Consider the following 115,343-nt stretch of genomic DNA (forward strand, 5'->3'; position numbering starts at 1 on the left):
TATGAAATGATAATTAATAAAAGATCTAAAAAGACCTGTAATCTATTTAAGTATTTTTGATTTTCTCTAATCATAGAAATGCTCCTTTGGATAAAATTCCTGTTCTAATTATACTATATTCTTAGAGAAAGAACAAAATTAGACTTAAAATTTTAAGAGATTACAAGGATGTAATATATGGCATTGATATTTATACAAAAATCATTAAATTTCTTATATAGGTATGCTATAATTAAAATAATACTCATAAAAGGAGAAAGAATATGAAGGGAATTATATTAGCAGGTGGAACGGGCACAAGACTTTATCCAATTACTAAAGCAATTTCTAAGCAAATGATTCCAATATATGATAAACCTATGATTTATTATCCTCTTTCTACGCTTATGTTAGCTGACATTAGAGACATTCTTATTATTTCCACTCCAAGAGATTTACCAATGTATCAAGAATTATTAGGAGACGGAAGTAGTTTAGGCATGTCTTTTAATTATGCAGTTCAAGAACAGCCTAAAGGAATTGGAGAGGCTTTTATTATTGCAGAACAATTTATAGGAGAAGATAGAGTAGCACTAGTATTAGGAGATAATATTTTCTATGGTACAGGGTTTACAGGATTGCTGAAGAAAGCTTCACAGATAGAAGATGGAAGTATGATATTTGGGTATTATGTAAATAGTCCAGAGGCATATGGTGTAGTAGAGTTTGATAAGGAAGGTAATGCCATTTCTATAGAAGAAAAACCAAAGTATCCTAAATCACCTTATGCAGTGACGGGCTTATACTTTTATGACAATGATGTAGTGGAAAAAGCAAAACAACTTACATTATCACCAAGAGGTGAATTAGAGATTACAGATATTAATGCTATGTATTTACAAGAAAAAAGATTAAAAGTAGAGGTTTTTGGACGGGGAATGGCTTGGTTAGATACGGGAACCTGCGAAGGTTTAACAGAAGCAGCAAGCTTCGTTCAAGCAGTGCAAAAAAGGCAAGGCTTGTATATCGCATGTATAGAAGAAATTGCATATAGAAATAAATGGATTAATAAAGAACAACTTAAGGTGCTAATTGAACCTATGAAGAAAACAGAGTATGGTCAATACTTAGAGGATATAATTAAAAAGGAAAATCTTAAGGAGTAACTCATGAAGAATATATTAGTTACAGGTGGAGCAGGGTTTATTGGAAGTAATTTTATAAGGCATATGATACAACAATATGATTATAATATTATTAACTTTGACCTGCTTACATATGCAGGGAATCTAGACAACTTAAAGGATATAGAAGGTAATTCAAAATATTATTTCATAAAAGGGGATATACGAGACCGACAACAGGTGAAAAGTATTTTTGAAACATATGATATTGATACGGTAGTTAATTTTGCAGCTGAATCACATGTAGATAGAAGTATAGAGGAACCCGATGTATTTCTCAGTACTAATGTGCAAGGAACCCAAGTATTATTAGATACAGCAAAACAGTATTGGAAGGTCACCCCAGAGGACAAGTACTGCAGAGAATTTAAAGTAGGTGTAAAGTACTTACAAGTTTCTACAGATGAAGTTTATGGTTCATTAGGGAAAGATGGATTATTTACTGAGACAAGTCCATTAGCTCCTAATAGTCCTTATTCTGCATCTAAAACAAGTGCAGATTTATTTGTAAGAGCATATCATGAAACATTTGGCCTACCAGTAAATATAACCAGGTGCTCGAATAACTATGGTCCTTATCAATTTCCTGAGAAATTAATTCCTCTGATGATCAATAACTGTCTTAATCATAAAGTACTCCCTGTATACGGCGATGGTATGCAAATTAGAGATTGGTTACATGTAGAAGATCATTGTGAGGCAATAGCTACAGTTTTGCATAAAGGTCAGGATGGTGAAATCTACAATATAGGTGGCAATAATGAAAAAGCTAATATTGAGATAGTTAGGCTCATTATTAATAAATTAGGTAAGTCACAAGAACTTATTCAATATGTTAAAGATAGACCAGGACATGATAGAAGATATGCTATTGATAATACTAAAATTAGTACTGAATTAGGTTGGAAGCCAAAATATACATTTGAAGAAGGAATGATTCAGACAATTGAATGGTATCTAGAGCATAAAGAATGGATTAATGATATTATTAGTGGTGATTATCAAACATATTACAAGTTGTAGTACCTAAAGAGATAAAAGAAAGAGAAGGAACAGTATGAAACCAATAAAGGAAATTTACAAATATAAGGAGTTACTAGGTGAACTCGTTAAGCGAGATATCAAAGTAAAATATAGAAGGTCTCTATTAGGGGTTATATGGAGTGTTTTAAATCCTCTTTTATTTATGGTAGTAATTACAATTGTTTTCTCAACTATATTTAAAAGTGATATTGAAAATTTCCCTATATATTTCTTGTGTGGACAAATTGTCTTTGCATTCTTTTCAGAGGCAACATCAATGGCTCAAACATCTATCTTAGGAAATGGTGCACTAATTAAAAAAGTATATATTCCTAAATATATATTCCCAGTATCTAAAGTATGTTCAGGAATAGTAAATGTAGGATTTTCTCTTATAGCTATTATTATAATGATGGTTATTTTACGCTATATACCACCAGTAACAGCATTACTCTTTTTTGTGCCATTAATTTACGCATTTTTATATGCAATAGGAGTAAGTATGCTTATTTCAGCACTGGCAGTATTTTTCCGAGATACAGTGCATCTATATAGTATATTATTAACTGTATTAAGCTATTTTTCAGCTTTATTCTATCCAGTAGAGATTATTCCTGCTCAATATCAAGGACTTATTAATTTTAATCCGATATATGTATTTATAAATTATTTTAGACAATTAGTATTAGTAGGTAAGGTTCCAAGTTTAGAATATAACGTATTATGTATAGCTCACTGTGTTTTAATGCTTATTGTAGGGTATTATACATTTAAACGAAGTGAAAATAAATTTATTTTATATATTTAGAAGAGGTATTATATATGGAAGCGTTAGCTGTAAAAGTAGAAGATGTGCATATAAGATTTAATCTAAGTAAAGAACAAGTTAATGGAATAAAAGAGTACTTTGTTAAATTAGTAAAAAGAGAACTTCTCTTTGAAGAATTCTGGGCATTAAAAGGAATTAGTTTAGAAATAAAAAAAGGAGAAGTATTTGGTATTGTAGGTTTAAATGGTGCAGGGAAAAGTACTTTATTAAAGGTAATTGCAGGTGTACTGGAGCCTACAAAAGGGAAAGTAAAAATTAATGGTACAATAGCTCCGCTTATTGAATTAGGGGCAGGTTTTGATATGGAGCTTACGGCAAGGGAAAATATTTATTTAAATGGTGCAATTTTAGGATATAGTAGGAAATTTTTAGATGATAGATTTGATGAGATAATAGATTTTGCAGAGATTCATGAGTTTTTAGATGTACCTTTAAAAAACTATTCATCAGGAATGGTAGCTAGAATTGCATTTGCAATAGCAACAATAGTAGAGCCTGAAATTCTTATTGTTGATGAAATTTTATCAGTAGGAGATTTTAAATTCCAAGAAAAATGTCAGAATCGTATAAGAGAAATGTTAGAAAATAATGTAACGGTTATAATGGTTTCACATTCAATAGATCAAATTAGAAGTATGTGTAATCGTGCTATATTAATCGAAAAAGGTAAAAATATTTTAATAGGGTCAGCAGATGAAGTATGTGATTTATATATTCAAAAAAGTTAGGGGGAAACTATGACATTTCAAACATTGTGTAAAAGATTATGGAAGAAAAGTTGTAGAATTATAAATCGATTAAAGCAGTTCACTAGGGGGATACAGTATAAAAATGAAATAGAAATACTTTTGGAAGAGATAGAGGAAAAGCAGTTACCAGTTATAATCTTTCTTGATATAGTAGATTGGGATATTCCATTATTTCAAAGACCTCAACATATGGCTAAATGTTTAGCTAAAGAAGGATATACCTATTTATTCTTTACTACGAATACCTATGATGATATAAATAGTTTTAAACAACAGGATAATAACTTATACATTATTAATAACGTTTTTAAGAAAAAGATAATAGATACAATTCAATTAAGACATAAATATATACAGTTATATTCTACAGATATGAAGACTACTGTTGCAGATATAGAAAAGTACAAGAAATTAGGTTATAAATTAATTTATGAATATATTGATGAGATTGCGCCGGAACTTTATGGAAGTGATATTCCGCAAATAGCTCTAAAAAAGCATACTTATATTTTAAAGGATGAAGAAATCTTTATGGTATGTACGGCTAGAAAGCTTTATCAAGAAACCATTGCTATTAGAGAATTAAATAGAGTACAACTTATAACAAATGGTGTAGAATATAATCATTTTAGTGAACAAAGAGATAAAGTTGTGAAAACTAAAGAACAAAGAGTAATTGGTTATTTCGGAGCATTTGCGAGTTGGTTTGACTATGACTTGGTAAAATATGTAGCACAGCAATGTAAAGAATATAAATTCTTATTTATAGGATGGGAGTATGATAATTCACTTAGTAAAAGTGATATAAGCGATTTAGAAAATGTGACAATATTAGGCCCTATAAATTATACAGAGTTACCTATATATGCAGCAGAATTTGATGTATCTATTATTCCTTTTAAGGTTAATGAAATTACAGAGTCTACATCACCTATAAAATTATTTGAATATATGGCACTAGGAAGACCTGTTGTAACAACAGCAATGCCAGAATGCATGCTATATGAACCCGTTCTTATTGCAAGGGATAGAGAAGAGTTTGTGCTTAAGTTAAGGGAAGCTATTAGGTTACAAGATAATGCAAAATATCTTAGTAAGCTAAATGAATGTGCTTTAGAGAATACATGGCAAGCAAAAGCCAAGGATCTTATTAAACTAATCCAGAGTTGAAAGGAAGTAAAACATGAAAGAGATTAATAGTAAAGAGTATTGGAGTGAAAGATTTAAAACCAAGGATTGGGATGCTAAAGGTGGAGAAGCTCAAAGCCAATTTTTTTATAAACTCGCTTTAAAAATGCTACCAAAGTGGTTAGAGAAAGAAATTATGCAAGAAGAATATAGTATTTGTGATATAGGATGTGCTGAAGGAGATGGGACAGCAATACTATATAATAAATTTTTCAATTCAAAAGTGTATGGAGTAGATTTTGCAGCAGATGCTATAGAATTAGCAGAGAAAAAATATACAGGAATAAGCTTTAATACAGGTGATGTTAATGACTTTATATGTGAACAAGATATACTATTTTCATCTAATACATTAGAGCACTTTAGAAATCCATGGAAATTAGTAAAAGGCCTTATGAATGGGGGACAAAAGTATACTATTTTATTGTTACCTCTTAACGAAATGAATTTAATAGACGAACATTTTTCTCAATTTGAACTAGAGTCTATACCCTTAAAAATACAAAGTGGCACATTAGTATATTATGATATAGTAGACTGTACAAATTTACCAAATACAGCATGGACAGGAGAACAAATTTTACTCGTATATGCGCATGCTGAGGAAGTCTCTCTTTATCAATATACATTAGATGGAATGATAAATAATACGAAATTAGAAGCAGAACAATATTTGATGCGAGAACTAGAGGATAAAATTAGTTTACTAGAAAGTAATAATGAACAGCTTATTATAGATATTGCTGACATGAAGCAGCTAGAAGAAGAATTAAAAAATAAATTACATATACAAGGGGAAGAGCACCAAAGTATAGTAAATCAAATTCTTCAAAAGACTGATTTAATGGAAGAAGAGAAAGAAGAATTAAGAACAGCAGTTATTAAACTAGAAAAAGAACTAGAAGGTTTACAAAAAAATTATGATAAAGTTCAGGAAGCAAAAAAACATGAAGAACAACTTATAGAAGAATATAAAGAGAAGTTAGATATATTACAAATGAGTAAAGAAAGTGAAGAAGAAATAGAAGACTTACAAAAGCAAAATAATGCACTTAATGTAACTATTACTAATCTTTCTCAACAAGTACAAGAATATAATGATATGCTTTATACGGCAAATGTTCAAAATGAGCGACTTAATTCAGCGTTATGGAAAATACACTCTTCAACTTTCTGGAAAGTAGCAACTAAATACTATCATGTACGAGATAATACACCATTAAAGTATCCATTTAAAGCGTTAAGAAAAGTAAAAAGAATGATTACACATACTACACCAGAATCAACTACTATGGATACAGTAGTAGGACAAGCTCCTATTATATTTGAAAATAAAATAGTTCATGAGAAAGACAGAAGCGTGTTTATTTTTGCTGGTGTAGCATACTACGATATTGGTGGCGGACAAAGAAGTGCACAACTTGCAAAGACTTTCTATAAGATGGGATATGATGTGCATTACGTTTATGCTTATGATTCAAGTGAAAAAGATAAGGTAACGATTGATTTACCAGTAAGAGCACATATCCATATAGATGAATTAACTACTGAATATGTAAAGAAAAATATAGGGAAAGATACATTCTTTATTTTTGAAATTCCTCATGATAAGTTTTATCCATATTTAAATCAAGCAAATTTATTAGGGATAAAAACAGTATATGAGCACATTGATAACTGGGAGACCTCGTTAGGAGGAGATTGGTTCCATTTAGATATTTATAAAGATTTCTTAAAACAAGCAGATGTACTTATAGCAACAGCGGCACTTTTACAGGAAAAACTTCAAGAAACAGTAAGAAAAGAATGGCCAGAACTTAATAAACAAGTATACTATATGGCAAATGCTGTAGACTGTGAACTATTTGAAAGTTTACTTACACATAAAAAACCTAAAGATCTCATACAAGGAGAAAAAACATTGCTCTATTATGGATCACTATGGGGTGAATGGTTTGACTGGAATCTTATCTTTGGAGTAGCAAAAGCCTTCCCATCCTATGCAATTAATTTAATTGGTGAGTATGAGGGGATAGTAGTGAAGCTGAAAAATATTCCTGAGAATGTACATTTTTTAGGGCTTAAAAAACAATTAGAATTACCAGCATATCTTCAGCATAGTGATTATGCTATATTACCATTCGAGACATGTGAGATTGGAAAGTATGTATCACCTTTAAAAATATTTGAATATATTTGTATGAATAAAGTAGTGCTTTCTACTAAGTTGCCAGATGTAGAAAATTATCCAAATGTTTATTATGGAGATACACCAGAAGAGTGGATAGACATACTTAAAACAAAGCCAGAACCAATCCAAAGTAATGCTGAATTTATTAATAAACATAATTGGTATAATCGTTGTAATAGTATTGTAGAAGCATTAGATATGACAAAAACATACAAAGAGAAAATATCAGTTATTATTTTGAATCGTAATAATAAGAAAGTAATCTTTAGATGTATAGAAAGTTTAATAGTTAATAATAAATACGGATATGAAATTATTGTTGTAGATAATGATAGCTCAGATGGTTCCTATGAGCAACTTCAAGAAGAATATAGTGATAAAGTTAAAGTTATTCTTAATGATAAAAATGGATGTTCTTCAGGACGTAATTTAGGTGTGAAAAATGCTACTGGAGACTACCTAGTGTTCTTAGATAGTGATCAATGGGTATGGGGAAGTAGTTGGCTAGATAAAGGGCTTGATATTCTACAAAAAGATAGAAATATTGGAGCAGTAGGTTGGGCAGCAGGTTGGTTTAGTGAAGGTAGTGTAGGTGGGCCAATATGTGATTACTTACCAAACAGAGGAGTAGAAAAAAATGAGTTATACCGTATGGATATTGCTTATTTAGGTACAGGAGGGATGATTCTCCAAAAGAAACTTTATGAAATGATTAAAGGATTTGATGAATACTACGATCCAACATGTTATGAGGATACAGATTTTGCACTATCTATTAAACACCTAGGATTTGATCTTGCATATTGCCCATATATGACTATTTTCCATCTGCCACATCAAACAACAAATTCAGGAAGTAAAACACATCAAGAACTGATGACACGAAATGGTGAATACTTTAAAAATAAATGGCAAGAAAGAAATGAACAATTTTTGAAAGTATATTTAGATAACTAAAAACTAGTATAAAAATAAGGTGAAGCATGAAAAAATTAAAAAATCTAATAATGGTATTAATATGTCTTGTATGCGTATTTCTTATTGTATTTATTACAATGAAAAACGTAAATCCTATAATTGTTGAACGAGTAGATCCAATAGAAGTTAAGGCAGGAGAGGATTTCTATATATTTGAAGGTAAACCTACTATATCAGTATATGGTAAAGGATTTAAGGACGGGGATATTATTTTTATTAATAATCATCCTCAAAATAGTGCGGTAGGAGATTCGGGATGGATGACATGTTTCGTTGATAGACAAGAGTATGCTGTTTCGGGAAAAATGGAGGTACAAGTAAAACGTATAAATGAAAAAGGAAGAGTCATAAAAAAATCTCAAAAGCTATATATAGTAGTAAAATAAGTATTTAAAATATAAGCTAATAAGTTTAGAAGATATTACAAAAGATTAGGCTGATGGCATATAGGTCATCAGCCTAACTCATTAAAACTATATTAATAAATTATCAGGAATTAGATAATATGTATACTAATTGAGGAGTACTTATGAAAGAAATGACAGATGAATACATGTATAAACAAATTAAGGAATTAGTAAACAAAATTTCAGTAGTAGAAAAAAAAGCTTTTAGTGCAACTATTATATTAGGATGTTTAGCTCACATGTTTATATTTATAAATGTACTTCCTAACTGGGATAGTATGTATAATTTTGATAAACATTCTACATGGTTAAGTATGGGTAGGTGGTTTTTAGGACCAACAATGAATTTATCATCACCTTATGATATACCTTGGGTTATAGGAATATTATCGTTGATATTTTTAGGCGTGACAGCGATGATCTTAGTTAGGATATTAGAAATTAAAAGCGTAATTAATGCAATCCTTATAGGAGGTATACTAGTTACATTTCCAGCAGTAACAAGTACATTTTCATATTTATTTTTGTCAGATGCTTATATGTTGGGATTACTATTAGCAAGTATAGCAATTTTAATTACTAAAAAGTATAACAAAGGATTTTGGGTAGGAGGTATTGCTTTAGCATTATCCCTAGGAATCTACCAAGCAAACTTATCATTTGCAGTATTATTGGCGATATTTGTAATAATAAATGAAACGCTAAAAGGTACTTCTAGTGGGAAAGAGAACATTGGATATGGATTAAGGTTTGTAGGAACAAGTGTTATAGGAGTAGCGTTATATTATATAATACTTTATATGTTATTAAGTGCTACAGGCCAAACATTGGTTGATTATCAAGGAGCAAATGAAGGATTATGTATTAATCTAGATGCAGTATTAAAAATTAAAAATGAATTTATAAATAGTTTTACAATGATAACAGGTGGAGATAAACCTATAATTACGTATCTTATAATAGGAGTATTTATTTATCTTTTCATAGCTATTATATATCACTTAATACAACAAAAATGTTATAAAGATTTTTGGAAGATATGTATAGTTATCGCTAGTATTCTGATAGCTCCATTTATTACGGGATATGCATACTTCATTTCACAGAATACTATTTACCATATGGTGATGAGAATGGGATGGGTTATATTTTTTATAGGAGCACTTGCTATAGGTGAAGGAATTGTTAATAAATTAAAAAGTAAATTACTTAGGTATACATTATTTTATGTACCGATAATAATGATAGGGATAATTATTTATAGTAATATACTTGTAGCTAATATATCATATGTAAACATGCATCAACGTTATGAAAAGGAGTATGCATTTACAATAAGATTATTAGAGGAATTACAAGGGAATAGAAATTATACTGAAGAAACACCGGTTGTATTTGTAGGAAATAGAGTAAATAACCAAGCAGAAAATATATATAATAAGGAAATAAAATATATTACAGGAGCAGATGGAAATACATTCTTACCTACAGATTTTCATATAAAACAATTTATGAAGTATTATTTAGGAATAGGCTTACAGAATCCTAGCGAACAACAATTAGAAAGTATTAATGATAATGAAATAGTAAAAAATATGTCAGTGTTTCCTCTGAGTGGATGTAGTGAATTAGTTAATGGTGTACTTGTTATAAAAATGGGAAATTAGTATAAAGATTATAAACAAGGAGAGAGACTATAATGGAAATAATTAAATTAATGCGACCAAAACAATGGATTAAAAATCTATTTGTTTTTGCAGCACTTATATTTTCAATGAAATTTTTAAGTCCTTTTCATATAGGACAAGCAATGTTATGTTTTGTACTTTTTTGTATGATATCATCAAGTATATATATTCTTAATGATATTGTTGATGTAGAAAAAGATAGACTTCATCCTAAGAAGAAAAATAGACCTTTAGCTAAAGGAACAGTAAGTATTAAAGCAGCAGGAGGAGTAAGTATTATATTAATGATAAGTTCACTATTAGCAGGATTTTTATTTAATCCACTAGTAGGAACTGTGATTACTTTATATTTGATTAATAATTTAATTTATTCATTTAAAATTAAACATATTGTTATTATGGATATAATTTCTATTGCTATAGGATTTATCTTAAGAGTAGTAGCAGGTGCATTTGCAATTGATGTAGGGATTTCGGCATGGATCTTAGTTTGTACATTCTTTATTTCATTATTCCTTGGAATAGGAAAGCGAAGAGGAGAAATTTTAGCATTAGAGCATAATGCTCATGACCATAGAGCAAATCTAAAAGATTATACAGAAGAATTTGTAAATCAAATAACCTCAATTGTTGTAGCATGTACAATTATGTCATACTCTCTTTATACATTTACAGCATACGAACATATGTATATGATGTTGACTATCCCATTTGTAGTATATGGTATATTTAGATACCTTAACTTAATATATACGCAAGATGAAGGAGGAAACCCAACAGAATTAGTTTTAACAGATAAATTAATTATCATAGATGTAGTACTTTGGGGATTTGTAAGCAGTGCTATATTATATTTAACCAATATATAGGAAGCGAGTTAAAAAAATGAGTAAGAGATCAATAGCATTATTCGATATTGATGAAACAATTATTTCTAATGACTCTATGATATCCTTAATTAGGTATTCTTTTAAACATCATCCTAAGACACGAAAAGCGACTATAAAATTTGTAGGACAAGGAATAAAATATGTTTTTAAGTTAATAGATACTAAGCAAGTAAAGCAATCTGCATTTGAATGTATTAACTATTTAACAGAAAAAGATTTATATAAATTTTATAAACAACAAGTGTATTCATATATATATGAAGATGCATTTAAAGAAATAAAAAGGCTTAAAAAGGAAGGATACATAGTATTACTAATTACAGCATCACCTGAATGTTATATGAAATATTTCTTAGAAGTTGAGGAAATAGATGATGTAATAGGAACAAGGTTTGAAAAAGTTGGTAGTAGATTTAGTAATAAAATAATAGGAGAAAACTGTAAGGGAGTGGAGAAGGTAAATAGAATTCATGAGTGGCTAACAAGTAATAATGTTGAAATTGATTATGAAAATTCATATGCATTTTCAGACTCTATGAGTGATCTACCTATGTTTAAATTAGTAAAGAATAGCTATATTATTAATAATAAAAAAGCAGACTATAATAATAAATTATATTGGAAGTAGTTGAGGAGTATAGATGGAGAATAAAAAAGAATCAACTAAAGCGATAAAAGGTATAATATTAATGATCTTAGCTTCTGTACTTACAGCTTTTGGGCAATTGAGTTGGAAGTTTTTTCAGACAGAAGGGCTTATATTTCTTTTTATAGGTTTTTTATTGTATGGATTAGGGGCAATTGTTATGATGTTGGCTTTTAAAAATGGAGAATTATCTGTTTTGTACCCTTTAATGTGTACTGGTTATATTATTGCTTTAATAAATGGAAAGACATTTTTAAATGAAAGCGTGAGTTTAACACAATATATAGGCATTACAGTGATTATGATAGGGATTATTTTTATGGGGATAGGGGGTAAGAAATGAATTATATTATCTTACTACTTATGACCTTATTGGGTGCATTAGGTGGCTTTTATTTGAAAATATCAACAGGAAAAGTAACTAATTTTATAGGCCTAATAGGCTGTAAAGAATTTTACATGGGCGGTTTCTTTTATTGTGTAGGTGCATTACTAAATATATATCTATTAAGATTTATCCCCTATAGTATAGTGATGCCATTAAATGCATTAACATATATATGGGCATTTATACTTGGCGTTACAGTATTAAAAGAAAAGATTAATAAAGAGAAGGTTATAAGTGTTATTTTTATAATTATAGGAGTTATTTTTCTAAGTATGAAATAATACTATTTAAAGGTAAAAATAATGAAAACAGTATTAATCATTCGTTCGCTAGATATCTCATCAGACTCTCGTGTACAAAGGTATGAAAAATATTTTGAGAAATATCAAGTATCTTATACTGTATTAGGATGGGACAGGGAAAATAAAAACTTAAAAAGAAAAAGTACCGATTATTGTACGATCCAAGCGGGTTATAACTTAGGAACTGGCGGAATTAAGTATAGAATAAAGTGGAATATATATGTGTTAAAATACCTACTTAAAAATAAGAAAAATTATGACATTATTCATGCATGTGATTTTGATACGATCTTACCAGCACTAGTAATGAAATTATTTGGTAAAACAGTTGTTTTTGATATATTTGATTGGTTTAGTGATGAAGTAAAGACAGGGAAATGGTTTATAGATTATCCCATTAACTTTATGGAAAAGTTAGCAACTAAGTTAGCGGATATGACAATTCTATGTGAAGAAGAAAGAATAGAACAAATACAAACTATTCCAAGAAAATATATGATAATACCTAATATCCCTACAGTAGATTTGACGGGTATTACATGTATACCTAATGTTAAAGGGACGCCTATAACTATCGCTTATGTAGGTGGTTTTTATCCAGATAGAGGGTTGATAGAACTATTAGAAGTCATATCAACAATGCCAACTATCCAATTAAAAATTGCTGGATTTGGAAATGTAGAAATTGAAGATAAAGCTAGAGAATATGCAGAACTACATTCTAATATAGAGTATTATGGGAAAGTAGAATATAATAAAGCTATAGAAATTATGCAGTCTGCAGACTTATTATATGCTATGTATTATACAATAAATAGAAATAACATCTATGCAGCACCCAATAAATTTTATGAAGCAATATTTTTAAATAAGCCTATTATTACGACACAGAAAACCTTAGTAGGGAAAAAGGTACAAAAGCATGAAAGTGGCTATGTAATAGAAGAAGGTAGAGATGCTCTTGAAAAATTCTTGCAGAAATTATCTCTAGAGGATATACAGAGCAAAAAGAATACATTAATAGAATATAGTAGCTTATATAAAGATACAGCTAAAGAAAGTATGGAACAATATATTACTTATATAAAAAATAGATAATACAAAGGAGGAACAGGATGAAGAAATCAATTAAAGTTATGAGTGTATTTGGAACACGCCCAGAAGCAGTAAAAATGGCACCGCTTGTAAAAGAGCTTGAACAAACAGAGGGAATTCAAAGTATTGTTTGTGTAACAGCACAACATAGAGAAATGCTTGATCAAGTATTAGATATATTTGGATTAAAGCCAGATTATGATTTAGATATTATGAAGCAACGTCAAACTTTAACAGGAATTACGACAAGAGTATTAGAAGGGATGGAAGAGGTACTAGAAAAAGCACAGCCAGACCTTGTTTTAGTACATGGTGATACAAGCACATCTTTTGTAGCGGCACTAGCAGCATTTTATAAGCAGATTCCAGTTGGTCATGTTGAGGCAGGCCTTCGCACATACAATATCTATGAACCGTTCCCAGAAGAAATGAATAGAAAGCTTACAGGTTCATTAGCGAATATTCATTTTTCACCAACACCTGTATCAAAAGACAACTTACTTAAAGAAAATGTTTGTAGTGATGATATATTTGTAACAGGTAATACAGTTATTGATGCGCTTAAGACAACGATTGCAGAGGGCTATACTTTTACAGTAGAAGAACTTAATAAAATTGATTACAATAATAAACGTGTTATTACAATGACAGCTCACAGAAGAGAAAATTTAGGGGAACCTTTAGAAAATATTTGTAATGCTGTAGCTCATATTGTAAAAGAATTTGAAGATGTAGAAGTAGTGTATGCAGTTCATAAAAATCCAGCTGTAGGTGAAGTGGCTCATAGAATCTTAGGAAATATGGATAGAGTACATCTTGTAGATCCACTAGATATTAAAGATATGCATAATTTAATGAAACGCTCTTATTTAGTGTTAACAGATTCGGGTGGATTACAGGAAGAAGTTCCTTCATTAGGTAAGCCAGTTCTTGTATTACGTAATGTAACAGAAAGACCAGAAGGGGTTGAAGCAGGAACACTTAAGTTAGCAGGTATTGAAGAAGAAACAATTTATGAAATGACAAAAGAGCTTTTAACAAATAAAGAGATTTATGGAGAAATGGCACAAGCTAGAAATCCATTTGGTGATGGACATGCTTCGAGAAGAATTGCACAAGCAATCCTTTATAAATTTGGTTTAAGAGAAGATAAACCAGAGCAATACATTTAATACAACAAAAAAAGTTAAAGTTTATTTTTTATTAAATGATCTTAAATATATTTAAGACTTAATGAAAAATAAACTTTTTTATGTAGAATAAATATAGATAAGGAAAAAAGTTTTGAGGAAAATAGATAAAAGAAGAATAAAGCGTTTTTTAAAAGGAAATTATTTTAAATCTTTAATTCATATTATATGGATTGCATTATTAACCGTTGTAGCAGGAGAAATGCTAATTAGGCAGGATTTTAATCAAGTACTAGACTGGATAAATGATTATACAACAGCATTTACTTTAAACTGTGTCATTATAATGGCATGCATGTTTATAGGTATTCATTTATTCAATAGCTTTAAGCTAGGAGTAGGTATACCTATAGGAATATATACTTTATTATGTGTAATTAATTACTTTAAATTTGATATTAAAGGTGAATACTTATCACCTCTAGATTTTAATTTGATTGGTGAAACATTAAATATAATCACTAATTTTAAATTAAGTATATCTTTTACAGTGATAATTATACTTTTAGTAATTATAGTCAGCAGTGTTTTGATTTGTCAGATAAGATATGAAAAAGTGAGAAAATTATATAGGGTAATAGGTATCACTATAGGTGTGATGGCTTTAATTTTGACTATAAGAGTTGTGACAAATGATTTATTACTTAATCAAATTAAGATTGCCAAGGATACTTTTTTTATTGATAATAATTATAAAAATAATGGATTTTTATTTACCTTAGTTAATCGTATAAGTGAGATTAGAATAAATAAACCAGAACAGTATAATAAGGAAGCCGTAGAGCGATTAAGTGATATTGAAATACCTAATGTAGAACAAAATATAAGGCCTAATATTATCATGGTTATGAGTGAAGCATTATTTGATATAAATCAATTCCCTAATCTACAACTTTCAGAGAATCCTATGAAAAACTTCCTTAGATACCAAGAGGAAGGCATTAAAGGAAATATAATTACACCTGTATTTGGAGGATATACTTGTCAAACTGAATATGAAGTATTAACAGGAAATTCAACAGACTTTACAGGGGTAGGTAATATTGCTTATACCCGTTATGTAACACAGCATACCCCTAGTATTGCAAAAGAATTAAAAGAGTTAGGATATTATGCAGTAGGTATTCATCCTTATGAACGTACTTTTTATAGAAGACATGCTGTTTATGAACAGTTAGGATTTGATAGCTTTATTACACAAGAACAATTTGAAAGCCCACAATATATAAGAGGTTATATATCAGATCAAGATGTATATGAATGTGTTATTAAAGAATATGAAAATAACCAGGGTCAACCATTCTTCACATATGTTGTAACCATGCAAAACCATGGACCTTATACAGATATCAATCCAGATGCTGATATTGAATTACTGAATAATAATTTACCAGAAGAAGAAACAAATATCTTAACAAATTATGCAAGTATAGTAAAACAATCAGATGAGGCATTAGAATATCTTGTGGAGTATTTCAGAAATGTAGAAGAGCCAACAATAATTGTGGTATTTGGTGACCATCAACCGGTATTAGGTAATGCATATCATACTACAGGATATTTTGATGATAATCATATTAATAATGCATTTAAGCAATATCAGACACCTATGATGATATGGAGTAATTACCAAAATTATAAACAAGATATAGGTTATATAGATGCAAGCTATCTAGGCGCAATGACGTTAGAATATGCAGGCTTACAAGTTCATCCGTACTATCATTTGCTCTTAGACAAGGTGAATGTTATACCAGCCTATAATTCAGGATTTTCAATTAATAAAGCGGGTGAAGTCATTAGTAATGACCAGTTGGATGAGGATGCTATTAGTGCCCTAAAAGATTTATGGATGTTACAATATGATGTAATGTTCGGTAAGAATTACAGCAATCGTTAAAAAAGAAAGGGTGTACAAGATGAAAAATATATTGATGTATCTAAATATTCCATGGGGGTTTATCAAACAACGTCCTCAATTTATGGCAGAAAAGTTAAGTCAGTATTTTGATGTATTCGTTTATTATAATAAGCCATACAAACAAACTTATCTTGTACAAACAGATGCAACAGAGGAACAAGTTAATTTAATTGAGCGACCTAAAGTGCCAAGGAAAACTAAGTTCTTAAAGCAAATAGATAATGTGATACAGCGTCTATTTTTAAAGAGGTATATTAAGCGATGTGATACAGTATGGATTATGCATCCAGATCAATATGAAATTTTAAAAACAAAAATCAAAAATAAAAGGGTAGTTTATGATTGTATGGATGATTATAGCCAATTTCCACATTTGGCAGAGAAAGAGCAACATCGCCTTAGAAATATTGAAGAAGAGCTAGTAAAAAGAGCTGATTATACCTTCTATACATCAAATACCTTACAACAAAGATATAAGATACGCTATAAAAGTACACAAAAAAGTTATGTCATTAATAATGGATTTGAACCTATTCAAAATATAGTAGAAGATAGTAAGGTAAGAGAATTTCTTAAAGGAATAAATGGAAAAAAATTAATCTATATTGGAGCAATAGCACAGTGGTTTGATTTAGAACTTATTCAGGAAGTGTTAAATAGTAATCCAGATGTTCATATTGTTTTATTTGGTCCTACAGATATAGAATTACCTACTCTAGAAAGGTTACATTGTTTTGGGAAGATCCCACATAGTAGTATATATACAGCTATGAAATATGCTGATGTACTGATGATGCCTTTTAAAATTAATCCTTTAATAGAGGCTGTAGATCCGATAAAAGTCTATGAATACATTTATAGTACTAAGCCTGTGTTGGTACCAGACTATGAAGAAATGAAAAAGTTTAAAGGGTATGTAGCCATTTATAGAGATATAGATGACTTTAATCATCAACTAAGGAAGTCAATTGAAAAAGTAGATAACTATAACTTAGAAAGCTTTAAACAAACCAATACTTGGGAAGCAAGAGCACGACAGATTTGTGATATTTTAAATAATGAGGGAAAAGTAGAATGAAGGTTTTAATAACAGGTGGATTAGGACAATTAGGATTAGAACTTTCTAAACAACTTCAAGCAAGGGCAGAGATTACAGACGTATATAGTATCAGTCGCCAAAAGCTAGATATATCTAGTGAAAAAAGTGTACAAGTAGTATTGATACAATATCAACCAGATATAGTCATCAATTGTGCAGCCTATACAGCAGTAGATTTATGTGAAGAACATGAAGATAGAGCTTATCAGGTAAATGTATTAGGACCAAGGTATTTAGCACAAGCTTGTAATCAAATAGGAGCTAAGCTTGTACATATATCAACAGATTATGTATTTGATGGACATTTTAATAATATAGAAGTAATAGAAAATGAGAAATATCTTAGTTCACCCTTAGAGTACAGGATGAACCAAGCAAAGAGGAGTATACCTTGGATAGAGACAGATGAAGTGAACCCTCAAAATGTATACGGTAAGACAAAGGTAGAGGGAGAAGAAATGGTACGAGAGTATTGCCCGAATCACTTTATTGTCCGTACCGCATGGCTCTATGGAGAAGGAAATAACTTTGTTCGTACTATGCTTAAGTTAGCAGAGACGAATAAGGAACTTAATGTAGTAGCAGATCAGTTTGGTAACCCGACTTCTACAAAGGAATTGGCACGTGTAATTATTGATTTGGTGCAAACTGAGTACTATGGAACCTATCATGCAACATGTGAAGGGGTATGCTCATGGTATGACCTAGCATGTAAGATCTTTAAAATTAAAGGTCTAGAAGTTCAAGTTAATCCAGTAACCAGTGAGGCTTTTCCAAGACCAGCAAAGAGACCTTACTATTCTGCATTAGAAAATAAAAATTTAAAAGAACTAGGACTTAATACGTTTAAACATTGGGAAGAAGCGTTAAAAGAGTACTTAGGTAATTAAGTATAGATAAGGGGGAAGTACAATGGGTAAAATTAAAGTTATTCCAACAACAATCAAAGACCTTTATATCATTGAACCACAAGTGTTTGGTGATGCGAGAGGCTATTTTATAGAGAGCTACTCTGAAGCAGATTTTGCAGAAGCAGGGCTTACAATGAAGTTTGTACAAGATAATGAGTCACGCTCAAAGCGTGGTGTACTTCGTGGGTTACACTTCCAAACACAGCATACACAAGGGAAGCTTGTACGTGCTGTAGAGGGGAAAGTTTATGATGTAGCTGTGGACCTTAGAGAAGGGTCACCTACATTTGGCAAGTGGGAAGGTGTATTGCTTACAGCTGAGAACAAACGTCAATTCTATGTACCAGAAGGCTTTGCACATGGTTTCTTAGTACTATCAGAATACGCAACCTTCCAATATAAGTGTACAGACTACTATGCACCTGAGTATGATGGGGGCATTAGATGGAATGATCCGGATATAGGTGTGGAGTGGCCACTTGAGGGAATTGAAGAAGTACTTTTGTCAGAAAAGGATCAAAAACAACCTATGTTTGCTGAATTCATAGCAAAAGAAAATCCATTTAAATACTAAGAATTTAAATAAAATAGAGTACAAAATAAAATGAAGTATAGAAAGCTAGTATTACTTAAAATGGCGATAGTTAGGAGGCCAAATTAAGTGTTGCTAGCTTTTTTGTTAATCAATAAGTTAAAATAAGAAATAATTGCTAGGTATAGGTCCTATAGGTATGTGACTTAAAAGATGTTATAATAATCTTAAGATACATTAACGGATAAGGTGAAAACTATGAAACTATCGATTATTATCGTCAATTATAATACCTATAGATTAACTAAGCAGACTATTGATTCTGTATTAGAAAAAAAGCTTCCATTTGAATATGAAATCATGCTTATAGATAATAAGTCTATGGATGACAGTATGGAGCGGTTACAGCAAGACTACAAGGATGAGATTGCTAAAGGAATTGTGAATATTACTTTAAATGAGGCAAATTTAGGATTTTCAAAAGCGAATAACATTGGAATAAGGAAATCTAAGGGGGAGTATGTATTACTTCTTAACTCAGACACTTATGTGGTAGAGGATTGTTTAGAACAGAGTATCCATTATATAGAAACATATAATAAGGTAGCTGATAATCAAGGCGAAGCGTATAATGAGTGTGCCGCAACAAGTATAGAGGGGCAGTCAATGCAAAGAACCAGTGAGTCAGTATTATCTCAAGTTGCCCATACACAGGAAGATGTATTAGTAAGTAGGGCGGGGAATATGAGACAAATAGGTGCATTAGGCTGTAAAGTAGTTCTTCCAGACGGTACCCTTGACCATGCATGTAAGCGAGGCTTTCCTACACCTAAGGCATCTTTTTATTACTTTATGAAATGGCATAAAAAGGATCCGGTTAAGTATGGGCTTTATGATGCATTACATCTAGGTGAAGATGAAGTGGGAGAGGTAGACTGTCTTATGGGTGCCTTTATGCTCATGCCACGAGAAGCACTAGATAAAGTAGGAATATTAGATGAAGATTTCTTTATGTATGGTGAGGACATTGACCTGTGCTATCGTATTAAACAAGGTGGTTATAAGATTATATATTACCCAGAGGCGCAGATTATCCACTATAAAGGGGGAAGTTCAAAGAAGCGACGTAATAAAGTTATCTACGACTTCCACAATGCAATGTGGATATTTTATAAGAAACATTATATGAAAGAATACAGCATGTGGATAAATAGTTTAGTACGACTAGGTATTTTAGCAAAATGTGGTTTAGAGCTTACTAAGAATGCTATGAAACCCCTTAGAAAATTAGATAAAGCTCTTGAAAGCAGAGAAAGTAGCTCAACATTATCTGAATAAGATTATTTTATAAAGTATTAATGAAGCAGTAAATACTATAAAAAAGATGGTAAATGCTAGGCCTGTATTTTTAGCATTTACCATCTTTTTATAGCTATAGATTACTGTTATTTTTATATTTTTTTATCATTGTACGGAACTGACTTACTGTAACGCCTAACTCTTTACTGGCTGTTTCTAAGGTATAAATACGTTGCTGCCACTTTTCATAAATAGGGTAAAATTCATCGGGGATTGGAGTAGGGAAACGCCCTAAATGTTTTCCTTGTGCTTTAGCAAGGGCGATGCCTTCGGCTTGACGTTGCTTAATATTTTCACGTTCAGACTGGGCGACATAGGAGAGAAGCTGTAGAACAATATCGGAGATTAATGTACCAATTAAATCCTTATTTGTTCTTGTATCTAAAATAGGCATGTCTAGGATAACAATATCAGCCTTTTTATTTTTAACAATTTCTCGCCACTCCTCTTGAATATCATCATAGTTCCTTCCTAAACGATCAATACTTTTTATGACAATAACATCTCCTTCTTTCAACTTTCGCTTTAACTTTTGGTATTGAGGCCTATTAAAATCCTTTCCTGATAACTTATCACAGAAAATATTTTTTTCAGCAATCCCCCAGCGTAAAAGTTCAACTTTTTGTCTTTGAATATTTTGTTCAAGAGTAGAGACTCTCATATATCCATAGTAAGTTTTCATAAAAAAGTCCTCCTATCATTAATATTATGATAAAAGGAGATGATATTTATACTCAAGTTTATTATGTCAATAAGGTACACCTTTGTAACGCTGCTCTTCTCTTAGTTTAATTAGCAAAAACAAAATAATTTTTATTAATAATTACTATTTTTTATTTAAAAACATTGTAGTATTATCCAAAAAAATATATAATAATTTCAGAAATATACTTTGCTATAAAGGTGTACCTTTATAAATAATAAGAGAGGACTTAGTAAATTTATGAATTAAGAGACATTTATTGACTGGTTATTTTTACAAACATGTAAAAGGAGGAAATAATATAATGAAATCCTATATAAATGTTAGTAATATACTTGAATATAAAAATAATAAGAGTNATAGCAAAGTATATTTCTGAAATTATTATATATTTTTTTGGATAATACTACAATGTTTTTAAATAAAAAATAGTAATTATTAATAAAAATTATTTTGTTTTTGCTAATTAAACTAAGAGAAGAGCAGCGTTACAAAGGTGTACCTTTATAAATAATAAGAGAGGACTTAGTAAATTTATGAATTAAGAGACATTTATTGACTGGTTATTTTTACAAACATGTAAAAGGAGGAAATAATATAATGAAATCCTATATAAATGTTAGTAATATACTTGAATATAAAAATAATAAGAGTTTTTATTTATATGATAAGATTTGTATGCTTAAAATACAAAATGCAAATTTATTACTTATGTATTTAGGAGAAGATTATTATTATGAATATTTGGAACAAGTCATTTCAGAGATATATATTTATCTACAAAAAGACAATATCAATCATAGCCTTTATCCTTATATTCTTGATAATAGTACTTTAATAGTAGCTGGAAAAATGGAAATGGAAGAAGAAAAGTTTTTGGAAATAACAAGAAGGCTCTACAAAAAGTTTTATTACATTAAATTAAATAGGCCTAATCTACCTATGCTAATGAGATTTGCAGTGGTTATTAGACAGGGAGATATGATGAAGTGTGCTATTGAAGCCTTATATGCAGAAAGGAATCTACAAAGAAACTATATCGTTTATGAAGAGGATATAAGTAAAGATGCAGATATAAGACAAGAGTTGAATGTTATTAATACCATTTATTGGGCTATTGAAAATGATGGGGTTATACCCTATTATCAAGGTATTTATAATAATAAAAAAAGATGTATTGATAAATACGAGGCATTGATGAGAATTAGGGATAGAGATGGAAATATTTATGCACCCGTTTATTTCATGGAAGTTGCTAAAAAGTACAATGTCTATACAAAGTTAAGTAAAATAATGATTAAGAAGGTTTTTCAAGAAGTAGAAAATAGAAATATGAACGTTTCAGTTAATCTTTCTATCTATGATATTAGTTCCAGTGAGTTTAAAAAAGTTTTGTTTAAACTTCTAGAGAGCAGACAATCAGATGCTCTAATTATTTTTGAGATTATAGAAGATGAAGTTTTTAAGGATATTTTCTTATTAAAACAATTTATAAAGGAAGTTAAAAAGTATGATATAAAAATAGCAATAGATGATTTTGGGGCAGGCTATTCTAACTTAGCTAAAACGACAGAGATCTGTCCGGACTATATTAAGGTTGATGGGAGTATTACTAAGAATATTCATAAATGTAAAAAGAATAGGCATATTTTAAAGTCAATCATTGAACTTGCTAAAAATATGAATGCCTATACCATTGTAGAATACGTAGATAACCCAGAAATTCAAGGCTATCTAGAAGAGTATAAGGTTGACTTTTCACAAGGTTATTATTTTTCAAGACCCCTTCCTATTGAGCAATTAGAATTATAAAAAAGAGATAGAAATAATATATCAAACTATTCAGGAAAGATTTGTTTTATATATTTATTAAGAAGATAATAAAACTAGCATTATAAGCAAGTTTTGAGTATAATTAGACAGGTGTATAGTTAGACTATATATTAAGAAAAAATTGTAAGTTACAATTGAACGGGAGGAATAGTAAATGGAGAAAAAATCAATCTTTAAGCTAAGCACAAAGCAAGTTGTTGCCATTGGTATTGGTGCAGCGCTTTATGCAGCAGCTTCTATGATTTCAATTAACGTAGCGCCAAACACATCTTTAAGACTTGCGGTAGCACTTTTATGTATTTTTGGTGCCATCTTTGGACCAGTAGTAGGGTTCTTAGTAGGATTCATTGGACATGCCTTAAATGATGCCATCTCTTATGGTAGCGTATGGTGGAGTTGGGTATTTATGTCTGCTTCAATTGGCCTTTGTACAGGTTTTATTGTTTTAAAAGCAGACTTTGATTTACTTAAAGGTAAGATTAAAGGTGTACACATTGGGCTTTTATATGCTTATGCAGTGCTTGGGGCACTTCTTGGTAGTATACTTTCTTATGTAGGGGATGTATTCTTCTATGGGGAGCCAGCAGAAAAAGTATGGCTTCAAATTATTGTAGCCAATATCCTTAACCTTATTGTAGTAGGTGCTATTGGTATCCCAGTTGTTATTGCTATTGGTAAACTTAAAGGCAAATCTACAGACTTAGAAGAATTAGAATAATTTATAACCAAATATAAATTAGAGATCATATTTAAATGCATAAAATAAATGCAAAAATGTGGTCTTTTTTGTTGTAAAATAAAGAATTATAAAGTTAAAAATAGTAAAATATTGATTTTATGTATTACGTATTATAAAATGATATACGTACAAAAATATTTTTTAGTTTATTAAGGAGGAGTATAATGCGTTTAAATCTTAGATTAAAAAAAGCATTAGCAATGGTCGCAGTGTCGGCAGTAGCAGTAACAACAGTTCCAGCAACTGTATTTGCAGCTGATTATGATGCACACTGGGCTAAAGAAATGATCGAAAAATGGTCTGAAAAAGAAGTTTTAAAAGGGTACGAAGATGGTACATTCAGACCAAACGGGACAGTTACTCGTGGGGAACTTGCAGCAATGATCGTAAGAGTATTTGGTCTTACAGATACATCATCAGCAGCAAAATATACAGATGTTGAAAATACAAAATGGTATGCAGCGGACATCCAAAAAGTATCTTCAGCAGGTATTATGAATGACTACGCAGATGGTACATTCAAACCAGAAGCACAAGCTACAAGAGAAGAAGCAGCTTACGCTATTGCAAAAGCTTACCAAGTTGCAACAAATGATGAAACAAGCAGTTTCACAGACCAAGCTCAAATTGCTGATTGGGCAGAAGCAGAAATCGCAGCTTTAGTAGCTGGTGGCTTCTTAAATGGTAATCCAGATGGTAGCTTCAGACCACAAGCAACTTTAACACGTGCAGAAGCTGTAACAATGGTACATAAAATCACTGCTGATCTTGTAAACGTAGCAGGTGTATATTCACAAGATACAGAAGGTAACCTTGTTGCAAATACAACAGGTGTTGAACTTAAAGATATGACAATCACAGGTAACTTATATCTTGCAGAGGGTATTGGTGAAGGTGAAGTTAAACTTAACAACGTAACAGTACTTGGCGATATCATCGTTGAAGGTGGTAGCGTAAATACTATTAAAGTTGAAGGTCAATCAAAAGTAAATAACATTATCGTTGATAAAGCTGGTAAAAACCCGGTTAGAGTATTATTCGGTAACTTAGTAGAAGCTAAAGGTACAGTTACTCTTAAATCAAATGCAACAATCGAAGGTAATGTACTTGCACTTGCTAAAGTTGTAGTAGATGGTGCAAAAGAAGTTCAACTTGTTGGTGGAATGAAAATTGAAGAAATCGTAGTTAACCAAACAACAGAGGTTGCATTAGTTGACGGTGTAACTGTTCAAACAGCTACAATCAATGAAAAAGCTGAAGGTACACTTTTACGTGGTAGAGGTGCTGCTAGTAGCATCAAATACATCAACGTTAATGCAAATGGTTTAGAACTTAAAAAAGGCTTTAAATATAATAAAGATAATGTAAAAGTTGCAGCAACAGTTACAACAACACCTAAGTTCCCAGAGTCTGGCGGCGGCGGTGGCGGTGGCGGTAGCTCAAGTGGCGGTGGCACTGTTACAGAAAAAGCAATCACTATTGAAAGCTTTATCGTAAATGTTAACGGAACTGATAAAGAAATCAAAAATACAAATAACACATTTAATGTAGTAGTAGATGCAAAAGCAAATACTGTTACAGTAAATGGTACAGAGTTTAAAGGTACAGACAAAATTGCATCTATCTCTGCTAAAGAAGCAAATGGTCTTAAAACAGTTAAAGTTTATGCTACAGATAAGTTAGCTCAAAATATTGAAATGGGTACAGCATATACAGTTAAAAATTTAGCTGATATGGTAAATGCTAAACAAGTAGATCTTTTCAACATTCTTTCAACTGTTGAAGATCAACTTGGCAAAGATTACTATGCTAAAGCTGTAGCGTTATTAACTAATGCTATCGGTGATTTAAATGACTATGCAAATGCAAACAAAGAAGTTTCTGTAGATTATATGATGGGCCGTGCAGAACGTGTACGTGCTAAATTAGCTCAAAATAATGCAGCAGATCTTTATGCAAAAGTTGAAAGTGTTCTTAAAACATATGGTGTAGAATTATTTGGTTTAGAGACAGAAACACCATCATTAACAGCTAAAGTATTTGTTACAGGTGTAGAATCAGGTTACGAAGTAGATACATTTACAGTAAACTTAGAATACAAATAAGCAACTATATAAGAGGATATATCTACCAAGATATATCCTCTTATAAATATAAAAATCTAATAGGTTTTAAAAGCTTGTATTTTATGCTAAAATGAAATATGAATGAAAAATTTGCATACTTATGAAGTAAAACATAATATAAAGTCTAATTATAGGGGGCAACGATGCAATTATTAAAGAGAAATACGAGTAAATGGGTAGCGCTATCACTAATGGGAGTTATGTTGATGGCACAGCCAGTATGGGCAAAAGACTATGAGGGACACTGGGCAGAAGGAGCTATTGATAAATGGTCTGGCTACGGTGTGGTAAAAGGAATGGAAAATGGAGATTTTCAACCAAGTTCACCTGTAACACGTGCAGAACTTGCAACATTCCTTAATCGTACATTCCAATACACGTCAAGCGATGCAGTAAGAAAGTACGAAGATATTGAAGCAGGTAAATGGTATTCAGAAGCCATTGCAGCAGTAACCAATAGAGGACTTATGTACACACCAGGTACTAAGTTTGAACCAAGCAAACCTGCTACAAGAGAAGAAGTAGCTTATGCTATTGCAAAAGCATATAATCTTCAACCAGATACAACAGCACCAACAGAGTTTACAGATGGAAAAGACATCTCTGTATGGGCAAAAGATGCTGTACAAGCTTTAGCTGGTCAAGGGTATATCAAGGGTAACCCAGATGGTAGCTTCAAACCACAAGCAAATATCACACGTGCAGAAGTGGTAACAATCTTAGAAAATATTACACCACATATGATTACAAAAGCAGATACATATACAACACAACTTGATGGCAACGTAGTGGTACAAGCATCAGATGTGATCTTCAAAGATATGACCATTAATGGGGATGTGTACTTAACAGAAGCCATTGGTGAAGGTAAAGTACGTTTTGATAATGTAACAGTGAACGGAGACATCTATGTAGATGGTGGACAAGTGACTTTAAGTGGTACTTTCAATACAGTAAATTTAGCAAGTACAGGAGCTTTTGATTTTACAAAAGGAACAATGAAAAAGCTTATTGTAACGGCAGAAAATGAAAGCATTAGACTTAGAGAAAAAACTGTTACAGATTATCTTCTTATTGTAGCAGATGCGAAGTTCAACATTGAAGGTATGGTTAAAGAGACATCTAACCAAAGTGCAGACAAGCTTGTAGTAGAAGAAGCAGGTGTATTCATTGGTGGCAATTTTGTACCAGTAGAAGTTGTAGGCAATGAGGTAGTTATTAATTTGAAAGATTTATCAGCACGTACACCAGGCTTTGATGGTATGGAGAGCTTAATGATCGTAACAAATAAAGAAGGTGCTTATATTCAAGGCACTTTTGGTGGAACAATGAAAACAAATGTACCTTATACTTTTAGAATGGCTGATTCAGCACTAGGTATTTTTGAGGAAATGGTAGATCAAGTAACAGCAAATAACTCACAACTAAAAAATATTGCAGATGCAGTAGGAATTTCATCAGATACGGTTTACGCAATGCTTGCAGAAAATGGAACTATTTCAATTAGACACATGTTAGATCAATTCTATAATGTAAACTTAATGGTACGTCAATATACAGGTTCAAACTTACCAAAAGAATATACTTTCAAACGTCAACTTCGTTTTGAAAACGAACCACCAGTAGCACTTACCATTCGTCTTGAAGTAGAATAAGTAGGTAAACACAATGAAGAAGAAAATAGCCATTATCGTAAGCTGTTGTTTACTTGCTATCCTTGTAATAGGCGGAATGGCGGCTTACACAATTTATGATAAAGCAGGGGACTATGTATTACAAAAGGCCTTTGATAGTCAAGTTCAAAAGGACTTTTTAGAGCAAACGGGCATTGACTTAACAGAGTCAGGTCGTGTACTTACTGAGGAAGAGCTTGAAGTTGTTCAAGCTCTTTTCCTAGGAAATGGTGGAGAGGGCCAGAAGGGGGTAGTTGGTGTACAACAACAACCTTCACAAGAGCAAAAGGTACCACAAAGTGAAAGTAGCTCTAAAGAGCAAGGTGCAGAAACAAATAACAAGGTACAGGAAACACAAAGCAATAAGCCTACCTTGGACTTTAGCAAGCCAATTACAACAGATGATGTACGAGTGGCGTTAGAAGACCGTGTAGGGCATATTTTAAGTGTTGTACCTACAAAGGATAAGAATGCCATGATGAATCTCGTATTAGGGAATATTCCTATGTCTGATATTAATTACTTGGCAGGTCTTGCAGCAGATGGCATATCTAGTGGTGATATCCAAGAGGCCAAGCGCATTGCTATAGAACGTTTTGACACAGAGGAATTAGAGACAGCAAAAACATATTATTATAAATACAAGCATCTTTTGTATTAGGGAAGAGTGAATTAAAGTAGAGGCATAGTAGGAGGCAAACATGGAAGAAACAAATGAAATATCGTTGCAAGAGATCTTTATGATCTTGTGGAGTAAAGTACTTGTTATTATACTTTGTACTATTGTAGGGGGAGTAGCGGCTTTTGGTATTAGTGCATTTGTTATTGATCCAACTTATACTTCACGTATCAGTATGTATGTTAACAATAATGCGAATGCAGACTCAACAGTAGCAAATATCAATGATATCAATGCATCTCAAAAACTTGTAAGTACTTACATTGAAATCTTAAAAAGTGATAACGTACTTCAAAAGGTGGCTGAGGAGACAGAGTTACCGTATACACCAGGAGAAATGCGTAAGATGATGAGTGCAAGCTCAGTTAACGGTACAGAAATCTTTGAAGTTAAAGTAACAACTAAAGACCCAGATGAAGCAGCACTTATTGCAAATACCATCGCAGAGCTTGCACCAGAAGAAATCATTCGTGTTGTTAAAGCTGGTTCTGTAGAGCTTATTGACCAAGCTATACCAGCTAAGTTACCTTCATCTCCAAATGTGATCTTAAACACAATCATCGGGCTTATGCTTGGTGGTGTCTTATCAGTACTTGGTGTACTTGTAGCAGCAATGCTTGATAATCGTGTTAAAGATGAAGATGATCTTAAAAAACATTATGACATTCCGGTTTTAGGAGCTATTCCAGATTTAGAAGCAGCTCAGCATCGTATTAAGTAGGGGGAAACATCTATGAGAACATTTTTTAGCAGAAAGAAAAAAAGTGAGACAGCTGTTTCACCTGAACACGAAAAAGAACTTATTTTAAATGACACAGCAAGCTTCCATGTTAAGGAGGCTTACAAAGCAACACGTACCAATACTATGTTTTCTATTGCAGATAAAGGGTGTAAGAAAATCGTTGTAACAAGCTCATTCCCAGGAGAGGGCAAGAGCACAACATGTCTTAATCTAGCCATTACTTTTGCACAAACAGGTTCAAAAGTATTAGTAGTGGATGCAGACCTTAGAAAACCTACAGTACATAGAAAGTTAGATGTGCAAAACACAAAAGGCCTTGCCCATTTACTTGGTCACTTCAATGAAATAGATGAGGTGATTGTACCTAGTAAATTCGAGAACCTTGATGTGATTACATCAGGGCATATTCCACCTAACCCAGCAGAGCTTCTAGCATCTGACACAATGGGGACAATCTTAGATAAACTTGGTGAGAAATATGACTATATCTTTATTGATACACCACCTCTTAATGTGGTAACAGATGCAACAGTCCTTTCAAAGGCTGTATCTGGTACAGTACTTGTAGTAAGACAGGGTGTTACTCATCACAGAGATATGCAAGATGCATTAGGCAAGTTAGAGTTTGCTAATGCTAAAGTACTTGGGATGATTCTACATGGTGTTAAAGAGAACCAAAAAGGTTACTACGGTAAATATGGTAAATATAGTCGCTATGGCTATAGCCAAGATGCTTATGCAACTTATGAGCAGTAGAAGCTAACCCAATATAAACAGATTTCCTAGAGAGAAATCATAATCTAAGTATATGAAGGGATAGACTACATGAAGTAGGCTATCCCTTTTCTTAGTTACAATAAAGATATTTTCAAGTGTAATTAGAGCATTTATTCATAAATTAAAAAGGTGAGATTCTACCACTTAATGGGTATAATCTCACCTTTTTATTACTAAGTATTAGCCAGCTTGTGCTGTATCTTTTTCAGCTAATGGCGTATCACAACCATTTGGTGAGATACGATAAGTTGGTACCACGTGATGAAGTGCTTCACGTAAGTCGAAGCTACTTTCGATGGCATTATGTAAGTATTTCAGGTGTTCCGTAAGTTCTAGGAAGGTCATGGAGCTTGGATGGCCAATGAAAATCTTTTTATTAGGTGTCTTGGCAATTCCTTCTTCATCCATAAGGAGCTCTTCATAGAGTTTTTCACCTGGGCGTAGACCTGTGAAGACAATGTCTACATCTTTGTATGGCTCAAGGCCAGAAAGACGAATAAAGTTTTCTGCTAAATCTAAGATTTTAACAGGTTGTCCCATATCAAGGACAAAGATTTCACCGCCTTCTGCAAAGGACATAGCTTGCAGAATGAGACGAACAGCTTCAGGTATAGTCATAAAGTAGCGAATGATATCTGGGTGAGTAACAGTAAGTGGACCACCATCCTCTAGTTGACGTCTAAAGAGTGGAATAACACTACCATTACTACCAAGTACGTTACCAAAGCGCACAGCTACAAAGTCTGTATGAGTTGTTGTGCGGTTGATAGATTGTACAATCAATTCGCAAATACGTTTAGTTGCTCCCATAACGTTTGTTGGATTAACCGCTTTGTCTGTAGAGATAAGAACAAATTTTTTGATTCTGTACTCTTTTGCACAAAGTGCCACATTAAGTGTACCAAATACGTTGTTTTTGATGGCTTCACTTGGACTATCTTCCATAAGTGGTACATGCTTATGGGCAGCAGCATGGAAGACAATATCAGGTTTGTATAAGCTAAAGATCTCCTCTAATTTACCTTTATCTCGTACAGAACCGATAAGAACAGTAAGCGCAGACTTAGGAAAACCGTTGCGTAAAAGCTCGTTTTGTAAATCATAAGCATTGTTTTCATAAATATCAAAGATAACCAGCCTATCTGGTTTGAAATCACTAATCTGTCTACACAGCTCAGAACCGATAGAACCACCACCACCTGTAACAAGGATAGTACGTCCTGCAATGTTTTCTTTAACAGGTGTAGAATCAAGAACAATCTCTTCACGTCCGAGTAAGTCTTCAATCTTTACATTACGAAGGTGAGTAGATGGTGCATCATCAGAGATGGCACTTGAAATACCAGAGAAAATCTTTAAGCGACAGTCGGTTTTGTTACAAAGTGCAAGGACTTCTGCAATTCGTACAACACCTGCAGACGGTATGGCTACAATGAGCGTATCAATATTGTAGTTTTCTACGTACTTTTCAACATTTTCGATAGCACCTACAATAGGGACACCATTAAGTGATGAACGGTGTTTTGACTTGTCATCATCTAATGCAGCAATAATTTTAGTATGTTGTTTAAGTGATTTTTTTGATTCTCTCACAATAATAGCACCTGCATCTCCAGCACCTATTAAAAGTGCACGGTGTTTTGCAACGCCATTAAAATGGTCTTTGAGAAAGATATAACTTTTAGAAAACTTGCTTAAAATACGATTTACAAATTTGTAACTAAAACGAGAAAGGATCATCATCAATAATAGGATGATGACATAAAAGACATAAACTGTACGTGGAAATGGTTCCTCAATAAAATGTCCATAACTTACAAATAAAACACAAGAAAGTAATGTAGCCCCTCCGATATACAAAAGCTCTCTTGTTGTAATATATTTAAGTAGACATCTGTACAGTCTAAAGCTGATATTCACGACAAGGTGAATAAGCGTCAAGACGATGAGTTGATGCTTATACATTTCAAAATAAGTAAACGGAATACTTAAATCAAAGCGTAAAATAAGCGCCAACAATAAAGCCATGTTTACAAGTAGAATATCACTTACAAGTAAAATGGATTTGTAAAAAATATACATTTCTAGCCCCCCAAAAAATATAAAATAGATAACATATTTAGTTTAACACACAAATTTTGACATATCAATTTACACTGTGTAAAAAAATGATGTAATATGTAAATATATAGACTAATAATTAATTTGATATAAATATATAAACAAAATATATAACTAAAATATATACGTAAAATGAGAAGGAGCTTAGAAAATGATTGATTTTCATACACATGTTTTACCAGAAATAGATGATGGTAGTAGAAGTAGCGAAGAATCTCATGCAATATTAAAACAACAAAAGGCAGCAGGTACAAAGGCCATAGTTGCCTCATCACATTTCTATCCAGACAAAGACCTAGAGACATTTGTACAACAAAGAAGTGAGGCACTTAGCAAGATTCAAGAATATGGTCAAGAGTTAGGCATAGAGATAAGAACAGCAGCAGAAGTTCTTTTATCTGTGGATACATGGAAATTAGAAGGATTAGAGCAATTAGCTATAGAAGGTACACATTATATTTTATTAGAGATGCCTTATAGCCATTGGTCTGAGTGGGTATATACAAGTGTAGCCAAGATTAAAGAAAGTACAGGACTGATACCCATCATTGCCCATGTGGAACGCTATGATACAGTAATGGAGAATCCCAACTGTTTACAACCCTTCTTAGATATGGGGTGTATCATCCAAATTAATACGGTTTCACTACATAAGCAATCTACAAGGAGAAAGCTGACTTGTAAGTTAGTGAAGCACGGATTTGCTCATGTACTAGGTTCGGACGTACATAGAGCTAAAGTATTTAACTCTGTAGCAGGTGGCTATGAGATGCTTGAGCAACAAGTAGGCAAAGAAGAAATAAGTAAGATGCAAGCAATTGGAGCAGGCATTTTAGCAGACCAAATGGTAAGGTTGCCAAAGCCAAAACCTTTCAAGAAAATACTAGGACGATGGTATTAAATCTTTTGAAGAAGTCAAAACTGTAACATAAGATTGATTTTTTTAAGGTAAATGCATATAATAAAGGTGTAATAGTATGAGTGCTTCGCTACTTTTAAATGCGAACTTTAACATTGAGTACTTCGCTACTTTTAAATGCGAACTTTAACATTGAGTGCTTCGCTACTTTTAAATGCGAACTTTAATGAAAGAGTAAGGATTATCCTTACTCTTTATTACGTAGGAGAAAAAAATGTCTTTATCATTTTATTATGTATCAGCAGATTATGTAAGATACTTGCAAGCAGAAGAAACTAACCAAAGAGGTTTTACACATGTTCCGAATGTAGAATATAGCCAAAGTCATAATCAAAAGTTCGTTTTAGGAATTATACTAGAGATGAATGGCTTCGATTACTATGTCCCAGTATCTTCATATAGTATTAAGCGCTCTGATAATATTTTAATCAATATAGATTCAGATACAGTGAATCCTATCAAAGGTTCCATAAGATTTAATTATATGTTTCCAATCCCAAAGGGATTAGCTAAAGAATTAATTATTAAAAATGAAAGTAATTCTGGTAGAAGAAGTTTATTAAATAAAGAATGGAAATTTTGCATAGAGAATGAAGTAAAGATTAGAAATAAAGCAAGACAAACATACTCTAAGGTAATTAATAGAGTTAATGAGAGTGTAGCTAAAAATAGTTGTGATTTTAGACTATTAGAACAAGCATGCCAGACATACATAAATAAACAAATAGATATAACAAAAGAGTAGAATCTCCGTAGATTCTACTCTTTTTTATTACTAGATTAAGACGCCTGTGTCTTGCGTTTAGCTTCGCTGATCTCGTTAGCAGTAGGTTTATGTTTGGGTGCACGGTAGGTTGGTACTACTTGGTGGAGCGCTGCTTTAAGGTCGGCATCGGTGTCTAGGGCGTGGCGCAAGAAGTTGAGGTGATTGGTAAGTTGGGTAAAGGTAATATTACTTGGTTTACCAATAAAGATTTTCTTAGAGTCGGTCTTAGTCATACCTTCTTCTGCCATAAGGAGTTCTTCGTAGAGCTTCTCTCCTGGGCGAAGACCAGTGAATTTGATATCTACGTCTTTGTAAGGTTCCAGGCCAGAAAGACGGATGAAGTTGATGGCTAGGTCTAGGATTTTAACGGGTTTTCCCATATCTAGAATAAAGATTTCACCACCTTGGGCAAAGGTCATGGCTTGAAGGATTAAGCGAACCGCTTCAGGGATAGTCATAAAGTAGCGGATAATCTCAGGGTGGGTTACTGTCAGTGGACCACCGGCTTCAAGTTGGCGTTTGAAGAGAGGGATCACACTCCCATTACTTCCTAGTACGTTACCAAAGCGTACAGCGACAAAGTCTGTATAAGGTGTTGTATTGTTAATGGCTTGCACAATGAGTTCACACATACGTTTAGTTGCACCCATGACATTGGTTGGGTTAACAGCTTTATCTGTAGAGATAAGTAGGAACTTGCGTGCACGGTACTCTTTGGCACACATGGCTACATTATAAGTGCCGAAGATATTGTTTTTGATGGCCTCACTTGGACTATCTTCCATAAGAGGTACATGCTTATGAGCTGCGGCGTGGAAGACTAAGTCAGGTTTATATGTTTCAAAGACTTCGTTAAGTTTTCCAGTATCACGAACAGAGCCGATTAGTACAGTAAGCTTCTCTTTTGGGAAGCCATGAGCTAAAAGTTCGTTTTGAATGTCATAGGCGTTGTTTTCATAAATATCAAAGATAACCAGACGCTTAGGCTTGAAGCTACTTACTTGTCTACAGAGCTCAGAACCAATAGACCCACCACCACCTGTAATAAGCACAGTATAGCCTTCAATGTGTGGCCCCACCTTAGAGGCATCTAGAACAATCTCATCTCTACCAAGGAGATCTTCGATTTTTACATTACGTACAGTATAAGGCTCAGGACTAGAGCTGATGGCACTTGAGATACCAGAGAATATTTTTAATGTACAAGTAGTATGACTACCAAGTTCTAACACCTCAGAGATGCGGTCTTTACCAGCAGCAGGCATGGCAACAATAATGGTATCTACATTATAAGTTTCTACATAGTGTTCTAAGTTCTCTATAGGTCCTCTTACAGGAATCCCATTGAGAGAAGAGTTGAATTTGGCTTTGTCATCATCTAAGGCCACAACAAACTTATAAGCTGAACGTGCAGTTTTTTTATTCTCTTTAATAAGAAGTGCAGCTGCATCGCCAGCACCAATGAGAAGGGTACGATTACGTGGTACACCCTTTACACGTCCTTCAATAAAAACATAGCTTTTTTTGCATTTACCTAAAATACGATGTGCAAACTTATAACTGAAACGAGATAAGATCATAAAGAGAAGTAAAATAGCAGTATACATGAAGTAGATAGAACGAGGCAGTGGTGAATTAATCATCGTACTATACATAAAGAAGAAACTGCAAGAAATAGTGGTGGCACCACCTATGTAGAGTAATTCGTGGGTTGTAATGTAACGCAACATACATTTATGTAATTTGAACATGAGATTCACAATAAGGTGAATACCTGTAAGTACTAAAAAGCTCCCCCAATAACTTGTAAGATACGCACTTGGTATATTCCCATCAAATCTTAGGATCAGTGCACAAAGAAACGAGATATTCACAAGGAACATATCGCTTATAAGTAGTATTAATTTGTAAACGAACGACATCTTTAAACCCCCAATATTTTAATGAATCTATGTTATCTTGCAACAGTCTAGCATATGTAAAAATATGGAACAATTATATAGCTGTATATAAAATACAAAATGAGACATAAAAAAAGATACTAGAGGCCTAATAGGGATCATAGATTAAGAATAAAATACAAGCTAGAATAGATGAAAATGGGGTATACTGTTAACAATTACATAGGCTTGAAAATTGACAAAGATACCCCCTCATTCTATAATAAAGCGTTAGGATTAATTATGAACGACAAAAAATGACAACCAAGGAGGGATAGTGGCAATGGGTATTTGCTTTAAGGACTTTACCTTTCAATATGAGAACCTCAAAAATCCAACTTTAAAAAATATAAATTTAGACATCCAAACAGGTGAGAAAGTATTGATTGCAGGCCCGAGTGGAAGTGGTAAGTCTACCCTTGCCCACTGTCTAAACGGATTGATTCCCCATGCCTATAAGGGCAAACATGAAGGGGAGCTTCTATTAAATGGAGAGAAGCTCTATGGTAGAAGCTTAGAAGAAGTGAGTAAAAGTATCGGAACCATTCTACAAGATGCAGATGGACAGTTTATTGCCCTAAGTGTAGGAGAAGATGTGGCTTTTGCCTTTGAGAATGATGGAATGGCAGTGCCGCAGATGCATGATAAGGTAGGCAAGATTCTTGCTAACTTTAATATGGAAGCTTTTGAAGAGAGAAGCCCACAAAACTTAAGTGGGGGACAAAAGCAAAAGGTAGCTATGGCAGGGGTTATGGCTATGAATACTCAGATTTTACTCTTTGATGAGCCTCTTGCTAACTTAGACCCAATCAGTGGGCAGTTAGCTATGGATACCATTAACAAACTCCATAAGGAGACAAAGAAGACAGTGATTGTAGTAGAGCACCGTATCGAAGAAGTACTGGCTCACGGCTTTGACCGTCTTGTAGTGATGCACAAAGGTGAGATTCTCTTTAATGGGACACCAGATGAAGCCCTTAGATGTGGCGTACTTGTAGAGAATGGTCTAAGAGAACCTCTTTATATTGAGACTCTTAGAAATTGTGGCATTGATTTATCAAAAGAACAGCATCTCACACAGATTGAGAGCTTGCTTTCTCATAAGGGAGAAGTACTTCATCAACTAGCAGGGGTCATGCATACAAAAGAAGTACCACAACAAAGTCCACTTGTAGAATGTAAGGACTTAAACTTTAGTTACGCCAAAGAGAACGGACAAATCTTAAAAGGGATTTCCTTCAACCTTTATGAGGGAGAATTCTTAGCCATACTTGGGAACAATGGGGCAGGGAAGTCTACCCTTCTCAAGTCGCTTACAGGTTTTTGTAAGTTAGACGGTGGCAAGATTCTCTATAAAGGAGAAGATATGACCAAGTGGTCTATTAGAAAACGTGCAGACGTTATTGGCTATGTAATGCAAAACCCAAACCACATGATTACCCAATATATGATCTATGATGAGATCGCCTTTGGTCTACGTAACTTTGGCTATGATGAAGCCACAGTAGCGGCACGTGTAGAAGAAGCCTTAGAAAAGTGTGGGCTGATGGCGTACAAGAAATGGCCAATCTCATCTCTTAGCTTTGGGCAAAAGAAGCGTGTCACCATTGCTTCTATCTTAGCTATGAAACCTAAGATTATCGTACTAGATGAGCCAACAGCAGGACAAGACCATAAGAACTATACAGAGTTTATGAACTTCTTAATGACACTGAAAAGAGAAGGGATCACTGTAGTCATGATTACTCATGATATTCAACTTGCTCTTGAGTATGCAGACCGTGCCATCGTCCTTTCTGGTGGAGAAATCTTGCAAGATGGCACAATTTACGATGTCCTTGCCAATCAAGAAGTCTTAGCAAAAGCTAACTTAAAAGAGACGTCTATTAGTGCTTTAGGCGAGCTCTATAACATACAACAGAAAAATATATTCTTAAAACAAGTCATAGAACAAGGGAGACAGCAAGTAAATGAATAATACAGGCTCATTATATATTGATAAGCCGTCTTTCTTGCATAAGTTAGATGGAGGGGTAAAGCTTATATGGGTACTCATATGGAGTATCTTTACATTCCTTTTTATGGATCTTCGTATCTTCTTAGGACTCATTATAATAGGAAGTGTTTTACTCTACTTATCCAAGATAGAATGGCGTAGCATACGTACTTTAGTAGGATTTATACTGGCATTTACAGTGTTTAACTCCATCCTACTACTGGTTCTTACTCCTAACCATGGGGCACAACTGGCGGGTTCTACAACACCGTTACTGAAGATAGGTTTCTACACTTTAACCTTAGAAAACTTATTCTATGTACTTACCATTTCATGTAAGTATATTGCTTTACTACCGATTACACTGATCTTCTTATTTACAACCCATCCAAGTAAATTTGCAAGTAGTTTAAATCGTATCGGTGTACCTTACAAGGTAGCCTACACTGTAAGTATTGCCCTTCGATATGTGCCAGATATTCAAAGAGAAGTGAAGCATATCATTATGGCACAAGAAGCAAGAGGAGTAGCCTTCAAAAAGGGCGATGCACCTCTTGGCAAGATTCTTAAGAACTATGTAACCGTATTAATTCCACTGGTACTTGGTTCATTAGATCGTATTGAAGTGGTTTCTAATGCCATGGATTTACGTGGATTTGGCAAGGCGAAGACACGTACATGGTACGTAAGAGAACCTATTACAACCAATGATAAAATCGCCTTAGTGGTAGGTATTTTATTCCTAGTAGGAGGACTTATCCTAAAAGGACAAATTGCCTACTTCTGGTATCCATTTTAAAGAAAACATAGAAAGAGTTGCTAATGAAATATATTAGTAACTCTTTCTATTTATATATAAAAATATACTTAAATAAAATTTTATGTAAATTAATAATGAATTGAACCGATATATAAATGGAAGTATACATAAAAAAGGAGGAACTTTATATGCGCAAAATTAAATCATTAGGCGTACGTATTAGTATATACATTATACTTATCACATCTATACTTATGCTTATCTTTGGTGTATCTATCGGATCATACTTTAAAAAGCAGGTCATTGCTCTAAAGACAGATAAGCTTCAAACCATAGCAGAGGATGTAACAGTTGAAGTAAATGATTATTTTCAAGATTATCTACAGCTTTTAACACCATTTACTTATAATCCAATGTTCTCTAAAATGTTAAGTGAGAGCTCTAGTCATGAGGCATTATCTAATCATCCAAACTATGAAGCAATTATTGGGACAATGGATGAACTACAAAAGAATGAAGATGTGGTCATGGCAGCATGGTTTTATGATGTAGATGCAGATATTTTGCTTAATCATCAGGGACAGGCACCTGCTAAAGGCTATAAAGCCAGTGAAAGATTATGGTATGGGCCTATTATGAAAGAGGGAAAAGACGTTGCACTTACACCACCTTACATCGATACATTTACTGGTGAATATATCGTAAGTTTAGCAAAGCCTATTAAAGTAAATAATCAAATTGTTGGTATCACTGGAATGAATATAAAGATAGATACCATTATAGATATAGCAAAATCTATTCAAGTAGGTGAAACAGGGTATTTAACAATCCTAACAGCAGATGATACCGTATTCTATCATGAGAATGCAGAATATATTTTACAGCCAATTAGTGAAATAGGTGTAGATGCTAACCTACTCAATCTTGTACAATCCAATATAAAAGGAATAACTGAATATACCAATAGTAGTGATATACTATATGGTGCACTTGACATTTGTGAGCTCAACGGATGGAAGGTCATAGCTTCGTTGCCAAGCAGTGAATTTTTAAGAGAAGTGAACTTAATGATTAATGTAATTATAGTAGGTTTAGTAACTATACTTGTTGTAACTGGTATTGCTATTTTCCTATGTGTGCAAAAACAAATGCAAGCTTTAAAATTACTAGGAACATACTGCATGCAGTTGGCTAAAGGTGATTTTACCTTTACCATTGCAGACCAATTATGCTCAAGAGTAGATGAATTAGGTATGCTTGCCAATAACTTCATGACTATGAAATCCAATGTTTCTACACTCATTAATCAAGTGAATGAATCAGGAGTTGAAGTTAATCAATCTTCACAAGAACTTTTAGAAAACCTCACTCAAATGGCTCGTGTAGCAGAAGATTTAGCAGGTGGTGTAGCCAATATTGCTGAAGGTGCGACTACACAAGCTCATCAAATCCAATCTGGTTTAGAAAAAACAAACTTACTTGCTGATAACATACAGCATAACATTGCGAATATTAATTCTCTAGACGAGTCAACTCAGGCAGTTGATACAGCTGTAACAGATGGACAACATATACTCAATGAGTTAATACAAAATACAGGATTTATCCAAGAAGCTACCTCACAAGTACAAAGTTCTATTGAATCGATTAATACATATAGTCATAAAATAGAAGAAATGAATGAGACAATAGGTACCATTGCTCATCAAACGAATTTATTAGCTTTAAATGCAGCTATAGAAGCAGCAAGAGCAGGAGAAGCAGGTTCAGGCTTTGCTGTTGTGGCTAGCCAAATTAAAAAATTAGCGGAGCAAAGTGCAGCTTCTTCTCAAGAAATCAACCAAGTTGTTTCAGACATTCAGTCATTGATTGTTTCAGCTGTAGAGCAAGTACAAACTTGTTCTAATACAGTAATGGATCAAGTGAAGCATGTTGATCATACAAGAGGACAATACAATACAATTAAAAGTTCTGTACTGACCACGCAAAATAACTTAGGAGATTTAGAACAAACTGCAAAAGTAATGAGTGAAAATAAAGATGAAATGCTTAGACTACTTACTGCACTATCAGAGATTTCTGAGGAGTATGCTGCAAGTACTGAGGAGTCTTCTGCAAATATAGAAGAACAAAGCGCGACTATAGAGAATTTAACAGAAGAATGTCGTAAGCTAGCAACCCTTTCGGATGAACTCTTAACAAGTCTTACTCAGTTTAAACTATAAAATAAGAAGACCACTCTAGGGGATAGAGTGGTCTTCTTGTTCTGTCATACAAGTTTTATACATCATCATACAAAGTCCGTCTTGGGGAATTAGGGTTTGCTATTTAGTCATGTCGTAAGGGGAGACATATCTACTTATATATAACAGGCATTAAGGGTAAGGGGAGTATAATACCTGCTTTTCGTCCATATAAGTGTTGAGTAAAGATGTTGTATGTATAAAACTTGCTATTCGGTTAAGTGTATATGATTGATGCTCTAGGGGAGTAGAGCATTGAGATAGAGTGCTTAGCTCTATGTGAACATCTTAATACAAATAAAAAGACATATCAACAAAATATGACAAAGTGGGAAAAAAATATGAAAAAGTGGTACTTTTGTAGTATATTAGTAGTATAGAAAATGATTTTAGGGGTGAGGAAATAGGAATGTACAAAATAGCAATTTGTGAGGATGAAGTACTTCAAAAAACTTATATGGGTAACTTATTAAAGAAGATTGCCAAAGAGAATAACGTAGAATTTGACATCAGGTTGTTTGCAGCAGGGGAACAGCTACTAGAAGCTGGATATGATGAGTATGACATGATTATATTAGACATCGAAATGGGGCAGATTAATGGCGTAGAAGTAGCCAAACGTATTAGACAAACGAACAAAGAAGTGAAGATTATTTTTGTAACAGGCGTGGAGAAGCTCTGGCCAGAAGGTTACAATGTCAATGCGTATCGCTATATTGTTAAACCTGTAGATGAACAAAGTTTTTCACAAGCCATTGTAGAGTTACTTGAAATGATAGGTAAGTCACAACAGTATATTACCTTGAAAAGTGAAGGTACACTAGAACGTATAGCTATTCCTGATATTAAGTATTTAGCCATACAAGATCGCAAGGTAGAACTGTATATAACAGGCAGAAGTATCACAACTAATATCCCTATGCAAGAATGGGAAGAAATGTTAACAGGCCATGGTTTTGCAAGTCCGCATAAAAGTTACCTTGTTAACCTACAATATGTAAGTCGCTTAAACAAAGAAAGCCTACAACTTACTACAGGTGAAGAAGTTTATGTGTCAAAACGTAAGTATAAGACTTTTAAAGAAGAATTTATGATGTATGTGGAGAAGATGAACTAAGAAGGGAGTAGAAAATATCGATGACAGATGTGAAGGGGAAGCCCGGACAAGATAGGTTACGGCTCTATATAGGTGCAAGTGTTATACTGATTTTAATAAGCATTGGCCTCTTTGCAACCTACGTTTTTGGAACGAAGAAAATGTATGATGAGAGTGTAAATAATGTTTATACAACTATTCTAGAATTCCAAGAGGGGAGTCTTAAAGAGACCGTTGAACGTACCATTAAGGATGTTGAACTAGAACGTAGCAGAGTGATGAATGAGCTGGAAAGTTTTTATAAATCTATAGGCACTTTTAGTGAAGAAAAGTTAGAAAATGATAGAATAGAAAATTTACTAAAAGCTTTCAAAGACATACATATCGTGAATGAGTATAGTGTAAAGACACATTGGATGATTTGGGACCATACCCAGGGGGCACTCAAGTATACAAATGATGAAGTAGCACAAGATATTGATACACAAGGAGCCTTTGAAGCCCATATTATTAAGCATTATAAATATAAAATGATCTTTAAAACACTATCAGACGAATATACGATTGTAATGGGAACAAAAGAAGCAGATATTGATGAAGCCGTAAAGGCTGTATCTGCCAATAAGATCCGTGAATTAGCCTTAGATGATGGCGGTTACATATGGGTCGATGAAATTGTTAATTATGGTGAAGCAGATGAGTATGCCATTCGTTTGGTACAGCCTAATCGTATTGATACAGAAGGCATGCTCCTATCTATGGATGAGAAAGATGCAGATATCAACTTTCCATTCTTAAATGAGTTAGAAGACATTAAAAAGTATGGTGAGTCCACCAATAAATATTATTATAAGAAGAAAGACAGTAATGAACTTGGGCTTAAGCTCGGTTATACCAAGCTCTATCCACGATATAACTGGATGATAGGGACAGGCATCTACCTAGAGGAATTAGAACAGTATCACGTACAAAACATTAAGCGATTTGAAGAGGAGCTACAAAAGCAAATCTATATTACCCTTATTAATTTTGTTGTACTGTTATTTATTGTTCTTATTACAGGTGGCTTGCTCTCTAGCTATTACAGCTTTAAAAAGCGAGAGCTTGTAGAAGAAAGAAACAAGATCCTAGAAGGACATTATCAAATCCTAGGCAAGAAGTATGACAAGACCCACGAGATATTACACGATGTCAAAAATCATCTGGCCAGTATCTACTGCTTAGCTATGGAGACACAAAGTCAGCAATTGGTTAACTATATCAAAAGTATGAATCATGATCTGAGTAAGCTGTCTCACACCGTACTAACAGGTAATAAGATGCTAGACATTATTCTTAATGACAAAATGGAAACCATGCAAAAGGAAGAAATTCAGTTTGACTATAATATACAAGATGTGCAGCTAGATTTTATAGAAGACAAAGACTTAGTAAGTCTATTGGCAAATGCCTTTAACAATGCCATTGAGGGAGCTAAAAGAAGTGAAGCCAAGACCATCCACTTCAACTTGTATGCCTATAACCAAGCTTTTATCACCTTCAAGCTGGTAAATAGTTGTGACACCTTACCAAAGACTAAGGGTAATCAACTCATCACCACCAAGGAGGACAAGGACTTCCACGGTTATGGTATGAGGAGTATGTATAAGACCGCTGAGAAGTATGAGGGTAGATTGGGATGGGAATACAGCAAGGAAGCCAAGGAATTCACTTTATCCATTACCCTTCCTAAAGCCTAACAAAGTGATAAATAATAGATCTAAAAAGAGTCTTATGGCTAGAGTGCCATAAGACTCTTTTTTTACCTACATCTAGGCAATAACTTATTTTGCTTGTGCTCTAAATTCACCAGGGGTCATATTGGTAAATTGTTTGAAACGCCTTATAAAGCTAGAAGGCTGTGTATAACCAATAGAAGTAGCAATATCTGTAATGGTCATAGAGGTTGTGCAAAGGAGCTGCTTAGCCTTTTCAATACGAAGTGCATTAATATAGGAAGAAACATTAACGCTAGTCGTTGCTTTAAACTGATGACTCAAGTTAGAAATAGACAGATTAAAATGATCTGCTAAGAAGGACACAGATAAATCATACTCACAATAATGTTGATTAATATAATCAATAATCACTTGAATCGATGAGGAGGCACAAGGTTCGGTGTGAAGTTGTATAATACCTATTACTTCTTTAGAGAGTGTAAGGATGTACTCTGTAAACAAAGCTTTAGAAAAAGGCGTATTCGTCTTGGAAAGATTGTCAAAGTTTGTTACAGAAGTGATATTTAATATTTTAGCTGCCTTCTTAAAAACATGTGAAATAGTATAGGCTAAAGGTAGGAGAAGTGGATTACACTCATCCAAACTATTAATATAATCTACAAGTATATTTACAAAAAGCTCTATTTTTTCAATGTTACGACTGGTGATGGCATCCTGTAAGCCGGAGAGTTCAGCTTCTGGATAGGAGAATTCTACAGGTTTTTGTAGATTCACTTCTTCATAAAACAATAGAGTCTTATCAAGTGTACAGTCTGTATGCTGTGAGAGCTTAGAGCACTCTAGAAGGGCATAAGGCATACCACTTAATTCTGTATATTGATGACTGATACATAACCTTAGAGGGACAGACAAGGTAGCCTTAAGTGTACTATCTAAATTAAGTAATGCTTCTTTTAATAAGGTATCCATACCTGTTTGATAAAAGGCAATCCAGATAGACATGTTAGATTCAGTATAATCTACCTGATAAAGGTCTACACCCTCCAGTGGAGCCAGCTTAGCTTGTCTTAATAGCTGTTTATCTTCATTGCTTAACGTATAAGAAGGGGCAGGGCAGAGTGTAATAATTTTATACGTTTCATACTTGAGTAAAATATCCTTGTGGGCAGGGTTCATATTAAAACTTGAGATGGTCTTATATGTACCACTAAGCAATTTTAAAAGACTCTTTTCATAGTTGAGACGCCTATTGTCTCTATCTAATAGATCAAGTCCTACAGCAACCTGGTCTAGAGCATCTAGGTTTTTTGGAAGATTAAAGTTAAAGTCATGGAGAGATGCAAGTAAGCGCCTAATAGGCTCGTAGTATTTATTGGTTAAAACAAAGATAATGATAAAGCCCAGCAACAAGATCAAAAGATTGAGCAAGATAAACTTATTGGACAAGGTGCGTACTTTGGCTAATAAGAGCGCCTCGTTGACAATACTCATGTAAGTTAGATTACTAGTAGGAGAGGAGGTACTACTTATATAATAATGATCTTTGTATGTGGTTTGGATATTAGAAGGTTCCGTACCTGACAAGTTATCTAGAGATAAGGAGAAATCAGGAGGTGCATTTTTATAGAGTTCATAAGTGTCAGAGAGTATGTAAGTGTAAGATGCATTTTCAGTATCATAAATATTGTGAAGTGCATCTGAGAAAAATGAAAGATTGATTCTAAAGACAAAAAATGCAGATTGATTATGTACAGGTAAAATGTATTCGATACAAGGTGTAAGTGATGCAAGAATATTATCATCTGGTGCTTGGAATATAGGCTTAGAGATGCTATTTATCTTATTTTCAAAGTTTGCATATCCATTCAAAAAATTAGGATTGATTTGAGTATAGGTATTAATATTGTAAGTACCATTACAAGAGTAGAGTGTATTGGGGACATTTTTATTGTAGTAATAAATATCTACAAATGTAGGGTCAAGGGCTTTGATGGCATTAAGTTCTGCAAGAATATCATAAAAAGAGCTGATGTTATGTTTAATATAAGCGTCCGAAAAGTAAGGCGTACGTGTCAAATTACTTGTGACCTTATGAATGAGGTCAATTTTATGATCAAAATAAACTTGGAACTTATTAAGGTTATTATTGTTTTGTTGAATAACTTCAGTTTTATAGGTATCTAAAAAATAGTTCTGATAGCAGATATTTAAAGCCATAATAGGGATAAAAATAATGAAAAAGTAGGAGCAGAGGTGCTTATTAAATTCTTTAAATAGATTAGTATTCAAAAATAGACAACTCCTTTGGTAAATAGAATATAAGGCATTTATAACATATATATACCTAGAATTCAAGTTTTGATAAAATTATTTTTGTGTAAAATGTTTAAATTCAAAAAAAGTTTATACTAAAAATATTGAATATTTACCAATAAACCAATGTGTGGTTAGATGAAAATATGAAAACGAAAGGGGAAGAGATTATATGATAAGCAAAGCTCAGCGTAAGCAAACTTGGTTATTGATGAAAAGAAATTATATTTTATATCTTTTCTTGTTACCAGCTTTACTCTACATCATCATTTTTAATTATTGGCCCATGTATGGAATACAAATTGCCTTTAAAGATTATTTGCCCTATGAAGGGATAGCAGGTAGTCCATGGGTAGGATTGAAGCATTTCACCAAATTTTTTAATTCCATTATGTTCTGGGATCTATTAAAGAATACACTTTCAATTAGTATTTATTCTTTAGTTGCATCATTCCCAATTCCTATCCTTTTAGCTTTTATGATTAATTACACCAAAAATGAAAAGCTAAAAAAATTGACACAAACCATTACCTATGCACCACACTTTATTTCAACAGTGGTATTGGTAGGGATGCTCTCAATTTTCCTCTCTCCAAGGACTGGATTTATTAATACAATCTTGGAAGCACTAGGTGGAGAGCGTATATTCTTTTTAGGACAAAAAGAATGGTTTAGACATGTCTATGTATGGTCCGGCATATGGCAAGGTACAGGTTGGGCTTCTATTATTTATATTGCAGCGCTATCAGGCGTTAGCCCAGAGCTTCATGAAGCGGCCATTATAGATGGGGCCAGTAAGCTACAACGTATTAGACATATTGACTTCCCAGCCATTTTACCAACGATTACGATCTTACTTATTCTTAACATGGGGCAAGTCATGAATGTAGGATTTGAAAAAGTATTACTCATGCAAAATGATTTAAACTTAGAAGTATCAGAGATTATTTCTACTTATACATACAAGATGGGGCTAGTGAATGCCCAGTATAGTTATTCTACAGCTGTTGGCTTATTCAATAATATTATTAACTTCTGCATCCTTATAGGTGTCAATAGAGTAGCAAAAAAAGTATCAGGAACAAGCTTATGGTAGAGGAGGGGAACAATGAAGGCAGTAAGCACTAAAATAAAGGAAACAAGACAAGATAGGCTTTTCACGTGGATTACAATCACACTTATTATAGCTATTATTATTATAGTAGCTTATCCACTATATTTTGTATTAGTTGCCTCAGTATCAAGTCCAGCGGCAGTCAACTCAGGAGACTTACTTCTTTATCCAAAGGGCTTTTCGCTTATAGGGTATGAGAATATCCTTCAGAATGCGAAACTATGGAGTGGTTATGCCAATACCATATTTTATACAGTAATGGGGACATTGGTAGGGGTAAGCATTACCATTTTAGCAGGATATGCTTTTTCAAGATCAGATCTTCCTGGACGCAATATTTTAATGGGGATATTTGTGTTTACAATGTACTTTTCAGGAGGGCTTGTACCTCTATACTTAGTAGTGAAACAACTTCATTTAATTGACACAAGAGCCATTATTATTTTACTAGGTAGTGTGTCGGTCTATAACATTATTATTGCACGTTCTTTCTTTGCTTCAAGTATACCCAAAGAGTTGCAAGAAGCAGCCTTTGTAGATGGTTGTACCAACCAGAGATTTTTCTTTGAAATTGTTATACCTATTTCTAAACCCATTATAGCGGTTATTACACTTTATTGTGCAATCGCTTATTGGAATTCTTTCTTTAATGCAATGATTTACCTCAATGATACAGATAAATATCCTTTACAACTTGTATTAAGAGAAATTTTACTCTCATTCCAAATGATGATGCAGCAAGCAGCAAGTGGTGGTGGTGTAGATGCAGAGACAGTAAGTGAAATGAATACCTTAGTGGAAGTTGTAAAATACGGTGTTATTGTTGTTGCTACTATTCCAGTTCTCATTATCTATCCTTTCATACAAAAATATTTTGTTAAAGGCGTTATGATTGGCGCAGTCAAAGGATGATTTAATTTTTATATTTTATTAAAGAAAAGGGGAATAAAGATGAAAGTGAAGAAAATGTTATCTAAAGTTACAATGCTGATTATGGTAGGGATTTTATTAGTAGGTTGTACAGCCACAGGAGAAGGTGGGCAAAAGGCTGGTGGTAAAGACGGGGTAAAAGAAGTAACAGTAGAAACTAGTGAGGATGGTACGACAAGAGAGATGGAAGGCAACCTCTACTTAGAGGGATTACCTATTGTAAAGGAAAAAGAAACTTTCACCATAGCAGTTATAGGACACCCACTTGCTAAAGAGACATATGAAAATAAGCCAGCAGTTATTAAAGCACAAGAAGATACTAATATAGAAATTAAATGGATGGAGATTCCTTCTACAGGATGGCAAGAAAAAATCAACATTATGTTCGCATCAGGGCAGCTACCAGATGCTATTGCAACAGGTATTAGTGCCTCTTCTATTGTTAAGAACCTCCCACAACTTATACCAGTAGGAGATTATATTGATAGATATGCACCTCATGTATCAGAAGTCTATAATACCTACCCAGAAATTAAAACCATGTTAGAGCAAGAAGATGGCAAGATATACTCCTTTATGACCAATGCACATAGTGCACGTAATGATACAACATCAGGTGTGCTCTTCTTGAATAAACAATGGCTAGATAATTTAGGACTAGAGGTACCGACTACAGTTGAAGAGTACTATGAAGTACTCAAGGCTTTTAAAGAAAAAGATCCGAACGGTAATGGACTCAATGACGAAATACCTTTATCTTTCTGTCAACAGTTCTATGCTTCACAATTTAGTATGCTCCTAGGTTCATTTGGCATTAAAGATGGATCAGATCATATTATGATTGAAAATGGGAAGGTAGAGTTTGCACCTGCAAAGCCAGAGTACTATGAAGCACTCAAATACTACAATCAGTTAGCGAAAGAAGAACTACTAGATTTAGAGGGCTTTAGTCAAACCCAGCAACAGTATTATTCAAAGGGGCAACAAATGGTAGTTGGTTCATTCCTAGAATACCTTCCTTATTTTGCTGTAGGGGAACAAAATGATAGTCAGTACATCGCACTTCCACCGTTAAAGTCATCAGTAGCTGAACCACTTTGGGATGGACAAAAGGAGAAGTTTGCAGGATGGAGTGGTGGCTTTGTCATTACCAAAGCATGTAAAAATCCAGAGGCTTTAATCAGATGGTTTGACTATGTAAATAGTGACTTTTCTACCAAGATGGAATGGTACTTTGGAGAACGTAATGTCCTTTGGGATATGAACGATGAGACAGGAGAATATTGGTATCTTAACAACTTACCAGAAGGTGTAAGTAAGGGAGAATATAGATATTCAAAATCTTCAGGACCTCATGGCCCTATGTTTATCACTTTAGATGAGCTAGACAAATTCCAATTAAAAGATGATCCAAAAGGTGAGCAAAGGTCAAGTTATATTGATATGTTAGAGCCATACTTCCCAGAAGAAAATATGTTAACCCTCTTTGAAAGTTTAGAAGTAACAGAAGAAAAGGCTAACTTACAAGTAGAAATTGATAATTATATTAAAAGCTTTGTAGCACAGGCTGTGTTATCTGGTATAGATGATGCCAAGTGGCAAGAGCATCTTGATAAGTTGGAAAAGTTAAATGTAGGTCGCTACTTAGAATTACAACAAGCAAGCTATGACAGAATTAATAAATAGGAGGAAGGGTATGACAAAACCTAATTTAGTCTATGTTTTTTGCGATCAGTTTAGACGACAAGCAATAGGTTATATGAAGCAGGACCCAGTGATTACACCCCATTTAGATCGATTCGCCGAGGAAAGTGTGGTATTTAATCAAGCAGTAAGTAATTATCCTGTATGTAGTCCATACAGAGGTATACTTATGACAGGAATGTACCCTCATAAGAACAATATTTTTACCAACTGTACTTCAGTAAGTGCAGAACAAGGTTGCTATCTTCATGATGACCAAGTGTGTGTATCTGACATTTTAGCTCAAAATGGGTATGAGATGGGATACATAGGAAAGTGGCATTTAGATGCACCAAAAGCAGAGCAAAATGCATATACAGAAGGGGCTAGAGGAGATGGGTATATATGGGATGCCTACACGCCTCCAGGTAAGGGAAGACACGGATTTAATTTCTGGTATTCTTATGGCTGCTACGATTGGCATATGAAGCCTCACTACTGGATTAACGACGCTAGAATAGAAGAAAGAAAAGATGTGCAAGAATGGTCAGTCAAGCATGAAACACAAGTGGCTATAGATTATATTAACAATCAGGATAAACCTTTTGCACTGTTTGTATCTTTTAATCCGCCTCATACAGATTTTGATATGTTTCCACAAGAGTATTTGGACTATTATAAAGGCAAAGAAGCAGATGATCTACTCGTAAGACCCAATGTAAGACCTAATGAAGAAGCCATAAAACATGTGAAGAACTACTTTGCTTCGATTACAGGTATAGATGAGAACTTTGGCAAGCTTATGCAAGCCATAGAGGATAAGGGGATTAAAGACAATACGATTGTAATCTTTACTTCTGACCATGGTGAAATGATGGGAAGTCAAGGACGTATGCATAAAAACATCTGGTATGAAGAAGCTGTAGGTGTACCATTTTTAGTAAGATATCCAAGCCAATTTAAGCATCAAGATGTAGAAGCACAATTATCCACCATTGATATTTTTCCTACACTTCTCGGTGCAGTAGGACTAGAAAGCCAAATCCCAAAAGCTTGTGTAGGTCATAACTTTGCACCTAATATGCGTATGCAAGATTATACTGATGGGCCAGAGCATTCCATCTATTTTGTAGAGGATAAAGAGAGTGAAGGATATGGTAGAGGAATAAGAGATAACCGCTACACCTTTATCCTTTCATCAGCACAGAGTCAACAAGAATGTATCCTCTATGATAGACAAACAGATCCTTATCAAATGAAAAATATTGCACAAGAGCAAAAAGGAGTGACAGCTCATTACTTAAAGGTATTAAAAGATGCACTAAAGGCCATAGATGATCCTTTTGAAATCCATATACAAATGTAAAAAGAAGAGCAAGAACGTATACCATTCGTTCTTGCTCTTCTTTTAAGTTAAGGTGATAACACAGTTAGAATAGGGATATTGCGCGTTGTGTCATAAGTGACTTGGAGCATGTTACATTCTAGATCACGTAGTCTAATATAGTAGTTTCCCTTATAAATAAAGGCAGCTGCATCTACAAGTACATGATTTATCTCCAAGATAATAGATTCTGGTGCAGGAAGTACTGGAGGTGATAGGGGAAGAGGCGGTTGTGCCGGTGTATGGATGTAGACCTCCTTAATGATAGAGGTAACATCGGCCTTTAGTTTAGTAAAGTGGGCAGGATGATGAACGTAGAATTTAGGACAGACTTTGCCAGTGACATCATAGTGCCTGAGGATATCTGTAGCTGGGTCAAGAGTGTAAGCCATGCACAGCTTGGCAAGGAACTGGGTGAGTGCTTCATAGGTAGGTGTGTCAAACTGGCCTTCCCAGTCGGGGTGACAGACTTCTATGCCTAGACTATAGGTGTTGGCATTCTTGGCATGATAGGCTTGTTCCGTGTCGGGGATGCATTGGATAATCTCTCCTTCTAATCCCACTATGTAGTGGCTACTGGCATAGACACCACGGGTACCTTGCTTTAGGTTTTCAAAGTAATTCCTATTGGCAAGGGCAGACGAAGCAGGATTGGCCACCCAGTGGATGACCAGTTTCTTGACTTGCCGAAGGGGTAGACCGGGGCGACTATAAGGATTAGGGGTGAGTAGCTGAGATTGAATAGAAGGTTGTAGACTCAATAGATTTCATCTCCTTGTATGAATGGATTGATTGATAAAAAAGCTCGTTAAAAGCACAAGAAGCCACCCTAAGACAGTCTTTTCCTCCCTGTGCAGTGCACAAAGACTAGACTTAAGGTGGCTTCTTGTATGTGTGGCAAAGCTTACAACTTCTTTTAGACTTCCTAAGGATGTAGCTATTACAAATGGGGAATAACGGTAGCCGTTGGTGTAGTACTCTTGGACTTACCAGGTTACACGAGCGTCTAGATGGTGTGCCTGCAGTGAAAGGGATCCCTAATGGATGTATCATGCCAGGTGTCCAAGCTGACCTTGTGTACGCTGGATTTACCTCATACGTGACCGTGGGCATAGGTTGGTTGCCATTTGTAAGAAATACATATAAAGGCGGAAGCTGTTATGAAGTTAGAAGGAGCCAGTGACCTGTGGTTGCCACCACCTACAGGACTGGTGTCTAAGAAGAGAGAAACATTAAGCCGAGGGAGGAGGAGGCTTAAGTGACTCAGACTTCTTAGGAAGGTATCGTAGAGAGAAGGGGCCTAGGACTTGTCCCATTTGATACCCTATAAGGCTATTTGCTTTGCCTTATAATAATACATACGCCGCAGCCCATCTGAATTCGTCGTTATTTTTATAAAAAAATTGATTTAGTAAAAACTTATAAATCAGGAAGAGATGGATTGTGCAATCTTGCTAGGTGATTGGCTTCTAGTCTGGTACGTTCTTTGGCTTCTAGAAGTTCTAGGTCAAAGTGGTGCAGGTCCATACGATGAAAAGGTGTGTTGCGAGTAGCAGCAGGTCTAAAAGGTGTGGGACGTTTAAACGGGCGATACCCCCCACTTAGAATTTTGAAGAACTTCTGAGGGGCAAGGATCCACTCTAAGCAAGCTACCCAACGGCTAGAACCAAGCCTACCACAAAGAAAATCAGAACGCTCCACCTCTTTGAAGGCCTGTTCTAAAGTCTCACGTATATCTTGCCCCTTTTGCTCAAGTAGGTGGTAAAGGGCTTCAAGCTTCTGTTTGCATCTAGGGGTAAAATGTGTAGAGGCTGCTAGAGTAGGACAATAAGTCTTAAAGAGGGTGAGTACTTCTATGTAGTCTATCTTATTCTTTTCTTGTTCTTGAGAAGTAAGGGATTGTGTAGTTAAATCTCTAGAATACCCAGATGCAGAAAGTGGATTTGTAAGAAGTGTAGTTACAAGCTTTGTATTACGCACGTAATAAGTGAGCTTTTTCATACGATCATAATAAGACAAGTAGAGCTTACCCTCAAAAGGATCTTTACTCTCAAGAAAAGCCTTTTTAGATTTATACACCTTACCAATACGGCTAAAGGCACTGCGGAACTCCGCTTTGCTAAAGCCCATTTCTTCTACCCAGCTACTCCCCTTTTTATAAGCTTTATGGGCACAAGGCTCTAGAAATTTGTAGAAGCCATCCTTCTTGCTTCTTGTAAACCAATATTCTAGTTGACACATAAGTAGACTGGCTGTAACGCTTCCTGTAATTTGATTTAACTCTGGGCAATACTTCAGACATTTTTGCATTTTCATATCTATTCCTCCTAAATTCAGAAAGTGGATTTATAAGACCTTATACCTATACATACGCCACAGAGCGACAAAATTAGTCGGAAAAAGATATAAAAATTTTGGCAAAACAAAAATAAAATTGGCAAGTTTTAAAAATACAATTTTCGAAATAAATCATGAAATGGTAAGGTAGATATAAGCTGGTATGCTCCTAGCTTCCCATGGGCCAACTAAATACAGAAAAGGAGAGCAATGGTTCTACGTAGTACCTAGCAATGTAAACGATGAATTTACAAGAGATGGTAAAAATATGTAAAACTGATAAAAATGCTCAATGGTTACTCTGGGAAGAACTTAAACAATCACGTTATTATTGCTATCGTACACTCGCAAAATTCACTAATGATTATGATGATCTTGAACAAGAAGCGTACATCTTGTTTAGCAAAAGTCTAGAAAAGTACAGTGATGACAAACAGACTACTTTCAAAACCTATTATATTAAGAACTTAGTGAACTTGATTAAGACAGCCAATAGAACAGCCAGAAGAAGAGAAAGCCACGTAAACTTACTCCAACAAGACCAACTGTATTGCTTAGAAAATAAGATTACATCACTAGGAGACATGACTTCAGAAGAACACATTCTAGGGGAATTATATGTACAAAAGATTATGGATAAGCTTAGTCCATCCAATCAAAAATTATTGAAACAATTAATACAAGAAGATAAACGCATCATAGATATTAGTAGGGAGGAAGGGATCTCCTATACCAAGCTAGATAGTCAAAAAAGAAGACTAATCGAAAAAATTTTAAAAATAATCGACGAAAAATAGACAGATGCGGCGTATGTATATATATAAGCAACCGGTGCTTAAGACAAATACCAAGGAGGAATGCATATGGCAATCACACCCGTATTAGATGAAATCAAACTCTCACTCAAATTTACAAAAGGTTCTCAGACACTCTCACATTGCAATCCAGCAGCAACCAATGACCAACTTCATGCTTTAGGTAAGGCAGTTGCAAGCTTGAATGCAGAGAGTCTGGATACCATGATGAAGGTAGAAGAAACCAAGTTACTTCTACAAGGTTAATCTATAGATCCATCAGAGAAATACAACATAGGGGACACCGTAGTGAGCAGCTTAGTTGTACATACTTACTCTAAGGAAAATAAGGGGGCTACAATCCTATGGAAATTAAAAAGAGAAATTTAGTGCTCGTATTTGGTACACCAGTCAAGACAGAAGAGACCATCACTATCACAAACCCAGCAGAGACATTATCAGGTGCCGAGATCAAAAAGGCAATGACAGACATTATTGCAAGTAATGCACTAGGAGAGAACGTACAACCAGATCGCATCGTAGAAGCTAAATATGTGATTCAGCAAGTGGATACTGTAGAACTAGAAGAGGCGTAAAAGATGAATGAGTTGTTAAGTCAGATTGGTAACTTTGGCTTTCCCATCATTCTCTCTATGTATCTACTTGTAAGGATTGAAGGTAAGATTGAGACACTTTCGACTACCATTACACACCTTAGTAACGTTTTAGAAAAGCAAGAAGACAAGTAAAAGAGATTCCATTAACCCGGTTACACTTCCTACATGGAAGAGTAGCTGGGTTTTTGTTATGTGCAACGATGTATCTAGTTATGTAAATAAAACGACTATTTATGACAAAAATATAGAAATTCTCTACAATATGGATTAGAATAACAGGAGAAACAAAAAAATTTGACATATATACATATTGGGATATATTATAATATTAATATTAAAGCGAACAATAAATAATTATTATAGAGAAATGTAAGTAAATATTAAAAGGGGTGTCCTCATATCTACTGTAGAGACGAGGCCAATAAATATAAGGATATCTAAGCATATATGGGAAATATGATTAGATAGATATATAATAAATTAGGGGGATACACCACCATGAGGGAACAAGGGGAAATGATGCCGTTCAGCCAAATACATATAAAAGAATAGAACTTGCCTAACTTGTAGATGGAAAATACAAAGACAAAGAGGCAGGTTTATTGTTGTGTCCAAAAATAAATAGTATACATTTTATAGTTGTTTAATATTACTCATCAGAGATGAGTGGTAGATAAAGAGGTATAAAATGGATTAAACCAGTTTAGGAGGTGAAGGATTGAATAGAAGTTTGCTCATATTGGGAGCAGGAGGACATGGAAAGGTTGTACTGGATGTAGCTGAGTCTATGAAGTGTTATGAGGTAATTCACTTCTTAGATGATGGGAAAGAAGCTGGAGAAGAAGTCCTAGGACATCAAGTAGTTGGTAAGATTTCAGAATGCCATTTACATAGTAGGGATTATACAGATGCAATTGTTGCATTAGGGAATAATAAAGTAAGACTTGAACTGACCAAAAAGCTTCAAGTATTAGGTTATCACATACCTATACTCATTCATCCTACAAGTGTAGTAAGCCAGTACACAAATATAAAAGAAGGCACTGTAATCATGCCTCAAGCTGTTGTTAATGCAGATGCTAAGATTGGTACAGCTTGTATCATCAACACAGGTGCCATTATTGAACATGATTGTGAAGTAGGAGATGGTGCTCATATAGCTTACCGATCTGCCTTAGGTGGAGGGGCTAAAGTAGGACATGAAGTCTTAGTGGATATTGGAGTAGCTGTTGGTAGAAATGTTGAGATAAAGGGAGAGGAATAAGATGTATCCAAAAGTTAAAAGATTGTTAGATGTTGTATTAGCGGTATGTATTTTAATAGGTGCATGGCCATTTATGTTGATTGCGGCCATTGCTATTAAGATAGAGGATCCAAAGGGGCCTGTTATCTTTAAACAAACTCGTGTTGGGAAAGATAAGAAGCCATTTTGTATCTATAAGTTTAGAAGTATGTGGACAGAGACACCAGATGTGCCAACTCACTTACTTGATGATCCCAATCAATTCATCACTAAAGTAGGTAGATTTCTGAGAAAGACAAGTATTGATGAAGTACCTCAAGTATGGAATATCCTTAAAGGGGACATGAGCTTTGTAGGGCCAAGACCATCATTGTTTAGTCAAGAGGACTTGATTGAGGAAAGAGATAAGTTGAATGTACATAGTGTAAGACCAGGACTTACAGGGCTTGCACAAGTAAGTGGGAGAGATGAGTTACCTATTCCAGTTAAAGCTGCATATGATGGTGAGTACATTGAGAAGATGAGCTTTAAGTTAGATGTAAGCTTATTCTTTAGAACCTTCATAAGTGTAGCGAAGTCTGAAGGTGTAGTAGAAGGCAGAACTGGAAAGATTGAAGAGAAAATAGAAGTACAAGAAGAAATGGGGGCATAGGCCTTGAAAATATTAATAACAGGTAAGAATAGTTACATAGGAACAAGCTTTCAAAAGTGGACAGCAGAGCATAATCCAGAATGGAAAATAGATACAGTAGATACTAAAGGTGAAGAGTGGAAAAAGCTTAACTTCAATGGTTATGATACAGTGATTCATGTAGCGGGTATAGCTCATGTATCTACAGATCCTAAAATGGAAGAACTCTATTACAAGGTAAATAGAGACCTCGCACTTGAAGTAGCACATAAAGCTAAAACAGATGGGGCTAAACAAATCATCTTTATGAGTAGTATGATCCTTTATGGAGCAGATGAAGGTGTAGGTATCACAAATATTATTACAAGAGAAACAGAACCTAAAGCACTAAACTTCTATGGAGATAGTAAGTTGCAAGCAGACTTAGGAATACAAAAGTTAAATGATAAAAACTTCAAGACAGCTATTATCCGTACACCAATGGTATATGGACCAAATGGTAAAGGAAACTTCCCTAAATTAATTAAGTTAGCAAAGATTACTCCAATATTCCCTTCATTAGAGAATAAGAGAAGTATGATTTATATCGATAACCTTTGTGAGTTTATGAGACTTTTAGTAGAGAATCAATCAGAAGGAATCTTCTTCCCGCAGAATAGAGAGTATGTAAGGACGAGGGATATCGTGCAAGTAACTGCTAAATGTATGGGTAAGAAGGTATGGCTCATAGGATTAGGGAATCCATTTATTAGATTCTTTAGTAGGTATTTAGAGATTATCAATAAGGTGCTAGGAAACAAGATATATGACAAAAAGATATCAGATGACTTTGATTATAAGTACTGTGTTGTAGACTTTGAAGAGTCTATTAGAAGAAGTATAGGCTAAGGAGAATTATAATGGATAATAAAGATTTTGTTATGACAGAGCTAGTGTCAGTTATTACACCGGCGTATAATTGCGCTGAATATCTAGAAGAGTGTATTGAAAGTGTTATACAACAAACATACTCTAATTGGGAAATGATAATAGTTAACGATAAGTCTACTGATAGTACAAAAGAAATAGTAGAAAAATATGTAGCTAAGGATCCTAGGGTAAAACTTTATAATCAAGAAGTTAATGCAGGGGCAGCAGCTGCAAGAAATAAGGCAATTGAATTATCTAAGGGAAGGTTTATTGCTTTTTTAGATTCAGACGATAAGTGGAAACCACATAAATTAGAAAAGCAAATTCCTTTTATGTTAAGAAATAAGTATGGGTTTACATTTACTTCATATGAAATTATGAATGGTAATAAAAGAAACAAAAAGAAAATATTTAGAGCACCTAGTAAAATTACGTATAAACAATATTTGAAAAATACAATAATAGGTTGTTTAACGGTAGTTATGGATAAAAAAATATTAGGAGAAATCAAAGTAGAGGTAGGTCATTTAGAAGATGTACTAACATGGATGAAATATTTGAAAAGAGGATATATAGCATATGGTTTAGATGAAAATTTAGCAGAATATAGAGTAGTTCAAAATTCAGTATCTAGTAATAAAGTTAAAAATGCAAAAAGATATTATCTATGCTTAAAAAATGAACAGCAACTTTCGATATTAAATAGTATATATTGTCAAATTTGCTATATGTTTAATGCAATTAAAAAAAGAATATTTTAAATTTAATGTTCTTTTGGTTATAAAAACTGGTTTTTGATAGTTGAACTGTGATGGAGTGATTATAATGAAAGTTTTATTTTTAGGTGGAGTTTTTAATGAAAATATTGAAAAAGAAATATTAAAAAAATCAAAGGGAATAATTCATTATGCAGCTAATAAACTACAATGGAATTTAATTGATGGATTACTTCAAATAAATGACTTAGAATTAGAAATATTATCAGCCCCTTTTATAGGAGCTTTCCCAAAAGATTTTTCAGAGATTAAGTTTAGAGGAGAAAAAGGAATTTATAAAGATAAAGTAAATAGTAACTATGTAACTTTTAATAATATATGGGGATATAAAAATATTTCAAGAAAAATAAGTTTAATTAAAAGTTTAAAAAAATTTGCGCTAGAAAAGGAAAATAATAAAACTATTATAGTTTATTCTCCACATACACCCTTTTTACAAGCAGCAGTATATGCGAAAAAAATAGATCCATCAATTCATATATGCTTAGTGGTACCAGATCTACCTCAATTTATGAACTTAAATGAAAAGCGTTCACTTACTTATGACTTTTTGAAAAAGATAGATATTAATATTTTTGAAAAACATGTAAAAAATATAGATTCTTTTGTATTACTTACGGAAGCTATGAAAGATATGTTAAATATAGGTAAGAGACCATTTATTGTTGTTGAAGGTGTTGTTAATTTTGAAATTGATAAGAATAATAATGCTATTAAGGAAGTAAATCAGAAAGATGATTTTATGGCAGTAGTCTATACAGGTTCATTAAATAAGAAGTTTGGTGTTATAAATTTAGTTCAGGCTTTTAATAAAATAAATTTAGATAATGTTTATTTGAAATTGTGTGGAAGAGGGGATGCAGAAGATATTATTAAAGAATATGCATCTAAAAATGAGAGAATTAAGTTTTTAGGGCAATTATCCAATGAAGATGCAGTCAAATTACAAAATTTAGCGACAGTATTAGTAAACCCTAGACAAAATAATGAGGAGTTTACCAAGTATTCTTTTCCATCCAAAAATATGGAGTATTTATTAACTGGGAAACCAGTAATTGCATATAAACTAGATGGAATACCTGATGAGTATGATGATTATTTTTATTATGTGGATACTGATTCTATTGAATCACTTACTAATACTTTAGAGAAAGTACTTAATTTATCAGATATAGAAAGAAAGAATTTTGGTGATAAGGCAAGAAAATTTGTCATAAAAGAAAAAAATAGTTATAAAGCAAGTGAAAAAATAATTAAAATGATTCAAGAAAGTAGGAGTATATAGTCATGTTTAAGGGAAAAACTTTATTAATTACAGGTGGAACAGGATCATTTGGAAATGCAGTATTAGAAGGATTTTTAAATACAGGTATTGGTGAGATTCGTATTTTTTCAAGAGATGAGAAAAAACAAGATGATATGCGTAAGAAATACAAAAATGATAAAATTAAGTTCTTTATCGGGGATGTAAGAGATTTACATAGTATTAAAAATGCAATGTATGATGTAGATTTTGTATTCCATGCAGCAGCACTTAAACAAGTACCATCATGTGAATTCTTCCCCATGGAAGCAGTAAAGACAAATATTATTGGTACAGAAAATGTGCTTACAGCAGCTATTGAAGCAAGTGTTAAAAAGGTTATCTGCCTTTCAACAGATAAAGCAGCTTATCCAATAAATGCAATGGGTATTTCAAAAGCGATGATGGAAAAAGTTATTGTAGCAAAATCAAGAACAGTATCTCAAGATAAGACAATGATTTGTTGTACAAGATACGGAAATGTTATGGCATCACGTGGATCGGTTATTCCACTATTCATTGACCAAATTAAAGCAGGTAATCCAATCACTGTAACAGATCCAGAAATGACTCGTTTCCTTATGGATCTTAGAGAAGCAGTAGACTTAGTACTTCATGCTTTTGAACATGCGAATTCAGGAGATATTATGGTTCAAAAATCACCAGCAAGTACAGTAGGGGACTTAGCACAAGCTATCAAAGAAGTATTTGATGCAGATAATGAAATCAAAATCATTGGTACGCGTCATGGAGAGAAACTTTATGAAACGCTTATGACAAAAGAAGAATTCCTTCATGCAGAGGATATGGGTAACTACTACAGAGTGCCAGCAGATAAAAGAGATTTAAATTATGATAAGTACTTTGTAGAAGGGGATCAAAAACTATCTACTACAGAAGAGTATAACTCACACAACACACATAGATTAGATGTACCAGGTGTAAGAGAATTACTTTTAACTTTAGATATCGTACAAGAAGAGTTAAAAGGGTGGAATGAATAATGAAAAGATTATTAATTACAGGTTCAAATGGCTTTATAGGCAAAAATCTTGTTGCTGAGCTTAAGACAAGACAAGACTATGAATTACTTACATATGATATAGAAAATAGCATAGAAGATTTAGAAAGGTTTTTAATTAAAGCAGATTTTATTATTCATCTAGCAGGTGTGAATAGACCAAAGGACGATAAGGAATTTGCAGAAGGTAATAAAGGTCTTACAGAGCAGATCATTGAGTTACTTAAGAAGCATAACAAAAGAACGCCTATCCTACTTTCATCATCTATTCAAGCAGATAGAGATAATCCATATGGAGTAAGCAAATTAGGTTCAGAAATTGCTATTAAAGAATGGATGGACTACACAGGTGTAACAAGTTATATCTATCGACTACCAAATGCTTTTGGTAAGTGGTGTAGACCAAACTATAATAGTGTGGTAGCTACATTCTGTCATAATATTGCACATGATTTACCAATCCAAGTGAACGATCCAAGCGTAGTGATTAACTTAGTATACATTGATGATATTGTTAATGAATTTATTACGGCAGTAGAAGGGCGGGCTAATGTACAAGGTGAGTATTGTTACGTAGAGCCAGTACACCCATTAGAGCTTGGTAAGATTGTAGAACTTATTTATTCATTCAAAGAAAGTAGAGAAAACTTAAGTGTAGCAGATATGTCAGATGCTATTACCAAGAAGTTATATAGTACATACTTAAGTTACTTACCAGAAGATCAATTTAGCTATCCAATTAAAATGAATGTAGACAATAGAGGCTCATTCACAGAAATTCTTCGTACAGTAGATAGAGGACAATTCTCTGTGAATATTTCTAAACCAGGAATCACTAAGGGCAATCACTGGCATCATACAAAAACTGAAAAGTTTGTAGTAGTAAGTGGAGAAGGCCTGATTCAGTTTAGAAAAATAGGAACAGATGACATTATAGAGTATCACGTAAGTGGAGATAAGATAGAAGTAGTAGATATTCCAACAGGATACACACATAACATTATAAATAAAGGAACAACTGATTTAGTAACCTTTATGTGGTGTAATGAATGTTTCAAGCCAGAGGAACCAGATACATACTTTGAGGAGGTTTAAGAGATGAAAAAGTTAAAAGTAATGACAATAGTAGGAACAAGACCAGAGATTATTAGATTATCAGCAACAATTAAAGCTTGTGATAAATACTTTGACCATATATTAGTACACACAGGGCAAAACTGGGATTACACACTTAATCAAGTATTCTTTGAAGATTTAGAGCTTAGAGAGCCGGACTATTACTTAGAGAGTGTAGGGAAAGACTTAGGAGAAACAATGGGGACTATCATTGCTAAGTCATTTGAACTTATGCAGCAAGTAAAGCCAGATGCAGTTCTTTTGTTAGGAGACACTAACTCAGCTTTATCAGCAATTTCAGCTAAAAGGCTGAAAGTACCTATATTCCACATGGAAGCAGGCAATAGATGTTGGGATTGGAATGTATCAGAAATGATTAACCGTAAGATTGTAGACCATATCTCAGATATCAACCTTCCTTATACAGAGCATTCAAGAAGATATCTGATGTCAGAAGGTATTGATGGTAAGACAATCTTTGTAACAGGATCGCCTATGCAAGAGGTACTTAGAGATCATATGCCAAATATTAAACAAAGTGATGTATTAGAAAGACTGGGATTAGAACAAGGAAAGTACATCTTAGTATCAGCTCATAGAGAAGAAAACATTGATAATGAAGAAAACTTTATGTCTCTTATGACTTCTATTAATAATATTGCAGAGAAGTACCAAATGCCAGTAATTTACTCTACACATCCAAGAAGTAGAAAGTTTATTGAAGTTAGAAAGTTTGAATTCAATCCGTTAGTACAAACACTTAAACCGTTTGGATTCTTGGACTATAATCAACTTCAAATGAATAGCTATTGTGTACTTTCAGATAGTGGAACATTATCAGAAGAAAGTGCAATGCTTGGATTCCCAGGAGTGCTTATTCGTACATCTACAGAGAGACCAGAAGTACTTGATAAAGGAACTGTTGTCGTTGGTGGTATCAAAGGGAATGATGTAGAACAGGCTATGGAATTAGCAGTAGCTATGCAAGATAATAAAGAAGAAACTGTATTACCACATGATTATTTAGATACAAATGTGTCTGTAAAAGTAGTTAAATTAATTCAGAGTTATACTCATATTGTGAATAAAACGGTATGGGGGAAGTAATGTGGAAGAGCTATATTTATTAAAACTAAAGGAGGAAGTAAGATGGTACATATGATATTAGCAACAGCATTACTTTTTAGCTTTCCAGATAAACAGAAAAGAGTTCCTTATCATATGATATCTTTTACTATTTTATATTTATTTTTAGCACTAAGATATAATTATGGGAATGACTATATAACTTACTATAATATGCATACAGCTATGAATAGTGGATTAGGGGGATGGGGATCAAATGATATACTTTTTAAGGGGCTAAATCTATTACTACCTAACTTTTATTTATTTATAGCTATTATTAGTTTATTTTATATAGTAGTTATATACTTATTTATGAAGTATGCAAATAGAGGAAATAGCTACTTATTTAGTGTATTAATTTGGTTGATAAACCCATATCTATTCTTGGTTCATTTATCTACTATAAGACAAACTATTGCGATATGTTTTTTTATAATAGCTACTAAATATATAGTTGAAAAAAAATGTTTTAAGTATTATTTAAGTATCTTAATAGCTATGGGATTTCATAAAAGTGCAATTATATTATTACCTATATATTTTATTATAAATGATTCTAAGATAAAAAGAAAAAATACTATGATAATATATGGAATACTAGCTATACTTATAGCAACACCTATTTTGGATATAATTATTTATACTGTATTAGAATACTTCCCTGCACATTATAAGGTTTATTTTGAGCAAGGATTGAAAAATTCTTTTAGAGCTACAGTATTATCCAGTTTTTACTTTTTTATTATACTTTTAAATATAAATAAGCTCGAATATAGAGACATGATTTATGCAAAGCTTTCACTAATTGCAACTATCATATCCATATTATGTTTCAAACTATCAATGTTAACAAGAATAGGTATGTATTTTGATGTTTTTCTAATAGTTACTATTCCCGCTGTATTTAAAACTATAAAAACTAAGTTATATAGACAAATACTTTTTTTAATCATGATAGGAATTTATATTTTGAGATATACATCATTTTTTATAAATCCTATATGGCATGAGGCATATTCAAGTTATACTACACTGTTTGGAAGATAGTTCATAGGAGGATATACATGAAAGTAATATGGATGATCAATATACCTTTACCAGAGGCGAGTTTATTAATGAACGAGTCCCCACTACCTATTGGAGGATGGTTAATAAATGCCTCTCAAGACTTAGCTGCAAAAGCAGGATGTGATTTACATATCATATTTCCACAAAAAGGAATTAAAGAAACTTTAAAATTAGAGGGTTCTTTAATAAAATATTACGCAATAAGTTTAGTAAATACTAAAAAGATGATAGATAATAATAGCCAATTAGATGAAATAGTGGCTGACATTAACCCAGATATTATACATATCTATGGGACAGAGATGAATCATAGTCTCGCGATGATAAATGTAGCAAATAAAAGAAATATCAATACAGTCATATCTATACAAGGATTAGTTTCTATTTATGAAAAACATATGTATGCAAATTTGCCTAATAGAGTTATATTTGGAAACACAATCAGAAATATTTTAAATAGAGATAGTGTAAGACAATTAAGAAAAAAATTTATATATAGAGGAAAAAATGAAATTAAGGCACTAAAAGGTACTGAAAATATTATTGGGCGTACAAGTTGGGATAGAGCTTGTACATCTCAGATTAATCCAATGGCAAGATATCATTTTTGCAATGAAACTTTAAGAGAGAGCTTCTATCAATATGAGTGGAAATACAATCAAATTGAAGAGTTCTCTATATTCTTAAGCCAAGCGGATTATCCAATAAAAGGCCTACACTATGTAATAGAAGCTATGTGCTATGTAGTTAAACAATTTCCACAAACTAAATTATATATAAGTGGAAAAAATATTACTAAGGCAGATACCTTAAAAGATAAGCTTTTGATGACGGCATATGGAAAATATATAAGTAAATTGATTAAAAATTATAAATTAGAAAATAATATAACATTTCTAGGATATTTAGATGAAAAAGAGATGTGTGAAAGATATCTAAAATCAAATTTATTTATTTGCCCTTCATCCATAGAAAATAGTCCAAATTCATTAGGAGAGGCAATGATTTTAGGTGTTCCTTGTATAGCATCTAATGTAGGGGGAGTAATGGACATGATGCAACATAAAGAAGAAGGATTTATATATCAAGGGGATGCACCCTATATGCTAGCTTATTATATTTGTGAGGTATTTAAAGACAAGGATATGCAAGTAAGAATTTCAGAGAAAGCAAAAAAGCATGCTAGAGATACTCATAACAAAACTAAGAATACCAATAGATTAATAGAAATTTACACTGAAATAATAGAAGATAAATATCAAAATTGCAAGGAGGAAGTAGTGAAATGAAAATTAAAAGTATTATGAGGAGGGTAGTTATTACACCTATTTATAATTTTTTTGTTTGTGATATATTGGGAGAAATTAAAGATAGGGGAATATGGAGGAGTCAAAATGATCAAGAATTAAGTCTACTAAAAAATAAACACAATAATGAAAGATGCTTTATTATAGGAAGTGGACCAAGTCTTAGAATAGAAGATTTAGATATATTATATGAAAAAAAAGAAAAAACAATAAGTTGTAATAGGATGTACCAAGCATTTAATTTGACTAAGTGGAGACCAGATTATATGTGTATTGTAGATGAACCTTTGATGAAAAAAATTTATAAAGATTTATTGTCAAGTGATATAAGTATTGTATTAACTACAAAGCAAATAAAAAAGTATATATCAAGTAAATTTAATGGGAAATTACCTAAAAAGGTATTAGGTACAACACTAAAATGTAATTTTACATATCCTTTTAAAAGAAAATTTTCTGGAAATGCACTTAAGTATACTTATCCAGCAAGAACAGTAGCTACCTATATGATAGAGATGGCAGTATATATGGGATTTAAAGAAATATATTTAATAGGAATTGATTGTAATTATGCTATGACAAAAACAAAAGATGGAAAAATAGTAGAACAAGTGGGACAGAAAAACTATTTTTTAGATAGTTATGCAGAACAAAAAAGTATAGATATATATAATGATCATAACTATATTTTTCCAGATTTTGAAGCTGCTAAAAAATATGCAAATGCACATAAAATAAAAATATATAATGCTACTAGAGGAGGGAAATTAGAAATATTTGATAGAATATGTTTGGATAAAATATTTGAAAATAGTAGTATTAATGGAGAATAAATATGCTTAAAAATAAATTATCGTCTCCTATAAAAGCATCCTTGTGGTTCATGATAGCTAATTTTATACAAAGTGCTATTGGAATACTTACTACTCCTATATTTACAAGAATTTTAAGTGAGCAAGAATATGGAAAAATAAGTATATATCAATCTTGGTTAACATTATTAACTGTTATATTAACACTATCTATAGCTAGTAGTACTTATAATAAAGGAATGATTGATTTTAAAAATAACATAAAAGAATATACGAGTTCTTTATTAATATTAACAACTTTATCAACAATAATATTTTATGTAGTATATAGAGTATTCCAGCACCCTATTCAACAAATAATCCAGTTACCTCCACAGATTATAGATTTATTATTTATTGTGATACTTCTTTCGCCGGCAATGTCATTTTGGACAATGCAAGAAAGATTTAATTATAAATATAAATTATGTACTGTACTAGTAATTTTTACAGCTTTTTTTAATGCTTTATTAGGATATATTGGAGTATGTTTGTATCCTCAAGAAAAATATATGAGCAAAATAATTTTTTCTAGCATAGTACCACTTATAATTAATTTGATCATATATATTTATATAATTTTTCAAGGAAAATTTAAAGTTAAAATTAAATATTGGATATATGCAATTAAATTTTCTCTACCATTGATACCTCATTATATATCGAGTACTATACTAAATCAAGCAGATAGAATAATGATAGCTAATATAATAGGACTAGATAAAGCAGGTATTTATAGTATTGGTTATTCAGCAGCAAGTATAATGTCTATGATAGGGTCAGCTATTAATTCTTCCTATATGCCAATGACGTTAAAATGTATGGAACATAGAAATTGTGAAAAAATTAAAAAAACTTCCAATATAATTATTAAATTGTACATAATCATATCTATTTTATTTATATGTGCTACCCCAGAGGCTGTTTATATATTAGCTCCTCCAGAGTATAGGGAGGCAATATGGATTATACCACCTGTTGTAATAGGGATTTATTTTACATTTATATATATGTTATTTGCTAATATAGAATTTTATTACAAAAAAACAACATTTATTATGTTAGGTAGTTTAACAGCGGCTTTAATTAATATTTTTACTAATCTTATTTTTATAAATATATTTGGGTATGTCGCAGCTGCTTATACTACTCTAGGGGGGTATCTAATATTGGCTATAATGCATTATTTATTTATGAAAAGAATACAAGAAGAAGAGATATATGATATAAGATATATTATTAAATTGTCACTAATATTTGTGGGAGCAACATTTTTAATTATGTTATTTTTTAATAATTTGATTATTAGAATTATAATTGTCTTAGTGATAATTATAGTGTTAATGATAAATATCAAAAATATAAAGAAAGAAATAAATAGTATTATTTATAAATAATAAATTTAAATTAAAAATAGATGAAAGGATAAAATAATGAAAACAGTTGCAGTGGTACCTATGAAACTGAATAATGAACGTCTTCCCAATAAGAATACAAAGGCTTTTCATAATGGAAAGCCATTATGTCATTATATATTGAGTACTTTACTAGAGGTAAAAGGGATAGATGAAGTATATGTTTATTGTAGCAATGCTAAAATTAAGAAATATATTCCAAATGGGGTAAAATATTTAAGTCGCAAACAAAGTTTAGACACAGCATCAACTAAAATGAATGAAGTATTGAAATGTTTTGCACAAGATGTAGATGCAGATATTTATCTAATGACGCATGCAACTTCACCCTTTATTGCTTCTAAAAGTATAGAAATAGCATTAGAACTAGTTAAAACAGGAAAGTACGATTCAGCATTAGCGGTTCAAAGAATACAAGAATTTATATGGAAAGATAATAGACCTTTTAATTATGATTTAGCGAACATACCGAGAACTCAAGATTTAGAAAGTTTGTATAGTGAAACAAGTGGTTTTTATATATATAATAAAGAAATTATCCTAGAACATAATAGAAGAATTGGGTTTAAACCTTATCTAAAAGAAGTGTCTAAGATAGAAGCTGTAGATATTGATGAGCCGGAAGATTTTCAAATAGCTAATGCTATATATCAAATGATGCATAAGAAAGAGGTACGAGATGAGAATTAAACTATTAGATTGTACTTTAAGAGATGGAGGATATGTGAATAACTGGAATTTTGGAAAGAAGAATATAAAGACTGTTATTTCAAAACTATCTAGTGCCGGTATAGAAATTATAGAATGTGGATTTTTGAGTAATAAGAATAATTGGACTAAAGATCAAAGTCAGTTTAATACTATTAAAGAGATGGAAGAATATATTCTTACTCCAAAGAAAGATACTATGTATGTAGGAATGATTAACCTAGGTGAATATGGCATAGAAGATATTCCGTCTTATAAAGGAGGAATGATTTCTGGAATTCGTATTGTATTTCATCAACACCAAGTAAATAGTGCTATTGATTATGCTAAAGAAATCAAAGATAAGGGGTATAGAGTTTTTATACAACCTATGGCCACAATTAATTACTCTGATCAAGAGTTATTAGAATTAGTAAATCAAGTAAATGATATCAATCCATATGCTTTTTATATTGTAGATAGTTTTGGAGTGATGAAACAAAATGATTTAACAAGAATGTTTTATCTTTTGGACAATAATTTGAATAATGAGATATCTATAGGATATCACGCACATAACAATCTACAGCTAGCATATTCTAATGCTCAATCTTTAATCAGTATACATACTCACAGAAATATTATTATCGATTCATCTGTATTTGGCATGGGAAGAGGAGCAGGTAATCTAAATACAGAATTATTCACTAGTTATTTAAATGATGCAGTGGGTAAAACATATGTTATTAATCCATTACTACAAATAATAGATGATATCCTTAATACAATTTATGCAGAAAATTATTGGGGGTACTCTTTAGCACATTATTTATCTGCAAAATTTAATTGTCACCCTAATTATGCAACATATTTAGATGATAAAAATTGTCTAATGATTAATGAGATGAGTGATATATTAAAAAGAATTGATATTGAAAAGAGGAACACTTTTGATAAAAATTATATAGAAGAAATTTATATAGAATATCAAAATAATAATGTTGATGATACAAAGATTTTAGAATACTTAGAAGAGGTTGTATATAACAAAGAGATACTTATTATTGCTCCAGGAAAAAGTTTAGAAATATATCAAGAGCAAATAGCATCATATGTTCATGCCTATAATCCAGTAATATTTAGTGTGAATTTTAATCCATCAGAAATAGACGTGGACTATATATTTGTAAGTAATTCAAAACGTTATCATCAATTAGAAGAAGCAAATATAGTTGGTAAAAACAATATCATAAAAACCTCTAATATTAAATTAGATGGAGGAAATAGTTATGTTGTAAATTATAATTCATTATTAAATGAGTTTGAAGCAGTAGAGAGTAATGCGACACTATTATTAATTAAATTATTAATTAATTGTAGTGCAAGAAGAGTAACATTTGCCGGATTTGATGGATATTCATTAGAAACAGCAGAAAATTATACTAATGCAAGTTTAAAATTACCTGCAAAACAGGAGAATATTAAGCAACTTAATAAAAATATTAAATTAGCTTTAGATTACTATTCTGATGAAATAGAGATGAAGTTCATTACACCAACTAGATATGGAGTAGGAACTAATGAAGTATAAAAATATTATATTTGATTTAGATGGAACATTATTAAATACATCACAAGGGATATTCAATTCAGTTAATAGCTCACTAGAAAAATTAGGGTATGATAAACTTGATGAAGAAGTGCTAAGTAGGTTTGTGGGGCCACCTGTATACGATTCTTTTATGGACATATGTAAAATGAATAGTATATTAGCTGAAAAGGCTACTAATATGTATAGAGAAACATACTGGCAGATAGGTATGTATGAAGCAACACTATATGAAGGTATTGAAAATCTATTACAAAATCTTAAGAAAAGAGGATGTAAGTTAACTGTTGCAACACTTAAAAGAGAGGATCAAGCAATTGCAATTCTAAAGCAATTTAATCTTTTAGAATATTTTGACACAGTACATGGGGCCAATGAAGCTGGTACATTAAAAAAACATGATTTAATTAAAATTGCATGTGAGAGTGTAAATATATCAGTAGATGAGTCTGTTATGATTGGAGATACATTGCATGATGCAAAAGGTGCAGAAATAGTGGGGGTAGATTTTATAGCAGTAACATATGGATTTGGATTCAAAGGTAATCAAGAGATTGGTAGCTGCAAAAATGTACTAGCAACGAATCAAATAAAAGATATACAATATTTTTTAGGTAAAATGAATTAGTAATATAAATATTATATGACATTATGCTAACTAGTATTTATAAATTTATTTAATAAGGTAGTATTAGTATGAAGATATCTAAAAGAATAAATGATGTAAAAGTATCACCTGTAAGAAAATTATTACCATATGCAGAAAAGGCTGTTAGAAATAATAAAAAGATATATTATTTAAATATAGGTCAACCTGATGTAAAGACACCTAATGAATTCTTTGAAGCTATAAATAATTATTCAATAGAAACTTTAGGATATTGCCATTCAGCAGGTAGGAAAGAACTTCTAGATACGATATCAAATTATTATAAAGAGAATGACTTAGATTATAGAAAAGAGGATATTCTCATAACAAATGGTGGAAGTGAGGCTTTGATATTTACACTAATGTCTATTTGTGATGAAGGTGATGAAATATTAATACCAGAGCCTTACTATGCAAATTATAATAGCTTTTTTAGTATGTTACAAATAAAAGTTAATCCAATTAGTACATGTGCAGAGAGTGGATTCCATTTGCCTAATTTAAAACAAATAGAAAGTAGCATAACAACAAAGACAAAGGCGATATTAATTTCTAATCCGGGAAATCCAACGGGTACTGTATACACACAGGAAGAGATGGAACGACTGATATATATTGCAGAAAAATATGATTTATTTATTATAAGTGATGAAGTATATAGAGATTTTACTTATGGAAACAATAAAGCCATCAGTTTTGGAATATATACGAGTATTAAAGATAGGGTAATTATAATTGATTCTATATCAAAGAGATATTCTGCTTGTGGAGCTAGGATTGGTGCCGTAATAAGCAAGAATAAAGAATTTATTAATGCCATATATAGATTGTGTCAAGCAAGGTTAGCTGCACCGACATTAGAGATGGTTGGTGCGGAAGCTTTATATAAAGTATCTAATACATACTTAGAAGAAGTTAAAGCTGAATATGAGAAAAGAAAAAATGTTTTATTTAAAGAGTTATCCTCTATAGAAGGTGTCATAGCATCTGAGCCGGAAGGAGCTTTTTATACAATAGTTAAGTTACCAGTAGATAATGCAGAAAAATTTATTATATGGATGCTTACAGAGTTTGATGTTGATGGAGAAACTCTTATGATTACTCCGGCAGAAGGCTTTTATGCAACCAAGGGCATGGGAGTAGATGAAGTTAGAATATCTTATGCAATTAGGGAAGAAGATCTAAGAAGAGCTATGAATATATTAAGGCTAGCATTAAATGAGTATAGTAGCAACAGTACTAACTCTCTTAAAGTAGCAAAGCTAAACTAGCTACACGCCAACCTACAACTTGTGCATCGTTCATAGCAGGAGGATAAATGGAATCTATACATGCTATATGTCTATTATACTCCTGATATAGGATAGGATGAAGTGAATACTGCACTCTCACGAAAATACTAGATTCGTGATGATCTGTGCACAATTTTAAGAGAGAATATGAGAGAGAGCGATTGGCGGGAAGATGGCTAGTTGATGCCTTTACTCATCAAAAGATAAGAGGGGAGTTTACAAATGAAAGAACCAATATTAGTGATCATGGCTGCAGGGATGGGAAGTCGCTATGGTGGATTGAAGCAGATTGACCCGATTACACAGCAGGGAGAGATTATCATTGATTTTTCTATCTTTGATGCCATTCGTGCGGGATTTAAGAGGGCTGTACTTATTATCAAGGGGGAGCATGAACAAGACTTTCGTGATGTGATTGGGAATCGTATTGCTGATTTTATAGAAGTCCAATATGCGCATCAAGAGCTTACAACTTTACCACAAGGTTATACAGTACCAGAGGGACGTACAAAGCCTTGGGGAACCACTCATGCCATTTGGTGCTGTAAGGATAGAGTAGATGCACCTTTTGTAGTGTTAAATGCAGATGATTATTATGGGCCAGAGGCTTTTGTACATATGTACCGTCATTTATGTCAGGTACAAGAAAATGGAATGGATGAGTATGCCATGGTGGGGTATATTCTAGATAATACGTTGACAGACCATGGGCATGTAACCCGTGGTGTATGTAAGATGGAAGGGGAATACCTTTCTGAGATTGTAGAGCGTAAACAGATTGAGCGTCAAGAAGGTGTGGTACGCTATATGGATAAAGGAACTTGGGTGGATGTAGATCCAAACAGCCTTGTATCTATGAATATGTGGGCATTAACACCAGCCGTTTTTGCACAGTTAGAAGAGGATATTGTGGATTTCTTAGCCCATGAAGTACCATTAGATGTGGAAAAGTCAGAGTGTTTGATCCCGACAACCATTGGTGAGTTGATTGAGAAACAAAAGGCTAAAGTGAAAGTTTATGCGTCTCATGATACCTGGCAAGGTGTGACTTACAAAGAGGACAAGCCACAGGTGATGGCAGCTTTAGCTAAGTTAAAAGAAGAGGGTAAGTATCCAGAAAGACTTTGGAAATAATAACAGATACAATGAAAAACACCTATAAGTAATATGCATTACTTATAGGTGTTTTTATGTTTTTCTTAGTCTTTTAGATACAGATAGATATAAATCTTTTAAGAATAGCTAATAAGATGGTGGTCTACTAAGTTTAAAAAGGTTTACTTGCATAGTGAGATAAAAGGAAATATTATATAATTGTGTTTAAAAATAGTGTTTGGTGTAGTTAACATATGGGAGGGCTAATGAAAGTATTTAATGGACTAGAGGAACATTTTAATAGATTAAGAGCATGTGAAGATTACATTCAGTTTTTTGAGGAGTTTGCCAAGAAGCAGCACAGCATATCACCCTCTGAATTAAAAGAGGTTATAGAAAAGGTTATAGAAATTACCCAGACATGTCATTATGAGTATGCTCAGATGTGTATATTGAATTGGTTGGCATGGTGTTATAATAGTTTGAATGAATATAAAAAGGCCATTGAATATCGTATGCAGGCACTATTTTATTTTAAGAAACATAAGGAAAAGAAGCGTTTACCTGCAATCTATAATGGATTGTTAGCTGATCACTTGAAATTAGGTGAGTTCGAGTTAGCCATAACCTATGGCTTAGAGGGGATTAAATGTGCAAATGATTTGGGAACGATGGAAGTATTGACTGCATTGATTATGAATACCGCTCAGGTTTATATTTTTATGGAGGCGTACAATAAGTCTCTAGAGATGATGACCCTCTTAGAGAGTGGGTTTTATGAGCTCCTGACACAGCATAAGATTACCATTAATCACATGAAGTCCCTTGCTATGTTTGAACTAGGTGATGTAGAAGCAGCCTATGAGTTGTGTAGGGAGAACCTTGGTTATTTACAAGATGGGAACTACAAGATTTATGAGGCACAGGTGTTATGTCAAATAGGGATTATCAAATGTAGGAGAGGGGATTATGAAGGTGCGGATCAGGAATTTGAGGCCGCATGTGAGAGTGCATTGGCGTGTAAGATGGAATTATCCTATATATCTGTATTATCTGAGTGGGCAAAGTGTTATTTGCAAAGAGGAAATGTTGTAGAAGCAGAAGTTAAATTAAGACAAGCTTATGAAAGAGTTGCAGAAACGGAGTTAGTTATAGAGAAGAAAGACATAGAGTATCAACTGAGCCAAGTATATAAGAAGCTAGGTAGATTTGAGGAAGCCTTTGTATTTTTGGAGAAGAGTTATCTTAATCATCAAAATCAATCTACTTATAAGAGTAGTATTTATATGTCTAGATTACAAAATCATCACAAGATACAGGAGGTAGAGGTCTATAAGCTTCTCTATGACCAAATGAATCTTGTATCAGAAGTGGGTAAGAAGATTACCTCTAATTTAAAAATAGAGCGTGCCTTAGAAGCTATTTATAAGGCCATTAAGGAACTCTTAGAGGTAGATGAAGTGGGAATTGCCTTATATGATGCCAAAGAACGTATGCTAGATTATAAGTTATTTGTGGACAAGGAGAGGTATTTGGATCTAGGGAAGGTGTCTATTGATGCGGAGTACAGCTTTGGCGGTTATTGCATTAGAAATAAGAAGGATATTGTTATCAATGATATACAAAAGGAATATAGCCACTATGTGAAGTATATGAAATACATAAAGAATGATATGAAAGCAAGTACTCAGCCCAAGCATTCTGTTCAATCAGCAATCTTTTCACCTCTTATTATAGAGGATAGGATTATAGGGGTCATGATGCTTCAAAGCTATAAGAAATATACTTATAATATAGAAGATGTCAATAAGCTTAAGATGCTCACTACCTATGTAGCCATAGCCTTAGAAAATGCCAGGTTGTTTGATGAAGTCAAATACTTAGCCAATTATGATGGATTAACAGATGTATTGAATCGAAGAGAAATCATGAAAAGAGGAGAAGTAAGCCTGAAGGCTAATAAGGAAAAGGGCATAAGTACGGGGGTGATTATGTTGGATATTGATCATTTTAAACGTATTAATGACCAGTATGGACATATGGCTGGTGATAGAGTACTTAAGGAGATTGCTGGGATTGCTAAAGGGCATATTGGTAAGACCGACCTTATTGGGAGATATGGTGGGGAGGAATTTTTGATTATACTTTCTGATGTAGACCAAGTAGCTGCCCAAGCTAGAGCGCAGAAAATCAGAATGCTCATAGAGGCGTACGGTGTTGTAACAGATGAAGGGGTAAGCATAGCGGCAACAGGAAGTTTAGGTGTGGCTGTTGGTAAGGATGAAGAGGGATTGGCAGATATAATCAAGAGAGCAGATGGATATTTGTATGAGGCAAAGGGACTAGGACGTAATAGAGTTATAGGTGAATTAGAGTATAGCGGAGGACGAAATGAGAACGAAAATTTTAATCACTCAATGGATAGATAATAAAATAGTACAAGCCGTAAGACAGGGACTCGTTATGTGTATACCACTCCTTATGTTAGGGTCCATAGCACTTGTCTTAAAGACCCTTCCTATAGTGGGTTACCAAGCCTTTTTGTATGGAGATATGGGTAAGGTGTTACTTTATTTGCTGGAGCTGATGAGCAAGGATATCTTTGATATTTTATCCTTAGTTTTGGTAGTAAGTATTGCTTATAGCTATGCAGAACTAAGAGAAGAGGAACCCACAACGTGTATTATTATAGCAATCGTTGCTTTGTGTGCTTACATCATTTATGCTGTGGGGGACAATGGATTTTCCACAGATATATTTACTATAGCTTGGCTATTTACAAGTATGTGTGTAGCAAGTGCAGCGTCTGTGTTATTTATATGGGTCAAAGGACTTAGAAATAAGATGGGCAAGAAGTATATTCCATGGGCAGATACTAGGGTGCGTATAGCCATGGAGATTACTATACCAAGTATCGTTGTTATTGTCGTGTTTAGTATGTTGAATTATATTATTGTAAACTGGCTTCATAACCCTAATATTCAAGAAGTCTTTTTATATATGGCTAGAAAGATCTTAGGAAGTTTTGAAGGAGGTTGGGTGGCTGCAATAGTCTATGTCTTCTTTTTACAAATCTTTTGGTTTTTTGGTATGCACGGGGGCAATATTTTAGATCCTGTAGCAAAAGAACACTTTGAGACAGGGTTAATAACTAATATTAATGTCTTAGCAAGTGGTGGAGAACCTAGTATTATATTTACCAAAACCTTTTTTGATGTATTTGTTTTCATAGGGGGCTGTGGTAGCCTTCTTTGCTTAGTAATAGCCATTTTATTAAGAGGAAAGAGTACGAAAAGGATAGGGAAACTGTCCATTACATCTATTTTGTTTAATATTAATGAGATTTTAGTATTTGGGATGCCAATTGTCTTAAATCCGATTATGTTTATACCTTTTATTTTAACACCTCTTGTTTTGACGATCGTATCTTATATCGTATTTAAACTAGGATGGGTGCCTATGACTATTCAAAGTATTTCCTGGGTAACACCTGTATTTATAAGTGGAGCGATGGCAACACAGTCCTGGGCGGGTGCGGTATTGCAATTAGTCAATGTGATCATAGGTGTATGTATTTATATTCCTTTTGTTGAAAAATTAGAAAAAAGGCAAGAAGGTATTATCAAAGCAGGTATTGAAGCGGTAACTCAAAATATAAAAGAATTAGAGGAAAGTGGCCAAGAGAGTGTAAAAGTTCAGGGTAAAAATGACTTGATATCTATGAGAAAGTATATGATTAATGATTTAGAGCAAGCATTACATACAGATGCCTTAAATCTGTATTACCAGCCACAACATAATATACATGGTGAACTTATAGGTGTAGAGGCACTATTAAGATGGAATCATTATGCTGGTGGATTTATTTATCCACCGTTGATTATTGATTTAGCGAGAGAAGGTAATTTGATTGATGAACTAGGCGAATGGGTACTCCAACAAGCATGTAAGGACTTGGAAACCCTTAAATCTTTTACAGATAAATCGATGAAGATGTCTATAAATATTGTAGTAGAGCAACTGAGTCATCCAGCATTAGTAGATCAAATAGAGAACACTCTTGAACGATACAATATATTACCTAGTGAATTAGGGATTGAAATTACAGAGCAAGTTGCCCTAAGACCTACAAAGGAAGTAGAAGGGTTATTGGATAGACTAAGAGGATGTGGTGTGCAAATTTTGATGGATGACTTTGGAATGGGACATAGCTCCATAAGTTATCTGCAGAACATCCAGTTTGATGTGGTTAAGTTAGATGGTTCTCTAGTAAGGGAGGTTCTGCACAACAAACGAAGTAGAGATATCATTGAGTCCATTATTAAACTGGCAAAGAGAATGGATTTTGATGTTATAGCTGAATATGTAGAGACAGAAGAACAAAGACAGGTATTAGAAAAGCTAGGATGTAACATTTATCAAGGCTATCTTTATAGCCCAGCGATGCCTTTTAGCGCGTTAACTCAATATGTATCAGATGAAAGGCCCTATATGACCTTTAGAGAGGATATATATAGTAACATGGTGTATGAGGCTTAAAAAGGAGATTGTCATAAAGATTATGGCAGTCTCCTTTTTATTTAAAACAATTAAATAGGTAACTTTCCAACCGCCATGATTTTTAGACTAGCTGTACAAACATTAATCGCTTGATGAGCCGAGAAGAAGAGAGCAAGTGCATTGTGAGATGCCCGTGCTTCAATAAGTGCAGAGCCTACTAGTGTAGATTGTTGCAGATGAGGACTAGAGCAACTTACATTGCACATACTTTCTTCTATAAAATAATCATTGAGCATTAATCCACCATAGAGATGAGTGGTACATTCTAGTTGGTCATAGCAAATGGACCAACTAATGTAGTACACATATCCTGGAGGAAGCAAAATAGCATTATTCTGCAAAGGTAATGTAGGTAGGCTGGAAAAGGTGAAACACATAGGCAGTGTACCTGATGAGGTACAAGGTAGATTATTACATAATCTCAATTCAGCATAGATACTTGGAGTACAATCACATACTCCAGTTGCCCCGGTCGCTCTAGCAGGACCTGAGTTGGTAAAGGTAAGGGTATATTGTAAGTCGTCACCAGAGTTATGGTCAGACATATTCCACCAAGTGCCAAAATTATGATTGGTGATGGTGTTTGAAACAGAATAGTTGCCATTGGTGTCAGTTAATGTTTGTACTACTATTAGGGGTGAGAAGGACTCGTCCGCTGATCTTCATTTTTTTTAGCTCCTTTTTAAAATAGAATTCTCTTTATATTATGTAGTGAGAAAAGAGCATGTACCAAAAAGAGCTAAAAATTTTTTAATATTAGAGATAGAGAGGATGTTCAATTTTTTTGAATAAGTTATCATCATAAGGCTTTAAATTTGTATAATTGTCAATCTTTTGTTCATAGCTGTTCCTAGTTTTGGATTAGCTTATAATAAGAAATAAGGAGTGTGATGTATGATGAAACGTGAATTATCCCTTTATGATGTGTATCCAAAAGTTATTCTGGCACATCACGTATCACAAGTGACTATAGTATCTGTTGATTATAGTACACAGCTTAAAGAAGGTGGACTTTATAAGGTTGGGATTGTGCCATTATGTAAGGGCTTATACCGTGGAAATCCTTCTTTTGACCAAGTAGAGGTCTGTGTAAAGGATCAAAAGCTTGTCTTTGACTATGCTTTTGGCGATGAGCAAGAATATTATTTACGTGTCTTTGATGAAGCAGGTAATCAGGTTGTACAACTTTCTATCTATGCGGTAGAACAAGATTTATATGAGCGTCGCCCTTACCGAGGAGATCTACATGTACATAGCTGTTTTTCAGATGGGAAAGAGTCACCAGAATTTGTGTGTGGTATTTATAGACAAACAGGCTTTGACTTTTTAGCTATTACAGACCATTATCAGTACGCACCTTCATTACGTGCTATCCAGGCTTATAAAGATGTACCACTTGGGTTGACCATTCTTCCAGGTGAGGAAGTTCATGCACCTGAGAATCCTGTACATATCGTGCATTTTGGCGGAGAGTGGAGTGTAAATGCTTTATTCCAAGCGGATAAGGAGAAGTATTTTGAAGAAGTAGAGGCTATTCAAAAGACATTAGTCTGCCCTGAGGGCGTAGATGCCTTTACCTATGCTGCTTGTCTATGGGTGTATAGCAAAATCAAAGAAGCCAATGGCCTATCGATCTTTGCCCATCCTTACTGGATTGCAGATGTGTATAATGTATCTATGGCTTTAAGTATTCACCAGTTTGAGCAAAAACCTTTTGATGCTTTTGAATTATTAGGTGGACAGACAACTCATGAGAACAATATGCAATGGGCACTTTATAATGAGATGCGTGCAAAGGGACTCAATCATATTCCAATCGTAGGAAGTAGTGATTCTCATTCTGTTTTAACTACAGATTGGTTCAATGAAGCAAAGACTATTGTATTTGCTAAAGGGAAGGATAAAGAGCATCTTTTTGAAGCCATTAGAGGTGGGTATAGTGTGGCTGTAGAGTCTCGTCATGGAGAAAGTGAAAGGGTACATGGAAATTACCGCCTGACCAGTTATGCACGCTTCTTGCTTAGTGAATACTTCCCACTACATGATGCCCTTTGTTTTGAAGAGGGACGTGCGATGTTAGGCTATCTACGAAAAGAATCAGATGCACCTTTATTGTTACAACTCACACAAAAACGTACTGAGGATTTACTTAACAAATGCTTTGGAGCATCAACAGAAAACATGATAGAAGTATAGAAATGATCAAAAGGCATGATAAGATCAAGAGATCTTGTTATGCCTTTTAGTTATTAGAGAATTCAAAGTGATTGGCTTTGATGAAGACTTGTAAGTCTGTTTTATGAATTATCAAATAAATAAAAGTGTATAAAAAATATAATATATAGAAAAAAAGTGTAAAAATGAAAGCAAATAAGAGATGAGAAACCTTAAGATTTCGTAAGGTTAGGGGAAAAATGTAAAAAAATGTAGACAAGTATTGATAAAATTATTAATATATTTAATGCGGTATAAAATGAAGAATTACCTATGAATAAAATCATAAACAAGTAAAAAGTCATTTGAAACAAGAATAATAAAGTCAGCATAGGATTGAGCGTACTATGCTTAAGGGTAAGGGGACAAGGCATGCTAGAGTGAGGTGCAAGAATCACATAGTGTGCTTAGAAAAGTTAATGGTTAAGAGATTAGATAAGATTAAAGCGCTTTGAGTAACAAGTTTGATTTTTGTATAAAGAAAGTATGGAGAGTTATATTATAATGATGATTTTATTTGGTGATTTAATTAAATTTTATACACGTAAAATTATAATATAAGGAGTACATATGAAATATCAAAAACGTTTTAAAATATTATTATCAGTAGCTATGGTAACATCTAGTATATGCGTTCCTATTACCACTATTTATGCAACTGATGAGATGACAACCATAAGGGAAGCAACACCTCACGTAGAAGCATCTAATGAAGTCATTCCTTTAGATCCATCTTATCAATTACAGGAAGAAATTGAATCTTTATTTATACAGTCTATAGATAGCATGGATTATAAAATCAAGCTCAAAAGTGCAGAAGCAAAAATTAAGTTGTTAGACGATAAAGAAGCACAAGCATTTGATCAAAAAGAAGTCGTGAATATACGTGCTTATAGAGACGTTGTTGATGCCTATACAGTACTTCTTCAAGAAGCAACAATAGATGCAGAACTTCTTTATAGCGGGGGACGTTTAGACCAAATCCAAGAACAAATGGAAGTGGTAAAGGGAATGTTACAAGAAGGTAGTCCTCTAAATAAAATGCTTGAAGAAAAAGTGGAAGAAATTCAAGATATCAAGATACTTTGTAGAAATATCCGTCAAGCTTTAGGCACATTACAAATCAAAGATTTAGATAATGAGAATGAAATCACTAAAACCGGACATCCCTTTATTGAAATTTTAGAGACGGATAAAAGTGATATCTATGAAGCAATCCGAGAGTTAGAAAGAAAAAATGATAACTTACGAAAAGTAGTAGATGGATTTAGAACTGAATTACAGAATATACAGATTGTAAAGTTTAAAGACGAACGTGATGCATTAAATGATCAAAAGGATAGAGCTAAAAAATGTATTGATGCAAATAGAGAATGTAAGGTAGCGTCTCTAGATGCATTAAAGGGAGCTTTAGATTTTGCAAATAATGCACCCAATCAAGATCAAAGAAGTGTGTTGATATACCATACAGAAAATCTAGAGAAATGGTATCAAAAAGCCTCTATTGAGTGTAAAACAGAAAAAATTCTTGTGCAAAATGAAGTAATGTCCTTAGAATCGTTAAATAAGTTAGCACAAGGATTAAGAGAATCTATAGAAAACAAAGATTTAAGTCAGGAAAGATTAAAATATTTTACTGCTAAGTTAGAGGCATTAATCTACGATGCAGAAAAAGAAATATACGAAGTAGCCAAAAAACAACCTAAAGACGAAATGAAAAAAGAAGAACAACCAAAAAAAGAAGAACAACCAAAAGCTGAAGTACAAGTAGAAGTAGCTCCAGCAGTAGCCAAAGAAAAGCCAAAGGCCAAAGAGGTAGTAGCAGCCAAAGAAGAGCCAAAGGCAGAAGTAGTAGCAGTAGCCAAAGAAAAGCCAAAGGCCAAAGAGGTAGTAGCAGCCAAAGAAGAGCCAAAGGCAGAAGTAGTAGCAGTAGCCAAAGAAAAGCCAAAGGCCAAAGAGGTAGTAGCAGCCAAAGAAGAGCCAAAGGCAGAAGTAGTAGCAGTAGCCAAAGAAAAGCCAAAGGCCAAAGAGGTAGTAGCAGCCAAAGAAGAGCCAAAGGCCAAAGTAGTAGCAGTAGCCAAAGAAGAGTCAAAAGCAAAAGTAGCCCCAGCGGTAGCCAAAGAAGAGTCAAAAGCAAAAGTAGCCCCAGCAGCAGTCAAAGAAAAACCTGCAAACGTTTCAGGTGGAGGAAGTGGAAGTCCTCAACGACAAAAAGCTGAAAAAATAGAGTCAGTATCCACAAGCATTGAAATGAAAAATGTAATTGCAGAAAATGAGATGGAGCAGGTAATGAGCAATTTGAGAGATGTTGCTCAAGACCAAGTACATTATAGTGCCATCAAAAAAGTAATCACTAAAGGATTAATGCAAGGATACACAGATCATAGTTTTAAGCCTGCAAAAGAAATTACACGTGCAGAAGCAGCTCAAGTATTAGCAAAACTAATTATAGAACCTGTCCAAGAATCCGTTAAAGACTTAAAGGATATCACACCTGATAAATGGTTTTACAATGCGGTACAAAAATGTATCGATGCAAGAATTATGGTAGGCTATGAAGATAATAGCTTTAGACCAAATGGAACTATTACAAAAGCAGAAATTTTAGTAGCAATTTCTAATTTACAAAAGATAGAACCATTACAAACAGAAGCGGCGAATAAAGTATTAGCGAAATATAAAGACAATGCAAGTATTCCTAATTGGGCAAAAGGTTATATAGCTGCATTAATAGATAAGGGCATGATTCAAGAGGTAAATGATACATTAAATGTAACAGCCCCTCTTACACGTGAACAAATGGCAGGTGTACTAAGCCAAATTATAAAATAAGATTGCATAAACAAAGCTGACTTTATGAATCAAAAGGGATTTAAAAATTATAATATGAGGAGTATTTATGAAATATCAAAAGCATTTTAAAATATTATTATCACTAGCTATGACAACACCTGTTGTATTCGTTCCTATTACTAATGTTTACGCAGGAAATGAAACAGTATCTTTAGGAGAAACTGGATATATCTATGATACAACTGAAACAAGGGAAACACCTTATGAGGAAGATAGAATGGATACATCCTTGTACACAGATCCATATTATACAAATGATACTTATCTAGAAACACCTCATCCTGATTACCTATTTACACCAGAGTATCCTCATTCAGAATATCTACCTACTCCAGAATACCTACCTACTCCAGGATATACCCATGAGACAGAATATCCATATACTCCAGGATATACTCATGAGACAGAATATCCATATACTCCAGGATATACTCATGAGACAGAGTATTCACCTACTCCAGGTTATACCCATGAGACAGAGTATCCATATAACTCAGAGTATATTCATGAAGCAGAATATCCATATACTATGGGAGAGCATTTTATACCAAATACACATAATGAAATAGATAACACTTATTCAAATTATTCTCATAGTGGATTGACAACTTCAGAGGTATATGGAAATGATAAAAGTACTTATGAAGTAAGTAAAGAAAAGTCAGTGGATAACAAGACAGTAAAGATGGAATCAAATGAAGTAAAGGTAGTCCCAGCTCCAGCGGCAGAAGCTGTAAAACCAGCTAAAGCAGAAGTTAAAGTGGAACCTAAAGCAGAGGGCAAGGTACAGCCTAAAGTGGAAGCTAAAGTAGAGGGCAAGGTACAGCCTAAAGTGGAAGCTAAAGCAGAGAGCAAGGTACAGCCTAAAGTAGAAGCTAAAGCAGAGAGCAAAGTACAGCCTAAAGTAGAATCTAAGACAGAATCTAAAGCGGAAACCATGGTAGAAAAGGTAAAACCTGCTACAGAGGAAGTTAAAGTAGTATCTAAGCATATCGAAATAAAAGATGTCGTTGCTGAAAGTGAAATTGAAGCAGTAATGAGCAAATTAACAGATGTTACTTCAACAAAAGCACCTTATGAGGCGATTAAAAAAGTAATGACTAAAGGGCTCATGCAAGGATACAAAGATAATAGCTTTAAGCCTGAAAAAGAAATTACACGTGCAGAAGCAGCTCAAGTGTTAGCAAAACTTATTGCTGAGCCTGTACAAAAGGAAGTTAAAGAGTTAAAAGATATTACACCTAATAAATGGTTCTACAATGCAGTACAAAAATGTGTAGATGCAAAAATTATGGTAGGTTATGAAGATAATAGCTTCAGACCAAATGGAACCATCACAAAGGCAGAAATTTTAGTAGCAGTTTCTAACTTACAAAAGGTAGAGCCACTAGGCAAAGAAGCATCAGATAAAGTATTAGCAAAATATAAAGATAATGCAAGTATTCCTGTTTGGGCGAAAGGATATGTAGCTGCATTAATCGAAAGTGGTATGATCCAAGAGCTAAATGATACATTAGATGTAACATCTCCTCTTACACGTGAGCAAATGGCAGTCATACTAAGTCAGATTATTAAATAGAGAAATCTAGGTACTATAAGTTTATAACATACTGTAATAAAGGCAACGTGCTTCTCCAACCCATTACTTTTATTACAGTATGTATGAGCTATATAGAAAGAATAAAAGTAGAGCTTTAACCTTGTTCATTGACAAATACAAACCCCATGTTATAATGAGTGAAAGAAGATATTCAGTTAGTAGTTACATATAGTTCATATAATATTTGAGATTCACATGTTATTAGAGATTATATATATCACGCGATATAATCTGTAATAGGATGTGAATTTTTTTATTATAGGTCCTCTGTATGAGAGAGGATAAAGGTTACTTGTTTATAAGAAATAATCAAATGGTGTATTAAACATCAAGATTAAACACTTATTAACAAAAGAAAATTTAAAAATTTAAAAATATAGTTGACAAGACCGACAGCTTGTACTATACTGAATGTAGATATTAAGTAGTGTCGTATAGCTTATATAATGTTTGAGATTCACATGTTATTAGAGATTATATAGATTACTCAATATAGTCTGTAGTATTATGTGAATTTTTATTCGCCTAAATTACAGAAAAATTATATTAGGAGGTACCACAAATGACAGGTACAGTTAAATGGTTTAACGCAGAAAAAGGTTTTGGTTTTATTTCTAGAGAAGATGGCGACGATGTATTCGTACATTTCTCAGCTATCCAAGGAGATGGATTCAAATCTCTTGAAGAAGGACAAAGAGTAAACTTCGATATTACTAAAGGTCCACGTGGCGCACAAGCAGAAAACGTAACAAAAGCATAATTTATGCAAACCTGAAAGGGGTATGATGAGATCATTGATCTTATCATACCCCTTTTTTTATTGTTTACAAATAAATAGGTGGTGCTAGAGCGACTAAGTGGTCTGGTGCAATGCTCCCTTCGTAGAGTTCTACAACGATTGCCTTTTCTTTGGGCTTTGGTACAAAGTGAGTGGTAATGCGTGTAGAGGAAGGTACTAGGTCTAGAGTCAAGGTTCTCATACCTGTTTTGACAACGGCATGGAGAGGTGTACTAGGTACATGGCTTAGTTCTAGTTCCAGCTGAGTGTCTATTAAGGATGCCACGATAAGTGGGCCTCTAGTTATGATAGTTTGACCCTGCTTAATGGCATTTGCAAAGCTTACAGCAAGGGATAGACTTGGATCTTCTTCTAAAAAGTAAGTGGTAAAGTAGCCTGTAAGGTCACTTGGTCTATGTAGGTCCATACCTGTTGTTGCTGCAATGCGGTGGCCTTTAAAGAGAAGTTCTTCCCACCAGAGGATGCCTTGTATATTGTCAGGGACCATAGAGTGAGCATTGTTGATGACTTCGATAAAGTCTAGAAGGTCATGGTTATGGATGTGCATATCAAAGCGCATACCATTGGCAATAGGTGCAGGAACGGAGAAGGGATGAGCAATCCCTACAATCCCACCTTGTTGATGGACACGGTCAAAGAGTAAATCTCCATTGTACTTATCAATATCATCCCATGGAATATAGCGTCCCATATTGTAGCAGAGGATATGTCCGTGATAAGAAGTGAGCTCAAATCCTGGTAGATGCTGAATAGGGAGCTTCGCTTTTTGAAGGTAAGCTTCTATTTTAGGTGTACCTGATGTAGTGTTGTGATCCGTTAAGGCAAAGCATGTAATCTGATTGGCATAGAGATAATCTACAAGTTGAGGGACGGACATGCCACCGTCAGACTCGGTAGAGTGGTTATGGAGTTCAATACGTTTATAGCACTTCATAAGGTTCTCCTTCTATGGTTAGGGTATAAGTTGTCTCGTCTTCAAGTACGCTAAAGACGTTGACTACCACTTTAAGTGTACCTATTATAGATTCAGTTTCTAGAGAGAAGCAGCCATTAGAGGCCTCAGCCTGAGAAATAGAAATTTCTTTGCAAGTAGCAGGATTATGGATATTCCCGATAAAGGTATCACCTATATAGGCTGCAAGCTGTATCTCAGTTTTCATAGAGGATAAGATTGCTGAGGTGTTAGCTTCCTTTAAGGGTTGGTTATAGTGGTCAAGATAGGTTTTTTCGATGGCTGCTCGTGCAGATGGACTTGCTTCATTAAATAGTAATTTATCATAGGTTAACCTTATTTTAAGGGCTTTGTACGGTGTTGCTAAGGCAAAGTTATAGCAGATGTTGCCTACGAATCCTTGATTAAGTATACCTGAAAATTTGTGTAGTGTTTGCATCACACACCTCCTTAATAAGGAGTTTAGGGGGTTCACTTGAGAGAATCAATTCATTTAACATAGATTTAAACTTAAATTATTTACAATTAATTTATATTTAACAAAAAATGATAGATAGGATTAAATGAAATACATTATGATGAAGTGGCTAATATGCTTGAAAAGGAGACGAACATGACACTTATAACAGCACATTCAGGATGTGACCAAACAGCAGATAATTCTATTGAATTTGTACAGTATGCGCTAGAAAAGGACATTGATGCTATCGAAGTCGATGTAAGAAAGAATAAACAGGGCGAACTGGTTTTAGCTCATGATGCAACAGAGGAAGAGGTACCATTTTTAGCCGATGCTTTTGAAATATTAAAAAATTATAAATATAAAAAGATGAATTGCGATTTAAAAGAAGCGGGCTTAGAGGAAAGTGTATTCGCTTTAGCCAAAGCCTATGGAGTTGAAAATCAACTGATCTATTCTGGTACAGTGGACTTAAAGTTTGCGACACAAGGTCTAGAGACATTAAAAGGTGTAGACCTTTATCTCAACTTAGAAATCCTTGTACCAGAGATAGAGTCTGGTGAGGACATGGCACAAGATGTGCTTTGCAAACACTTATTTAGAGGTATAGAAGAAGCAGCAAAATTAAATATCACATGTATCAATATGAACTACAGATTATGTGCAGATAGTGTAGTTGATTATATGGCAAGACATGATGTAGCCTTTTCTGCTTGGACAGTGAATGAAGTTGCAGAGATTGAAAGATTAACACAAATGGGTGCTCTTAACATTACAACACGTAATGTAAAAGGTGCATTAGAACGAGTAAGTGTAAGAGGGGAGTAGGACAGTGAAATTATTATCTCCAAAAGCCTTTTACTATGCATTAGGCAAGAAAAACTTTTTTGAGTATATCTTATTTGCAGTATTTGTATTGTTCTTCTACTTACCATTAATGAACTTATGTATGCTTGCATTTTCAAACAAATATGAAGTACCAGCCGTCTTCCCACAAGAATTTGGCTTAAAGTGGTGGGAGTTTGTACTAGGACAGAACAATCTGATAAGTTCTATTGTCCTTTCTTTTGTCATTGCGACAGTGGTTACAATTGTTTCTTTACTCATTTGTATACCAGCTGCCTATGCCATAGCAAGGTTTGACTTTAAAGGGAAGAAGATCTTCTTGCTTTCCTTCTTACTTAGTAATGCATTCCCTAAGATGGGGTTATATATTTCTATAGGGATTATCTTCTATAAATTAAATCTGATGGGAACTTTTGCAGGGGTTGTTATCATTCATGTACTGAATTCTTTAATGTTTATGACATGGATTCCATCTAATGCTTTTAGAAGTATCCATAGACAACAAGAAGAATCAGCAAGAGATGTAGGGGCAGGTCCAATTAGAACCTTCTTTAATATTACGCTTCCATTAGCGTTCCCAGGTATTTTGGTAGCATCTGTCTTTACATTCCTTGGTTCATTAGAAGAGGCACAAGGAACCATGTTAGTTGGTTTCCCTCAGTTCAAAACAATGCCAGTAGAGTTATACGGTATTATCATGGAATATCCGATTACAGCAGGGCCAGTATTATCCATTATCTTAATCATTCCAACCATTATTATCTTGGTATGTTTAAGAAAGCACTTAGGAGCAGACAAAATAGCAAAAGGTTATAACATGAAATAGGAAGGGAATCAAAATGAGTAATCAGAACGTGAAATTAAAAATAAGTAATATGAAAAAAGTCTATAAAAATGGTGATGGGGTAGATAACATCAACATTGATGTGTTTGAAGGGGAGTTCTTAACCATGCTTGGACCATCTGGATGTGGGAAGTCTACTATCCTTAGAACCCTTGGTGGCTTTCTAGATATTGATGGTGGAGATATTGAAATCGATGGACAGTCTGTAAAGGATCTTCCACCAGAACAACGTCCGACAGCTATGGTGTTTCAAAGTTATAACCTATGGCCACATATGACTGTCTTTGATAATTTAGCCTTTGGCTTAAAAATAAGAAAAGTACCTAAAGATGTAATTAAGGAAGAAATCACAAAAGCCTTAAAGCTTGTATGTATGGAAGGCTTTGATCGTAAGTATCCAGGGCAACTTTCAGGTGGGCAACAACAACGTGTAGCTATTGCAAGAGCATTATTATTAAAACCATCTGTCCTTCTATTAGACGAACCTTTCTCAGCATTAGATGCTAAGATTCGTTCACAGATGAGAGAAGAGCTTAAGAAGATTCAAGAAGACCTGAATATTACTGTTGTCTTTGTTACTCATGACCAGACAGAGGCAATGGCACTTTCACACCGTATCGTTGTTATGAATAAAGGGAAGGTGGAGCAAATCGGCACACCTACAGAAATCTATGATACACCAGCTACTAAGTACGTGGCATCCTTCATTGGAGAGATGAATTTCTTTGAAAATGGTGATGGTACAACTACAGCGGTTAGACCAGAAGATATTGTGGTTGAAAAAGATGGTGAAGGTGGCGATATCGAAGGCCATATCCGTACCATTATGATCTTAGGACACTATGTAGAGGTTAATATCCAAGTAGGGGATAACGTGGTGAAAACTTACTTATCAAGATCCGTAGCAGACATATTGAAAATCAAAGATAAAGTATCTTTATCCTTCCATAAAAAATGCGTTTATAGCGCGTAATAAAGAAAATACATAGGACAGAAATAAGACTTAAAAAATACATAAATTAAAGCTAACATCTAAGGAGATAATCAAATGAAACTAAGAAAATTAATGTCAATTGTAGGTATATTAGCAATAAGTGGATCTGTATTAGTAGGATGTAGCACAGGCTCATCTTCAGCTGGTGCTAAAGAAGATGATAAGACAGTGACGATCTGGGCAAGTGGTTCAGATAACGTACGTGTTCAATTTGAAAAGCAAATTGAACAATTTAACAAAAGCAATGAAGAAGGCTATGTGGCAGAGCTTCAATTTATTACAGCAGGTACAGGTGCACAAGGGATTGTAGACCGTATTGCAGCTGCAAAAAAGGCAGGTCAAACTAATACAGATTACGACCTTGTTGAATTAGGTGGAGACGAAGTGATGCGTTACCTTGAATTATGTGGGGAAGACGTATTCGTAGAACTTGATCAATCTAAAATCCCTAATATGGAGAACTTACAAATTCCAGCAACTTTTAGAGAAGATTTAGTGCTTCCGTACCGCGGGACAACAGTTGTCCTTGCTTACAACTCAGAGACTGTACCAAATCCACCAACTACAGCGGAAGAACTTTATCAATGGATTAAAGATAATCCAGGTCGCTTTGCCTACAACACACCATCTTCAGGTGGAGCAGGGAGTTCATTTGTAACAACAGCTGTTTATAACTTCCTTGAAGAAGAAGCTTTAACTTCTACAGATGAAAAATACGTAGCTCAGTGGGAACAAGGCTTTAACTTATTAACAGAGCTTCACCCATACCTTTACAAATCATCAGGCAAAGTGGTTTATCCAAACAAAAATCAAGGAACTTTAGATTTACTTGCAAATAAAGAAGTAGATATTATCCCAGCATGGGCAGATATGGCAATTACTCAATATAGAGAAGGTGTGTTACCAAGTACTATCAAGATTGCTCAAATTGAACCTTCATTTACAGGAAGTACAGTAGCATTAGGTATTCCATCTATTGGATCAAACACAGAAGGTGCTTATGCCTTTATGAACTATATGATTAGCCCAGAAGCACAAAATATTGCTCTTGATGCCATGGCAGCTATTCCTGTTATTGATTTTGAGTTATTAGATGAAAATCTTACAAGCATTATTTCTGAACTTAAAATTGATGAATTTAGAATCAAAAGTATTGGTGGTTTAGGTGACCAATTAAATGAAAAATGGGACGTAGAGATTGGGACATTACAATAAGTAGGAGAAGCAGATGAAGAACAATGCATTAAAGAAACTATTACCGTATTTATTTATACTCCCGGCCTTCTCCATTCTGGCTTTGGTTGTTATCTACCCAATTGCAACGGCTCTTGTACGTAGTTTTCAGCTAGATGATGGCACCTATGGATTAGATAATTATGCTTACTTTTTCACCAATGAAATCCAAAGAAACAATATTATTTATACCTTACAAGTGGTTGTTATTACAGTAGTCTTAGCTATAGGGATTGCCTACTTATTAGGACTTTACCTAAGATTTTCAAATACTAGAGTGAGTAAGGCTATAGGTAGCCTGTACTTATTACCACGATTTATACCAGGCTTAGTGGCTGTAAATGGTATGATTACTATCATTAGAGATTCAGGACTACTAAGTAGAATTGCCAATGCTATGGGCTTTGAGCTTCAGTTAGGACTTATGTACAATGCAAAAGGGGTTATCTTGATGAACTTATGGTTCAACATTCCTTTTGCAACCATGCTCCTTACCGCAGCCCTTGCATCTATACCGGACTCCGTTATTGAAGCGGCAAGAGATGCTGGCGCGAAGAAACTACATATTTTATGGAAGATGATTATCCCGCTGACAGTGAAAGATATTTTCATTGCTGCTACCTTTATCTTCATGAGCAATATTGGTTCATTTACTACACCATATCTAATGGATGGCAACTATCCTCAGATGTTAGGGATTAGTCTTTTCTCAGAGTTTAATAAGGGACACTATGAGAGAGCAGCAGCCTTATCTGTTATTATGTTTTTACTATCAGCAGTGTCTGCGGCAGTCTATATCTATACGAATATGAAGGAAAAAGATTGGGAAAAACAAGCATAACACATCATGAGTAGACTAAAGGAGAATTATTTTGACTAAAAATATGACAACAGGATCACCTTATAAGGTGATTCTGTTTTTTTCAATACCACTATTAATCGGTAATTTATTTCAACAACTGTATAGCATGGTAGACACCATTATTATAGGCAGACTTATTGGTGTCAATGAGCTAGCAGCAGTAGGTGCAACAGGTGCACTTAACTATTTGGTTATAGGCTTTGCAACAGGTATGACAGGTGGGTTTGCTGTTGTAACGGCTCAAAAGTATGGGGCAGGAGACAAAGAGGGCGTGAAGAAGACAATAGGGACTTCAGTCATCCTTTGCCTCATTATCAGTATCCTCCTAACCAGCTTAAGTCTGGGAGGGACTAAAGGGTTCCTTAAGATGATGAATATGCCAGAAGATTTGTTTGGTATAGCTTATGAGTATATTGGTGTTATCTTTGCAGGGATTGGAGCAACCATCTACTACAATATGATAGCAGGCATCTTGAGAGCGTTAGGAGATAGTAAGACACCACTCATGTGTCTGGTCTTTTCCTCTGTTCTTAACATTATACTAGACTTAGTCTTTATCATTAACTTTAATATGGGTGTTATGGGAGCAGCCTTAGCAACAGTCCTTGCACAGCTTATTGGTGCTGCGGTTTGTAATGTTTATGCAGTAAGAAAGTACGAGCTTCTACGCTTAAGTAAACAAGATTTTGCCTGCTGTATGGAGGACTCTAAATGGCATTTGAGACTAGGATTACCTATGGCACTCCAGTGCTCCATTACCGCTTTAGGTATGGTCATTCTACAAGGTGCACTTAACATCTATGGTGCAGGGATTATGGCAGCCTATGCCGCAGCAAGTAAGGTAGAAGCACTGGTTACTCAGCCACTGTATGCATTAGGACTAACTATGGAGACTTACTGTGGCCAGAATATAGGAGCAGGACGTATGGACCGTGTCAAAAAAGGCTTTTCTAGCGTGTTGGTACTAGGTATGTGTGCCACAGTCATTGCGGCCATGATTAATATCTTGGGTGGGGAAAGCATGGTCAAACTCTTTATGGAAGATACCAGCCCAGAAGTACTCAAGTATGCCAAAGATTACTTGGTACTTATAGCCATCTTCTACCCAGCTCTTTGTAGCTTATTTATCTTCCGTAGTGGACTTCAAGGTATGGGAGAAGCCATTGTACCCATGATTGGGGGGATTGCAGAGCTAGTGGCAAGAACGGTAGCTTGTGTATTTCTGCCAGCCTTCTTTGGATATATGGGAGTGTATTTTGCAACCCCACTAGCATGGCTATGCGCATTGATTCCACTGATTACAAGGTATATCATCAAGTCTAGACAAGAGACCGGTGGAATAGATCAAATACATGATCATTTAGATGTCATTTAAGCAAATGTAAGAAGTACCTAATCACCTAGACAGAAGCATAATAAACATAAGAAGAGTGCTAAGGTTTATAAACTTTGGCACTCTTCTTCTATCTAGGCCCTTAGTCCCATTCATTGACAAATAAAAAAAGCATGTTATAATAGAGCAAGATGTTCAATAGTAGTTAGATATAGTTTATATAATGTTTGGGATTCACAGGTTATTAGAGATTATACGTATCACGGGATATAATCTGTAATAAGATGTGAATTTTTTTATTTATAAAAAGAAATGATAGGGAGTGGTTGATTGAGTAAACAAAAGTATAATGAGGTAAATCCAGAATTAGTGAACTCGGTGGTATGTGCTATAGATATTTTAGGGTTTTCACAGATGATCTTAGAATCTTGTCAGTATGGATATGGGAATAAGTTGCTTAAGGAAATAAATTATTTAATTAATAAAAATAAGCAGTGTATTATTCCTAATAAATATAGTCAAGGCAAGATAAAGATTTTTACAGATAATATGGTAGTGGCTTATCCTATAAATCATGACGGGCAAGAGGAGTTAGATGAGATTCTCGATAATGTAGCAGAGTATCAGTTTAACTTAGCCGTAGAAGGGTTATTTGTTAGAGGTGGGTTAAGTATGGGGGACTTCTATATTAATGAAGATATTGTTTTTGGTCCTGCACTTCTTGATGCCCATCATGTAGAGAGTCAGGTGGCGTGCTATCCAAGGATTGTGTTAGATGCTCAAACAGTAGAAATGTTGAAAGGCTTTACAAAGGATGATGAGATAGACCTTCAAAACAGCAAGGTTTTGGTTGATAGTGATGGACAATGGTTCTTGAACTATCTTAATACCATCTTTAAGTATTATAAGGAATGCTATACGGCATATGAATTTGAGAAGGTGAAGTATGCTTTGTTAATGCGACATAAGGCAAAGGTGGAAGCAGCGCTAGAAACAAATAAGGGAAATACAAGGGTATGGGATAAATACGTATGGATTGCAGATTATCACAATTATTTTTGTGAGTTGCACTATCCAGGTGAGCAGGAATTACACATTGATTAGGCAAGTGGATGAAGGGGAGTAAATGCTTACATGGAGGGGTCTGTGTACGCAGGTAAAAGAAAAAGGTGTAGGATAAGACTTAGTAATCTTATCCTACACCTTTTATTGTATCTCTAGGTTTCTAGATAGAAATATGATAACGCTCCTTAGAAACTTGACGATAGTGTTCTACTAAGTGGGTATGGCCTTCAAATTGAAGAAGTGAGATACACAGTTTCATATTTTCTTCGTAACCTTCTTGTCCAAGTTTTAATAAGGCTACAGCCTTACGTGCAAGCAGTGTATGAGCATAATAGGTCGTTTGCGCCTTGCGTGTCAGTTCTATTCCTTTATCTGCATAGTGTAAGGACTGCTTGTAGTCGCCTATAGCAAAGAAGTTATAGGAAAGTAGTCCATGAGCTTTAATACGAAGCTTTGAAGACAGCGTTGAGTCTGGCATAGATAGCAAGTGTAAGAGAATGGCAATACTTTCATCTGTTTTATTAAGGTCTAGATAGTTGGCTGCTATTAAATAGAGGAGGCGTAACTCAATCTCACTAAAGCATAGTTTAGATAGCTTATCAAAAGATATTTCAGGCTGAGTACATCTTAAACCTTTTAAGAGTAAATCTGTAGAGATATCCATTTGGTTACTATCGGTGCTGGCTTTAATTCCTTCTAATAAGTAGCGTAATTGATCGCTTTCAATAGGAAGGAGTAAGTTACTGGTATCAGCAGACATATTGATAAATGCAATGGATTCATCGCAGAAGGTAACAATCTCTTCAGTGTTCATAGTCGCCATGATAGGATCTAGTTGATTATAGATATTCTTTAAAGGTTCATCCCAGCAATATTCTAAAAAAATCTGTAATAAATCCACCTTATATGCCGATGAAAGTAGTAGAAGGGTATCTAACTTGGGAAGTACTAAGCCTTGTTCAATACGTCTGATGGTATCAACATTAACGCCTGTTTGTTCAGATACAGTGAGTTGAGTAATTTTATTTTGCTTACGTAAAGTGCTAATTTTTTTGCCAAAAGAAGTTAATTGTAAAGAATAAAACAAGATAGTGTCCTCCTAATATAATAAAATGGTCAAAAAACCAAGAATGAATTCGGGTTTATTTATGTCACCAAAAGTAGTATACTACAAGAAAGGGGAGATAATATGAACAAAAGACGTCATATTTATCAATTTATGCTATTTATGTTATTCGTGGTCTTATTAAATACTTCATACGGGAATGAAGATAAAGATTTTGTAGTACCACGCCAAGGGAATATAAACACGAGTGCTTGTCCAAATGTATCGGAACAAAATGCCTAGTCAATATGCCTAGGCATTTTTTAGTGTAAAAAAATTCCTTTTGTTATACGATATGTAATTAGATTTAAGAAAAATAGGGGAATATAGTACCAGTAATGAGTTTGTCTGCTATCCAAAGAGTGGCGTAGATGGAGATAACTACAAGGCTACATTTGAGTTTCTGACAAATTATGCTATAATAGTACGGATTACAAAGTATATATTATAAAAGATTTTAGAGGAGTAGGAATTATGTCAGAACCAATTTTAGTCATTATGGCAGCAGGTATGGGGAGTCGCTATGGTGGACTTAAACAAATCGATCCAGTAGGGTCACATGGAGAGCTTATTATTGATTTTTCTATCTATGATGCGATCCAAGCTGGATTTAAGAAGGTTGTCTTTATTATTAAAAGGGCTAATGAAGCAGACTTCAAACAAGCTATTGGAGACCGTATTGCTAAGATGATAGAGGTAGAGTATGTGTACCAAGAGCTTGATAAGTTACCAGAAGGCTATGAAGTGCCGGGAGAGCGCATCAAACCTTGGGGTACAGGTCATGCTATTCTTTGTTGTAAAGAAGTAGTAGATCAACCTTTTGCAGTTATCAATGCAGATGATTACTATGGTCAAGAAGCTTTTAAAGCCATTTATGACTTCTTAAAAGTAGCACAAGATGACAATAAATATCGTTATGCTATGGTAGGGTATACATTAAAGAATACCTTAACAGAAAATGGTCATGTAGCACGTGGAATTTGTGAACTTACTCAAGAAGCTAAGCTTGCTTCTATTTGTGAGCGTACTCACATTGCACATCACGAGGGAGAAGTGCAATTTTTAGAGGGAGAAACTTGGACACCTGTAAGTGAAGAAAGTATTGTATCTATGAATTTATGGGGCTTTACACCAAGTATCTTTGAAGCTCTAGAAGCTCAATTTGTACCATTTTTAGATCAAGCAATCCAAGCGAATCCACTTAAGGCTGAGTTCTTCTTGCCATCTGTAGTAGATACTCTAATCCAAGGGGATAAAGCAAGTGTAGATGTGCTTCATTCTAAAGATAAATGGTATGGGGTAACTTACAAAGAAGATAAACCAGCTGTTGTACAAGCTATTCAAGGCTTACAAAATGCTGGTGTTTACCCAGAAAATATCTGGAAATAAATAATGATTTATAAGAAAAAAAGCAGTGGAGCCTTTAGAAGGCCTCCACTGCTTTTTTTGTTGCTCTATAGATAAGTACAAGGATACTTATAAGGATAATGCTAACACACACACCTAGAACATCCTTGCCCATATCAATCCATTCAAAGGCTCTACCATCTGAACTAAGTTGTATAATCTCATCTACCAAAGCAGTAATCATACCTAGAATCAGAGTAATGCAAGTAGCACGACGCAAAGAAATTTGTTGGAATAGAAAGCTCCCCATTGAAATCAATCCCAGCAAAAAGAAGAGACCAAAATGAGCTAAAGCACGTATCTCACTATTAGTTGGTGTCTTCATAGATTCTGAAAGTCCTGTTTGTTCAATAACTGTGGCGACAGACTGAGTCACTTGCTTACTAAGGGTGTTAGAGGTAGGCGCATCTTGTAATGAGAAACGAAAGATCAATAATATTGCACAGGCAATTAAGATACCACATGCAATAGAACGGCATTTCATCATGCAGAAACCTCCTAAACATAAGTTGTATTATAGTATAATAACATAAAACTAAATAAAACTTAACGTATATACTTATATGTAAAACAAAATATAATTAAAATTTAAATAACTATAAAATTTAATCAGGAGGAAATTGAAATAGAAAAAATGATGCTTACTATGGTTATTATGAAGTATAGAATAAAATGATAAAAGACATTATGAATAATAGACTGTCTATAGTGTTTTTTACTTTATAATAAATGCTTAGATGTAAATTTTACTAAATATATTTACTACACTCTTGACAACAAAATCAAACTATATAATGATTTAATGTGAAAAGGGGGGGACAAGAGTATGAGGAAAATATTGATAAGTGTAACTGTCAGTATCATTATTCTATTAGGTACCCTCTTTATGGGACAAACATTGCCTTATGCAAAGGACCCATTAAGAACAGAACATATAGGTGAGTTTTCTAAGGGCTGGCTATTAACGATAGAAGGAAGTCCATTGGGTAAAATTATAGATTTACCTTACGATGTCCATGAAAATGAGGCAAATCAAAAAATAACCATACAAAAAAGGCTGCCCCTTGAAAATTTTTCTAATCCAACGTTAAGAATAGGTGCGTCTTACTTAAAGTTTAGAGTATTTTTAGAGGATGAGTTGATCTATCAATTTGATTCTCTAGAATCTATTAATCATGGGAAGGCAGTAGGTAATGCTTGTTTTATTGTAGATTTGCCACAGGATTGTTTTGGAAAAGAAGTAAAAATTGAATTTGAATCACCAGGTAAGCAGACTGTAGATGTATTATATAAAATAGAATTTGGTACAAGGGACTATAATGTTTTAGTGCTATATAGTTTGAGTAGTGTAGAAATGATGATTGCTTTTTCACTTCTACTCCTGGCTTTATTAATATCAACCCTTGTTGTTTTAGTAAATCTTAAATATAAAATAGGTTATCAAGATATCTATTTAGTTGGACTGATTTTGTGTGTTGTGATATGGATTATAGGTCAGAGCCAAGGTTACTTATTTATCTATAATAATTTTGCATTTAATTATTACATTCAATTAAATATTTTATTTGTATCACCTATTTTAATGTATAGATATATTTATCATCGTTACAATATGGAATATAAGCAAATTATTTTATGGTTAGCAGATATTCACTTAGGATGCTGGGCGCTGATTTTAATTATGCAGTTATTTGATATGATAGATTTAAATACGGTACAAAGAGGTTATACCCTATTCTTTTGTATTACCTTATTTACTTGTATGGGAGTAGTGATTAAGGAAGTTAATAAAAATAGAAAATACTTAATAGGTATACTTGGAGTATTTATTTTAATCATCCTTATCAATATATTTAAAAAGGATGTAGACTCCATACGTATAAGCATGAACACAATGGTCTTGGCCATTATATTTTTGGAAGGTGTTATTATTGTTAAGATTATTAATAGTTTGGTTAAACTATTAGAAACTAAAAATGATAATAGAGTTTTAAAGGTACAATTAGATGCTCAATTACAACATTATTTATTGTTGGAACAAAAGTATACGAGCTATAAGAAACTTCAACATGATACGAAGAATCATTGGAAAGTGGTGAATCAATTAGCCTGTGAAAACAAGATTGGAGAAGTTCAGCACTATACGTCCCTAATGGTGGAAGAGATAGAAGAGCAGAAGCAGAAAGTTGTTGATACTGGGAATTATATTTTAGATGCTATTCTTACAGAAAAGTTTTATATTGCTAATTCCCTAGGGATTAAAGTAACACATGAAATTTTTATTAAAAAGAATATAGCTATTGATTTATTAGATTGGTGTAGCATATATGGCAATGCCCTTGATAATGCAATAGAGGCATGTAAAAAGGTAGATGATTTGAGATGGATTAATATTAAAATCTACTATAAAGAAGGGCAACTTATATGTAAGATCAGTAATGCGATTAACACTAGCTTGCCTATTGATATGAATTATAAAACAACAAAAGAAAATAAAGAGATACATGGATTTGGACTAAAAAATATAAAGAAATCCGTAGAAAAGTATGGTGGAGAGTTACAGATTAGTCATACAAGAGAGGTGTTTGAAATCGCATTTGTTTTGTTTGAAGTCTAGAATAGAGGAGTTACGACAGCGTGTTCAATATTTGTGTATGTGATGATGAAGAGCTTTTCTTAAATAATTTGTGCATCAAATTAGAGAAGATGGCAGTTAAAAATAATATAGAGATTAATATTCATAAGTATTTTAGTAGCGATCAAATTTTATTTGATATTGAGACATTAAGTGAAAAGATAGATTGTTTCTTTTTAGATGTACTCATTGATAATAGAACAGGTGTAGAAATAGCAAATCATCTAAGAATGAAAGGTTCTAATGCACCGGTAGTATTCTTAACAGTTAGTAAAGAGCATGTTTTTGATGCCTTAGAGATTATGCCACTTCATTATTTAATCAAACAAGAAGTTCAAGATGAAAAGATTGAGGAAATTTTGCTTAAAGCAACTCAAATCGTTGGTAAATATAAGGCTGCAAAGTTCTTTTATAAAGTTGGGCATGAATTAAGAAGTATAGATATAGAGAAGATTATGTATTTTGAAGTGCTTAAGAGAATAGTTATTATTCATACTTTAAATGGAGAGGCAGGAAGATTTTATTCTACTTTAGAAATGGTAGAAAAGCAGCTAGATAATAAGCAGTTTGTTAGAATACATAGGTCTTACTTGTGTAATCTATTTTATATAGATAAGGTTCAAAATAAACAGGTTATTTTTAGAGATAGAACGAGCTTGCCTATAGGAAGTAAATATACAAAGGCTTTAAAAGCCGAATATACCCAGTATATGTTAAGAAACCTGTAGAAATAGATTGTTTGGAACAAAAATAAGATGATTTGCAACAAAAACTTATCAAGTAACTCGCGCCAATGTTATAATCATAAAAAGCTTAATAAACACCTTTCAACATAACCCCATATGATAGTGATAAATGCTAAAAATAACTTGCAAAAGTCTCCACAGGTGTTTGTTAAGCTCTCCCCTAATATAAACTAGGGATAAGATTATATAAAAGAGATGAGGATAATTCAACATATAAACTGGAAATAAAATGAGGAATATAAAATATGACAGATAGAGCAATTTATCATAAGATGATAGAAATAGTGGACAAACTGGATAGAATTAATCAGTATCAAAGTATTGATGGATTCATAAGGGATTTAGAATATCATGTAGACCAATTAGATTATTTTTATAATGTATTAACATCTAAAGGGAGCGGTGACCCATCTACAACATTTTATCTTCCAAAGCACATTCCAAATGAACATCAAGTTGCTTATTTCAATTTGACAAGAGGCTTTCCAAAAGAACTTTATGGAGGGCATTGGTGCTATGTGTATAAACGTTTGAAAACCAAGTTACTCGTAATCCCTATGACATCTGTTAAAGAAGATTCCGCAGAGATTGATCCAGAATTTGAATTAGATATTAAAATAAAAGAATTTAAAAATAGTAATCTTGCTAGATTACAGCTAAGTGATATGCGTACTATTGATATTCAGCGTCTATATATAAAAAAAGGTTTTTATGATGTAGAAACCAAAAGAGAAGATATTATAGCGCATATGAAGAACTTCTTACTATAAGATATAACGTCGAATTGTAGAAAAATCAAATAATATGCGAAGCAGCTATTTTGTGGGTTGTACCCCATAAAATAGCTGCTTATTTTATGTTATCCCCAAAATCTGGGGAAAAAAAGCTTAAAATTGGGGATAAACTTAAATGGTGGTTGAAAACAATATTTAAATCTGGGGATAACCTGTGAATAATAGGGAAAACTTGTCTACAGCATTTTCTATAAATTATGCATAAACGACAGAAAAGGATAAAGTATGAACTCTAGGATTTTCTTATATTACAATCTGATTAAAAAATCTTGAACAAACCGAAATTCAATTGTCTTTTAAGGAAGTATCTTATAGAATAGAAAATAGTGGTAGAGTATACTGTTAGTTAATATTATGTGCAAGGAAATATAAGGAGGCTATTTAGATGAGAAAACATTATTCTAAATTACTTTTGACTTTTTCACTTGTAGGCATTATGTCTGTAAATGTGTTTGGTGCAGTAACATTTACAGATGTTAAAGAAAATCATTGGGCCTATACAGCGATGAGTTATATGCAAGATAAAGGTTATATGACCAAAAATAGTAGTGGGGAATTTGCACCGACACAAGAAGTTACTTATTTTGAAGTAGCAGAGGTGCTAGCAAAAGCGACAGGTTATCAAGATGAACTTGTTATTAAAGATATGGATCCAACTTTGAAAAAGCAAATCGCAGAGAATTATGAAGCAAAAAAACCATTACTGAAGACATATATGGATAAATACAGTGCATGGGAAACAAGATGTAATGAAGAAATTGCCTATTTACTTGGTCGTGGCTACTTAAAAGAAGAAGACTTAAGTCGTTTTATGATTAAAAGTGCAGATGGTAAAGAATTTAAAAATACTTTAACAAAGCAAGATCTTGCAGCGTTCTTAGTACGTGTAATTGGTAAGGAAGTAACTGCAAAAGAGAAATATACAGGTAAAACAAAGTTTACAGATAATGACCTTATTCGTGAGGAGAATAGACCTCATGTAGCTTATTTAAGTGAAATTGGCCTTTTAAATGGGGATGCTAAAGGCAATATGGGAGCAAATACAAAGGTAACAAGAGCCCTTTGTGCCCAAATGACTTACAGTGCTTTAGTCTATAAAGAGAAATTAGACAAAGAAGAAGCAGCGAATAAGCCACAAACAAAACCAGAAGACAATACATCAAGTACAACACCAGATGCAGCAGCTATTAAAGGGAAAATCAATAAAGTTGTACCTAAAAATAATGCAGCAAACGAGAATTATGTCCTTTTAGAAGTAAACGGTAAAACAACTTTCTATACAGCTAATCCAAGCACAAAAGTGACTAATGCAAGTGGACAAGTTGTAGACTTCTCAAAAGTAACAGTAGGTGAGAATGTAGCTGTAACCGTTGCAAAAGAAAATGGTATTGAACTTATCAAAACCATTCAATTATTAGATAACACAACAGGTGGAACAACAACGACACCAGATACAAATGATAAAGACGACACAACAGAAAATACAGAAACCATGAGATACTTAGGCGATGTTGAAAATATTGGACGTAGTGGATCTATTTCTGTATCTACTAATGCTGGTATTGTGACCTATCGTTTGGCAGATGAATACAGTATTGTTGAAGGTACTGAAACTTTAACACTAGAAGATCTATCTGTAGGTGATCGCGTACGTATTTACATAGAAGATAATAAAATTGTTAAGGTTAACATTTTGGCACGTGCCCAAGTGAATGAAACAGAAGCTGAGTTTGTACGCATTGCAAATCGAGTGACAAGTTATAGCTTAACCATAGCAGATGGCACAAAAGAATCTATACTAGAAGTGGACTTAGCTGCAGATATTACACGTAATGGTAAAGTAGCTAACGTACAAGACTTACGTATGGGTGATACATTAAAACTTGAGATGGATGGTGGTGTGGTTACATCTATTGAAGCAACAGGAGAAGAAAGTAGCTTCGTTGGGACTGTAGAAAGTGTTATTTTATCAAGCACACCACAGATTGCTATCAAAACAAAAAATGATCTTAAAATTATTAACATCACAAAGAACACAGATATCTACGATGCAACATCTAGAAAAGATATTACAGTACGTGATATCTTATTAAATGCTAGAGTAGAAGTTATTGCAGATAGCAGTGAAGCACTATCTATTGTTGTTAAAGAAGTACCTACAGAAATGGTTTATACAGGAACAGTAGAAAATGTAGGTCCATCAGCTAAATACATAGATGTACTTGTTGACTATGATGAACTCACAGGAGAATCCAAAGTACTTAAACGTATTGAGATTCCAACACAAGTAGAGGTTATTGTAGAGGGTCAAGCAAGCTACAGAAATCAAATCAAAAAAGGGAATAAGGTAGAAGTTACTTATAACTATAACAATCTTAGTTACCCAGAAATAATAGAAGTAATCAAAAAATAGTTGAAGACATAGGAAAAAGGGGCTGTTATATACAGTCCCTTTTTCCTATGTAGCGTAAATGAATGGACGTACCATACATGACACTTTTAGAATGTGATAAGGAACAAAACTTCTCTTCTATACGTCTAAATTTATAGGATAGCCCCGAGTTAATCTTAAATCTTCTATTTTCCTTACCTCCGCAGCACATGGCAATTTAAGGTAGTAAAATCATGAAGGAAAGTGAATCTAATGTGACAACTTCCTTGAAAGTTAGCTTGCCGTCTCTTATTTGTTATCTCTGTGGTAAAAGCGGAATATTTTAGGGATAAGGCTTAGAAAGTATCGAAGGAGCTGTGTGTGATAGCTCCAAGAACTGCCTTTGAATAGACTTTTTATTCTTTTCTACCTGTGCAGCACATGGAAATTTAAGGTAGTAAAATCATGAAGGAAAGTGAATCTAATATGGAAACTTCCTTGAAAGTTAGCTTGCCATCTCTTATTTGTTGCCTCTGTGGTAAAAGCGGAATATTTTAGGGATAAGGCCTAGAAAGCATTGAAGGAGTTGTGTGTGATGGCTCCTAGAGCTACTTTTGAATAGAATTTTTATTCTTTTCTACCTGTGTAGCACATGGAAATTTAAGGTAGTAAAATCATGAAGGAAAGTGAATCTAATATGGAAACTTCCTTGAAAGTTAGCTTGCCATCTCTTATTTGTTGCCTCTGTGGTAAAAGCGGAATATTTTAGGGATAAGGCCTAGAAAGCATTGAAGGAGCTGTGTGTGATGGCTCCTAGAGCTACTTTTGAATGAGTGTTTAGAGTACCTTAGTGAAGATGCATTCATAGGTTTTAGTGAGACTGTCTGAGCGTAGCGAGTTTCGAACGTTTATGAATGTATCAAGCTTAGATACTCTTAATAGGAGTGAGCAGTAGCAAAAGGAGTACTCACACACAACTCCTACCCTTACATACGCCCTTTCCCTTAAATTTCCCTCCAAAATTCTTTGATTTACCCCAAACAAACTGTTATCATTGTAGATAAAGGGGGATTTTTGTAACATGCTAATCACAGGAGGTATATCATATGAAACTCAGCAAAAAATCAAAAACAATTTATTTATCTAGTTCCAAGAGACGACGTTCGAAAGTAACGCCGAAAGGACTAGGACTAGGTATTGTGGGAGCCGGTATTATATTAGGAGTAGCCTTTGGATTCCTTCCAAATGCTTATCAAGTAAGCGTAGGCGGAGAGGTTATTGGCGTTGTAAGCAAGAAAGAATACATAGATACAGCACTTCAAACAGTAGAAAAACAATTAGAAACTAAGTATAAGACAGATGTTGAAATAGAAGGCTTAGATGATCTTAAACGTGTACATGCCAAGAAGAAAGACATGATTGATCCAAATAACTTACCAACATATTTAAGAGAGAATATGGATGTAACAATCAAATTCCAAAAGTTGATTGTGGATGGTAAAGAAGTAGCTATTATCGAGTCACCAGCAACATTAGACGAATTAAAAGATGAACTCAAACAGGTTTATTTTAAAGATAAAGAAGTAAATGCCAAGTTTACAAATGATGTAAAGCTAGAAGAAGTATATACAACAGAAGACAAACTTGTAGATATGGAAACGTTAGTGGATTTATGTAAGAAGCGTCAAAGAGAAGAAGTAACTTATACAGTTCAGCAAGGTGATAGCCTTTGGGGTATTGCTAGCAAGTTTAACTTAACAGTTGATGACTTAATAGGTTCTAATGAAGGTTTAACAACAAATCTTAAAATAGGGCAAGAAATCAAAGCTAATGTACGTGTGCCTGTACTTGGGATGGAGATTGTAAAGGAAGAACCGAAAGAAGAATCAAAAGAAGAAGTGAAAGAAACTCCTTAATTTTTCCTTTTTACTTCATATGGGCTATTTGATATCATATAAATAAAGTATTACAGATGGTAGTCATCGGAAAGATATAGAAAGGCAGGGGAATAAAGTGGTACAAACGATTGCAGTTATAGAAGATGAACAAGCTATTTCCGACATTATTAAATATAATTTAGAGAAGGAAGGCTACAAAGTATGTGTAGCCTATGATGGAGAAGCTGGCATAAAGCTTATTGAATCTATTGACCCAGACCTTATTATACTAGACATTATGATGCCTAAAATGGATGGCCTAGAAGTATGTAGAAGAGTAAGAATGACAAAGGAAACACCAATTATTATGCTTACAGCACGCGCAGAAGAATTAGATAAGGTATTAGGCTTAGAGTTAGGGGCAGATGATTACATGACTAAGCCTTTTGGTATGCGTGAACTTGTAGCAAGAGTTAAAGCTAACTTAAGAAGAGGTGGCTTTGTAAGTGATGAGGTAGCAGTAGAGTCTAATCTTGTACAAGAAGATAGCTTAGCGATAGACCTTAGTAAATACGAAGTAACCAAAAATGGAACAGTAGTAGACTTAACACTTAGAGAATATGAACTTCTTAGATTCTTAGCAACTCAAAAAGGTAAAGTCTTTTCTCGTGAGGCACTCCTTGAAAAAGTATGGGGATACGAATATTATGGAGATGTACGTACGGTAGATGTAACGGTGAGAAGGCTAAGAGAGAAGATAGAAGATGACCCATCTAAAGCAGCTTTTGTACTTACAAAGCGTGGAGTAGGTTATTACTTCAGAGGTTAGTTTATGAAGACGAGTATACAGTGGAAGATCGTAACGATCTATTTAAGTCTTGTTCTCGTTATTATGGTAGTGAGTGGAACACTCATTATCTATGATATCGAGAACACTTATTATGAAAAATTAAAGAATGAGTTAGTAGATGCAGCAGAGATGATAGAAACACGTCTGGCTGTAGAGACGGACGAGCAGCTAGAAGAAAGTATTGACGAAGTAGAAAAGACCCTTTCAATGTTGGTGGCCCTTAATAAGCATGATATTTATATCTTAGATGCTACGGGACACCTTTTATTAGGTTCTACGTCTAAGTATGCTATAGGACAATTAGTTCCATCTAAGCAGGTTATTCCCAAGGTAATTGATAAGAAACAAGCTGTCACTTTGGATTGGCCCAACTTTGCAAGCCAAGATGGGGGACCAGAATATGTAGAACATGCTAGGCCTATTATGGATAGAAATACAGGAGATCTTTTAGCTATTATTTATGTAATGGCAGATGCATCAGATATTTATAACAATGTGTTTAATGCCATGAAGACAATTAGTTTGGCATCTATGGTAGCCATGGCAATTGCAGCTTTATTTAGTGCTATATTTGCAAGGATGATAACAGTACCTATCAAGCAACTTACCAAGAGTTCTAAGCAACTTGCGGAAGGTTCATTTAGCCGTATCCCTATTTATTCAACAGATGAGATAGGCCAGTTGACACAAAGTTTCAACTATATGGCAACAGAGCTTAGTCGTACGATGGGAGCAATCTCTAGTGAAAAGAGTAAGTTAGAAAAGATTCTTCAAAATATGGCAGATGGCGTTATGGCCTTTAATAGACAAGGCGTGCTTATTCATGCCAATCCTGTTTGTTCAGAAATCTTAGGAGAGAATCGTATCGATCATCGCTTTGATTTTATTTTCCCTAAGTTTGGTGTAGATGTATCTTTTGATCAATTAATGAAAAATGAAGAACGTGAAAACATCAAAGCAGACGAAGGCATTATGATGGAGATAGAAGAGCGCTATTATAATCTCCACTTCGCACCTTATTCCAATAGTTTAGGTGAAAGTGAAGGGCTTGTTGTAGTTATGCAAGATGTAACAAATCAGCAAAAGTTAGACCAAATGCGTAAAGAGTTCGTAGCAAATGTGTCTCATGAGTTACGTACACCTCTTACTACAGTTAAGAGTTATACGGAGACCCTCTTAGATGGGGCCATTGATGACCGTGAGATTGCTGTACAATTCTTACGGGTTATGGAAAAAGAAGCAGATCGTATGACCAACTTAGTCAAAGACCTTCTAGAACTTTCACGTATTGATAACAAACAAATGCAACTGGATTTAAGAGCCATTGATTTTAGGTCTATTGTTGAAGATACTTTAGAAGCACAAAAGATTCATATAGAAAAGAAAGGGCATCGCTTAATTTATGAAGCAAACCCAGAACTAGATTATATAATGATGGGAGATAGTGCTAGAATCAGACAGATCCTTCACAATATACTATCCAATGCAATAAAATATAGTATAGATGCTGGTACCATTACGGTTAAACTCTATAAAAATAAAGATTGGATTACTTTGCAAGTGCAAGATACAGGTATTGGAATCGCTAAACCGGATTTAGCGCGTATTTTTGAACGTTTCTTCCGTGTAGATAAGGCAAGATCTAGAAGTCAAGGCGGTACAGGTTTAGGACTATCAATCGTAAAAGAGATGGTAGAGCTTCATGATGGAACCATTCATATTACGAGTAAAGTAGGAAAAGGGACAACAGTTACCGTGCAATTTAAACCATACACAAGTTAAAAATTACTTGTAAGGCAAACGTTATTAAATTGTAACATAATTGTAAAATAAATATTGTATAATATAGGAAGGAAAACTATAAGTACAATAAATTCAAGAAAGGGGGTTCCACATGAATAAGATGAAATATATTACAAGTATACTAGTTTTAGGAGCAACACTTATGGCGCCAACAGCATTGATGGCATCAGAAGTAAAAGCTGATACAACTAAAAATGTGAACACAACTGCAACAAATGAAGTAGCTATTGTTAAAGAGGGTTCACAAACAAGTACGTCATCCGCTATTACCTTTAAAAAAGATGAATATGTGAGAATCACCCAGTCCCTTAACAAAGAGAAGATCCAGACTTTTGATAGTCAGATTAACATCATGGGTGAAGCGCGCACAGGTACAAAAATTGAGATTATTGTCTATACAGGTGAAAAGATGGATACTCCAGCTCCAACCGAGACAAATAGTTATAAAGTGTACAAAGTGAAAGAAGTCGGTGCAACTAAGATGTTTAGTCAGCTTATTGACCTTTCTGAAGGAACAAATCATGTCATCATCAAATACACTTATGAGCCAGATGATAAAAGAGGCAGTCAGTCTATAATCATTGAGAGAAAAACAGAAGTGGAAAAAGAAAAGATTAAAACTTTTATTGCAGATGATGCAAGTGGCATTCTAGGGAAAATTAATGAGCCTGCGGCTAAAACAACACCAGCAGTTGTAACTAAAGAATGATGGTGAGACAATGGATAAAGGCAAAGAGCATATCAAACTGATTTTACTAAGTTGCCTTATTGTTGCAACAGTTATACAGACAGCGCTATTATGGCTTGGCAGTATGTCAAGCCATAATTTTTTAAAGAAAAATATGGACTATGAACCTATTATGCCTATGAATATCTGGGTTGTTGAAGCTGGGAACAACGATACAGGTCTTTCAAATTCTTTAGCTTTTTATCTAGGTGATACAACAGGAAATGAGAAAAAGGATTACAAGAGGCTTATAAGTGAGTTCAAAAAGGTAGTCTATGAATATGAAGAAGAGAAATCTCTTACAAAGTTAGAGGGTATACCATGGGGTAAGCTCTTAAGTATGCCAAGCATTGTACTTGAGTATGAGATTCCTTTAGGACTAGATAGTATTAGTGGAATAAGTGGTATAAGTTCATTGGTAGATAAGATCGATTATGTCTTTATGTATTCTAAGAATAAGTTCCAAAAAGAAGCAAGTTTATGCCTAGTCAATTCCAAGGAAGACTATTATTATGAACTGAGTGTAATAGGTAATTTTCAAGATATTGAAAAGGTATATGGAGCAGTTACAGAAGATGATTTAACTAAGAACATTACAACTTACCAACCAAGTGCTACAATAGAAAATTTACAAATAAAAGGCAATGTCTTCCTACCTACTAGTAGTCAGGAGACATTAGTCACTTATCCGATATTAAACATTTATAACCCTATTGATTTAACAAAAGAAGAAGGCGAACAAGTTTTAGAAACTAGGATTAATGATTTCTTTATAAGTCCTCTGGTTAAAGAAAAGGATATCTATGAAGATGGATCGGTTGTTTATACTGAGCCTAAAAAGACTATTGTAACTTATAATCCTTTAGGTACTATTGAGTATTTAAACTTAGATCCTAAGCAAACTCAAAATGTAACCAATCTCCTTCAAGGTTATAATAAGGTTTTAGATTTTATAGAGGAAGCTGAATGTGTTTCTAAGCAGACAGCAGAAAATCTTTATTTATCTAATATTGTTCAAGAAGGACAAAAAATTACGTATTACTTTGATTTAAGCCATAATGGATACCGAATTCAAATGGAAGACAGTTTGAAGAAGCAATTAGGGATTACTTCTTATTTAGAAGTATCCATTAAAGGCAATGATTTTGTGAGTATGAAGGTATGTACATTAGAGATTTATTCTGATTGGCAGACTCAAACATTCAAATCTCATTACTTAGAACCAATGGATAATATGTATAGCTTATTAATGGAACAAGGCATAGAAGACTTTACATTAGATCGGTTAGAACTTGTCTATTTAGTGAAAGATTTCAAGCATCCAATTGAGCTCGCTTGGGGCGTTATTTATAAACAAAGGTGGTATTATCCATAATAAGGCAAAGTGTAATGCTTCACTTTGCCTTATATTTATGATAGGATAGGGAAGTTGTTACCTATCCTATAAAGGGTGCAGGGGAAGTATTCCCTAACTTTTTATAGTATATAAAGTGAGGAGTGGCACGGAAATATGAGATGGGATAAGGCGTTAAATTTATTAATTGCTATTTTTTTATGCCTCAATATTGTCTTAGCATGGATTAATTATGAAAAGCTAGTTGTAACGTATCAAGTATCTGATGATCGTCTAGATACGATTACCTCTATTTTAAAAAAGAATAATATAAAAGTTGATGCTAAGCTACCTCGAGTATTTTCGCCAAAATCGTCCATTTGGTTAGAGCCTGTGCAGATTACTTCTGCCATACGTGATGGCGTGGTAAGTAATGTATTTGGAGAAGACCGTTCTTTGATTACCATTACAAAAGATGCTTATGATGTGAAATATGGGAGAAATGCACTTGTGTACAGTAAGCAAGAAGAAGAACTTAAGTTTTCTAAAGAACGTATTAGCTACCATCATAAAGGGATTGAAAATGAGGGCAATGCCTTGAGCGAGAAGGAAGCTTTGAAGCTAGCTAGGAGGTTCGTAGAGAACTTAGAAATGGAGAATTATTTCCAAGATGTAAAAATTGAGTCTAGAAGTGAGTCATATGGATGGGATATAACATATTATGAAGTATATAAAGGTTTACCTGTTTTTGACAGTTATATCAAATTAAGGGTATCTGAGGGCGGCGTGTTTGATGCTGAGGTCAGGTGCCTGGTCATTACAGATAAAGTAGGCCAGCTTAAACCTTTATATCCTATTGACGAAGTCCTTTTTGGACTGCAAGAACTTAATCTGGATCAAACGGAACGAATAGTTGAATCTGTTGAACTTGGCTATAGGCTAGATAATATCGAAGGAATGCATATTTTAGCCGAAGAAGCAGTTCCAATGTATAAAATTCAAATGAAGGGTTTAACAACACCGATATTTGTCAATGCTTATACAAATACCTATGAAGAAATACTTTTTATTTCCCAGTATTGATGGTATAATGGAAAATGACTGATTTTGAGGCGTTATAAGGCCATGTTGCAATAGATACAACAAAAGTAAAATAGTAAAGAATAAATACAAATTAAGAGGTGTTTAGGTTGAGCAAGCTATGTATACGAGGTGGTAAACGCCTAACCGGAGATGTAGTAATTAGTGGAGCTAAAAATGCAGCAGTGGCCATACTACCAGCTGCGCTTTTAGTGGATGGAACATGTGAAATTGAAAACTTACCATATATTAATGATGTTATTTTATTAACAGATGCAATGAAATCTTTAGGAGCAATTGCTGAATTTGAAGATAAGCATACTGTTAATGTAGATGCAACAACCGTATACAGTTATTGTGCTACAGATGAGTGTATTGGTAAAATGAGAGCTTCTTATTATTTAATTGGAGCACTCCTTGGACGTTTTGGTAAAGCAAAAGTTGCAATGCCAGGCGGATGTAATTTTGGTAAAAGACCAATTGATCAGCATATTAAAGGTTTTGAAGCACTTGGTGCAACAGTAACCATACAAGAAGATACAATTTATGCAGTAGCAGATAAATTAGTAGGAACACATATTTACCTTGATGTAGTAAGCGTAGGTGCTACGATTAACATCATGTTAGCAGCAGTCTTAGCAGAAGGGACAACTACTATTGAGAATGCAGCTAAAGAGCCTCACATCGTAGATGTGGCCAACTTCCTCAATATGATGGGAGCAAGCATCAAAGGTGCAGGTACAGATGTTATCCGTGTCAAAGGTGTACCTAAGTTACAAGGTGGAAAATACTCTATTATCCCAGACCAAATAGAAGCAGGCACTTATATGATGGCAGCAGCTATTACTGGTGGGGATGTATATGTACGTAACATTATCCCAGAGCATATGGAATCAGTATCTCTCAAAATGCGTGAGATGGGTGTTGAAATTGAAGAAGGAGACGACTACATTCATGTAGCTGCAGGTAAAGATCTTATTGCAACAAATGTTAAAACTTTACCTCATCCAGGTTTCCCAACAGACCTTCAACCACAGATGACAGTACTATTAAGTACAGCAATGGGTAAGAGTACTATGCTTGAAAGTGTGTTTGAAAACAGATTCCAATATATTGAACAACTCAATCATATGGGAACTAAGATTAACGTAGTAAACGGAAACAAAGCTGAAATCGAAGGCGTAAGTCATCTAAAAGGCAGCGATCTTATTGCAACAGACTTACGTGCAGGTGCTTGTATGATTTTAGCGGGGCTAAAAGCAGATGGTGAAACTTATATCGATGATATCAAATACATTGATAGAGGATACGAATCAGTAGAAGATAAATTAAGAGCACTTGGGGCAGATGTCTCAAGAGTGTAAAGAAAAGCAATTCAGGTTATAAAACCTGAGTTGCTTTTTTGTATTTTCATAACAGAATATAAGCTATCGATAACAGTTATAATACTTATAGAGCATTATTTGTTAAGATAAAAACAGAGAAAATCTTGCAGAAGGCTATAGGAGGCACATTTAATATGAAACAGTCAACAATCATTGAAAATAAGAAAAAATATGATTCCTACTTTGATAAGAAGGTAAAAGATTATATCTTTCTTAATATTAAATTTTATGCCATATGTATTTTAACGTTAGGGCTAGCTTATCCTTGGGCACTATGCATGAAGTATAAAGCCCAATATCATCATACCGTTATTTGTGGTAAGAGATTGAAGTTTATTGGAGACCCTAGAGAGCTCATTTGCCATTGGCTATGGTGGTGGTTCCTAAGTGTGATTACCTTAGGAATATTTGTAATTGTTGTAGATATAAGAATGGAGCAATGGATTACAGCAAATACAATTTTTGAAGATACGCAGATGGAATAGAATTTGATATTATAAATCCCCCTTAGGGCGCTTAACTGTGCTGCTAAGGGGGATTTACTTATTTATATATAAATAAATTTAAAGTATATGTATAAAAAAGATAATCAATAGAGTATAATTATCTTCTGTTAATTATATAATGCTAAGTTTGTTTAGAAATATATTGGAAATAAAAAATAATTTATTAATGAGGGAAGGTAAGATATAATTAATTTGGACATTTAAGGAGGGCTAGGGATGAAGGTAGCTATATGTGATGATGAGAAACTATTTAGAGATGAACTAGAGAAGTTACTCTATAGATTCTCGTTTGAGTATAATATAGATATATTTATAGATATGTATTCTTCTGGGGAAGAACTTATATGGGCACTTAATCATTCATCTAAGAATTATGATTTAATTTTTTTAGATATCTTGATGGAAGGGCAAAATGGGATTGAAGCAGCAAAAGAAATTAGAAAGATAGATATGAAAGTACTTATTGCCTTTTTAACAAGTACAGTAGAGTTTGCTTTAGATGGTTATGAGGTGAAGGCCTTAAGTTATATGGTCAAACCTATTAAATATGAAAAGTTACAAAAGATTGCTTTAGAAGTTTATGAAACGCAATATGATGCCAATAATGTTTTTACTTTTAGCATTAATCATGCCTTATATTCCATTCCTTTTATAGATATCAATTATTTCGAAGTGGATAAAAGGGTTATATATGTTAATGCAATAAAAAATAAGCATATAGAAGATAAGGGATTTTATAAAAAAATCGATGATCTAGCTAAAGAATTAGAGCAACATCATTTTATAAAGAGTCATCGCAGTTACTTAGTTAATCTAAAAAATATTATGTCCATATCAGCGAAAGAGATTGTTTTTGTAAATAATCAAACAGCCCCTATCAGTAGAAGCTTATATAAAGATGTTAAAAATAGATTTTTAGAATATACATCTTCATTACTATAAAATAGGAGTTAATATGAATTTTGAAATACTAATACAAATTATAGATAGCTGGACCATTCTCATTGTATTTTTACATTTGGTGATGCTTAAGAAGTTTGAATGTATATGTAATAAATACATCTCTTTTTTAGCCATATGGGGTATTACCATTTTTACATATTATCAATTACATCTTACAGAGATAAGTCTACTAAGTGAATTATATATATTAGCCTTTTTAGTTTTGGTGTTATATAACTTATTTTTTAAAGGGAAATTATTTCAGATTTCTTTAAAGTGTATCATTTTATTACAGCTCTTTTTGCTGTCTCGAATATGGATGTTTATTATTTATGAGGCATTAGAAGGTTTAGCTATTAAAACAAGTTGGCTTAACTATGTAATACATGTTATTGATGCAATGCCATTTTTCTCTAGAAACTTTATATTTATCATTTTAGCAAGTTGGTTATATATAAAACTTAATTCTAAGTATTTAAATTTTGATTACCTATATGAAAATAAAAAAGTATTAAACATATGCTTAATATTCGGGATAATAAATTATAATGTTTTATTATCGATTTTTATAAAGTCAATGGAGTTAGTGACAACAGATAGACTAGTAAGAGGCATTATTAATGTTTCTATTATTTCGGTGATTTTCTTATTTTATATTGTTACTTTATTTAGAATGATATCTGAGAAATCATATATTCATTTTCTATTAAAGGTTCTAGAGGGGCAGCTCAAAATACAATTTAATCATTACAATAACTTAGAGTATGCCATGAAAAAGTCTAGGACTATTGTCCATGATACTAAGCATCATATATTGGCATTAGATACCTTGCTTGCAAATGAAAATGTAGAAGAAGCTAAAAAGTATTTAGAGAATATGAAAAGTGATTTATTCCTCTTAGAGAAGAACACAATATGTCAGCACAAATTAATTGATGCCATCTTACAATTTAATATAGGAGAATGTGCAAAGAAAAATATTCAATTTGATTATGACGTAGAGATTCCAGAGCATATTTCTATTGATAACTTTGATTTATCCATTGTATTTGGGAACCTACTTAATAATGCAGTTGAAGCATGTGAGAATATGACAGATGATTCTATTGATAAGCACATTAAAGTAGTTGCTCATATAATTAATCATAACCTGGTTATAAAGGTAAAGAATACAACGACCAATACAGTTAATTTAAAGAGCAAAGAGATGCTTAAAACAACGAAAAAAGATGTATTTAATCATGGGATAGGTCTTTTAAGCATTAAGAATAGTGTTGAAAAATATAACGGAAATATGAGCTATCATGTGGTAGATAATATCTTTGAGATTAAGCTCATCATGTATATGAGTAATTAAAGATAAGCGCGTATATAAGTTTATATTTGAAGTTAAGCCTGTGTTAAAAATGTTTTGGAAAGTTAGGCACCTATAAACTAGTTTCTGTATTCTATAGAAGCTAGTTTTTTTGATTTTTATAGAAGTTAATTTACATTTTAAGGTATAGGTCTGACAAATAAAATTATCAATTTATTTATATATGTAATGCTAAATTCATTTATAGTCTTTAAATATTTATTAAAAAAAGAATGTAACTTTTATGACCTTTCTGCAACTAATATTATAGAAGCAAGAGAAAGGAGGTGTATCTTGAAATATTTTGAAGGTTTATATAAAGCGTATCATAAAGATATATTTCGTTTTTTATATAAATTATCTAATAACAATGTTGATTTAGCTGAGGAATTAACACAAGAAACCTTTTATTATGCATATCTTGAAATGAGCAAGTTTAAAGGAGAAGGACATATAAAAACTTGGCTTATGGGAATAGCAAAAAATAGATTTTTTATGTATCTACGCAAAAATAAGAACATTACCGTATCTATTGATGAAATATTAAATGACGTTATAGAAGATACTGTTTCAATACAAGATACATTAATCAATAGGCAGCTATTAACCAATGCTCTCAATATAGTATTTGATATGAAGGGCAATATGCGGGATGTATTTCTTGCAAGAATTTATTCAGACTCTTCGTATTCACAGATATCTAGAAGCTTAGGAATTTCAGAGAGTTCTGCAAAGGTATTATTCTTTAGAGCCAAACAACAATTACAAAAACAATTAAGGGAGAGTTATAACTATGAAATATGATTGTGAACTTATAAAAGACATTATGCCAATCTATATAGATGATGCATTGAGTGATAAGAGCAGGGAAATAGTGGAGCAGCATTTAGATGAGTGTACAGAGTGTAGCCATTTTTATAAGAGTATTAGGAATGAGCCAGATATGAAAAGTACTGACTTAATAATTCAAGATAAAACGTTAGCTTATGCAAAGAGAATAAAGAAAATAAGAAAGACCATCATATCATTTATAGCTATTATGTTTATAGGAATGACCTGGATGGCAGTATCAATCCTTGGTGGTAAATATGATACTTTTGTAGTGAAAATGGGAAGTTATGAGGAAGCAAAAGGGCATATAGAAAGAGGATGGGTACCAGA

General features: G+C 33.6%; 102 protein-coding genes (2 of these 102 cut by a window edge). 90 read left to right on the top strand and 12 right to left on the bottom strand.

The annotated features are described in order from the left end of the window. A protein-coding gene (locus BN2390_RS03495; RefSeq protein ID WP_053982963.1) for an undecaprenyl-phosphate glucose phosphotransferase crosses the window boundary here: on the bottom strand, window positions 1–74 show its 5' end (the start). The gene continues 1,324 nt to the left of window position 1, outside the view; the window shows 74 of its 1,398 coding nt (coding positions 1–74); it begins with the start codon at window positions 72–74; its stop codon lies beyond the left edge, outside the window. Window positions 75–263: 189 nt separating this feature from the next. Here BN2390_RS03495 and rfbA point away from each other — a divergent pair, with 189 nt between their 5' ends. From rfbA to BN2390_RS03590, 19 genes are all read left to right on the top strand, one after another. Then, entirely contained in the window at window positions 264–1,145 is an 882-nt protein-coding gene (gene rfbA / locus BN2390_RS03500) for a glucose-1-phosphate thymidylyltransferase RfbA (protein WP_053982964.1), read from the top strand. A gap of 3 nt (window positions 1,146–1,148) precedes the next feature. Further along, the gene (rfbB, locus tag BN2390_RS03505) at window positions 1,149–2,186 is read left to right on the top strand and encodes a dTDP-glucose 4,6-dehydratase (protein ID WP_053982965.1); all 1,038 of its coding nucleotides are present in this window, start codon (window positions 1,149–1,151) and stop codon (window positions 2,184–2,186) included. A gap of 34 nt (window positions 2,187–2,220) precedes the next feature. After that, window positions 2,221–2,994, top strand: coding sequence for an ABC transporter permease (locus BN2390_RS03510; RefSeq protein WP_053982966.1), 774 nt, complete (start codon window positions 2,221–2,223; stop codon window positions 2,992–2,994). 14 nt (window positions 2,995–3,008) lie between these two features. Continuing rightward, window positions 3,009–3,743: an ABC transporter ATP-binding protein gene (locus tag BN2390_RS03515; protein WP_053982967.1), complete on the top strand. Its 735-nt coding sequence runs from the start codon at window positions 3,009–3,011 to the stop codon at window positions 3,741–3,743. Window positions 3,744–3,752: 9 nt separating this feature from the next. Beyond that, the gene (locus BN2390_RS03520) at window positions 3,753–4,934 is read left to right on the top strand and encodes a glycosyltransferase (protein WP_053982968.1); all 1,182 of its coding nucleotides are present in this window, start codon (window positions 3,753–3,755) and stop codon (window positions 4,932–4,934) included. 13 nt (window positions 4,935–4,947) lie between these two features. Beyond that, window positions 4,948–8,100, top strand: a complete 3,153-nt coding sequence (locus BN2390_RS03525) for a glycosyltransferase (RefSeq protein ID WP_053982969.1) — start codon at window positions 4,948–4,950, stop codon at window positions 8,098–8,100. 26 nt (window positions 8,101–8,126) lie between these two features. After that, window positions 8,127–8,507, top strand: a complete 381-nt coding sequence (locus BN2390_RS03530) for a hypothetical protein (protein ID WP_053982970.1) — start codon at window positions 8,127–8,129, stop codon at window positions 8,505–8,507. Window positions 8,508–8,650: 143 nt separating this feature from the next. Further along, complete coding sequence (locus BN2390_RS03535; RefSeq protein ID WP_053982971.1) at window positions 8,651–10,195, top strand: glucosyltransferase domain-containing protein; 1,545 nt, start codon at window positions 8,651–8,653, stop codon at window positions 10,193–10,195. A 32-nt stretch (window positions 10,196–10,227) separates the two neighbouring features. Next, window positions 10,228–11,085 carry a decaprenyl-phosphate phosphoribosyltransferase gene (locus BN2390_RS03540; protein ID WP_053982972.1) on the top strand — a complete coding sequence of 286 codons (858 nt, stop codon included), beginning with the start codon at window positions 10,228–10,230 and terminating at the stop codon, window positions 11,083–11,085. Between the two features lie 16 nt (window positions 11,086–11,101). Continuing rightward, window positions 11,102–11,734 carry an HAD family hydrolase gene (locus tag BN2390_RS03545; protein WP_053982973.1) on the top strand — a complete coding sequence of 211 codons (633 nt, stop codon included), beginning with the start codon at window positions 11,102–11,104 and terminating at the stop codon, window positions 11,732–11,734. 13 nt (window positions 11,735–11,747) lie between these two features. After that, window positions 11,748–12,095 carry an EamA family transporter gene (locus BN2390_RS03550; RefSeq protein WP_053982974.1) on the top strand — a complete coding sequence of 116 codons (348 nt, stop codon included), beginning with the start codon at window positions 11,748–11,750 and terminating at the stop codon, window positions 12,093–12,095. Further along, window positions 12,092–12,421 carry an EamA family transporter gene (locus BN2390_RS03555; RefSeq protein WP_053982975.1) on the top strand — a complete coding sequence of 110 codons (330 nt, stop codon included), beginning with the start codon at window positions 12,092–12,094 and terminating at the stop codon, window positions 12,419–12,421. Before BN2390_RS03550 ends, BN2390_RS03555 begins: the two co-directional genes overlap by 4 nt. Before the next feature lie 21 nt (window positions 12,422–12,442). Further along, entirely contained in the window at window positions 12,443–13,540 is a 1,098-nt protein-coding gene (locus tag BN2390_RS03560; RefSeq protein ID WP_053982976.1) for a glycosyltransferase, read from the top strand. Between the two features lie 17 nt (window positions 13,541–13,557). Then, window positions 13,558–14,709 (top strand): non-hydrolyzing UDP-N-acetylglucosamine 2-epimerase, encoded by a 1,152-nt coding sequence (wecB, locus tag BN2390_RS03565; protein WP_053982977.1) that lies wholly within the window; start codon window positions 13,558–13,560, stop codon window positions 14,707–14,709. A 112-nt stretch (window positions 14,710–14,821) separates the two neighbouring features. Beyond that, a complete protein-coding gene (locus BN2390_RS03570; RefSeq protein WP_053982978.1) occupies window positions 14,822–16,627 on the top strand; it encodes an LTA synthase family protein in 1,806 nt (601 codons plus the stop codon). A 19-nt stretch (window positions 16,628–16,646) separates the two neighbouring features. After that, window positions 16,647–17,726 carry a glycosyltransferase family protein gene (locus tag BN2390_RS03575; protein ID WP_053982979.1) on the top strand — a complete coding sequence of 360 codons (1,080 nt, stop codon included), beginning with the start codon at window positions 16,647–16,649 and terminating at the stop codon, window positions 17,724–17,726. After that, window positions 17,723–18,637: a dTDP-4-dehydrorhamnose reductase gene (gene rfbD / locus BN2390_RS03580; RefSeq protein ID WP_053982980.1), complete on the top strand. Its 915-nt coding sequence runs from the start codon at window positions 17,723–17,725 to the stop codon at window positions 18,635–18,637. The genes BN2390_RS03575 and rfbD overlap by 4 nt, the downstream gene beginning before the upstream one ends. A gap of 22 nt (window positions 18,638–18,659) precedes the next feature. After that, on the top strand, window positions 18,660–19,232 hold the full coding sequence (rfbC, locus tag BN2390_RS03585) for a dTDP-4-dehydrorhamnose 3,5-epimerase (RefSeq protein ID WP_053982981.1): 573 nt from the start codon (window positions 18,660–18,662) through the stop codon (window positions 19,230–19,232). A gap of 216 nt (window positions 19,233–19,448) precedes the next feature. After that, window positions 19,449–20,528: a glycosyltransferase gene (locus BN2390_RS03590; protein ID WP_082238563.1), complete on the top strand. Its 1,080-nt coding sequence runs from the start codon at window positions 19,449–19,451 to the stop codon at window positions 20,526–20,528. Window positions 20,529–20,622: 94 nt separating this feature from the next. Here the strand turns inward: BN2390_RS03590 and BN2390_RS03595 are convergent, their stop codons facing one another. Continuing rightward, window positions 20,623–21,231: a recombinase family protein gene (locus BN2390_RS03595; protein ID WP_053982982.1), complete on the bottom strand. Its 609-nt coding sequence runs from the start codon at window positions 21,229–21,231 to the stop codon at window positions 20,623–20,625. A gap of 621 nt (window positions 21,232–21,852) precedes the next feature. On the opposite strand from BN2390_RS03595, the gene BN2390_RS03600 reads away from it, so the two are divergent. The 7 genes from BN2390_RS03600 to BN2390_RS03630 all read left to right on the top strand — a co-directional run bounded on the left by BN2390_RS03600 (window position 21,853) and on the right by BN2390_RS03630 (window position 29,800). Then, on the top strand, window positions 21,853–23,064 hold the full coding sequence (locus BN2390_RS03600) for an EAL domain-containing protein (RefSeq protein ID WP_053982983.1): 1,212 nt from the start codon (window positions 21,853–21,855) through the stop codon (window positions 23,062–23,064). A gap of 175 nt (window positions 23,065–23,239) precedes the next feature. Beyond that, complete coding sequence (locus BN2390_RS03605) at window positions 23,240–23,803, top strand: ECF-type riboflavin transporter substrate-binding protein (RefSeq protein ID WP_053982984.1); 564 nt, start codon at window positions 23,240–23,242, stop codon at window positions 23,801–23,803. Between the two features lie 185 nt (window positions 23,804–23,988). Continuing rightward, window positions 23,989–25,929, top strand: coding sequence for an S-layer homology domain-containing protein (locus BN2390_RS03610; protein WP_053982985.1), 1,941 nt, complete (start codon window positions 23,989–23,991; stop codon window positions 25,927–25,929). 164 nt (window positions 25,930–26,093) lie between these two features. Then, entirely contained in the window at window positions 26,094–27,605 is a 1,512-nt protein-coding gene (locus BN2390_RS03615; RefSeq protein ID WP_053982986.1) for an S-layer homology domain-containing protein, read from the top strand. A gap of 13 nt (window positions 27,606–27,618) precedes the next feature. Further along, on the top strand, window positions 27,619–28,284 hold the full coding sequence (locus BN2390_RS03620) for a hypothetical protein (protein ID WP_053982987.1): 666 nt from the start codon (window positions 27,619–27,621) through the stop codon (window positions 28,282–28,284). Between the two features lie 40 nt (window positions 28,285–28,324). Continuing rightward, window positions 28,325–29,023 carry a YveK family protein gene (locus BN2390_RS03625; protein WP_053982988.1) on the top strand — a complete coding sequence of 233 codons (699 nt, stop codon included), beginning with the start codon at window positions 28,325–28,327 and terminating at the stop codon, window positions 29,021–29,023. 12 nt (window positions 29,024–29,035) lie between these two features. Beyond that, window positions 29,036–29,800 carry a CpsD/CapB family tyrosine-protein kinase gene (locus BN2390_RS03630; protein WP_053982989.1) on the top strand — a complete coding sequence of 255 codons (765 nt, stop codon included), beginning with the start codon at window positions 29,036–29,038 and terminating at the stop codon, window positions 29,798–29,800. A 201-nt stretch (window positions 29,801–30,001) separates the two neighbouring features. On the opposite strand, the gene BN2390_RS03635 is transcribed toward BN2390_RS03630, so the two are convergent. Further along, window positions 30,002–31,903, bottom strand: coding sequence for a polysaccharide biosynthesis protein (locus BN2390_RS03635; RefSeq protein WP_053982990.1), 1,902 nt, complete (start codon window positions 31,901–31,903; stop codon window positions 30,002–30,004). Between the two features lie 190 nt (window positions 31,904–32,093). On the opposite strand from BN2390_RS03635, the gene BN2390_RS03640 reads away from it, so the two are divergent. Then, on the top strand, window positions 32,094–32,843 hold the full coding sequence (locus BN2390_RS03640) for a tyrosine-protein phosphatase (protein ID WP_053982991.1): 750 nt from the start codon (window positions 32,094–32,096) through the stop codon (window positions 32,841–32,843). Window positions 32,844–33,075: 232 nt separating this feature from the next. Further along, on the top strand, window positions 33,076–33,606 hold the full coding sequence (locus tag BN2390_RS03645) for a type III toxin-antitoxin system ToxN/AbiQ family toxin (protein ID WP_053982992.1): 531 nt from the start codon (window positions 33,076–33,078) through the stop codon (window positions 33,604–33,606). A gap of 35 nt (window positions 33,607–33,641) precedes the next feature. Here BN2390_RS03645 and BN2390_RS03650 read toward each other — a convergent pair whose 3' ends face one another. After that, window positions 33,642–35,549 (bottom strand): polysaccharide biosynthesis protein, encoded by a 1,908-nt coding sequence (locus BN2390_RS03650; protein WP_053982993.1) that lies wholly within the window; start codon window positions 35,547–35,549, stop codon window positions 33,642–33,644. Between the two features lie 301 nt (window positions 35,550–35,850). Between BN2390_RS03650 and BN2390_RS03655 the strand changes: the two genes are divergently transcribed. The 5 genes from BN2390_RS03655 (at window position 35,851) to BN2390_RS03675 (ending at window position 43,401) form a co-directional block, all read left to right on the top strand. Beyond that, on the top strand, window positions 35,851–37,545 hold the full coding sequence (locus BN2390_RS03655; protein ID WP_053982994.1) for an ABC transporter ATP-binding protein: 1,695 nt from the start codon (window positions 35,851–35,853) through the stop codon (window positions 37,543–37,545). Then, window positions 37,538–38,362, top strand: a complete 825-nt coding sequence (locus BN2390_RS03660) for an energy-coupling factor transporter transmembrane component T family protein (RefSeq protein WP_053982995.1) — start codon at window positions 37,538–37,540, stop codon at window positions 38,360–38,362. The genes BN2390_RS03655 and BN2390_RS03660 overlap by 8 nt, the downstream gene beginning before the upstream one ends. Window positions 38,363–38,511: 149 nt before the next feature. Next, a complete protein-coding gene (locus tag BN2390_RS03665) occupies window positions 38,512–40,548 on the top strand; it encodes a methyl-accepting chemotaxis protein (RefSeq protein WP_053982996.1) in 2,037 nt (678 codons plus the stop codon). Between the two features lie 427 nt (window positions 40,549–40,975). Then, window positions 40,976–41,683 carry a LytR/AlgR family response regulator transcription factor gene (locus tag BN2390_RS03670; protein ID WP_053982997.1) on the top strand — a complete coding sequence of 236 codons (708 nt, stop codon included), beginning with the start codon at window positions 40,976–40,978 and terminating at the stop codon, window positions 41,681–41,683. A 20-nt stretch (window positions 41,684–41,703) separates the two neighbouring features. After that, window positions 41,704–43,401, top strand: coding sequence for a cache domain-containing protein (locus BN2390_RS03675; protein ID WP_053982998.1), 1,698 nt, complete (start codon window positions 41,704–41,706; stop codon window positions 43,399–43,401). Window positions 43,402–43,485: 84 nt separating this feature from the next. Here the strand turns inward: BN2390_RS03675 and BN2390_RS03680 are convergent, their stop codons facing one another. Then, on the bottom strand, window positions 43,486–45,669 hold the full coding sequence (locus BN2390_RS03680; protein ID WP_053982999.1) for a helix-turn-helix domain-containing protein: 2,184 nt from the start codon (window positions 45,667–45,669) through the stop codon (window positions 43,486–43,488). Window positions 45,670–45,865: 196 nt separating this feature from the next. On the opposite strand from BN2390_RS03680, the gene BN2390_RS03685 reads away from it, so the two are divergent. The 4 genes from BN2390_RS03685 to BN2390_RS03700 are packed head-to-tail and all read left to right on the top strand — an operon-like array spanning window position 45,866 to window position 50,786. Continuing rightward, window positions 45,866–46,789, top strand: coding sequence for an ABC transporter permease (locus BN2390_RS03685; RefSeq protein ID WP_053983000.1), 924 nt, complete (start codon window positions 45,866–45,868; stop codon window positions 46,787–46,789). Window positions 46,790–46,801: 12 nt separating this feature from the next. Continuing rightward, window positions 46,802–47,719 carry a carbohydrate ABC transporter permease gene (locus tag BN2390_RS03690; RefSeq protein ID WP_053983001.1) on the top strand — a complete coding sequence of 306 codons (918 nt, stop codon included), beginning with the start codon at window positions 46,802–46,804 and terminating at the stop codon, window positions 47,717–47,719. A gap of 39 nt (window positions 47,720–47,758) precedes the next feature. After that, window positions 47,759–49,423, top strand: coding sequence for an extracellular solute-binding protein (locus BN2390_RS03695; RefSeq protein ID WP_053983002.1), 1,665 nt, complete (start codon window positions 47,759–47,761; stop codon window positions 49,421–49,423). Window positions 49,424–49,433: 10 nt separating this feature from the next. Further along, window positions 49,434–50,786, top strand: a complete 1,353-nt coding sequence (locus BN2390_RS03700; RefSeq protein ID WP_053983003.1) for a sulfatase family protein — start codon at window positions 49,434–49,436, stop codon at window positions 50,784–50,786. A gap of 47 nt (window positions 50,787–50,833) precedes the next feature. On the opposite strand, the gene BN2390_RS03705 is transcribed toward BN2390_RS03700, so the two are convergent. After that, window positions 50,834–51,565 carry a peptidoglycan recognition protein family protein gene (locus tag BN2390_RS03705; protein WP_053983004.1) on the bottom strand — a complete coding sequence of 244 codons (732 nt, stop codon included), beginning with the start codon at window positions 51,563–51,565 and terminating at the stop codon, window positions 50,834–50,836. 185 nt (window positions 51,566–51,750) lie between these two features. Here BN2390_RS03705 and BN2390_RS03710 point away from each other — a divergent pair, with 185 nt between their 5' ends. Further along, the gene (locus BN2390_RS03710) at window positions 51,751–51,987 is read left to right on the top strand and encodes a hypothetical protein (RefSeq protein WP_053983005.1); all 237 of its coding nucleotides are present in this window, start codon (window positions 51,751–51,753) and stop codon (window positions 51,985–51,987) included. 236 nt (window positions 51,988–52,223) lie between these two features. Here BN2390_RS03710 and BN2390_RS03715 read toward each other — a convergent pair whose 3' ends face one another. Beyond that, a complete protein-coding gene (locus BN2390_RS03715; protein ID WP_053983006.1) occupies window positions 52,224–53,120 on the bottom strand; it encodes a chalcone isomerase family protein in 897 nt (298 codons plus the stop codon). 263 nt (window positions 53,121–53,383) lie between these two features. Between BN2390_RS03715 and BN2390_RS03720 the strand changes: the two genes are divergently transcribed. The 23 genes from BN2390_RS03720 to BN2390_RS03825 all read left to right on the top strand — a co-directional run bounded on the left by BN2390_RS03720 (window position 53,384) and on the right by BN2390_RS03825 (window position 77,191). After that, window positions 53,384–53,938 carry a sigma factor gene (locus BN2390_RS03720; protein WP_053983007.1) on the top strand — a complete coding sequence of 185 codons (555 nt, stop codon included), beginning with the start codon at window positions 53,384–53,386 and terminating at the stop codon, window positions 53,936–53,938. A gap of 66 nt (window positions 53,939–54,004) precedes the next feature. Beyond that, window positions 54,005–54,202, top strand: coding sequence for a DUF1659 domain-containing protein (locus tag BN2390_RS03725; RefSeq protein WP_053983008.1), 198 nt, complete (start codon window positions 54,005–54,007; stop codon window positions 54,200–54,202). A gap of 98 nt (window positions 54,203–54,300) precedes the next feature. Continuing rightward, window positions 54,301–54,531 carry a DUF2922 domain-containing protein gene (locus BN2390_RS03730; RefSeq protein ID WP_053983009.1) on the top strand — a complete coding sequence of 77 codons (231 nt, stop codon included), beginning with the start codon at window positions 54,301–54,303 and terminating at the stop codon, window positions 54,529–54,531. A 3-nt stretch (window positions 54,532–54,534) separates the two neighbouring features. Continuing rightward, window positions 54,535–54,684 (top strand): YvrJ family protein, encoded by a 150-nt coding sequence (locus BN2390_RS21330; RefSeq protein ID WP_082238566.1) that lies wholly within the window; start codon window positions 54,535–54,537, stop codon window positions 54,682–54,684. Between the two features lie 586 nt (window positions 54,685–55,270). Next, window positions 55,271–55,816, top strand: a complete 546-nt coding sequence (locus tag BN2390_RS03735) for a NeuD/PglB/VioB family sugar acetyltransferase (protein ID WP_053983010.1) — start codon at window positions 55,271–55,273, stop codon at window positions 55,814–55,816. Window position 55,817: 1 nt separating this feature from the next. Beyond that, the gene (locus BN2390_RS03740; RefSeq protein ID WP_053983011.1) at window positions 55,818–56,447 is read left to right on the top strand and encodes a sugar transferase; all 630 of its coding nucleotides are present in this window, start codon (window positions 55,818–55,820) and stop codon (window positions 56,445–56,447) included. Window positions 56,448–56,450: 3 nt separating this feature from the next. Beyond that, on the top strand, window positions 56,451–57,314 hold the full coding sequence (locus tag BN2390_RS03745; RefSeq protein WP_053983012.1) for an NAD-dependent epimerase/dehydratase family protein: 864 nt from the start codon (window positions 56,451–56,453) through the stop codon (window positions 57,312–57,314). Between the two features lie 11 nt (window positions 57,315–57,325). Further along, complete coding sequence (locus tag BN2390_RS03750; protein ID WP_053983013.1) at window positions 57,326–58,096, top strand: glycosyltransferase family 2 protein; 771 nt, start codon at window positions 57,326–57,328, stop codon at window positions 58,094–58,096. A 64-nt stretch (window positions 58,097–58,160) separates the two neighbouring features. Beyond that, complete coding sequence (locus BN2390_RS03755; protein WP_053983014.1) at window positions 58,161–59,396, top strand: glycosyltransferase; 1,236 nt, start codon at window positions 58,161–58,163, stop codon at window positions 59,394–59,396. Then, window positions 59,393–60,418, top strand: coding sequence for a polysaccharide biosynthesis protein (locus BN2390_RS03760; protein ID WP_334291883.1), 1,026 nt, complete (start codon window positions 59,393–59,395; stop codon window positions 60,416–60,418). The genes BN2390_RS03755 and BN2390_RS03760 overlap by 4 nt, the downstream gene beginning before the upstream one ends. Next, window positions 60,418–61,530: a capsular polysaccharide biosynthesis protein CapF gene (locus BN2390_RS03765; RefSeq protein WP_053983016.1), complete on the top strand. Its 1,113-nt coding sequence runs from the start codon at window positions 60,418–60,420 to the stop codon at window positions 61,528–61,530. Before BN2390_RS03760 ends, BN2390_RS03765 begins: the two co-directional genes overlap by 1 nt. Window positions 61,531–61,533: 3 nt before the next feature. Further along, on the top strand, window positions 61,534–62,658 hold the full coding sequence (gene wecB, locus BN2390_RS03770) for a non-hydrolyzing UDP-N-acetylglucosamine 2-epimerase (RefSeq protein ID WP_053983017.1): 1,125 nt from the start codon (window positions 61,534–61,536) through the stop codon (window positions 62,656–62,658). Window positions 62,659–62,700: 42 nt separating this feature from the next. Beyond that, window positions 62,701–63,726, top strand: a complete 1,026-nt coding sequence (locus tag BN2390_RS03775) for an EpsG family protein (protein ID WP_053983018.1) — start codon at window positions 62,701–62,703, stop codon at window positions 63,724–63,726. Between the two features lie 17 nt (window positions 63,727–63,743). Further along, window positions 63,744–65,036 carry a glycosyltransferase family 4 protein gene (locus tag BN2390_RS03780; RefSeq protein ID WP_053983019.1) on the top strand — a complete coding sequence of 431 codons (1,293 nt, stop codon included), beginning with the start codon at window positions 63,744–63,746 and terminating at the stop codon, window positions 65,034–65,036. Next, window positions 65,033–65,887, top strand: a complete 855-nt coding sequence (locus BN2390_RS03785; RefSeq protein ID WP_053983020.1) for a 6-hydroxymethylpterin diphosphokinase MptE-like protein — start codon at window positions 65,033–65,035, stop codon at window positions 65,885–65,887. The genes BN2390_RS03780 and BN2390_RS03785 overlap by 4 nt, the downstream gene beginning before the upstream one ends. Window positions 65,888–65,889: 2 nt before the next feature. Beyond that, a complete protein-coding gene (locus tag BN2390_RS03790) occupies window positions 65,890–67,302 on the top strand; it encodes a lipopolysaccharide biosynthesis protein (RefSeq protein WP_053983021.1) in 1,413 nt (470 codons plus the stop codon). A 36-nt stretch (window positions 67,303–67,338) separates the two neighbouring features. Further along, window positions 67,339–68,010, top strand: coding sequence for an acylneuraminate cytidylyltransferase family protein (locus tag BN2390_RS03795; protein WP_053983022.1), 672 nt, complete (start codon window positions 67,339–67,341; stop codon window positions 68,008–68,010). Next, window positions 68,000–69,598: an aldolase catalytic domain-containing protein gene (locus BN2390_RS03800; protein ID WP_053983023.1), complete on the top strand. Its 1,599-nt coding sequence runs from the start codon at window positions 68,000–68,002 to the stop codon at window positions 69,596–69,598. The genes BN2390_RS03795 and BN2390_RS03800 overlap by 11 nt, the downstream gene beginning before the upstream one ends. Then, window positions 69,588–70,244, top strand: coding sequence for an HAD-IA family hydrolase (locus BN2390_RS03805; RefSeq protein WP_053983024.1), 657 nt, complete (start codon window positions 69,588–69,590; stop codon window positions 70,242–70,244). Before BN2390_RS03800 ends, BN2390_RS03805 begins: the two co-directional genes overlap by 11 nt. A gap of 68 nt (window positions 70,245–70,312) precedes the next feature. Beyond that, window positions 70,313–71,536: a pyridoxal phosphate-dependent aminotransferase gene (locus tag BN2390_RS03810; RefSeq protein ID WP_053983025.1), complete on the top strand. Its 1,224-nt coding sequence runs from the start codon at window positions 70,313–70,315 to the stop codon at window positions 71,534–71,536. A 243-nt stretch (window positions 71,537–71,779) separates the two neighbouring features. Then, window positions 71,780–72,691, top strand: a complete 912-nt coding sequence (locus tag BN2390_RS03815; protein WP_053983026.1) for a nucleotidyltransferase family protein — start codon at window positions 71,780–71,782, stop codon at window positions 72,689–72,691. 227 nt (window positions 72,692–72,918) lie between these two features. Continuing rightward, window positions 72,919–75,081 carry a sensor domain-containing diguanylate cyclase gene (locus BN2390_RS03820; protein WP_053983027.1) on the top strand — a complete coding sequence of 721 codons (2,163 nt, stop codon included), beginning with the start codon at window positions 72,919–72,921 and terminating at the stop codon, window positions 75,079–75,081. Then, a complete protein-coding gene (locus tag BN2390_RS03825; protein WP_053983028.1) occupies window positions 75,044–77,191 on the top strand; it encodes an EAL domain-containing protein in 2,148 nt (715 codons plus the stop codon). The genes BN2390_RS03820 and BN2390_RS03825 overlap by 38 nt, the downstream gene beginning before the upstream one ends. 50 nt (window positions 77,192–77,241) lie before the next feature. Here BN2390_RS03825 and BN2390_RS03830 read toward each other — a convergent pair whose 3' ends face one another. Beyond that, entirely contained in the window at window positions 77,242–77,757 is a 516-nt protein-coding gene (locus tag BN2390_RS03830) for a DUF11 domain-containing protein (RefSeq protein ID WP_053983029.1), read from the bottom strand. A gap of 349 nt (window positions 77,758–78,106) precedes the next feature. On the opposite strand from BN2390_RS03830, the gene BN2390_RS03835 reads away from it, so the two are divergent. From BN2390_RS03835 to BN2390_RS03850, 4 genes are all read left to right on the top strand, one after another. Then, a complete protein-coding gene (locus BN2390_RS03835) occupies window positions 78,107–79,408 on the top strand; it encodes a PHP domain-containing protein (protein ID WP_053983030.1) in 1,302 nt (433 codons plus the stop codon). A gap of 588 nt (window positions 79,409–79,996) precedes the next feature. Next, the gene (locus BN2390_RS03840) at window positions 79,997–82,258 is read left to right on the top strand and encodes an S-layer homology domain-containing protein (RefSeq protein WP_053983031.1); all 2,262 of its coding nucleotides are present in this window, start codon (window positions 79,997–79,999) and stop codon (window positions 82,256–82,258) included. A 67-nt stretch (window positions 82,259–82,325) separates the two neighbouring features. After that, a complete protein-coding gene (locus BN2390_RS03845) occupies window positions 82,326–83,858 on the top strand; it encodes an S-layer homology domain-containing protein (RefSeq protein WP_053983032.1) in 1,533 nt (510 codons plus the stop codon). A 583-nt stretch (window positions 83,859–84,441) separates the two neighbouring features. Continuing rightward, window positions 84,442–84,639 carry a cold shock domain-containing protein gene (locus tag BN2390_RS03850; RefSeq protein ID WP_053983033.1) on the top strand — a complete coding sequence of 66 codons (198 nt, stop codon included), beginning with the start codon at window positions 84,442–84,444 and terminating at the stop codon, window positions 84,637–84,639. Between the two features lie 64 nt (window positions 84,640–84,703). On the opposite strand, the gene BN2390_RS03855 is transcribed toward BN2390_RS03850, so the two are convergent. Both BN2390_RS03855 and BN2390_RS03860 read right to left on the bottom strand, forming a co-directional pair. Further along, window positions 84,704–85,612 carry a CehA/McbA family metallohydrolase gene (locus BN2390_RS03855; protein WP_053983034.1) on the bottom strand — a complete coding sequence of 303 codons (909 nt, stop codon included), beginning with the start codon at window positions 85,610–85,612 and terminating at the stop codon, window positions 84,704–84,706. Next, the gene (locus BN2390_RS03860) at window positions 85,599–86,069 is read right to left on the bottom strand and encodes a DUF6669 family protein (RefSeq protein ID WP_053983035.1); all 471 of its coding nucleotides are present in this window, start codon (window positions 86,067–86,069) and stop codon (window positions 85,599–85,601) included. Before BN2390_RS03860 ends, BN2390_RS03855 begins: the two co-directional genes overlap by 14 nt. A 174-nt stretch (window positions 86,070–86,243) precedes the next feature. Here BN2390_RS03860 and BN2390_RS03865 point away from each other — a divergent pair, with 174 nt between their 5' ends. From BN2390_RS03865 to BN2390_RS03895, 7 genes are all read left to right on the top strand, one after another. Further along, complete coding sequence (locus BN2390_RS03865; RefSeq protein ID WP_053983036.1) at window positions 86,244–86,918, top strand: glycerophosphodiester phosphodiesterase; 675 nt, start codon at window positions 86,244–86,246, stop codon at window positions 86,916–86,918. Window positions 86,919–86,922: 4 nt separating this feature from the next. Further along, window positions 86,923–87,762: an ABC transporter permease gene (locus BN2390_RS03870; protein ID WP_053983037.1), complete on the top strand. Its 840-nt coding sequence runs from the start codon at window positions 86,923–86,925 to the stop codon at window positions 87,760–87,762. A 13-nt stretch (window positions 87,763–87,775) separates the two neighbouring features. Further along, entirely contained in the window at window positions 87,776–88,753 is a 978-nt protein-coding gene (locus BN2390_RS03875; protein ID WP_053983038.1) for an ABC transporter ATP-binding protein, read from the top strand. A gap of 75 nt (window positions 88,754–88,828) precedes the next feature. Continuing rightward, on the top strand, window positions 88,829–89,989 hold the full coding sequence (locus BN2390_RS03880) for an extracellular solute-binding protein (protein ID WP_053983039.1): 1,161 nt from the start codon (window positions 88,829–88,831) through the stop codon (window positions 89,987–89,989). Between the two features lie 13 nt (window positions 89,990–90,002). Then, a complete protein-coding gene (locus BN2390_RS03885; protein ID WP_053983040.1) occupies window positions 90,003–90,848 on the top strand; it encodes an ABC transporter permease in 846 nt (281 codons plus the stop codon). A 31-nt stretch (window positions 90,849–90,879) separates the two neighbouring features. Further along, window positions 90,880–92,244, top strand: a complete 1,365-nt coding sequence (locus BN2390_RS03890) for an MATE family efflux transporter (protein WP_082238568.1) — start codon at window positions 90,880–90,882, stop codon at window positions 92,242–92,244. A 288-nt stretch (window positions 92,245–92,532) separates the two neighbouring features. After that, complete coding sequence (locus BN2390_RS03895) at window positions 92,533–93,306, top strand: hypothetical protein (RefSeq protein WP_053983041.1); 774 nt, start codon at window positions 92,533–92,535, stop codon at window positions 93,304–93,306. A 121-nt stretch (window positions 93,307–93,427) separates the two neighbouring features. Here the strand turns inward: BN2390_RS03895 and BN2390_RS03900 are convergent, their stop codons facing one another. Further along, entirely contained in the window at window positions 93,428–94,354 is a 927-nt protein-coding gene (locus tag BN2390_RS03900; protein ID WP_053983042.1) for a helix-turn-helix domain-containing protein, read from the bottom strand. A gap of 102 nt (window positions 94,355–94,456) precedes the next feature. On the opposite strand from BN2390_RS03900, the gene BN2390_RS21565 reads away from it, so the two are divergent. Together BN2390_RS21565 and BN2390_RS03905 are read left to right on the top strand one after the other, a co-directional pair. Further along, on the top strand, window positions 94,457–94,615 hold the full coding sequence (locus tag BN2390_RS21565) for a hypothetical protein (protein ID WP_154668763.1): 159 nt from the start codon (window positions 94,457–94,459) through the stop codon (window positions 94,613–94,615). A gap of 231 nt (window positions 94,616–94,846) precedes the next feature. Beyond that, window positions 94,847–95,761: a nucleotidyltransferase family protein gene (locus BN2390_RS03905; RefSeq protein ID WP_053983043.1), complete on the top strand. Its 915-nt coding sequence runs from the start codon at window positions 94,847–94,849 to the stop codon at window positions 95,759–95,761. Between the two features lie 34 nt (window positions 95,762–95,795). Here BN2390_RS03905 and BN2390_RS03910 read toward each other — a convergent pair whose 3' ends face one another. Beyond that, window positions 95,796–96,266, bottom strand: a complete 471-nt coding sequence (locus BN2390_RS03910) for a VanZ family protein (RefSeq protein WP_053983044.1) — start codon at window positions 96,264–96,266, stop codon at window positions 95,796–95,798. A gap of 339 nt (window positions 96,267–96,605) precedes the next feature. Here BN2390_RS03910 and BN2390_RS03915 point away from each other — a divergent pair, with 339 nt between their 5' ends. The 16 genes from BN2390_RS03915 to BN2390_RS03990 form a co-directional block, all read left to right on the top strand. After that, window positions 96,606–98,396: an ATP-binding protein gene (locus BN2390_RS03915; protein ID WP_053983045.1), complete on the top strand. Its 1,791-nt coding sequence runs from the start codon at window positions 96,606–96,608 to the stop codon at window positions 98,394–98,396. 20 nt (window positions 98,397–98,416) lie between these two features. Beyond that, entirely contained in the window at window positions 98,417–99,142 is a 726-nt protein-coding gene (locus BN2390_RS03920) for a LytR/AlgR family response regulator transcription factor (protein ID WP_053983046.1), read from the top strand. A gap of 263 nt (window positions 99,143–99,405) precedes the next feature. Further along, window positions 99,406–99,930, top strand: a complete 525-nt coding sequence (locus BN2390_RS03925; RefSeq protein WP_053983047.1) for a hypothetical protein — start codon at window positions 99,406–99,408, stop codon at window positions 99,928–99,930. Window positions 99,931–100,339: 409 nt separating this feature from the next. Next, on the top strand, window positions 100,340–102,367 hold the full coding sequence (locus BN2390_RS03930; protein WP_053983048.1) for an S-layer homology domain-containing protein: 2,028 nt from the start codon (window positions 100,340–100,342) through the stop codon (window positions 102,365–102,367). Window positions 102,368–103,431: 1,064 nt separating this feature from the next. Then, window positions 103,432–104,241 carry a LysM peptidoglycan-binding domain-containing protein gene (locus BN2390_RS03935; protein WP_053983049.1) on the top strand — a complete coding sequence of 270 codons (810 nt, stop codon included), beginning with the start codon at window positions 103,432–103,434 and terminating at the stop codon, window positions 104,239–104,241. Window positions 104,242–104,338: 97 nt separating this feature from the next. Next, on the top strand, window positions 104,339–105,031 hold the full coding sequence (locus BN2390_RS03940; RefSeq protein WP_053983050.1) for a response regulator: 693 nt from the start codon (window positions 104,339–104,341) through the stop codon (window positions 105,029–105,031). A 3-nt stretch (window positions 105,032–105,034) separates the two neighbouring features. Further along, window positions 105,035–106,834, top strand: a complete 1,800-nt coding sequence (locus BN2390_RS03945) for a HAMP domain-containing histidine kinase (protein WP_053983051.1) — start codon at window positions 105,035–105,037, stop codon at window positions 106,832–106,834. A gap of 112 nt (window positions 106,835–106,946) precedes the next feature. Beyond that, complete coding sequence (locus tag BN2390_RS03950; protein WP_053983052.1) at window positions 106,947–107,564, top strand: hypothetical protein; 618 nt, start codon at window positions 106,947–106,949, stop codon at window positions 107,562–107,564. A 10-nt stretch (window positions 107,565–107,574) separates the two neighbouring features. After that, window positions 107,575–108,957 (top strand): hypothetical protein, encoded by a 1,383-nt coding sequence (locus BN2390_RS03955; protein ID WP_053983053.1) that lies wholly within the window; start codon window positions 107,575–107,577, stop codon window positions 108,955–108,957. Between the two features lie 135 nt (window positions 108,958–109,092). Next, complete coding sequence (locus BN2390_RS03960) at window positions 109,093–109,998, top strand: two-component system regulatory protein YycI (RefSeq protein WP_053983054.1); 906 nt, start codon at window positions 109,093–109,095, stop codon at window positions 109,996–109,998. A 107-nt stretch (window positions 109,999–110,105) separates the two neighbouring features. Then, window positions 110,106–111,359, top strand: a complete 1,254-nt coding sequence (locus BN2390_RS03965) for a UDP-N-acetylglucosamine 1-carboxyvinyltransferase (RefSeq protein WP_053983055.1) — start codon at window positions 110,106–110,108, stop codon at window positions 111,357–111,359. A gap of 155 nt (window positions 111,360–111,514) precedes the next feature. Continuing rightward, complete coding sequence (locus BN2390_RS03970) at window positions 111,515–111,865, top strand: YjgN family protein (protein WP_053983056.1); 351 nt, start codon at window positions 111,515–111,517, stop codon at window positions 111,863–111,865. A gap of 237 nt (window positions 111,866–112,102) precedes the next feature. Continuing rightward, window positions 112,103–112,828, top strand: a complete 726-nt coding sequence (locus BN2390_RS03975) for a LytR/AlgR family response regulator transcription factor (RefSeq protein WP_053983057.1) — start codon at window positions 112,103–112,105, stop codon at window positions 112,826–112,828. A 13-nt stretch (window positions 112,829–112,841) separates the two neighbouring features. Next, on the top strand, window positions 112,842–114,185 hold the full coding sequence (locus BN2390_RS22025; RefSeq protein WP_053983058.1) for a sensor histidine kinase: 1,344 nt from the start codon (window positions 112,842–112,844) through the stop codon (window positions 114,183–114,185). Window positions 114,186–114,476: 291 nt separating this feature from the next. Then, the gene (locus BN2390_RS03985) at window positions 114,477–114,986 is read left to right on the top strand and encodes an RNA polymerase sigma factor (RefSeq protein ID WP_053983059.1); all 510 of its coding nucleotides are present in this window, start codon (window positions 114,477–114,479) and stop codon (window positions 114,984–114,986) included. Next, window positions 114,976–115,343 carry the 5' portion of a zf-HC2 domain-containing protein gene (locus BN2390_RS03990; protein ID WP_053983060.1) on the top strand. It continues 286 nt past the right edge of the window, so the window shows 368 of its 654 coding nt (coding positions 1–368); the start codon lies at window positions 114,976–114,978; its stop codon lies beyond the right edge, outside the window. The genes BN2390_RS03985 and BN2390_RS03990 overlap by 11 nt, the downstream gene beginning before the upstream one ends.

Source organism: Niameybacter massiliensis (assembly GCF_001282685.1).
In the GTDB taxonomy this organism is placed as follows: Bacteria; Bacillota; Clostridia; order Lachnospirales; family Cellulosilyticaceae; genus Holtiella; species Holtiella tumoricola.

Coding starts and splice junctions, on each gene's coding strand:
- rfbA (WP_053982964.1), top strand. CDS start 264: ATGAAGGGAATTATATTAGCAGGTGGAACGGGCACAAGACTTTATCCA.
- rfbB (WP_053982965.1), top strand. CDS start 1,149: ATGAAGAATATATTAGTTACAGGTGGAGCAGGGTTTATTGGAAGTAAT.
- BN2390_RS03510 (WP_053982966.1), top strand. CDS start 2,221: ATGAAACCAATAAAGGAAATTTACAAATATAAGGAGTTACTAGGTGAA.
- BN2390_RS03515 (WP_053982967.1), top strand. CDS start 3,009: ATGGAAGCGTTAGCTGTAAAAGTAGAAGATGTGCATATAAGATTTAAT.
- BN2390_RS03520 (WP_053982968.1), top strand. CDS start 3,753: ATGACATTTCAAACATTGTGTAAAAGATTATGGAAGAAAAGTTGTAGA.
- BN2390_RS03525 (WP_053982969.1), top strand. CDS start 4,948: ATGAAAGAGATTAATAGTAAAGAGTATTGGAGTGAAAGATTTAAAACC.
- BN2390_RS03530 (WP_053982970.1), top strand. CDS start 8,127: ATGAAAAAATTAAAAAATCTAATAATGGTATTAATATGTCTTGTATGC.
- BN2390_RS03535 (WP_053982971.1), top strand. CDS start 8,651: ATGAAAGAAATGACAGATGAATACATGTATAAACAAATTAAGGAATTA.
- BN2390_RS03540 (WP_053982972.1), top strand. CDS start 10,228: ATGGAAATAATTAAATTAATGCGACCAAAACAATGGATTAAAAATCTA.
- BN2390_RS03545 (WP_053982973.1), top strand. CDS start 11,102: ATGAGTAAGAGATCAATAGCATTATTCGATATTGATGAAACAATTATT.
- BN2390_RS03550 (WP_053982974.1), top strand. CDS start 11,748: ATGGAGAATAAAAAAGAATCAACTAAAGCGATAAAAGGTATAATATTA.
- BN2390_RS03555 (WP_053982975.1), top strand. CDS start 12,092: ATGAATTATATTATCTTACTACTTATGACCTTATTGGGTGCATTAGGT.
- BN2390_RS03560 (WP_053982976.1), top strand. CDS start 12,443: ATGAAAACAGTATTAATCATTCGTTCGCTAGATATCTCATCAGACTCT.
- wecB (WP_053982977.1), top strand. CDS start 13,558: ATGAAGAAATCAATTAAAGTTATGAGTGTATTTGGAACACGCCCAGAA.
- BN2390_RS03575 (WP_053982979.1), top strand. CDS start 16,647: ATGAAAAATATATTGATGTATCTAAATATTCCATGGGGGTTTATCAAA.
- rfbD (WP_053982980.1), top strand. CDS start 17,723: ATGAAGGTTTTAATAACAGGTGGATTAGGACAATTAGGATTAGAACTT.
- rfbC (WP_053982981.1), top strand. CDS start 18,660: ATGGGTAAAATTAAAGTTATTCCAACAACAATCAAAGACCTTTATATC.
- BN2390_RS03590 (WP_082238563.1), top strand. CDS start 19,449: ATGAAACTATCGATTATTATCGTCAATTATAATACCTATAGATTAACT.
- BN2390_RS03595 (WP_053982982.1), bottom strand. CDS start 21,231: ATGAAAACTTACTATGGATATATGAGAGTCTCTACTCTTGAACAAAAT.
- BN2390_RS03600 (WP_053982983.1), top strand. CDS start 21,853: ATGAAATCCTATATAAATGTTAGTAATATACTTGAATATAAAAATAAT.
- BN2390_RS03605 (WP_053982984.1), top strand. CDS start 23,240: ATGGAGAAAAAATCAATCTTTAAGCTAAGCACAAAGCAAGTTGTTGCC.
- BN2390_RS03610 (WP_053982985.1), top strand. CDS start 23,989: ATGCGTTTAAATCTTAGATTAAAAAAAGCATTAGCAATGGTCGCAGTG.
- BN2390_RS03615 (WP_053982986.1), top strand. CDS start 26,094: ATGCAATTATTAAAGAGAAATACGAGTAAATGGGTAGCGCTATCACTA.
- BN2390_RS03620 (WP_053982987.1), top strand. CDS start 27,619: ATGAAGAAGAAAATAGCCATTATCGTAAGCTGTTGTTTACTTGCTATC.
- BN2390_RS03625 (WP_053982988.1), top strand. CDS start 28,325: ATGGAAGAAACAAATGAAATATCGTTGCAAGAGATCTTTATGATCTTG.
- BN2390_RS03630 (WP_053982989.1), top strand. CDS start 29,036: ATGAGAACATTTTTTAGCAGAAAGAAAAAAAGTGAGACAGCTGTTTCA.
- BN2390_RS03635 (WP_053982990.1), bottom strand. CDS start 31,903: ATGTATATTTTTTACAAATCCATTTTACTTGTAAGTGATATTCTACTT.
- BN2390_RS03640 (WP_053982991.1), top strand. CDS start 32,094: ATGATTGATTTTCATACACATGTTTTACCAGAAATAGATGATGGTAGT.
- BN2390_RS03645 (WP_053982992.1), top strand. CDS start 33,076: ATGTCTTTATCATTTTATTATGTATCAGCAGATTATGTAAGATACTTG.
- BN2390_RS03650 (WP_053982993.1), bottom strand. CDS start 35,549: ATGTCGTTCGTTTACAAATTAATACTACTTATAAGCGATATGTTCCTT.
- BN2390_RS03655 (WP_053982994.1), top strand. CDS start 35,851: ATGGGTATTTGCTTTAAGGACTTTACCTTTCAATATGAGAACCTCAAA.
- BN2390_RS03660 (WP_053982995.1), top strand. CDS start 37,538: ATGAATAATACAGGCTCATTATATATTGATAAGCCGTCTTTCTTGCAT.
- BN2390_RS03665 (WP_053982996.1), top strand. CDS start 38,512: ATGCGCAAAATTAAATCATTAGGCGTACGTATTAGTATATACATTATA.
- BN2390_RS03670 (WP_053982997.1), top strand. CDS start 40,976: ATGTACAAAATAGCAATTTGTGAGGATGAAGTACTTCAAAAAACTTAT.
- BN2390_RS03675 (WP_053982998.1), top strand. CDS start 41,704: ATGACAGATGTGAAGGGGAAGCCCGGACAAGATAGGTTACGGCTCTAT.
- BN2390_RS03685 (WP_053983000.1), top strand. CDS start 45,866: ATGATAAGCAAAGCTCAGCGTAAGCAAACTTGGTTATTGATGAAAAGA.
- BN2390_RS03690 (WP_053983001.1), top strand. CDS start 46,802: ATGAAGGCAGTAAGCACTAAAATAAAGGAAACAAGACAAGATAGGCTT.
- BN2390_RS03695 (WP_053983002.1), top strand. CDS start 47,759: ATGAAAGTGAAGAAAATGTTATCTAAAGTTACAATGCTGATTATGGTA.
- BN2390_RS03700 (WP_053983003.1), top strand. CDS start 49,434: ATGACAAAACCTAATTTAGTCTATGTTTTTTGCGATCAGTTTAGACGA.
- BN2390_RS03710 (WP_053983005.1), top strand. CDS start 51,751: ATGGGGAATAACGGTAGCCGTTGGTGTAGTACTCTTGGACTTACCAGG.
- BN2390_RS03715 (WP_053983006.1), bottom strand. CDS start 53,120: ATGAAAATGCAAAAATGTCTGAAGTATTGCCCAGAGTTAAATCAAATT.
- BN2390_RS03720 (WP_053983007.1), top strand. CDS start 53,384: ATGAATTTACAAGAGATGGTAAAAATATGTAAAACTGATAAAAATGCT.
- BN2390_RS03725 (WP_053983008.1), top strand. CDS start 54,005: ATGGCAATCACACCCGTATTAGATGAAATCAAACTCTCACTCAAATTT.
- BN2390_RS03730 (WP_053983009.1), top strand. CDS start 54,301: ATGGAAATTAAAAAGAGAAATTTAGTGCTCGTATTTGGTACACCAGTC.
- BN2390_RS21330 (WP_082238566.1), top strand. CDS start 54,535: ATGAATGAGTTGTTAAGTCAGATTGGTAACTTTGGCTTTCCCATCATT.
- BN2390_RS03740 (WP_053983011.1), top strand. CDS start 55,818: ATGTATCCAAAAGTTAAAAGATTGTTAGATGTTGTATTAGCGGTATGT.
- BN2390_RS03750 (WP_053983013.1), top strand. CDS start 57,326: ATGGATAATAAAGATTTTGTTATGACAGAGCTAGTGTCAGTTATTACA.
- BN2390_RS03755 (WP_053983014.1), top strand. CDS start 58,161: ATGAAAGTTTTATTTTTAGGTGGAGTTTTTAATGAAAATATTGAAAAA.
- BN2390_RS03765 (WP_053983016.1), top strand. CDS start 60,418: ATGAAAAGATTATTAATTACAGGTTCAAATGGCTTTATAGGCAAAAAT.
- wecB (WP_053983017.1), top strand. CDS start 61,534: ATGAAAAAGTTAAAAGTAATGACAATAGTAGGAACAAGACCAGAGATT.
- BN2390_RS03775 (WP_053983018.1), top strand. CDS start 62,701: ATGGTACATATGATATTAGCAACAGCATTACTTTTTAGCTTTCCAGAT.
- BN2390_RS03780 (WP_053983019.1), top strand. CDS start 63,744: ATGAAAGTAATATGGATGATCAATATACCTTTACCAGAGGCGAGTTTA.
- BN2390_RS03785 (WP_053983020.1), top strand. CDS start 65,033: ATGAAAATTAAAAGTATTATGAGGAGGGTAGTTATTACACCTATTTAT.
- BN2390_RS03790 (WP_053983021.1), top strand. CDS start 65,890: ATGCTTAAAAATAAATTATCGTCTCCTATAAAAGCATCCTTGTGGTTC.
- BN2390_RS03795 (WP_053983022.1), top strand. CDS start 67,339: ATGAAAACAGTTGCAGTGGTACCTATGAAACTGAATAATGAACGTCTT.
- BN2390_RS03800 (WP_053983023.1), top strand. CDS start 68,000: ATGAGAATTAAACTATTAGATTGTACTTTAAGAGATGGAGGATATGTG.
- BN2390_RS03805 (WP_053983024.1), top strand. CDS start 69,588: ATGAAGTATAAAAATATTATATTTGATTTAGATGGAACATTATTAAAT.
- BN2390_RS03810 (WP_053983025.1), top strand. CDS start 70,313: ATGAAGATATCTAAAAGAATAAATGATGTAAAAGTATCACCTGTAAGA.
- BN2390_RS03815 (WP_053983026.1), top strand. CDS start 71,780: ATGAAAGAACCAATATTAGTGATCATGGCTGCAGGGATGGGAAGTCGC.
- BN2390_RS03820 (WP_053983027.1), top strand. CDS start 72,919: ATGAAAGTATTTAATGGACTAGAGGAACATTTTAATAGATTAAGAGCA.
- BN2390_RS03825 (WP_053983028.1), top strand. CDS start 75,044: ATGAGAACGAAAATTTTAATCACTCAATGGATAGATAATAAAATAGTA.
- BN2390_RS03830 (WP_053983029.1), bottom strand. CDS start 77,757: ATGTCTGACCATAACTCTGGTGACGACTTACAATATACCCTTACCTTT.
- BN2390_RS03835 (WP_053983030.1), top strand. CDS start 78,107: ATGATGAAACGTGAATTATCCCTTTATGATGTGTATCCAAAAGTTATT.
- BN2390_RS03840 (WP_053983031.1), top strand. CDS start 79,997: ATGAAATATCAAAAACGTTTTAAAATATTATTATCAGTAGCTATGGTA.
- BN2390_RS03845 (WP_053983032.1), top strand. CDS start 82,326: ATGAAATATCAAAAGCATTTTAAAATATTATTATCACTAGCTATGACA.
- BN2390_RS03850 (WP_053983033.1), top strand. CDS start 84,442: ATGACAGGTACAGTTAAATGGTTTAACGCAGAAAAAGGTTTTGGTTTT.
- BN2390_RS03855 (WP_053983034.1), bottom strand. CDS start 85,612: ATGAAGTGCTATAAACGTATTGAACTCCATAACCACTCTACCGAGTCT.
- BN2390_RS03860 (WP_053983035.1), bottom strand. CDS start 86,069: ATGCAAACACTACACAAATTTTCAGGTATACTTAATCAAGGATTCGTA.
- BN2390_RS03865 (WP_053983036.1), top strand. CDS start 86,244: ATGACACTTATAACAGCACATTCAGGATGTGACCAAACAGCAGATAAT.
- BN2390_RS03875 (WP_053983038.1), top strand. CDS start 87,776: ATGAGTAATCAGAACGTGAAATTAAAAATAAGTAATATGAAAAAAGTC.
- BN2390_RS03880 (WP_053983039.1), top strand. CDS start 88,829: ATGAAACTAAGAAAATTAATGTCAATTGTAGGTATATTAGCAATAAGT.
- BN2390_RS03885 (WP_053983040.1), top strand. CDS start 90,003: ATGAAGAACAATGCATTAAAGAAACTATTACCGTATTTATTTATACTC.
- BN2390_RS21565 (WP_154668763.1), top strand. CDS start 94,457: ATGAACAAAAGACGTCATATTTATCAATTTATGCTATTTATGTTATTC.
- BN2390_RS03905 (WP_053983043.1), top strand. CDS start 94,847: ATGTCAGAACCAATTTTAGTCATTATGGCAGCAGGTATGGGGAGTCGC.
- BN2390_RS03910 (WP_053983044.1), bottom strand. CDS start 96,266: ATGATGAAATGCCGTTCTATTGCATGTGGTATCTTAATTGCCTGTGCA.
- BN2390_RS03915 (WP_053983045.1), top strand. CDS start 96,606: ATGAGGAAAATATTGATAAGTGTAACTGTCAGTATCATTATTCTATTA.
- BN2390_RS03925 (WP_053983047.1), top strand. CDS start 99,406: ATGACAGATAGAGCAATTTATCATAAGATGATAGAAATAGTGGACAAA.
- BN2390_RS03930 (WP_053983048.1), top strand. CDS start 100,340: ATGAGAAAACATTATTCTAAATTACTTTTGACTTTTTCACTTGTAGGC.
- BN2390_RS03935 (WP_053983049.1), top strand. CDS start 103,432: ATGAAACTCAGCAAAAAATCAAAAACAATTTATTTATCTAGTTCCAAG.
- BN2390_RS03945 (WP_053983051.1), top strand. CDS start 105,035: ATGAAGACGAGTATACAGTGGAAGATCGTAACGATCTATTTAAGTCTT.
- BN2390_RS03950 (WP_053983052.1), top strand. CDS start 106,947: ATGAATAAGATGAAATATATTACAAGTATACTAGTTTTAGGAGCAACA.
- BN2390_RS03955 (WP_053983053.1), top strand. CDS start 107,575: ATGGATAAAGGCAAAGAGCATATCAAACTGATTTTACTAAGTTGCCTT.
- BN2390_RS03960 (WP_053983054.1), top strand. CDS start 109,093: ATGAGATGGGATAAGGCGTTAAATTTATTAATTGCTATTTTTTTATGC.
- BN2390_RS03970 (WP_053983056.1), top strand. CDS start 111,515: ATGAAACAGTCAACAATCATTGAAAATAAGAAAAAATATGATTCCTAC.
- BN2390_RS03975 (WP_053983057.1), top strand. CDS start 112,103: ATGAAGGTAGCTATATGTGATGATGAGAAACTATTTAGAGATGAACTA.
- BN2390_RS22025 (WP_053983058.1), top strand. CDS start 112,842: ATGAATTTTGAAATACTAATACAAATTATAGATAGCTGGACCATTCTC.